General features: G+C 62.7%; 98 protein-coding genes and 1 pseudogene (2 of these 99 running past the window's edge). 83 read left to right on the top strand and 16 right to left on the bottom strand.

What is annotated here, in order from left to right; translation table 11 throughout:
• Both PRtIB026_RS21985 and PRtIB026_RS21980 read left to right on the top strand, forming a co-directional pair.
• Positions 1-1,237, top strand: the 3' portion of a protein-coding gene (locus tag PRtIB026_RS21985) for a glutamine synthetase family protein (RefSeq protein ID WP_203652616.1). Its footprint begins 5 nt before the window's first position; only the last 1,237 of its 1,242 coding nucleotides appear in the window; its start codon lies off the left edge, out of view; its stop codon occupies positions 1,235-1,237.
• Between the two features lie 130 nt (positions 1,238-1,367).
• A complete protein-coding gene (locus PRtIB026_RS21980; RefSeq protein WP_203651588.1) occupies positions 1,368-2,690 on the top strand; it encodes an MFS transporter in 1,323 nt (440 codons plus the stop codon).
• Between the two features lie 195 nt (positions 2,691-2,885).
• Here PRtIB026_RS21980 and PRtIB026_RS21975 read toward each other — a convergent pair whose 3' ends face one another.
• The 4 genes from PRtIB026_RS21975 to flgA form a co-directional block, all read right to left on the bottom strand.
• Positions 2,886-3,629: a flagellar brake protein gene (locus PRtIB026_RS21975; protein ID WP_203651590.1), complete on the bottom strand. Its 744-nt coding sequence runs from the start codon at positions 3,627-3,629 to the stop codon at positions 2,886-2,888.
• Positions 3,630-3,710: 81 nt separating this feature from the next.
• A complete protein-coding gene (locus PRtIB026_RS21970; RefSeq protein WP_203651591.1) occupies positions 3,711-4,178 on the bottom strand; it encodes a flagella synthesis protein FlgN in 468 nt (155 codons plus the stop codon).
• Positions 4,179-4,225: 47 nt separating this feature from the next.
• Positions 4,226-4,540 (bottom strand): flagellar biosynthesis anti-sigma factor FlgM, encoded by a 315-nt coding sequence (gene flgM / locus PRtIB026_RS21965; protein ID WP_203651596.1) that lies wholly within the window; start codon positions 4,538-4,540, stop codon positions 4,226-4,228.
• A gap of 177 nt (positions 4,541-4,717) precedes the next feature.
• Positions 4,718-5,467 carry a flagellar basal body P-ring formation chaperone FlgA gene (gene flgA / locus PRtIB026_RS21960; protein WP_186714868.1) on the bottom strand — a complete coding sequence of 250 codons (750 nt, stop codon included), beginning with the start codon at positions 5,465-5,467 and terminating at the stop codon, positions 4,718-4,720.
• Between the two features lie 63 nt (positions 5,468-5,530).
• On the opposite strand from flgA, the gene PRtIB026_RS21955 reads away from it, so the two are divergent.
• Both PRtIB026_RS21955 and cheR read left to right on the top strand, forming a co-directional pair.
• Positions 5,531-6,460, top strand: a complete 930-nt coding sequence (locus PRtIB026_RS21955; RefSeq protein ID WP_050706714.1) for a chemotaxis protein CheV — start codon at positions 5,531-5,533, stop codon at positions 6,458-6,460.
• A gap of 51 nt (positions 6,461-6,511) precedes the next feature.
• Positions 6,512-7,339 (top strand): protein-glutamate O-methyltransferase CheR, encoded by an 828-nt coding sequence (cheR, locus tag PRtIB026_RS21950; RefSeq protein ID WP_050706713.1) that lies wholly within the window; start codon positions 6,512-6,514, stop codon positions 7,337-7,339.
• Between the two features lie 247 nt (positions 7,340-7,586).
• Here the strand turns inward: cheR and PRtIB026_RS21945 are convergent, their stop codons facing one another.
• Entirely contained in the window at positions 7,587-10,169 is a 2,583-nt protein-coding gene (locus tag PRtIB026_RS21945; protein ID WP_244670971.1) for an autotransporter outer membrane beta-barrel domain-containing protein, read from the bottom strand.
• Between the two features lie 348 nt (positions 10,170-10,517).
• Here PRtIB026_RS21945 and flgB point away from each other — a divergent pair, with 348 nt between their 5' ends.
• From flgB to PRtIB026_RS21825, 23 genes are all read left to right on the top strand, one after another.
• Positions 10,518-10,925 carry a flagellar basal body rod protein FlgB gene (flgB, locus tag PRtIB026_RS21940; protein WP_203651598.1) on the top strand — a complete coding sequence of 136 codons (408 nt, stop codon included), beginning with the start codon at positions 10,518-10,520 and terminating at the stop codon, positions 10,923-10,925.
• A gap of 2 nt (positions 10,926-10,927) precedes the next feature.
• Positions 10,928-11,371, top strand: coding sequence for a flagellar basal body rod protein FlgC (gene flgC, locus PRtIB026_RS21935; protein WP_198743001.1), 444 nt, complete (start codon positions 10,928-10,930; stop codon positions 11,369-11,371).
• Positions 11,372-11,386: 15 nt separating this feature from the next.
• Complete coding sequence (flgD, locus tag PRtIB026_RS21930; protein WP_186735515.1) at positions 11,387-12,085, top strand: flagellar hook assembly protein FlgD; 699 nt, start codon at positions 11,387-11,389, stop codon at positions 12,083-12,085.
• A 30-nt stretch (positions 12,086-12,115) separates the two neighbouring features.
• Entirely contained in the window at positions 12,116-13,489 is a 1,374-nt protein-coding gene (flgE, locus tag PRtIB026_RS21925) for a flagellar hook protein FlgE (RefSeq protein WP_203651599.1), read from the top strand.
• A gap of 72 nt (positions 13,490-13,561) precedes the next feature.
• A complete protein-coding gene (locus PRtIB026_RS21920; RefSeq protein WP_203651600.1) occupies positions 13,562-13,747 on the top strand; it encodes a hypothetical protein in 186 nt (61 codons plus the stop codon).
• A 118-nt stretch (positions 13,748-13,865) separates the two neighbouring features.
• Positions 13,866-15,596 (top strand): type I secretion system permease/ATPase, encoded by a 1,731-nt coding sequence (locus PRtIB026_RS21915; protein WP_267812942.1) that lies wholly within the window; start codon positions 13,866-13,868, stop codon positions 15,594-15,596.
• Positions 15,593-16,906, top strand: a complete 1,314-nt coding sequence (locus tag PRtIB026_RS21910; protein WP_232857536.1) for an HlyD family type I secretion periplasmic adaptor subunit — start codon at positions 15,593-15,595, stop codon at positions 16,904-16,906. The genes PRtIB026_RS21915 and PRtIB026_RS21910 overlap by 4 nt, the downstream gene beginning before the upstream one ends.
• 66 nt (positions 16,907-16,972) lie before the next feature.
• On the top strand, positions 16,973-21,376 hold the full coding sequence (locus PRtIB026_RS26500) for a beta strand repeat-containing protein (RefSeq protein WP_324256553.1): 4,404 nt from the start codon (positions 16,973-16,975) through the stop codon (positions 21,374-21,376).
• Positions 21,377-21,593: 217 nt separating this feature from the next.
• Entirely contained in the window at positions 21,594-22,334 is a 741-nt protein-coding gene (locus PRtIB026_RS21895) for a flagellar basal body rod protein FlgF (RefSeq protein WP_203651601.1), read from the top strand.
• Positions 22,335-22,382: 48 nt separating this feature from the next.
• Positions 22,383-23,168 carry a flagellar basal-body rod protein FlgG gene (gene flgG / locus PRtIB026_RS21890; protein WP_050706704.1) on the top strand — a complete coding sequence of 262 codons (786 nt, stop codon included), beginning with the start codon at positions 22,383-22,385 and terminating at the stop codon, positions 23,166-23,168.
• A gap of 79 nt (positions 23,169-23,247) precedes the next feature.
• Positions 23,248-23,943 carry a flagellar basal body L-ring protein FlgH gene (flgH, locus tag PRtIB026_RS21885; protein ID WP_050706703.1) on the top strand — a complete coding sequence of 232 codons (696 nt, stop codon included), beginning with the start codon at positions 23,248-23,250 and terminating at the stop codon, positions 23,941-23,943.
• 12 nt (positions 23,944-23,955) lie between these two features.
• A complete protein-coding gene (locus PRtIB026_RS21880; protein WP_408005613.1) occupies positions 23,956-25,065 on the top strand; it encodes a flagellar basal body P-ring protein FlgI in 1,110 nt (369 codons plus the stop codon).
• A gap of 11 nt (positions 25,066-25,076) precedes the next feature.
• The gene (flgJ, locus tag PRtIB026_RS21875) at positions 25,077-26,270 is read left to right on the top strand and encodes a flagellar assembly peptidoglycan hydrolase FlgJ (RefSeq protein WP_203651608.1); all 1,194 of its coding nucleotides are present in this window, start codon (positions 25,077-25,079) and stop codon (positions 26,268-26,270) included.
• A 12-nt stretch (positions 26,271-26,282) separates the two neighbouring features.
• Positions 26,283-28,331: a flagellar hook-associated protein FlgK gene (flgK, locus tag PRtIB026_RS21870; RefSeq protein WP_203651610.1), complete on the top strand. Its 2,049-nt coding sequence runs from the start codon at positions 26,283-26,285 to the stop codon at positions 28,329-28,331.
• 13 nt (positions 28,332-28,344) lie between these two features.
• A complete protein-coding gene (locus PRtIB026_RS21865; protein ID WP_203651617.1) occupies positions 28,345-29,913 on the top strand; it encodes a flagellar hook-associated protein 3 in 1,569 nt (522 codons plus the stop codon).
• Positions 29,914-30,039: 126 nt separating this feature from the next.
• Positions 30,040-33,615: a glycosyltransferase gene (locus tag PRtIB026_RS21860; RefSeq protein ID WP_203651618.1), complete on the top strand. Its 3,576-nt coding sequence runs from the start codon at positions 30,040-30,042 to the stop codon at positions 33,613-33,615.
• Positions 33,616-33,665: 50 nt separating this feature from the next.
• On the top strand, positions 33,666-36,404 hold the full coding sequence (locus tag PRtIB026_RS21855) for a glycosyltransferase (protein WP_203651621.1): 2,739 nt from the start codon (positions 33,666-33,668) through the stop codon (positions 36,402-36,404).
• A gap of 432 nt (positions 36,405-36,836) precedes the next feature.
• Positions 36,837-37,538 (top strand): WbqC family protein, encoded by a 702-nt coding sequence (locus PRtIB026_RS21850; RefSeq protein WP_203651622.1) that lies wholly within the window; start codon positions 36,837-36,839, stop codon positions 37,536-37,538.
• On the top strand, positions 37,535-38,170 hold the full coding sequence (locus tag PRtIB026_RS21845; RefSeq protein ID WP_203651623.1) for a class I SAM-dependent methyltransferase: 636 nt from the start codon (positions 37,535-37,537) through the stop codon (positions 38,168-38,170). Before PRtIB026_RS21850 ends, PRtIB026_RS21845 begins: the two co-directional genes overlap by 4 nt.
• 36 nt (positions 38,171-38,206) lie before the next feature.
• Positions 38,207-38,974, top strand: a complete 768-nt coding sequence (locus tag PRtIB026_RS21840) for a dTDP-6-deoxy-L-hexose 3-O-methyltransferase (RefSeq protein ID WP_203651624.1) — start codon at positions 38,207-38,209, stop codon at positions 38,972-38,974.
• Positions 38,975-38,984: 10 nt separating this feature from the next.
• Positions 38,985-40,364, top strand: coding sequence for an NAD(P)/FAD-dependent oxidoreductase (locus PRtIB026_RS21835; RefSeq protein WP_203651625.1), 1,380 nt, complete (start codon positions 38,985-38,987; stop codon positions 40,362-40,364).
• 24 nt (positions 40,365-40,388) lie between these two features.
• Complete coding sequence (rffA, locus tag PRtIB026_RS21830; protein WP_267812936.1) at positions 40,389-41,543, top strand: dTDP-4-amino-4,6-dideoxygalactose transaminase; 1,155 nt, start codon at positions 40,389-40,391, stop codon at positions 41,541-41,543.
• A 48-nt stretch (positions 41,544-41,591) separates the two neighbouring features.
• Positions 41,592-45,101, top strand: a complete 3,510-nt coding sequence (locus tag PRtIB026_RS21825; RefSeq protein WP_203651630.1) for a glycosyltransferase — start codon at positions 41,592-41,594, stop codon at positions 45,099-45,101.
• Between the two features lie 105 nt (positions 45,102-45,206).
• Here PRtIB026_RS21825 and PRtIB026_RS21820 read toward each other — a convergent pair whose 3' ends face one another.
• A complete protein-coding gene (locus tag PRtIB026_RS21820; protein WP_203651631.1) occupies positions 45,207-45,986 on the bottom strand; it encodes a class I SAM-dependent methyltransferase in 780 nt (259 codons plus the stop codon).
• A gap of 299 nt (positions 45,987-46,285) precedes the next feature.
• Between PRtIB026_RS21820 and PRtIB026_RS21815 the strand changes: the two genes are divergently transcribed.
• From PRtIB026_RS21815 to PRtIB026_RS21680, 28 genes are all read left to right on the top strand, one after another.
• A complete protein-coding gene (locus tag PRtIB026_RS21815; RefSeq protein ID WP_186734768.1) occupies positions 46,286-47,221 on the top strand; it encodes a ketoacyl-ACP synthase III in 936 nt (311 codons plus the stop codon).
• Between the two features lie 250 nt (positions 47,222-47,471).
• Positions 47,472-48,332 carry a flagellin domain-containing protein gene (locus PRtIB026_RS21810; RefSeq protein WP_203651632.1) on the top strand — a complete coding sequence of 287 codons (861 nt, stop codon included), beginning with the start codon at positions 47,472-47,474 and terminating at the stop codon, positions 48,330-48,332.
• Between the two features lie 72 nt (positions 48,333-48,404).
• Positions 48,405-48,782, top strand: a complete 378-nt coding sequence (locus PRtIB026_RS21805) for a flagellar protein FlaG (protein ID WP_203651633.1) — start codon at positions 48,405-48,407, stop codon at positions 48,780-48,782.
• A 78-nt stretch (positions 48,783-48,860) separates the two neighbouring features.
• Positions 48,861-50,264 carry a flagellar filament capping protein FliD gene (gene fliD / locus PRtIB026_RS21800; RefSeq protein WP_203651640.1) on the top strand — a complete coding sequence of 468 codons (1,404 nt, stop codon included), beginning with the start codon at positions 48,861-48,863 and terminating at the stop codon, positions 50,262-50,264.
• 131 nt (positions 50,265-50,395) lie between these two features.
• Positions 50,396-50,791, top strand: a complete 396-nt coding sequence (gene fliS / locus PRtIB026_RS21795) for a flagellar export chaperone FliS (protein ID WP_203651643.1) — start codon at positions 50,396-50,398, stop codon at positions 50,789-50,791.
• A 14-nt stretch (positions 50,792-50,805) separates the two neighbouring features.
• Complete coding sequence (locus PRtIB026_RS21790; RefSeq protein WP_186714840.1) at positions 50,806-51,102, top strand: flagellar protein FliT; 297 nt, start codon at positions 50,806-50,808, stop codon at positions 51,100-51,102.
• Between the two features lie 166 nt (positions 51,103-51,268).
• Positions 51,269-52,744: a transcriptional regulator FleQ gene (gene fleQ, locus PRtIB026_RS21785; RefSeq protein WP_186714839.1), complete on the top strand. Its 1,476-nt coding sequence runs from the start codon at positions 51,269-51,271 to the stop codon at positions 52,742-52,744.
• A gap of 160 nt (positions 52,745-52,904) precedes the next feature.
• Positions 52,905-54,122 (top strand): sensor histidine kinase, encoded by a 1,218-nt coding sequence (locus tag PRtIB026_RS21780; protein WP_050706676.1) that lies wholly within the window; start codon positions 52,905-52,907, stop codon positions 54,120-54,122.
• Positions 54,119-55,495: a sigma-54-dependent transcriptional regulator gene (locus PRtIB026_RS21775; RefSeq protein WP_232856529.1), complete on the top strand. Its 1,377-nt coding sequence runs from the start codon at positions 54,119-54,121 to the stop codon at positions 55,493-55,495. The genes PRtIB026_RS21780 and PRtIB026_RS21775 overlap by 4 nt, the downstream gene beginning before the upstream one ends.
• 107 nt (positions 55,496-55,602) lie before the next feature.
• On the top strand, positions 55,603-55,935 hold the full coding sequence (gene fliE, locus PRtIB026_RS21770) for a flagellar hook-basal body complex protein FliE (RefSeq protein ID WP_050706674.1): 333 nt from the start codon (positions 55,603-55,605) through the stop codon (positions 55,933-55,935).
• Between the two features lie 15 nt (positions 55,936-55,950).
• A complete protein-coding gene (gene fliF, locus PRtIB026_RS21765; protein WP_050706673.1) occupies positions 55,951-57,729 on the top strand; it encodes a flagellar basal-body MS-ring/collar protein FliF in 1,779 nt (592 codons plus the stop codon).
• A complete protein-coding gene (gene fliG / locus PRtIB026_RS21760) occupies positions 57,722-58,741 on the top strand; it encodes a flagellar motor switch protein FliG (protein ID WP_023631000.1) in 1,020 nt (339 codons plus the stop codon). Before fliF ends, fliG begins: the two co-directional genes overlap by 8 nt.
• Before the next feature lie 176 nt (positions 58,742-58,917).
• Positions 58,918-59,691, top strand: a complete 774-nt coding sequence (fliH, locus tag PRtIB026_RS21755; protein WP_203651645.1) for a flagellar assembly protein FliH — start codon at positions 58,918-58,920, stop codon at positions 59,689-59,691.
• Complete coding sequence (gene fliI, locus PRtIB026_RS21750; RefSeq protein ID WP_203651647.1) at positions 59,681-61,036, top strand: flagellar protein export ATPase FliI; 1,356 nt, start codon at positions 59,681-59,683, stop codon at positions 61,034-61,036. The genes fliH and fliI overlap by 11 nt, the downstream gene beginning before the upstream one ends.
• Before the next feature lie 6 nt (positions 61,037-61,042).
• Positions 61,043-61,495, top strand: a complete 453-nt coding sequence (gene fliJ / locus PRtIB026_RS21745; RefSeq protein ID WP_203651649.1) for a flagellar export protein FliJ — start codon at positions 61,043-61,045, stop codon at positions 61,493-61,495.
• An 84-nt stretch (positions 61,496-61,579) separates the two neighbouring features.
• On the top strand, positions 61,580-61,885 hold the full coding sequence (locus tag PRtIB026_RS21740) for an STAS domain-containing protein (protein WP_203651651.1): 306 nt from the start codon (positions 61,580-61,582) through the stop codon (positions 61,883-61,885).
• Positions 61,886-61,893: 8 nt separating this feature from the next.
• Entirely contained in the window at positions 61,894-63,585 is a 1,692-nt protein-coding gene (locus PRtIB026_RS21735) for a fused response regulator/phosphatase (RefSeq protein ID WP_203651653.1), read from the top strand.
• Positions 63,586-63,635: 50 nt separating this feature from the next.
• Positions 63,636-63,983, top strand: a complete 348-nt coding sequence (locus PRtIB026_RS21730; protein WP_203651656.1) for an Hpt domain-containing protein — start codon at positions 63,636-63,638, stop codon at positions 63,981-63,983.
• Positions 63,984-64,050: 67 nt separating this feature from the next.
• On the top strand, positions 64,051-65,397 hold the full coding sequence (locus PRtIB026_RS21725) for a flagellar hook-length control protein FliK (protein WP_203651657.1): 1,347 nt from the start codon (positions 64,051-64,053) through the stop codon (positions 65,395-65,397).
• 146 nt (positions 65,398-65,543) lie between these two features.
• The gene (gene fliL / locus PRtIB026_RS21720; RefSeq protein ID WP_050706666.1) at positions 65,544-66,041 is read left to right on the top strand and encodes a flagellar basal body-associated protein FliL; all 498 of its coding nucleotides are present in this window, start codon (positions 65,544-65,546) and stop codon (positions 66,039-66,041) included.
• A gap of 10 nt (positions 66,042-66,051) precedes the next feature.
• Complete coding sequence (gene fliM, locus PRtIB026_RS21715) at positions 66,052-67,020, top strand: flagellar motor switch protein FliM (RefSeq protein ID WP_050706665.1); 969 nt, start codon at positions 66,052-66,054, stop codon at positions 67,018-67,020.
• Positions 67,021-67,066: 46 nt separating this feature from the next.
• Positions 67,067-67,531 (top strand): flagellar motor switch protein FliN, encoded by a 465-nt coding sequence (fliN, locus tag PRtIB026_RS21710; RefSeq protein ID WP_050706705.1) that lies wholly within the window; start codon positions 67,067-67,069, stop codon positions 67,529-67,531.
• A 9-nt stretch (positions 67,532-67,540) separates the two neighbouring features.
• Positions 67,541-67,978 (top strand): flagellar biosynthetic protein FliO, encoded by a 438-nt coding sequence (gene fliO, locus PRtIB026_RS21705; protein WP_267967042.1) that lies wholly within the window; start codon positions 67,541-67,543, stop codon positions 67,976-67,978.
• A complete protein-coding gene (gene fliP, locus PRtIB026_RS21700; RefSeq protein WP_186714830.1) occupies positions 67,978-68,733 on the top strand; it encodes a flagellar type III secretion system pore protein FliP in 756 nt (251 codons plus the stop codon). The genes fliO and fliP overlap by 1 nt, the downstream gene beginning before the upstream one ends.
• A 21-nt stretch (positions 68,734-68,754) precedes the next feature.
• Positions 68,755-69,024: a flagellar biosynthesis protein FliQ gene (fliQ, locus tag PRtIB026_RS21695; protein WP_050706662.1), complete on the top strand. Its 270-nt coding sequence runs from the start codon at positions 68,755-68,757 to the stop codon at positions 69,022-69,024.
• 7 nt (positions 69,025-69,031) lie between these two features.
• Positions 69,032-69,808 carry a flagellar biosynthetic protein FliR gene (gene fliR / locus PRtIB026_RS21690; RefSeq protein ID WP_198742974.1) on the top strand — a complete coding sequence of 259 codons (777 nt, stop codon included), beginning with the start codon at positions 69,032-69,034 and terminating at the stop codon, positions 69,806-69,808.
• Between the two features lie 2 nt (positions 69,809-69,810).
• On the top strand, positions 69,811-70,953 hold the full coding sequence (gene flhB, locus PRtIB026_RS21685) for a flagellar biosynthesis protein FlhB (RefSeq protein WP_203651659.1): 1,143 nt from the start codon (positions 69,811-69,813) through the stop codon (positions 70,951-70,953).
• 226 nt (positions 70,954-71,179) lie between these two features.
• The gene (locus tag PRtIB026_RS21680) at positions 71,180-72,358 is read left to right on the top strand and encodes an integrase core domain-containing protein (protein WP_203647529.1); all 1,179 of its coding nucleotides are present in this window, start codon (positions 71,180-71,182) and stop codon (positions 72,356-72,358) included.
• A gap of 663 nt (positions 72,359-73,021) precedes the next feature.
• Here the strand turns inward: PRtIB026_RS21680 and PRtIB026_RS21675 are convergent.
• On the bottom strand, positions 73,022-74,200 hold the full coding sequence (locus PRtIB026_RS21675) for an integrase core domain-containing protein (RefSeq protein ID WP_203647529.1): 1,179 nt from the start codon (positions 74,198-74,200) through the stop codon (positions 73,022-73,024).
• 313 nt (positions 74,201-74,513) lie between these two features.
• On the opposite strand from PRtIB026_RS21675, the gene flhA reads away from it, so the two are divergent.
• From flhA to PRtIB026_RS21605, 14 genes are all read left to right on the top strand, one after another.
• A complete protein-coding gene (gene flhA / locus PRtIB026_RS21670; RefSeq protein ID WP_203651662.1) occupies positions 74,514-76,643 on the top strand; it encodes a flagellar biosynthesis protein FlhA in 2,130 nt (709 codons plus the stop codon).
• An 11-nt stretch (positions 76,644-76,654) separates the two neighbouring features.
• The gene (gene flhF, locus PRtIB026_RS21665) at positions 76,655-77,968 is read left to right on the top strand and encodes a flagellar biosynthesis protein FlhF (RefSeq protein ID WP_050706657.1); all 1,314 of its coding nucleotides are present in this window, start codon (positions 76,655-76,657) and stop codon (positions 77,966-77,968) included.
• Between the two features lie 114 nt (positions 77,969-78,082).
• A complete protein-coding gene (gene fleN / locus PRtIB026_RS21660) occupies positions 78,083-78,916 on the top strand; it encodes a flagellar synthesis regulator FleN (protein WP_016393812.1) in 834 nt (277 codons plus the stop codon).
• The gene (fliA, locus tag PRtIB026_RS21655; RefSeq protein WP_050706656.1) at positions 78,913-79,653 is read left to right on the top strand and encodes an RNA polymerase sigma factor FliA; all 741 of its coding nucleotides are present in this window, start codon (positions 78,913-78,915) and stop codon (positions 79,651-79,653) included. Before fleN ends, fliA begins: the two co-directional genes overlap by 4 nt.
• A gap of 104 nt (positions 79,654-79,757) precedes the next feature.
• Positions 79,758-80,132 (top strand): chemotaxis response regulator CheY, encoded by a 375-nt coding sequence (locus PRtIB026_RS21650; protein WP_023630863.1) that lies wholly within the window; start codon positions 79,758-79,760, stop codon positions 80,130-80,132.
• 19 nt (positions 80,133-80,151) lie between these two features.
• Positions 80,152-80,940: a protein phosphatase CheZ gene (locus PRtIB026_RS21645; RefSeq protein ID WP_203651664.1), complete on the top strand. Its 789-nt coding sequence runs from the start codon at positions 80,152-80,154 to the stop codon at positions 80,938-80,940.
• 12 nt (positions 80,941-80,952) lie between these two features.
• Complete coding sequence (locus PRtIB026_RS21640) at positions 80,953-83,178, top strand: chemotaxis protein CheA (protein WP_203651666.1); 2,226 nt, start codon at positions 80,953-80,955, stop codon at positions 83,176-83,178.
• Positions 83,179-83,223: 45 nt separating this feature from the next.
• A complete protein-coding gene (locus PRtIB026_RS21635) occupies positions 83,224-84,348 on the top strand; it encodes a protein-glutamate methylesterase/protein-glutamine glutaminase (protein ID WP_203651668.1) in 1,125 nt (374 codons plus the stop codon).
• On the top strand, positions 84,348-85,088 hold the full coding sequence (locus tag PRtIB026_RS21630) for a flagellar motor protein (protein ID WP_186735477.1): 741 nt from the start codon (positions 84,348-84,350) through the stop codon (positions 85,086-85,088). The genes PRtIB026_RS21635 and PRtIB026_RS21630 overlap by 1 nt, the downstream gene beginning before the upstream one ends.
• Positions 85,089-85,091: 3 nt before the next feature.
• The gene (gene motD, locus PRtIB026_RS21625) at positions 85,092-85,949 is read left to right on the top strand and encodes a flagellar motor protein MotD (protein WP_203651670.1); all 858 of its coding nucleotides are present in this window, start codon (positions 85,092-85,094) and stop codon (positions 85,947-85,949) included.
• 78 nt (positions 85,950-86,027) lie between these two features.
• Entirely contained in the window at positions 86,028-86,816 is a 789-nt protein-coding gene (locus tag PRtIB026_RS21620) for a ParA family protein (protein ID WP_203651672.1), read from the top strand.
• Positions 86,816-87,736 carry a CheW domain-containing protein gene (locus PRtIB026_RS21615; protein WP_267812920.1) on the top strand — a complete coding sequence of 307 codons (921 nt, stop codon included), beginning with the start codon at positions 86,816-86,818 and terminating at the stop codon, positions 87,734-87,736. The genes PRtIB026_RS21620 and PRtIB026_RS21615 overlap by 1 nt, the downstream gene beginning before the upstream one ends.
• A 67-nt stretch (positions 87,737-87,803) precedes the next feature.
• Positions 87,804-88,283, top strand: coding sequence for a chemotaxis protein CheW (locus tag PRtIB026_RS21610; protein ID WP_003254393.1), 480 nt, complete (start codon positions 87,804-87,806; stop codon positions 88,281-88,283).
• A 1-nt stretch (position 88,284) separates the two neighbouring features.
• Entirely contained in the window at positions 88,285-88,680 is a 396-nt protein-coding gene (locus PRtIB026_RS21605; protein ID WP_023630608.1) for a DUF2802 domain-containing protein, read from the top strand.
• A 32-nt stretch (positions 88,681-88,712) separates the two neighbouring features.
• On the opposite strand, the gene PRtIB026_RS21600 is transcribed toward PRtIB026_RS21605, so the two are convergent.
• The gene (locus tag PRtIB026_RS21600) at positions 88,713-91,418 is read right to left on the bottom strand and encodes a dermonecrotic toxin domain-containing protein (protein ID WP_203651674.1); all 2,706 of its coding nucleotides are present in this window, start codon (positions 91,416-91,418) and stop codon (positions 88,713-88,715) included.
• Between the two features lie 117 nt (positions 91,419-91,535).
• On the bottom strand, positions 91,536-92,471 hold the full coding sequence (locus tag PRtIB026_RS26735; RefSeq protein WP_420713671.1) for a glycosyltransferase: 936 nt from the start codon (positions 92,469-92,471) through the stop codon (positions 91,536-91,538).
• 516 nt (positions 92,472-92,987) lie between these two features.
• Between PRtIB026_RS26735 and PRtIB026_RS26730 the strand changes: the two genes are divergently transcribed.
• Positions 92,988-93,260 carry a PE domain-containing protein gene (locus PRtIB026_RS26730; protein ID WP_420713670.1) on the top strand — a complete coding sequence of 91 codons (273 nt, stop codon included), beginning with the start codon at positions 92,988-92,990 and terminating at the stop codon, positions 93,258-93,260.
• 183 nt (positions 93,261-93,443) lie between these two features.
• Here PRtIB026_RS26730 and PRtIB026_RS26725 read toward each other — a convergent pair.
• The 3 genes and pseudogenes from PRtIB026_RS26725 to PRtIB026_RS21585 form a co-directional block, all read right to left on the bottom strand.
• A pseudogene (locus PRtIB026_RS26725) lies at positions 93,444-94,244 on the bottom strand (dermonecrotic toxin domain-containing protein); the annotation flags it as partial.
• 123 nt (positions 94,245-94,367) lie between these two features.
• Positions 94,368-94,712 carry an EscU/YscU/HrcU family type III secretion system export apparatus switch protein gene (locus PRtIB026_RS21590; RefSeq protein WP_203651676.1) on the bottom strand — a complete coding sequence of 115 codons (345 nt, stop codon included), beginning with the start codon at positions 94,710-94,712 and terminating at the stop codon, positions 94,368-94,370.
• The gene (locus tag PRtIB026_RS21585) at positions 94,709-96,271 is read right to left on the bottom strand and encodes a flagellar hook-length control protein FliK (RefSeq protein ID WP_203651678.1); all 1,563 of its coding nucleotides are present in this window, start codon (positions 96,269-96,271) and stop codon (positions 94,709-94,711) included. Before PRtIB026_RS21585 ends, PRtIB026_RS21590 begins: the two co-directional genes overlap by 4 nt.
• Positions 96,272-96,538: 267 nt before the next feature.
• On the opposite strand from PRtIB026_RS21585, the gene ccmA reads away from it, so the two are divergent.
• From ccmA to PRtIB026_RS21525, 12 genes are all read left to right on the top strand, one after another.
• Positions 96,539-97,171 carry a cytochrome c biogenesis heme-transporting ATPase CcmA gene (gene ccmA, locus PRtIB026_RS21580; protein WP_203651680.1) on the top strand — a complete coding sequence of 211 codons (633 nt, stop codon included), beginning with the start codon at positions 96,539-96,541 and terminating at the stop codon, positions 97,169-97,171.
• Entirely contained in the window at positions 97,168-97,836 is a 669-nt protein-coding gene (gene ccmB, locus PRtIB026_RS21575; RefSeq protein WP_028691018.1) for a heme exporter protein CcmB, read from the top strand. Before ccmA ends, ccmB begins: the two co-directional genes overlap by 4 nt.
• Positions 97,837-97,882: 46 nt before the next feature.
• Entirely contained in the window at positions 97,883-98,650 is a 768-nt protein-coding gene (locus PRtIB026_RS21570; RefSeq protein ID WP_232856545.1) for a heme ABC transporter permease, read from the top strand.
• Positions 98,647-98,823: a heme exporter protein CcmD gene (gene ccmD / locus PRtIB026_RS21565; RefSeq protein WP_011534872.1), complete on the top strand. Its 177-nt coding sequence runs from the start codon at positions 98,647-98,649 to the stop codon at positions 98,821-98,823. Before PRtIB026_RS21570 ends, ccmD begins: the two co-directional genes overlap by 4 nt.
• Positions 98,820-99,275 (top strand): cytochrome c maturation protein CcmE, encoded by a 456-nt coding sequence (gene ccmE / locus PRtIB026_RS21560; RefSeq protein WP_028691020.1) that lies wholly within the window; start codon positions 98,820-98,822, stop codon positions 99,273-99,275. The genes ccmD and ccmE overlap by 4 nt, the downstream gene beginning before the upstream one ends.
• Entirely contained in the window at positions 99,272-101,260 is a 1,989-nt protein-coding gene (locus tag PRtIB026_RS21555; protein ID WP_203651682.1) for a heme lyase CcmF/NrfE family subunit, read from the top strand. The genes ccmE and PRtIB026_RS21555 overlap by 4 nt, the downstream gene beginning before the upstream one ends.
• On the top strand, positions 101,257-101,793 hold the full coding sequence (locus PRtIB026_RS21550) for a DsbE family thiol:disulfide interchange protein (RefSeq protein ID WP_203651685.1): 537 nt from the start codon (positions 101,257-101,259) through the stop codon (positions 101,791-101,793). Before PRtIB026_RS21555 ends, PRtIB026_RS21550 begins: the two co-directional genes overlap by 4 nt.
• Positions 101,790-102,266, top strand: a complete 477-nt coding sequence (locus PRtIB026_RS21545; RefSeq protein ID WP_203651687.1) for a cytochrome c-type biogenesis protein — start codon at positions 101,790-101,792, stop codon at positions 102,264-102,266. The genes PRtIB026_RS21550 and PRtIB026_RS21545 overlap by 4 nt, the downstream gene beginning before the upstream one ends.
• The gene (ccmI, locus tag PRtIB026_RS21540) at positions 102,259-103,446 is read left to right on the top strand and encodes a c-type cytochrome biogenesis protein CcmI (protein WP_203651689.1); all 1,188 of its coding nucleotides are present in this window, start codon (positions 102,259-102,261) and stop codon (positions 103,444-103,446) included. Before PRtIB026_RS21545 ends, ccmI begins: the two co-directional genes overlap by 8 nt.
• Before the next feature lie 12 nt (positions 103,447-103,458).
• The gene (locus tag PRtIB026_RS21535; protein WP_203651691.1) at positions 103,459-103,881 is read left to right on the top strand and encodes a hypothetical protein; all 423 of its coding nucleotides are present in this window, start codon (positions 103,459-103,461) and stop codon (positions 103,879-103,881) included.
• A 147-nt stretch (positions 103,882-104,028) separates the two neighbouring features.
• Positions 104,029-104,967 (top strand): NAD(P)-dependent oxidoreductase, encoded by a 939-nt coding sequence (locus tag PRtIB026_RS21530; RefSeq protein WP_267812911.1) that lies wholly within the window; start codon positions 104,029-104,031, stop codon positions 104,965-104,967.
• Positions 104,968-104,998: 31 nt separating this feature from the next.
• Positions 104,999-105,787 (top strand): PhzF family phenazine biosynthesis protein, encoded by a 789-nt coding sequence (locus tag PRtIB026_RS21525; protein WP_203651693.1) that lies wholly within the window; start codon positions 104,999-105,001, stop codon positions 105,785-105,787.
• 62 nt (positions 105,788-105,849) lie between these two features.
• On the opposite strand, the gene PRtIB026_RS21520 is transcribed toward PRtIB026_RS21525, so the two are convergent.
• From PRtIB026_RS21520 to PRtIB026_RS21505, 4 genes are all read right to left on the bottom strand, one after another.
• Positions 105,850-107,898, bottom strand: a complete 2,049-nt coding sequence (locus tag PRtIB026_RS21520) for a hypothetical protein (RefSeq protein WP_267812909.1) — start codon at positions 107,896-107,898, stop codon at positions 105,850-105,852.
• Between the two features lie 297 nt (positions 107,899-108,195).
• A complete protein-coding gene (locus PRtIB026_RS21515) occupies positions 108,196-110,226 on the bottom strand; it encodes a hypothetical protein (protein WP_203651699.1) in 2,031 nt (676 codons plus the stop codon).
• A gap of 209 nt (positions 110,227-110,435) precedes the next feature.
• Positions 110,436-112,658 (bottom strand): autotransporter outer membrane beta-barrel domain-containing protein, encoded by a 2,223-nt coding sequence (locus PRtIB026_RS21510; protein WP_203651701.1) that lies wholly within the window; start codon positions 112,656-112,658, stop codon positions 110,436-110,438.
• Between the two features lie 258 nt (positions 112,659-112,916).
• Positions 112,917-114,716: a hypothetical protein gene (locus tag PRtIB026_RS21505; protein ID WP_267812906.1), complete on the bottom strand. Its 1,800-nt coding sequence runs from the start codon at positions 114,714-114,716 to the stop codon at positions 112,917-112,919.
• Positions 114,717-114,971: 255 nt separating this feature from the next.
• Here PRtIB026_RS21505 and PRtIB026_RS21500 point away from each other — a divergent pair, with 255 nt between their 5' ends.
• On the top strand, positions 114,972-115,343 hold the 5' portion of the coding sequence (locus PRtIB026_RS21500; protein ID WP_203651704.1) for a GFA family protein. 42 nt of this gene lie beyond the right edge of the window; the window shows 372 of its 414 coding nt (coding positions 1-372); it begins with the start codon at positions 114,972-114,974; the stop codon falls past the right edge of the window.

Below are 115,343 nucleotides of genomic sequence, written 5' to 3'. Positions count from 1 at the left end.
CGCCGAGGGCTTCCTCGAAGGCCGCCGCCTGCAGATGGCTCGCGGCGTGCTGCTGCAGTGCATCATGGGCGGCTACCCGGCGGCCAAGTACTATGGCAGCGACGACGGCGACCTGGCACTGGTGGCCGAGCCTTCGCAGATCCACCGCCTGCCCTGGAGCGACGAGCCTCGGGCACTGGCCATCTGCGATGCGGTGGAGCTCGATGGCACGCCCTCGGGCCTGTCCAGCCGTGGCCAGCTCAAGGCGGTGATCGCCCGCTATGCCGAGCGCGGGCTGGCGCCGGTGGTGGCGACGGAACTGGAGTTCTTCGTGTTTGCCGCCAACAGCGACCCGACCCAGCCGTTCCAGCCGCCACTGGGCAAGGACGGTCGTCGGGAAATGGGCCACTCGGCCTTCAGTGTCAGCTCCAACAACGGCCTGCGTCCGTTCTTCAACGATGTGTACCGCTGCATGGCGGCGTTGGGGCTGCCGCGTGACACCTTCATGCACGAGATGGGCGTCAGCCAGTTCGAGATCAACCTGCTGCACGGTGATCCCTTGCTGCTGGCTGACCAGACCTTCCTGTTCAAACACCTGCTCAAGGAGGTCGCGCTCAAGCATGGCCTGACCGTGGTGTGCATGGCCAAGCCCCTGGCGCACACCCCCGGCAGTTCGATGCATATCCACCAGAGCCTGGTCGACAGCGCCAGCGGGCGTAACGTGTTCAGCGACGAGCAGGGCAGGGCGACCGACACCTTCCACCATTTCATCGGTGGCCTGCAGGCCTGTCTGGCCGACTTCACCGTGCTGTTCGCGCCGAACGTCAACTCCTACCAGCGCCTGTGCCACCCCTATGCGTCGCCGAACAATGCCTGCTGGTCCGAGGACAACCGCGCCGCTGGCCTGCGCATCCCGGCCAGTTCGCCTGCGGCGCGGCGGGTGGAGAACCGCCTGCCGGGCGCCGACGCCAACCCCTACCTGGCCATCGCCGCCAGCCTCGCCGCCGGCCTGCATGGCATCGAGCGGCAGATCGCGCCGACGCCGGCGATCCAGGGCGAGTTCGAGGTGCCCGAGCACCTGAGCCTGCCCTGCACCCTGCACGCCGCGCTGGAGCGCCTCAAGCGCAGCAACCTGGCGCGGGAACTGTTCGGCAGGGAGTTCATCGAAGGCTACATCGCCACCAAGACCCTGGAGCTGAGCGATTTCTTCGATGAGATCACGCCCTGGGAGCGCCGCGTGCTCGCCGCGCAAGCCTGAGCGCGACACGACCGCTACTGGATGCGCCCCCGGCGGCCGATTTCGCCGTCCGGGGCCTGCGCCGCGATGGATTTGCTTTTATGCTTGGCAGCAACCCCGCGCCACCAGATCAAGGAGCTTGACGGGACGTATGCGAAATATCTGGAAGCCGTTTCAGTCGTTGTACTTCGCCGCCCTGATGATGCTGATCGGTTCGGGCCTGCTCAGTACCTACCTGGCCCTGCGCCTGGCCGCCGACCATGTCGACAGCCTGTGGATCGGTGCGCTGATGGCGGCCAACTACTTCGGCCTGGCGGTGGGCGGCAAGGTCGGCCACCGGCTGATCGGCCGGGTCGGGCATATCCGCGCCTACGCCACCTGTGCCGGCATCGTCGGCGCGGCGGTGCTCGGGCACGGGCTGACCAGCTGGCTGCCGGTGTGGATCGGGCTGCGGATGATCGTCGGCCTGGGGATGATGTGCCAGTACATGGTCATCGAAAGCTGGCTCAACGAGCAGGCCGATGCCAAGCATCGCGGCGCAGTGTTCAGCGGCTACATGATCGCCTCGTATCTTGGGCTGGTGCTTGGCCAGTTGATCCTGGTGGTGCATCCGCAGCTGGGGCCTGAGTTGCTGATGCTGGTGGCGATGTGCTTTGCCCTGTGCCTGGTGCCGGTGGCCATGACCCGGCGTATCCACCCCGCGCCGTTGCGGCCGGCGCCGATGGAGCCGAAGTTCTTCATCAAGCGCGTGCCGCAGTCGTTGTCCACGGTGCTCGGCTCGGGTCTGATCGTCGGTTCGTTCTATGGTCTGGCGCCGCTGTATGCGTCCAGCCAGGGGCTGTCCACCGAGCAGATCGGTCTGTTCATGGGCAGCTGTATTTTTGCCGGCCTGCTGGTGCAGTGGCCGCTGGGCTGGTTGTCCGACCGTTATGATCGCGCCGTGCTGATCCGCAGCGTGGCGATCGGCCTGGCGCTGGCCTCGGCGCCGCTGGCGATTCTGCCGGGCGTGCCGTTGGCGCTGTTGTTCGGTATCGGCTTCGTCATATCGCTGTTGCAGTTCTGCCTGTATCCGCTGGCGGTGGCGTTTTCCAATGACCATGTGGAAAGCGAGCGGCGGGTCTCGTTGACCGCCATGCTGTTGGTCACCTATGGCGTGGGTGCCTGCATCGGGCCGCTGGCGGCGGGGGTGCTGATGAAGCTGCTGGGCGCGCAGATGCTGTACGCCTTCTTCGTATTCTTCGCCCTGGTGCTGGTCTGGCGCATTCGGCCCAAGGCGGTCACCGGGCTGCACCAGGTCCAGGATGCGCCTCTGGGGCACGTGGCCATGCCGGCGGCGGGCTCGCCCTTGTCGGCGGCCCTTGACCCTCGGGTGGATGAGCAGACCGTGCAGGAGGTGATGCAGGCGCCGGTGGCGGCGGAGGATACCGAAGAGGAGGCCGGCGCGGAGCGGGAAAGCGAGATGAGCAAATCCTAGCCAGTCAGTTAAGCCAATTGGGGTCGCTGCGCGGTAAACCCGCTCCCACAGGATCGCGCAGACGCTGAATCGAGCGCTGTACCTGTGGGAGCGGGTTTACCCGCGAAGGGCTGCAAAGCAGCCCCAATAAGTGCGATCAAGCGCTAACTGCCTGGCATTAACCCGTGGGGTGGCGTTTTCGTGCCCTGCTGACGCTCAATAGTCGTCTTTGTCGAACCGCCGCGCCTCGCGCTGCAGCTGATAGACGAAACTCTCGATCTTGCGCTGCGCCTGACCGTTGAGGTTATGGAAGCGCACCCCGGCGAAGGTGGTGTTGATGCGCTCCTCGAAGTGCAGGTGGCGCAGTTCGACCAGGGTGTCGGTCAGCCCCAGTGGGTTGCTGGCCTTGAAGCGCTCGTAGACCTGGCCCAGTTGCAGGCGGTCCTCGACGTTGCCGTCGAAGCGCAGCTTGCAGCCGGTGGCGGAAATGTCCAGCAGCTTGCCGCGCAGGGCGCCGTTGCCCTTGAGGTGGGCGCCGTCGAGTACGATGTCGACCAGTTGCGACAGCTTCAGCGCGGCGCGGAAGGCGTTGCGGCGCTGGTGGTAAGTCACTTCCTCGGGCAGCGGGCCACGGTAGCAGCGGTGGCCGTCGATCTCGCCGATGGTCAGCGCCGTGTTGGATTCCCAGGCGATACGCACACCGTCATGGAAGCCTTCGACACGGAACGGTTCGCCGTTCTCGATGTACTTCTCGCCGTCGCGAGGGATCATTTCATCCAGTGCCAGGACGCCGCTGTCCCGGTCGACATGCACCACGTAGCTTTGAAACCGCTGGCTGCGCTCATGGAAGCTGATGATCAGCGGGTCGTGGCTCTCCAGCAGCTGGCGCAAGTTGGCCGTGATCTCCAAAGGGGTGGTCAGCACCTTTGGTGGCTGGGGAGCATCGGTTTCATTGAACACGGGTAATCAATCTCCAGGCGAATACGGCACACGCAAGTAACGGCATTATGCCAGTATGTTCCGTGCCTTGATCAGGGTCAATCAGACTTGGCCGATGGCCCTGGGCTTGTCCATTGGCGAGGTGGCGCCGCGGCTGTCATAGAGCGACGGCGAGTCGCCGCCCATGAGGATTCTGATCTGGTTGGCCGTGGCGTATTGCTGCATCTGGATGATCCGGCCATTGTTCTCGTTGACCTTCTGGCAGGCATCCATCAGCTGGGTGAGCTCATTGAGCTGCTGCATGATGAGTTCGCCGTTGGGCGACTGGTCGGCCACTGCCTGCACGCCCGCGCGGTCGGCGCTGAGGCCGAGATCGATGAGCAACTGGTTGCGCCGCAGGCCCTGCTGTTCGAGCAGCACGACCAGCGACTGCTTGCGGGCAAGGATATGCTCCAGCGCCATGATTTCCCGGCCATGCAGGGAAACTGCCTCCTTTTGCAGAAGGTCGAGCAGTTCCTGGGTCGGCGCGATGTCGTCTTCGATCAGTTGCAGCAGGGTGATGTCGTGCATGGCTAACTCTTGGCGAATTGCGTCCTTGAAGTCAGCGCCCCTGGGGGTCAGCGCTGGGCTTCGAAATCAAGCAGTTTGCTGGCGACCCGGTCGGCATCGACCTTGTAGCTGCCGTCTGCGATGGCCTGTTTCAACTCGGCCACGCGGGCGCTGTTGACGGTCGGCTGATCGCGCAGCTTGTCGCTGATCTTCTGCAATTGCTGGGCCTCTGGGCTCAGGTGTACCGCTTCTCCGCTGACACTGGCGTGCTTGGGCGCTGCGCTGGCCTCGCCGGCTTTATCGGCGTTGCCTGGCGCGGCATTGCCGCGAACGCCGCCCGTGACGGACGGAGAGTTGTTGAGACGACTGAAGTCGATGACCATGTTCAGAACCCCTGGGAATTAGGACGCATGCCTTGCTTTCGGCCTACCCGAGCAAAACTTTAGGCGTGAATGCATCACCGCCTCTCGGCACACGTGCGCAACCCGATCTGTGACACAGTTTAGGGGGCGCGGTTCCACATCGCCAGCGTTGCGTCACTATCCCGACGCAGTGCAGTCCTACATGGCCACCTCGACCTGCCCCGGGCCCGTGACGCGGGCCTTGACCACGCGTTTGGAGTTCAGGTTGCGCACCCGGATCTGCGTCTGCAGGCCGCCCTTGTCCAAGGCCTCGCCGGGCATGCGCACGCTCAGGCTGCCGCTGCGGGCGATGATCACCACGTGATCGCCCTTGCGCACCACATCGGCCTGCTCCAGGTGCTGTTGCGTCAGCACCTGGTCGAGCACAGTGGGGCGCAACAGCTTCAAGCCCACGGCCTGGTCAAGCTGGGTCAGGTAGCCGACGCCGAGGGTGCCCACATCGCGTTCGCGCAAGGCCACATCGCCTTCACCCACCACGCTTTCACGTTTCAGGGGGCGAGTCATGACCACCACGTCGCGCATCAGGCGCACCTGGGCTGGGACGAATACCGTCCAGGGCGCCGTGCCGTCGCAGCGGACCCGTACCGTAACCCGCCCCAGGGGCGTCGAACCTTCCAGCGAGGCGTCCAGCTGCTGGCTGCACAGCGGCATGCGCAGGCGTGGGTCGAGGTTGTTGACCTGGATCTCGTAGCGGCCCGGGGTCTGGGTGGTCGCCAGGTAGTCCTCCACGGTGAATTCAAGAAACCCCTGAGTGACACCGATAAGCTGTTCAGGCAAGGTAAAAGAGTCCGCCAGCGTACGAATGCCGGGTGCCAGCAGGCACAGGGCGGCCAGTGAGCCGGTCAACAGGCGCGTCAGTCGTCGGAAATTTGTCGTTTTCGTATACATGGCGTTCAAAAAAGCAAAGCCCGTGCCGATTCGGTACATAGGCAATCGTTGAAGGAGTCTGGCATGGCTGGAGTGATGGATTCGGTCAACCAGCGCACGCAACTGGTGGGGCAGAATCGCCTGGAGCTGCTGTTGTTTCGCCTCAATGGCGATCAGCTCTACGGCATCAATGTGTTCAAGGTACGGGAGGTGCTGCAGTGCCCGGACCTGACGCTGCTGCCCAGGTCCCATCCGGTGGTGCGCGGCGTGGCTAACATTCGGGGGGCGACCATCCCGATCCTGGACCTGTCGATGGCCACCGGCCTTCCGCAGCTGAAGGAAGAAACGCGCAACAGTTTCGTGATCATCACCGAATACAACACCAAGACCCAGGGCTTCCTGGTGCATTCGGTCGAGCGCATCGTCAACATGAACTGGGAAGAGATCCATCCGCCACCCAAGGGTACCGGACGCGATCACTACCTGACAGCCGTGACCCGGGTCGACAACCGCATGGTCGAGATCATCGATGTGGAGAAGGTGCTGGCCGAGGTGGCGCCTTCGTCCGAGTCGGTGTCCGATGGCGTGATCGATGCCGAGGTGCAGGACAAGGCGGTGATGCTGCGGGTGCTGACGGTCGATGACTCGTCGGTGGCGCGCAAGCAGGTGAGCCGTTGCCTGCAGACCGTGGGGGTCGAGGTGGTGGCGCTCAACGATGGTCGCCAGGCCCTGGATTACCTGCGCAAGCTGGTGGACGAGGGCAAGCGTCCGGAGGAGGAGTTCCTCATGATGATTTCGGATATTGAAATGCCGGAAATGGACGGCTATACCCTCACGGCGGAGATCCGCAGCGATCCGCGCATGCAAAAACTGCACATCTGCCTGCATACTTCGCTGTCCGGGGTATTCAACCAGGCGATGGTCAAGAAAGTCGGTGCCGATGACTTCCTGGCCAAGTTCAGGCCGGATGACCTCGCCCAGCGCGTGGTCGACCGGATCAAGGCAAGTCATTGAAACGGCCGGGGCCCGTCCCCGGCGCTAGCGATTTAAGAAGAGGCGGCAGCATTGTCTACGGGTAATTTGGATTTCGAACAGTTCCGGGTCTTCCTGGAGAAAGCCTGTGGCATCCTGCTGGGCGAGAATAAGCAGTACCTGGTCTCCAGCCGTCTCAACAAGCTGATGGAGCAACAGGGCATCAAGTCGCTGGGCGAGCTGGTGCAGCGCATCCAGACCCAGCCACGCAGTGGTCTGCGCGAGCAGGTGGTCGATGCCATGACCACCAACGAGACGCTGTGGTTTCGCGACACCTACCCGTTCGAGGTGCTAAAGAGCAAGGTGATCCCGGAGTTCATCAAGAACAACCCGGGCCAGCGCCTGCGCATCTGGTCGGCGGCCTGTTCGTCCGGTCAGGAGCCGTACTCGATCTCGATGTCGATCGACGAGTTCGAGCGCACCAACCTCGGCCAGCTGAAGATGGGTGCGCAGATCGTCGCCACCGACCTGTCGGGCGCCATGCTCAACAACTGCAAGACCGGCGAGTACGATAGCCTGGCCATCGCCCGCGGCTTGTCGCAGGAGCGTCTGCAGCGCTACTTCGACCCCAAGGGTCCGGGGCGCTGGGCGATCAAGTCGCCGATCCGCAGCCGTGTCGAGTTCCGTTCGTACAACCTGCTCGACAGCTATGCGCCGCTGGGCAAGTTCGACATCGTGTTCTGCCGCAACGTGCTGATCTACTTCTCGGCCCAGGTCAAGAAGGACATCCTCATGCGCATTCACGGCACCCTCAAGCCCGGTGGCTACCTGTTCCTGGGGGCGTCCGAGGCGCTCAACGGCCTGCCTGACCATTACCAGATGGTCCAGTGCAGCCCGGGGATCATCTACCAGGCCAAGTAAGGCTGGGCGAAAAAAGGCCGGTATCCTGCGATACCGGCCTTTTTGTTTTCAAGGTCATCCCTTTCAAGGTCTTTGGGTGCGAAGATTATTGACCGAGTGAGGGCCACCAAGTGTTCGCCGCAACCTTTGCAGCGCCTATAAAATCGAGCGCCGCCCGCGCGGCGCTCGGTCTGATAGGCGCTATAGCTCTGGCGTCGAACACCTTGAAAGGGTTGGTTTTCAAGGTGGAATAGTCTGCGATGGCGTGTCAGAACGCGTAGCGCAACCTGGCCGAGAACACGTCGGCATCGAAGCCCGACTTGCCCGCGTAGTCATAGCTGACGCCGACGCTCACCGCTCCCAGCTTGTAGTCAGCACCCAGCCCGGCCTCGTAGCTGTTGCGCGCCACGCTGGCACCATGGCTGACAAACGGCGTGGTGCCCAGCACGAAGGTCGCGGTGTTCTGCACAGGATCCGCGGCAAAGTCGTGGTAGGCCATGACTTTCAGCTGCGGTTCCAGGATGCCGGCGCCAAGCGGCAGTTGGCTGGCCACGCGCACGCCGGCGCCCAGTTCGATGGCCTCGTAGCGCTGCGCCTCGACCTTGAGTGCGGCCGACGAGCCTTTCTCGTTGAAGCTGTCGATGTCGACGCGGCTGTAGCGCGCCGCCAGGCGCGGCTCGACCAGCAGTCGCGGATCCGGCTGCCAGCTATAGCCGCCCACCAGGTTCAGGCCCAGCAGGTTGCTGTCATAGTCCGACTTGGCCCGGGTGCCGGCGATCTCGCGCTTGCCTTGGTTGTCGTTGAAGCCGTAGGTCAGGCTGGCATCGACGAAGTAGTTGTCCAGGGTGTAGCTGCCATACAGCGAGAAGGCGTGGCTCTGTACCTGGGTCTTGTTGCCGCGTTTGCCGTTGATGTCGGTGTCGATGAAGCTGTAGGCCGCGCCGAGGGTGAGCTGGTCGTCCAGCTGGCCATCGGCACCGACCGCCACGCCGCGGCTGTAGGCGTTGTAGCCGGCAATGCCGTCGCGTTGTTGCTGGCTGGCGTCGCTGTACAGCGACTGCATCCACACGCCGGAGGCGCGGCGTGCCTCGTCGGCGCGAGGGGCGCGCAGGCTGCTGGAGCGGTTGTCGATGGCGTTGCCGATCAGGCGCTGGCTGGCCAGGGCGGCCTGGCGCGCGCCGTCGCTGACGTCCGGCGCCAGTTGCTCGGCGAGCCTGGTCAGTTGCGCTTCGTCGGCGCTGGCGGCGGCGAGGAACAGTGGGTCCTGGTTGCCCAGGCGTGCCAGCAGGCCGGCTTCGGCCAGGTTGCCCAGGGCACGCTGTGCATTGCTGTCGCCACCCTGTTGCGCGACGATCTGCTCAAGGTCCTCGGTCGGCTTGGTGCTGACGGTGACGTAGACCTTGTTGTCATCGAGCGTGCTGCTCAGCACGTTGAGCATGGCCGAGGTGCTGGCGACCTGGGGCTTGGCGTTGACCTGCAGGCCTTTGGCGTCGAGGACCTGCACCTGGCCGGCCTCGAGCAGCAGGTAGCGGCTGCCGCTGGCCTCGAAGTCGGTGTCCTCCGGCTCCAGCAGGATTCGCGCGTTCTGGGCGAACTCGGCGATGCCGCTGACCTTGAGCACCGCCGTGTTCGGGTCGGTACTGCTTGCCAGCCACAGGCCCAGCGCCGAGTTGTCGGCAATCCTCAGGTTGCCGTCGAGAGTGGTGTGAAGGCTGTGCAGGGTGAAGGTAGTGGGTGGCTCGCTGCTGTCGCCCACATCGATCCAGCCACCGTTTGCCAGGCGGATGCTGTTGCTGCCGGGGGGACCGTAGGCGACGCCATAGGTGCTGTCGCCTTCGACCTCGATGTTGGCCAGGCCGACAAGGTCGCCGTAGACCTTGCTGCCCTGGCGCAGGATCAACTCGACCGGGCGGTTGCTGGCGGTGGCGTCGATGGCGGTGTTGCCCCAGATCGTCCCGCTGTTGAAGATGTTCAGTGCGCCGTTGGCCTTGTACCAGGCCGACAAGCCTGTGTCGTCGAAGGCGGTGTTGCCGATACGGATGGCGGTTGTGGTGGCTGTGATCCTGCCGCTGTTGACCAGGTGGCGGTCCATGCTGTCGACCAGGGTGGCGCCGTCGAGCGCGATGGCCTGGTCACTGGCGAAGATCCGACCGGTATTCTCGATGCCGGCCAGGATGGTGGGCCGGTTGCTGGTGCCTGCAGTGGCACTGATGGCAACGGCGCCAGGGCCGGATACATCGATGTTGCCGCGGTTGACGACCTTGCCTTCCAGGCTGGCGCCCGCCAGGTTGATGCCGCGTGCATCCCTGCCTTCGACGGTGATGCTCGCGCCATCGGCGTTGATCACATCGCCGTGCAGGACAGTGGCGCCGCTCGGGCTGGACAGGTCGATGCCGTAGGTCGGCCCGCCATTGAAGTAGGAGATGCCGGTGCCGACCCTGAGGCTTCCCTCGTTGGTGAGATCGCCGTCTACCAGGGTGCCTTGCAGGCGCAAGGCCGCGCCATCGAGGCTGGTGGTTTTCACGTTGCCGCGATTGTACAGGTAGCCGCCGATGCTGCTGTTGGCCAGGCGGATGCCGTCGCTGCGGTTGACCATGTCGACCGTGCGCTGGTCGTTGTCGTTGATGGCACTATTGAAGACCAGGTCGCCCATCACGCGGGTATTGGCGAGATTGATCGCGTCACGTCGCAGGCCGGTGTAGCTGCCAGTGAATTCGAGGTCTGCGGGGTGGCTCTGGTTCTGCTCGGCGTGGCCGGCATCGGTCAGTTGAATGGTCTCGGCCAGCGAGGGCAGGGGGCTGGCGCCGATCAAAAGGGCCAGGAGGGTCTTGCGTGCGTTAAGCGGTGGCACGGTTTCGTTCCTTTGAAATCGTAGAGCAAGCAGTGCGCATCCATGCGGGCGTATGACCGTAACGGCTGGGGCTTTTCGCCACGACAATGCGCGGGGGGGGCGAATGCTACCGTGGATGATGGCAGATTGGCATTGTTGTTTGACGTCAATTTTTTGTTTTGCCGCTTTTGCCGCCTGCCAATTGCCGCTTGGTGGTGGTGTGGCGGAAGCACTTTGCCGCTTTTCTGGCATCACCAGCGCCCTGATACCTGGGTAGCCCCCGGTTTACTGGGGTTGCGCTGGTTGGCACAGCCCTTGCTAAAGCCTAAGCCAACGAAACTCTGGTCAACCTTTGAAGGTTTCCCCGATATGAGCATCAGCTTCGACAAGGCGCTTGGCATCCACGAAAAGGCATTGGGCTTCCGCGCCCAGCGTGCCGAGGTGCTGGCCAATAACATCGCCAACGCCGACACGCCCAACTACAAGGCGCGTGACATGGACTTCTCGTCGGTACTCGCCGCCGAGGCCGACAAGCAGCAGAAGGGGCGCATCGCCCTGGACCGTACCAACAACCGCCACATCGAGGCCGAAGGCCTGGCGATGATGGACGACACCCTGCAGTACCGTACGCCGATGCAGCCGTCGATCGACCAGAATACCGTGGATGCGCAGATCGAGCAGTCGAACTACGCGGAAAACGCCGTTGGCTTCCAGGCCAGCTTCACCCTGCTCAACAGTAAATTCAAAGGGCTGGTATCGGCCCTGCGTGGAGAGTGACCATGTCCCTTGCCAGTGTCTTCAACATCGCCGGTAGCGGCATGAGCGCGCAGAACACGCGCCTGAACACCGTTGCCTCGAACATCGCCAACGCCGAGACGGTGTCCTCGAGCATCGACCAGACCTACCGCGCCCGCCATCCGGTGTTCGCCACCACCTTCCAGAACGCGCAGAACGGCATGGGCCAGTCGCTGTTCGAGGAGCAGGGCGAGGCCGGGCAGGGCGTCCAGGTCAAGGGCATCATCGAGGACCAGAGCAACCTCGAGGCCCGTTACGAGCCCAATCATCCGTCGGCGAACAAGGACGGCTACGTCTACTACCCGAATGTCAACGTGGTCGAGGAGATGGCCGACATGATCTCCGCCAGCCGTGCGTTCCAGACCAACGCCGAGCTGATGAACACCGCCAAGACCATGATGCAGAAAGTACTGACCCTGGGTCAGTGATAAGGAATCCCGACCATGGCAGTCGAAAACCCCAGCGTGAACCTCAATGATGTGCTGACAAAATCCGGGGTCAGCACCGGCACCAAGAAAACCACCACCGAGCCTGTCGACAAGAATGCGCTGGGCAAGGATGCGTTTCTCAAGCTGCTGGTCACCCAGATGCAGCACCAGAACCCGCTGGATCCCCAGGACAACGGTCAGTTCATCGCCCAGCTGGCGCAGTTCAGCAGCCTGGAAGGCATCCAGACCCTGAACAGCTCGGTCAACTCGATCATCAGCGGCATGGGCTCGTCCCAGGCGCTGCAGGCCTCCTCCCTGGTAGGGCGTTCGGTGATCGTGCAGAACGACAAGGCCCTCTTCGATCCGAAGGAAAGCCTCAATGGCCAGGTGGTCGTGCCGCAGAACATCACCGACGGCAAGGTGACCATCAAGGACAAGGATGGCAACGTGGTCAAGACCATCCAGTTGGGCGAGCAGAAGAAAGGCACCGCCGATTTCATCTGGGACGGCACCAACGACAAGGGCGAGAAAGTCGAGGCGGGTACCTATACCTTCACCGCCACCACCACTGTCGACGGCAAGTCGCAGGAGATGTACACGATGCTGCCGGCCAAGGTCACCAGTGTCAGCTTCCAGAACGGCGGCGAGATGATGCTCAACCTTGCCGGGATCGGCAAGCTGGGCATCTCCAAAGTACAAACCATCGGAATCTAAGGCCGCTAGCACGGCATAAGGAGTGAATGCATGTCTTTCAATATCGGCCTTAGCGGTCTGTACGCAGCCAACAAGAAGCTGGACGTCACCGGCAACAACATCGCCAACTCCGAGACCGTCGGCTTCAAGTCGTCGCGCGCCGAGTTCGCCGACGTCTACGCTGGCGCCAACCGCCTGGGCGTGGGCAAGAACCAGGTCGGCAACGGCGTGCGCCTGGCCACGGTTTCCCAGCAGTTCGGCCAGGGCGACGTCAACAACACCGGCAACGTGCTGGACATGGGCATCCAGGGCCAGGGCTTCTTCGTCCTGTCCGACAACGGCTCGCTGAGCTATACCCGCGCCGGTGCGTTCCAGACCAACAAGGACGGCTATGTCGTCACCTCCGATGGCCTGGGTCTGCAGGGCTATGGGGTCGATGCCAATGGCAAGATCATGAAGGGCGTGCTGACCGACCTGCGGATCGATACCTCGGCAATGGCGCCGAAGGCGACCACCCTGATCGATCAGGGCATCAACCTGAACTCCTCGGCCCCCGACATTCCGCTGCAGGTCCCGGACAACTCCACGCCGCCCGTGATGGTGCCGAACAAGCCGTTCGATCCGAAGGATCAGAGCACCTACACCAAGTCGTTCCCGACCAAGGTGTACGACAGCCAGGGCAACGAGCACGTCATGGAGCAGTTCTACCGCAAGACCGGCGAGAACCAGTGGACCATGTACACCCTGGTGGAAGGTCGCAACCCTTACGATCCGAGCAAGACCACGCCGCTCATTGGCAACATCGACTTCAACCCCGATGGCAGCGTCAAGGCCATGACCGCCAGCCCTGACAACGTGCCGACCACGCCGGTGGGAGCGTTCGACTGGAGTGTGGTCAACAACACCTTCACCATGAAGGGCTGGATCCCGGCCGCCAAGGACGCCGCGGGCAACTGGGGTTCCAACGGCTCGGTGGGTAACGCCGACGGTATGCGTCTGTCGATGAACAGCACCACCTCCTACAACCTCGAGACCGCGCGCAGCTCGCAGTCCCAGGACGGTTATGCCACGGGTGTCCTGTCGAACCTGTCGATCGACTCCACCGGCGTGATGTTCGCCAGTTTCAGCAACCAGCAGTCCCGCGCCATCGGCCAGGTAGCCATTGCCAGCTTCGCCAACGAGCAGGGCCTGCAGCAGGTCGGCGGTACCCGCTGGAAGGAAACCTTCTCCTCGGGTATTCCAGGTATCGACGCGCCAAAAACTGGCACCCTGGGCTCGGTGGAGTCCAACTCGCTGGAGGCTTCCAACGTCAACCTGACCAAGGAGCTGGTCGAGCTGATCAAGGCGCAGAGCTTCTACCAGGCCAACGCCAAGACCATCTCCACTGAAAGCACCATCATGCAGACCACCATCCAGATGACCTGATGGTCGCTGGCTGAGCGTTTGTCGACGAACCCCTTTGCACGAAGGGGTTCGTCGTTTTCGAGGAGAGGCTCCATGAAAAAGCTGGTCGCTGCCGCTGTTGCGGCGCTCTGCCTGCTCCAGGCGCAGGCCGCGATGGCCCCCTGGTGGCGCTGGGAGAGCCAGGCCGATGGGCGTCTGGTGTGTTCGCAATGGTCACCTGGCGAGGGCTGGAAACGCTTTGCCGGGCCGTTCGACAATGCCGGTTGCAGGTCGTTTTGACCCAAGGCAAAAATTGATGGCTTGAGGCCATCGATTGGCGGATTTGCTTCAGGTATGATCCGCGTCATTCCACTCGTTCGAGTGGCTGGCAAGCGTCATTTTCCAAGGATCGGAACTCTTGAAAAGCAGTAAGGATACTGGCGCGCGCGTGCTGCCGGCGCCGCTTCGCGTGGCCTTGAAAAAGGGCCTGGTCGGCGCAGCCCTGTTCTCTGGCGTGATCAACCTGCTGGCGTTGATCGGCCCCCTGTTCATGCTCGAGGTCTATGACCGGGTCATCCCCAGTCGCAGCCTGCCCACCTTGGTGGCGCTGGGGCTGCTGGTGGCGGGTGCGTACCTGGTGTTCGCCGTGCTCGACATCATTCGCTCGCGGGTCATGTCGCGTATCGCTGGAGCTGTGGACGGAGCGCTTTCGACGCAGGTGTTCAGGATCATCGCCGGCACGCCGCTGAAGATCGCCCTGGACCAGGATCCGCTCAAGCCCGCCCAGGAACTCGAACAGATCCGCGCCTTCATCGCCGGCCCCGGGCTCATGGCGTTCTTCGACCTGCCGTGGATGCCGGTGTACCTCGCGGTCAGCTTCTACATCCATCCATCACTGGGCTGGCTGGCGTTGGGCATGATCGTGCTGATGGTACTGCTGACCTGGCTCACCGACCGTGGCACGCGCCGGGCCATGCGTGACAGCGCGGTACTGGCCAGCCAGCGCAATCGCCTGGGCCAGCAGGCCCATGTCGGCGCTGAAGTGCTCGCCGCGATGGGCATGACCGAGCGTGCCGCTGCACGTTGGCAGGTGCTGCAGGAGCAGTACGCCACGTTGCAGCGGCGCAGCGCCGATGTCGGCAGCTTCTATGGCGGGATCACCAAGGCCCTGCGCCAGTTGGTGCAATCGGCGTCCCTGGGTGTGGGTGCCTGGTTGGTGATCGGGGGCGATCTCAGCGGCGGTGCGATTGTCGCCGCCTCGATCATCGTTGCCCGCACCCTGGCCCCGGCCGAGCAGATCATTGGCACATGGCGCAGCCTGGTGTCCGCGCGATTTGCCTGGCAGCAGTTGCGCGGCGTGCTGGCGATCTTTCCGGCGCCCGCGCACAGGACTGCGCTGCCGACTGCTCGCAGCCAGCTGCTGGTGAGCGGCCTGTGTGTGGCGCCGCCGGGCGTGCAGCGGCTGGTGCTGCAAGGGGTGAATTTCAGCCTGGCTGCCGGCGGCTCGCTGGCGGTGATCGGCCCCAGCGCCTCGGGCAAGTCGTCGCTGGCGCGGGCCTTGGTCGGCGCGTGGCCGGCGCTGCGCGGCCAGGTCTGCCTGGATGGCGCGGCACTGGAGCTCTGGCCGGATGCGGCGCGGGCGGTCATGACCGGTTACCTGCCGCAGAGCGTCGATCTGTTCGAGGCGAGCGTGGGGCAGAACATCGCGCGTCTGGATCCGCAGGCCGATGCTGCGGCGATTGTCGCGGCGGCGCGTCAGGCCGGCGTGCACGAGTTGATCCTGCAACTCCCGCAGGGCTACGACACGCCGGTCGGCGAGGGCGGCGTCAATCTTTCGGCAGGGCAGCGCCAGCGTATCGGCCTTGCCCGCGCGTTGTATGGCGAGCCGTTCCTGGTGGTGCTCGACGAGCCCAATGCCAACCTTGATGCCGAGGGCGAACGGGCGTTGGCCCGGGCGATCGAGGGCGTCAAGGCGCGCGGCGGGGTGGTGGTGGCCATCGCCCACCGTTCCGGGCTGCTGTCGGTGATGGACCAGGTGCTGGTGCTTGAGCAGGGGGCGCAGGCGGCATTTGGCCCGCGCGATACCGTGCTGGCGCGACCGGTGACGCTCGCCGAGCCGCGAGTGGTCAAGGGAGGTGTGCAGGCATGATGCGGATCGATGATGAGCAGGGGCTGCTGCGTTCGCTGCGTGGCCACCTGTGGGCCGGTGCCGGGGTCGTGGTGGTGTTGCTGGGCGGCGCGCTGACGTGGTCGGCCGTCACTGAACTGGCCGGTGCGGTGATTGCGCCGGGGGCGGTGGCGGTGCAGGACAGCGTGAAGAAGGTCCAGCATCCCAGTGGTGGCGTGGTGGCGCAATTGCTGGTTGGCGAGGGGCAATCGGTGCAGGCCGGTGACGTGTTGCTGCGACTGGACGCGACCTTGCAGGAGGCCAGTCATGCCATCGTCGCCAAGGCCCTTGACCAGGCCTTGGCGCGTCAGGCTCGGCTCGAGGCGGAGCGCGATGGCCTGGCGCAGGTGGACACGCCGTCACGGCTTGTCGCGCGCGAGGGTGAGGCACAGGTGCAGGCGGTGCTGGCCAGTGAGCGGCAGTTGTTCGTCGACCGCCGCCAGTCGCGGGATGGGCAGAAGCAGCAATTGCGCGAGCGTATCGAGCAACTGACCCAGACCATCGCCGGTCATGACCTGCAGCAGCGCACCAAGGGCGAGGAAATCCGCCTGATTGACGAGGAATACCAGGCCGTCAAGATCTTGCAGAAGAAGGGCCTGATGACCCTCGACCGGGTCAATGCCCTGGCCCGCGGCATCGCTCGCCTGCAGGGCGAACGTGGCCAGTTGGTCGCGGCCATCGCCGAGGCGCGGGCGCGCATTGCCGAAACCCGTCTGGAGCTGTTGCAGGTGGACCAGCGGTTCCGCGAACAGGTTTCCGGCGAGCTGCGTGACCTGATGGCGCAGCAGGGCGAATGGGTGGAGCGCGAGGTCGCTGCGGCCGACCAGCTCAAGCGCATAGAAGTGCTGGCGCCCAGTGCCGGGCGGGTCCAGCAGTTGGCGGTACACACCGTGGGCGGTGTGATCTCGCCGGCCGAGACCCTGATGCAGATCGTCCCGCTGGACGACGAGCTGTTGGTCGAGGCGCGCATCAGCCCGCAGGACATCGATCAGGTCGTGCTCGGCCAGGAGGCGTTGCTGCGCTTCAGTGCGTTCAATCGCGCGACCACCCCCGAAGTGCTCGGGCGGGTGGTGCGTCTTTCCGCTGACCTGGTAACCGACCCGCAGAGCGGGCTCGGCTTCTACCGCGCCGGCATTCATATCGACAAGGCCGAGCAGCGCAAGCTGGACGGCCTCACGCTGGTGCCGGGCATGCCGGTGGAATCGATGATCCAGACGGGTCATCGCACCGTGCTGTCCTATCTGCTCAAGCCAGTAGGCGACCATGCGCAACGGGCATTCAGGGAAGGATGAGCGCCGACCGGAGGGTGGGCGTAGTCATGCAGGGATTGTTCAACCATTGGCAAGGAATCAGTAGACATGGCTGTTATCCAGGGAACCGAAGGCGCCGACAATCTGGTCGGTACCAGCGCGGACGATCAGATTTTTGGCAAGGGTGGCGATGACATCATCAATGGCGGTGATGGTAATGACACGCTATACGGTGGCGCGGGTGCCGATCGCTTCATCGGTGGTGCGGGCAACGACACCGTGTCGTACACCGATGCCAGTGCCGGCATTACCCTGAACTTCAAGACCGGCGTGCATACCGGTATCGCCGCTGGCGATACCTTTGAAAGCATCGAGGTGTTCCAGGGTTCGAACTACGCCGACACCTTCATCAGCGATGCGCGCGCGCAGACCTTCAATGGCGGTCTGAACGACACGATGGACTATTCGCTGTCCGACCAGGGGGTGACGATCACCATCGATGGGGCTGGTGGCGCCGGCCAGGGTGGTGATGCGCAGGGCGACAAGTTCACCGGCATGTACAGTGTCATCGGCAGCAGCCAGAACGACACCTTCATCATGCAGGCGACGGGGTCGAGCAAGAGCTTCGCCGGTGGTGCCGGCAACGACGTGTACTACCTGCATGGCGCGGCCGGCGTGTTCGAGCAGGCCGGTGGCGGCATCGACGAGGTGCGCACCTCCCTGGCCAGCTACACCCTGACCAGCGAGGTGGAAAACCTCACCTACATCGGTAGCGGCAACTTCACCGGTGTCGGCAACGCCAGCGACAACATCATCACCGGCGGCAGCGGCAACGACGTGATGCGCGGCGGTGCCGGTGGCGACCGCTTCATCGGCGGCGCGGGCAATGACACCGTGTCGTACACCGATGCCAGCGCCGGTATCACCCTGAACTTCAAGACCGGCGTGCATGGCGGCATCGCCGCTGGCGACACCTTCGACAGCATCGAGGTGTACCAGGGCTCGAACTATGCCGACACCTTCATCAGCGACGCGCGCGCGCAGACCTTCGATGGCGGCCTGAACGACACGATGGACTATTCGCTGTCCGACCAGGCGGTGACGATCACCATCGACAACACCGGCGGCAAGGGCCAGGGCGGCGACGCCGAAGGCGACAAGTTCACCGGCATGTACAGTGTCATCGGCAGTAGCCAGAACGACACCTTCATCATGCAGGCGACGGGTTCGAGCAAGAGCTTCGCCGGTGGTGCCGGCAACGACGTGTACTACCTGCATGGCGCTGCCGGCGTGTTCGAGCAGGCCGGCGGCGGCATCGACGAGGTGCGCACCTCCCTGGCCAGCTACACCCTGACCAACGAAGTGGAAAACCTCACCTACATCGGTAGCGGCAACTTCACCGGTGTCGGCAACGCCAGCGACAACATCATCACCGGCGGCAGCGGCAACGACGTGATGCGCGGCGGCGCCGGTGGCGACCGCTTCATCGGCGGCGCGGGCAATGACACCGTGTCGTACACCGATGCCAGCGCCGGTATCACCCTGAACTTCAAGACCGGCGTGCATACTGGCATTGCTGCCGGCGATACCTTCGACAGCATCGAGGTGTACCAGGGCTCGAACTATGCCGACACCTTCATCAGCGATGCGCGCGCGCAGACCTTCGATGGCGGCCTGAACGACACGATGGACTACTCGCTGTCCGACCAGGCGGTGACGATCACCATCGACAACACCGGCGGCAAGGGCCAGGGCGGCGATGCCGAGGGCGACAAGTTCACCGGCATGTACAGTGTCATCGGCAGTAGCCAGAACGACACCTTCATCATGCAGGCGACGGGTTCGAGCAAGAGCTTCGCCGGTGGTGCCGGCAACGACGTGTACTACCTGCATGGCGCTGCCGGCGTGTTCGAGCAGGCCGGCGGCGGCATCGACGAGGTGCGCACCTCCCTGGCCAGCTACACCCTGACCAACGAAGTGGAAAACCTCACCTACATCGGTAGCGGCAACTTCACCGGTGTCGGCAACGCCAGCGACAACATCATCACCGGCGGCAGCGGCAACGACGTGATGCGCGGCGGTGCCGGTGGCGACCGCTTCATCGGCGGCGCGGGCAATGACACCGTGTCGTACACCGATGCCAGCGCCGGTATCACCCTGAACTTCAAGACCGGCGTGCATACTGGCATTGCTGCCGGCGATACCTTCGACAGCATCGAGGTGTACCAGGGCTCGAACTATGCCGACACCTTCATCAGCGATGCGCGCGCGCAGACCTTCAATGGCGGCCTGAACGACACGATGGACTACTCGCTGTCCGACCAGGCGGTGACGATCACCATCGACAACACCGGCGGCAAGGGCCAGGGCGGCGACGCCGAAGGCGACAAGTTCACCGGCATGTACAGTGTCATCGGCAGCAGCCAGAACGACACCTTCATCATGCAGGCGACGGGTTCGAGCAAGAGCTTCGCCGGTGGTGCCGGCAACGACGTGTACTACCTGCATGGCGCTGCCGGCGTGTTCGAGCAGGCCGGCGGCGGCATCGATGAGGTGCGCACCTCCCTGGCCAGCTACACCCTGACCAGCGAGGTGGAAAACCTCACCTACATCGGTAGCGGCAACTTCACTGGTGTTGGCAACGCCAGCGACAACATCATCACCGGCGGCAGCGGCAACGACGTGATGCGCGGCGGCGCCGGTGGCGACCGCTTCATCGGCGGCGCGGGCAATGACACCGTGTCGTACACCGATGCCAGCGCCGGTATCACCCTGAACTTCAAGACCGGCGTGCATGGTGGTATCGCCGCTGGCGACACCTTCGACAGCATCGAGGTGTACCAGGGCTCGAACTACGCCGACACCTTCATCAGCGACGCGCGCGCGCAGACCTTCGATGGCGGCCTGAACGACACGATGGACTACTCGCTGTCCGACCAGGCGGTGACGATCACCATCGACAACACCGGCGGCAAGGGCCAGGGCGGCGACGCCGAAGGCGACAAGTTCACCGGCATGTACAGTGTCATCGGCAGTAGCCAGAACGACACCTTCATCATGCAGGCGACGGGTTCGAGCAAGAGCTTCGCCGGTGGTGCCGGCAACGACGTGTACTACCTGCATGGCGCGGCCGGCGTGTTCGAGCAGGCCGGCGGCGGCATCGACGAGGTGCGCACCTCCCTGGCCAGCTACACCCTGACCAACGAAGTGGAAAACCTCACCTACATCGGCTCTGGCAATTTCACCGGTTATGGCAATGCCGGCAACAACGTGATTGTCGGTGGCGCTGGCAATGACACCTTGTTTGGCGGTGCCGGTGCCGACCGTTTCGTCGGCGGCGCGGGTATCGACACTGTTTCGTATGGCGACAGCACTGCCGGCATTCTCCTGAATCTCAAGACCGGCGTGCATGGCGGTATCGCCGAGGGCGATACCTTCGAGGGCATCGAGAAGTTCGTCGGCTCGTCGTCGGGCGATGTCTTCGTGGCCAACGACCAGCCCAACGACTTCAATGGCTCGCTAGGTGTCGATCTGTTGACGTTCGCCGGCGAGGGCGCTGGGGTTACGCTCGATCTGAACGCTACCGGTAATGACCTGTTCACCAGTATCGAGAGTTTCGAGGGTACGGCGTTCAACGATACGTTCGTGGGGACCACTGCGAACGAGAACTTCATTGGCGGTGCTGGCGCGGATGTGATCAATGGTGGGGCCGGTCGGGATTCGGCCTGGTACATCTCGAGCAATGCCGGCGTGTCGATCGATCTTGCCGCAGGTACTGTGGCTGGCGGGCATGCCGAGGGTGATGTGCTGAGTGGAATCGAAGGGCTGGCGGGCTCCGCGTTCGCCGATGTGCTCAATGGCGATGCCGGTGCGAACACGCTCTATGGCGCCGAAGGCGACGATGTCATCAATGGCGGTGCGGGCAATGACATCCTCTACGGGGATGGCATCTACTCCACCGATTTCGGTGCCCTGGCGCGCCCGGCGAACACCCAGGTCGCGCAGGCGGATGTCGTCAATGGCGGTGACGGCGACGACACCATCACCGGTGCGCTGAACGACACGGGGTCCGTCTACCATGGTGATGCCGGCAACGACACCATCCAGACCACCAACGGCAAGGCGTATGGCGATGATGGCAACGATCGCCTGGTTGGTAACGGTTTTGCCTACGAACTCTATGGTGGCGCCGGCGCCGATCGCCTGGACATGATGTCGGCCGGCTACGCCTTCGGTGGCGAGGGCAGCGATGTCTACACGATCTACTCCAAGGCGGGCGTGGTGATCCAGGATACCGGTAGCGCAGGTGTCGACGTGGTGGTGCTGAAGAACATCCAGACCTTCCAGGATGTCGTGGTGCAGAACGATGGCGTCAATGCCTTCATCTTCTCCAAGGCTGACTGGAATGCCGGCAACCTCGATTCGGGGGTGATGCTCAGCAACTGGTACGCCGGCTCGAACACCATCGAGTCGTTCCAGACCAACAACGGCGACACCTTCACCATCACCTGACAGGCAAGCGGCGTCTGACAGCGTCCGCAGGCGGCCAAGCCTTGCCGCTGTCAGGCACCCGCCGCCGAGATTTTGTCTCTCTGACAGCGTGCTTTTCGGCAAAGGCCCCGTAAACCGGGGTCTTTGTCGTTTCTGTGGTAATTGGCGCGAAACTTGCTCGAAGCTTCGTACAGCCACGGCGACCGGCAATCGATCGCCCGTGCAGCGGAGGATGACTGTGGACAAGATGCTTTACGTGGCCATGACCGGCGCCAGCCAGAACGCGCTGGCGCAGAAGGCCCATGCCAACAACCTGGCGAACGTTTCCACCAACGGCTTCCAGCGTGATCTGGAGCAGGCCCGTTCGATGCCGGTGTTCGGCGACAGCTTTCCGGCGCGCGCGTTTGCCATGAGCGAACGGCCGGCCACCGATTTCAGTGCCGGTCCGCTGGTGGAAACCGGTCGCGAGCTGGACGTGGCGGTCAGCGGCAACGGCTTCATTGCCGTGCAGGCCCCCGATGGCAGCGAGGCCTACGTGCGCACTGGCGGCCTGAACATTGACGCCCTCGGTGTGTTGCGCGCCGGCAACGGCATGGCGGTAATCGGCAATGGCGGTCCGATCGCCATACCACCGGAGCAGAAGGTCGAGATCGGCGATGACGGCACCATCAGCATCCGCGCCATGGGCGAGGACCCGCGGGTGATGGCCGAGGTCGACCGAATCAAGCTGGTCAACCCTGACATCAAGGGCATGATCAAGGGCCAGGACGGGCTGATCCGTACCGCCAGCGGCCAGCCGGCCGACATGGACGTGAACGTGCGCGTGGTGTCGGGATTCCTCGAAGGCAGTAACGTCAATGCCGTGGAGGAAATGACATCGGTGCTGGCGCTGTCCCGACAGTTCGAGTTGCACGTCAAGATGATGAAAGCGGCCGAGGAAGGCGATCAAGCCATGGCTCGGGTTTTGCAGATCGGCTAATCACATTTGAACGGGTGCCGTAAAACAGGCGCACGAGGAGAACACTAAATGCTTCCGGCTCTTTGGGTCGCTAAAACCGGCCTTTCCGCCCAGGATACCAACCTGGCGGTCATCTCGAACAACCTGGCCAACGTCTCGACCACTGGCTTCAAGCGTGATCGCGCCGAGTTTCAGGACCTGCTGTACCAGATCAAGCGCCAGCCCGGTGCGCAGTCCACCCAGGACAGCGAGCTGCCTTCGGGCCTGCAGGTCGGTACCGGTGTACGTATCGTCGGCACCCAGAAGAACTTCCAGACCGGCAGCCTGCAGACGACCGAGAATCCGCTGGACATGGCGGTCAACGGTCGTGGCTTCTTCCAGGTGCTGCAGCCTGACGGCACCGTCTCCTATACCCGTGACGGTACCTTCCACCTGAACTCCGACGGCCAGGTCGTCACCGCCAACGGCTTCGCCCTGGAACCTGCGGTCGTCGTACCGCCGGATGCCCAGACCTTCACTGTCGGCCAGGACGGCACGGTGTCGATCACTACCCCTGGCAACCCGGCCGCGCAGGTCATCGGCAACATCCAGACCGCCGACTTCATCAACCCGGCGGGCTTGCAGGCCATCGGCGGCAACCTGTTCCTCGAGACCGCCGCCAGCGGTGCGCCGCAGATCGGCACGCCTGGCCTGAACGGTTTCGGCCCCACCCTGCAGAAAACCCTGGAGGCGTCCAACGTCAGCACCGTGGAAGAAATGGTCAACATGATCACCACCCAGCGCGCCTACGAGATGAACTCCAAGGTCATCTCCGCCGCCGACAAGATGCTGTCGTTCGTCACCCAGCAGCTGTAAGCCCTGGCGGTCCGATCAAGGCGGGCCGCTGATCATCCGCTCGCTGTTGCAGCGCCTGTTTCACCATGAGGTAAGTGTCATGAGCCGTCTGTTGTCCGTATTCGCCCTGGGGGGGGTGGTGTTGCTGGCTGGTTGCGTTGCGCCGACGCCCAAGCCAAACGACCCGTATTATGCGCCGGTCTTGCCGCGCACCCCGTTGCCGGCGGCGGCCAACAACGGCTCGATCTACCAGGCCGGTTTCGAGCAGGGTCTGTACACCGATCGCAAGGCGTTCCGGGTCGGTGACATCATCACCATCACCCTCAACGAGCGTACCTCGGCGAGCAAGAACGCCGGTTCCCAGATCCAGAAGAACAGCAAGGCCGATATCGGCCTGACCTCGCTGTTCGGCACCGTGCCCAACACCAACAACCCGCTGGGCAGCGGCGACCTCACGCTCGAAGCCGGTTACAGCGGCGACCGCTCCACCAAGGGCGACAGCAAGGCCACCCAGGGCAACACCCTGACCGGCTCCATCACGGTGACCGTGGCCGAGGTGCTGCCCAACGGCATCATCGCCGTGCGCGGCGAGAAGTGGATGACGCTGAACACCGGCGAGGAACTGGTGCGCATTGCCGGCCTGATCCGTGCCGACGACATCGCCACCGACAACACCGTGCCGTCCACCCGCGTGGCCGACGCGCGCATCACCTATTCGGGCACCGGCTCGTTCGCCGATGCCAGCCAGCCCGGTTGGCTGGACCGTTTCTTCATCAGCCCGCTCTGGCCTTTCTGAGTACGGATGACCATGTTCAACGCTAGGCGGTTGATTGCCGCGACCCTGCTTCTGTCCTGTGCGTTCGGTGCTCACGCCGAGCGCCTGAAGGATATCGCCAGCATTTCCGGCGTGCGCGCCAACCAGCTGATCGGCTACGGCCTGGTGGTGGGCCTCAACGGCACGGGTGACCAGACCACCCAGACACCGTTCACCCTGCAGACCTTCAACAACATGTTGTCGCAGTTTGGTATCAAGGTGCCGCCGGGGTCGGGCAACGTGCAGTTGAAGAACGTTGCCGCCGTGTCGGTGCATGCCGACTTGCCGGCATTCGCCAAGCCCGGCCAGGTGGTCGATATCACCGTGTCTTCCATCGGCAACTCCAAGAGCCTGCGTGGCGGCAGTCTGTTGATGACGCCGCTCAAGGGTATCGACGGCAACGTCTACGCCATCGCCCAGGGCAATCTGGTGGTGGGTGGCTTTGATGCCGAAGGTCGCGACGGCTCGAAGATCACCGTCAACGTTCCGTCGGCCGGTCGCATTCCCGGCGGGGCCTCGGTCGAGCGCGCGGTGCCGAGCGGATTCAACCAGGGCAATAGCCTGACGCTCAATCTCAATCGTCCGGACTTCACCACCGCCAAGCGCATCGTCGACAAGGTCAACGAGCTGCTCGGGCCGGGCGTGGCCCAGGCCGTCGATGGCGGTTCGGTGCGGGTCACCGCGCCGATGGACCCGAGCCAGCGCGTGGACTACCTGTCCATCCTCGAGAACCTCGAGATCGACCCGGGCCAGGCGGTGGCCAAGGTCATCATCAACTCGCGCACCGGGACCATCGTCATCGGCCAGAACGTCAAGGTGTCGCCGGCGGCGGTTACTCACGGCAGCCTGACCGTGACCATCACCGAAGATCCGATCGTCAGCCAGCCGGGGCCGTTCTCCAATGGTCAGACCGCGGTGGTGCCGCGTTCGCGGGTCAACGCCGAGCAGGAAGCCAAGCCGATGTTCAAGTTCGGCCCGGGCACCACGCTGGATGAGATCGTCCGTGCGGTGAACCAGGTCGGCGCGGCGCCGAGCGACCTGATGGCCATCCTCGAAGCGCTGAAGCAGGCCGGTGCGTTGCAAGCCGACCTGATCGTGATCTGAGGACGCCAGGGATGAATTCGAAGAGTCTTGTTTCCAGTCAGGCCGACAGCGGCGCCTACACCGACCTCAATCGCCTGGGCTCGCTCAAGCGCGGGGATCGCGACAGCGAGGGCAACATCCGCAAGGTGGCCCAGGAGTTCGAGTCGTTGTTCATCAGCGAGATGCTCAAGGCGTCGCGCAAGGCCAGTGATGTGATGGCTGACGAAGACAGCCCGATGAACAGCGACACGGTCAAGCAGTACCGCGACATGTACGACCAACAGATGGCCGTGAGCATGTCGCGCGAAGGGGGTGGTATCGGCCTGCAGGACGTGCTGGTGCGCCAGCTGTCGAAGAACAAGGCCGCGCGTCCGAACACCAGTCCGTTCCCACGGATCGAAGGGCAGGCGCCGGCGTTGTGGGCCTCGAAAGTGGCCGAGCCCGCGCACATGGTCGAGAGTGCCGCTACGCGTAACGATGTGGCTGCGCTCAATGCACGGCGCCTGGCGCTACCTGGCAAGCTCACCGATCGCTTGCTGTCCGGCATCGTGCCGTCCGCTGGCAATGCCGTCGCCAATGCCACGGCACTGCCTGGGCGTGGCGATATCCCGCCCGGTGGCGTGGCGGTCGGCGACTGGGAGCCGGCCCGTAGCTTCGCGGCGCCAGGTGGCAACCTGCAGATTCTCGGTCGGGCCGTGGCCCAGCCGCCGCTGGCACCGAAAAAGGCCTTCGCCGACAGCGACGCCTTCGTCGCCACCATGCTGCCGATGGCCGAGCAGGCCGCCAAGCGCATCGGTATCGATCCGCGCTATCTGGTGGCCCAGGCCGCGCTGGAAACCGGCTGGGGCAAGTCGGTCATGCGCAACCCCGATGGCAGCAGCAGTCACAACCTGTTCGGCATCAAGGCCACCGGCAGCTGGCAGGGCGGCGAGGCGCGGGCGATCACCAGCGAGTTCCGCAACGGCCAGTTCGTCAAGGAGACCGCGGCGTTCCGTTCCTACGACAGCTACCAGGACAGCTTCCACGACCTGGTGAGCCTGTTGCAGAACAATTCGCGCTATCAAGATGCAGTGCGGGCGGCCGATAAACCAGAACAGTTTGTGCGGGAGTTGCAGAAGGCCGGTTACGCCACCGACCCCAACTACGCCAGCAAGATCTCGCAGATCGCAAAACAGATGAAGTCGCAGCAGAGCTACGCAATGCTCGGTACCACCACGAAACTTTAAGGGCAGGAAACCATGGCGAGTTTGATCAATATCGGTATGTCTGGCCTGGGCGCCGCCCAGTCCGGGATGTACACCCTGGGTAACAACATCGCCAACGCCGATGTGGAAAGTTACTCTCGCCAGCAGATCGTCCAGAAGACCAAGGGTGGCCAGCAGGTCGGCCAGGTGTTCATCGGTACCGGCACCACGCTGTCCGATGTGCGCCGGGTGTACAACGCCTTCCTCGAGAACCAGCTGCGTTCCACCACGTCGCTGTCCAGCGACGCGAACGCCTACCTCAACCAGATCGGCCCGCTGAACAATGCCCTGTCCAGCGCCGATACCGGTATCACCGCGGCGCTCAAGAGCTTCTTCAGCGCAATGCAGGACGCCTCGGCCAAGCCCACCGAGGATGCCTCGCGGCAATTGCTGCTGACCAGCGCCCAATCGCTTGCCAAGCGTTTCAACAGCCTGTCGGCGCAGTTCAACCAGCAGAACAGCAACATCAACACCAACATGGCGGCGACGGCCGACCAGATCAACAAGCTGACCGCGACGATCTCCGAGTACAACCAGCAGATTGTCAAGATGACCGCCATCACCGGCAAGCCCAACGACCTGCTCGACCAGCGCGACGGCGCGGTGCGCGAGTTGAACAAGCTGATCGGCGTGGACGTGGTCGAGCGTGACGGCAACTACGACATCTACCTGAAGAACGGCCAGTCGCTGGTGCTGGGCAACACCACCCAGACCCTGGGCGTGGAGCCTGCGGCGACCGACCCGTCGCGGATGAACCTGGTGCTCAATCGCGGCTCGACCAAGATGGACATCACCGACAGCACCACCGGCGGCGAGCTGGGCGGTCTGCTGCGCTACCGCAAGGACACCCTGGACCCTGCGCTCAACGAGCTGGGCCGTGTGGCCCTGGTGGTGGCCGATGCGATCAACAGCCAGCTGGCCCAGGGCATCGACAAGAACGGCGAGTTCGGCGCGACCCTGTTCGGCGACATCAACAGCGCCGCCGCCATGGCCGGGCGCAGCGTGGCCAAGCTGGGTAACAGCCCCGGTTCCGGCAACCTCGATGTGAACATCAAGGACACCGGCAAGCTGACCACCAATGACTACCAGGTAACGTTCACCAGCGCCAACGAGTTCACCGTACGCCGCCTGCCCGACAACACCGAGATGGGCAAGTTCGACATCACCGCCAATCCACCACCGGTGATCGACGGCTTCAGCCTCAATTTGCGCGGTGGCACGCCGATCGCCGGCGACAGCTTCAAGATCACCCCCACCCGCAATGCCGCGGCCAGCATCGAGACGGTGCTCACCGATCCCAAGCGCCTGGCGATGGCCAGCCCGCTGACCGCTACCAGCGGCTCGGGCAACAAGGGCACCGGGCAGATCGGCCAGCCCACGCTGACCTCCGAGCTGGACATCTACGATGCCGCCCAGCGCGCCGACCTGCAGACGGGGCTCAAGTACTCGACGCCGGTCAAGCTGGTGTTCGGTGACGAGAAGACCTCGCCCCAGACCTACACCATGTTCGATGCCAAGGGCAGCCCCATCGGCAGCGGCACGATCATCCCCGGCCAGGAGAACAAGCTGCAGCTGTCCGTGCCGATGGTCGATGGCAGCGGCAACCCGATCAACGACGCCAGCGGCACGCAGAAGAAGTTCACCTTCGAGATGACCGTCGCTGGCGCCCCGAAGGGCGGTGACAACTACACCGTCTCGCTGACCGGTGCCGGCTCGGCCGACAACCGCAACGCCCAGTCGGTGATCAACCTGCAGACCAAACCCACCGTCGATACCGGTGCCGACGGCAAGGGCATCAGCTTCACCGATGCCTACGCCAAGCTGGTGTCCAACGTCGGTGGCAAGACCAACCAGGCCGAGATGGACAGCAACGCCACCCAGGCGCTGCAATCCTCCGCCCTGACCAGCCGCAACTCGAGCTCCGGCGTGTCCGTGGACGAAGAGGTCGGCAACCTGGTCAAGTTCCAGCAGTACTACACCGCGTCGTCGCAAATCATCAAGGCGGCCCAGGAAACCTTCGCCACTTTGATCAACAGCCTTTAAGGAGCCGTAGACCGTGCGCATCTCCACCCCGCAGTTCTACAACAGCAGCAGCGCCAACTACGAGCGCACCTTCGGCAACGTCAACAAGACGACGCAGGAAGCCAGCGACTTCATTCGCGTGCGCACCGCCGCCGACGATCCGGTCGGCGCCGCGCGCCTGTTGCAGCTCGAGCAGCAGCAGAACATGCTCGACCAGTACAAGGGCAATATCACCAACGTGCGCAACGCGCTGGGCAGCAGTGAAAGCACGCTCAACGCCATCGGTTCGATCCTGCAGCGCGTCAACGAACTGGCTGTCAGCTCCGGCAACGCCAGTTTCACCGACGCCGATCGCAAGGCCAACGCCTCCGAACTGGCCTCGCTGGAAGACCAGCTGTTCTCGTTGATGAACAGCAAGGACGAGAACGGCAAGTACCTGTTCTCCGGCTCCAAGGGCGATACTCAGCCTTACGTGCGCAACTCCGACGGCACCTACAGCTACCAGGGCGACCAGAGCAACCTGATGCTGCAGGTCGGCGACATGCTCAGCCTGGCCGCCAACGAGACCGGCTACAGCGCCTTCGAGCAGGCGCTCAACACCAGCCGCAGCGAGACCCGCCTGACCGCGCCGGCCACCGATGACGGCCGGGTCAGCCTGTCTAACGGCCAGGTGTCCGGCAACACCACCTACAACGACCGTTTCCGCAGTGGCGAGCCCTACAGCGTCCAGTTCACCAGCAGCACCGAGTACAAGATCCTCGATGCCGGCGGCAACGATGTGACCCTGGAAGCCAGCCAGGGCGGCAAGTTCGATCCCAAGGGCACGAACATGGCCATCAGCTTCCGCGGTGTCGACCTGCGCCTGAAGATCAGCTTCCAGCCGGGTGACGAAGCCAACCCGGATGCCGCCATCGCCGGTCACAGCTTCAATCTGAGCTCCAAGGCCGATTCGATCGCTGGCACCCGCAGCCCGGGCAACACCTCGTCGGCGCAGATCACTGATGCGACCATCAGCGACCCGACTGCCTACAAGGCTGCGTTCCCGGGGGGCGGCGCGGTGCTGAAGTTCACCAGCGCCACCGATTTCGAGCTGTATGCCTCGCCGATGACCGCCGACAGCCGTCCGATCTCCAGCGGCACGCTCAGTGGCACCACGGCCACCGCGGCCGGTGTGACCTTCGACCTGGCAGGCGCTCCGAATGCCGGCGACTCGTTCGCGGTCAAGGCGGACACCCATCAGAACCAGAACATCCTCAACACCATCAGCCAACTGCGGACCGCGTTGAGCACTCCGCAGGACAACGACCCGGTGGCGCGGCAGAACTTCCTCGCCGCGCAGGACGCGGCGCTGGGCAATATCGCCAGCGGCATGAACCAGGTGTCGTCGTCGATCTCTGCCATCGGTGGTCGTGGCCAGGCCCTGGATGTACAGGCTGAAACCAACGAGGCGCTTGCTGGCGAGAACACCAAGACACAAAGTTCGATCCGCGAGAGCGATCCGGCCGAAGTGATGCTGCGCCTGGAAATGCAGAAGAACATGCTGCAGGCCTCGATGCAGTCCTTCGCCAAGATCGCCGGCCTGTCGCTGGTCAACTACATCTGATCCACGAAGCCGTCTCGTCCGTCCTTCGGGAGGGTGAGGCGGCTCCTCGAAGGTGCCATGGGCCTGACCAGACGCCCGGCAGGGCATCCAGCCCTGTCAGCGAACCTTTGCCTTGAGTGAGTACCCGTGAGCGCACAACCCCTCGTCAGCATTGCCATTCCCGCGTTCAATCCTGAGTTTTTCCGCAGCACGTTGGCCAGCGCGATTGCCCAGGATTATCCGAATCTGGAAATCGTCGTGTGTGACGACAGCCCCGGGAGCGAGATCGAGGCGATCTGCGATGAACTGCGGGTCACTTCGCCAGCTCCCTTGCGCTATGTACGCAACCCGGTGCGCCTTGGATTCGCCCGCAACCTGCTGGCTTGCCTGACGCACGCCTCGGGCGAGCTGATCAAGTTCCTCTGTGACGATGACACGCTGTTTGCCGGCTGTATCAGCCAGCAGGCCGGTGTGCTCAGCGAGTCGCAGCAGATCAGCATGGTCATCTGCCAGCGCCTGTTGTGCGCCGCCGATGATGTACTGTTGCCTTCACGCGCGCTGAACTTCGTTATTTCCGTGCACAGTGCAGTGCTGCATGGCACCGACCTGCTGGAAAGCGTCGCCGATGATGCACCCAACCTGTTCGGTGGCTTGAGCCACGCCTTGCTGCGCCGTGCCCAGGTCGAAGCGTATCTGCCCACCCTGGTGCAGGATGGGCAGGGTTTTTCCGCTCGCCTGGACCTGGCGCTCTACGCTTGCGTGCTGCGCCGGGGACAGCTGGCCAGCCTGGAGCAGGTACTGAGCATGGAGCGGGTGCATCCGGGGCGTCTTAGCCATCAAGGCACCATGGTCGAGGCGTACAAGAGCGACACCCAGTGGCTGCTGCAGATGCTCGCCGAACGTAATGCCGAGCCGGCGCCCGCCCACGGCTGGGTACGCTACATGCCGTTGGCGGACTACCTGGAAAACCCCCAGCAGAAGTGGGATGAACTCGATCTGCGGCGCTTCTTCGGGGCGCAGATGGCCAACTTCAACCAGCAGATCGGCACCCACAGCCTGAGTTTTGCCGAGCTGTACGCTGAATGGCTCGAACATCGCCGGCTATCCTCCGGGCAGGAGCGGCTCTTGCCCAAGCGTGTGGAGCAATGGCCAAGCCAGCCTGGTATCGCGGTGGTGGTGTTCTGTGAGGCAGGCGATGAAAAGGTGCTGCGTGCGACGTTGGACAGTCTCTGGCAGCAATCCTACCCGGCCCAACAAGTCCTGGTAGTGACGCCTGAAGGGTTCGAGCGGCCGGTGCAAGACCGTGTTCGTTACCTGGTGCGCGGCGATGCCGAGTTTATCTCGCTCAACCATTGGCTGGCTGATGGTCCACCACTTGACTGGTTGTTCCTGCTGCGTGCTGGCGACTGCCTGCATACCCATGCACTGGTGATCATGGCCGAGCGCATGGCGCTGCGTGGTGACAGCCTGTGCCTGTACATCGATGAGGGTGCCAACGACAGCCTCGCCGCGTCGGCACCGATCTTCAAGCCGGACTTCAACCTCGACCTGATGCGCAGCCTGCCCTACGTCGGGCGCCTGTTGGCATTCAACAATGCGGCGGTGCGTGAGCTTGGGGGCTTTGACGTCGGCTTCGAAAGCCTGGCGCCTCACGACCTGCTGTGGCGAATGATCGAGGCTCACGGCCTGCAGGTGGTCGAGCATATCCCAGAGGTGTTGGTGCAGTGCCGACACGGCTATGCCGAATGGCTGGCCGACACTGCAGGCCACGTCCAGGCGCCGCGGGTGCTGGAGGCACACCTGCGGCGCCTGGGTGTGGAGGCGCAGGTGCAGGGTATTGCTGGCAGCCTGATGACCCGGGTCACCTACCTGCACCCCCAGGTCGCGAGCGTGTCGATCATCATTCCTGCCATTGGCGACCTGGCGGTGCTGGTGCGGTGCGTCGAGTCTGTGCTGGCCAGTACCGCGCATCCCGATTTCGAGGTGGTGCTGGTCGCCAGCGTCGGGACGCCGGATGATGTGCGTGCCTGGCTCGACGGCTTGCGGGATCTGGGTAGTGAGCAACTGCGGGTACTCGAGAGTGCCGCCCAGGGTCGAGCGCAGAGTTTCAACGAGGGCAGTGTATACGCTCGGGGCGACTACCTGTTGCTGCTGGATGCCGGCTGCGTGCTGTTCGAACCGCAGTGGTTGTCCGAGCTCCTGCAGCTTGGCCAGCGTCCCGAAGTCGGGATGGTCGGGCCCAAGTTGTTCGACAACAGTGGGGCCGTGGTCTCGGCGGGCCTGGTCCTGGGGATGCAGGCCACGGCGGCCAGTCCATTCCTGGGCTGCCCGGTGAACGAAGACGGCTACATGAACCGGCTGAGCCTGGTACAGAACTGGAGCGCACTGAGCCTGGACTGCCTGTTGGTGCGGCGTGAACTGTTCGCCGAGCTTGGGGGGCTGGACACGGCCGTGCTGCAGGCATCGCTGCACGACGCCGACCTGTGCCTGCGGGCGCGGGCCGCAGGTTATCTGTCAGTGTGGACACCGTTCGCGCGGGTGGCCAAGCTGGGCGCCCAGGCGGTCGAGGAAGACTCGCCGCGAAGCTGGCAGGACGACCGTGATGCCTTGTATGCGCGTTGGCTGGCCTGGGTGGCGAATGACCCGGCCTACAACCGCAACCTCAGCCTCAAGTTGCCGAACTTCAACTTCGACCCCGGGTTGCGGGGCGGGTGGGATCCGTTTATCGCGCGGGCCATGCCATCTGTCCTGGCGCTGCCCAGCAGCACCTCGGCGGTCGGACACTATCGAGTGGTCCAGCCGTTCAATGAGCTGGAGCGGTCGGGCTGGATCCAGGGGCGTATCGACTACAGCGCGCCGGGGCTGATCGACCTCGAGCGGGAAAAGCCCGATGTGGTGATCCTGCAGTGCCGCTACCTGCCCGCGAATGTCCGGGATATCGAACAGTACAAGCGCTTTTCCAGTGCGCGGCGGATCTACGAGCTGGACGACTACATCATCGATCCGCCGAAGAAGAACGACCATGCGCGCAACATGCCGAGCAACATGCGTGAGCTGGTCAGCAAGGCGATTTCCCTGTGCGACCGGGTGGTGGTCTCCACCGAGCCACTGGCCGACGCGCTATCCAGCATGCATCAGGACATCCGGGTCGTCCCCAACATGCTCGCCGCATCGCTATGGAGCGGGCTGAGCAGCCAGCGCCAGACCAGCGTGCGTCCGCGTGTGGGTTGGGCAGGGGGTACCAGTCACCGCGGTGATCTGGAATTGATGCTGGATGTGATCAAGACCTTGGCCAGCGAAGTCGACTGGGTGTTCTTCGGCATGTGTCCAGAGGCGCTGCTGCCCTACGTCAAGGAGTTTCACCCGGGGATCTCGTTCGCGGACTATCCGCGCAAACTGGCCAGTCTCAACCTGGACCTGGCGGTGGCGCCGTTGGAGCAGAACCTGTTCAACGACTGCAAGAGCAACCTGCGCCTGTTGGAATATGGCGCGTGCGGCTTCCCGGTCATCTGCACCGACACCAAGGCATACGCAGGCTACCTTCCCTGCACGAGGGTTCGCGAGAACACCACCGAGCAGTGGCTGGATGCAATCCGCATGCACCTTGCCGACCCGATGGCCAGCTACCGCCAGGGCGATGCATTGCGCGAGGCGGTCCTGCGAGACTACGTACTGAACGAACACCATCTGCAGCACTGGGCCAACGCCTGGCTGGCTGACTGAATCCTGGCGCCTGGCCAAGCCAGGTGCCGAACCCCTTGAACAGGTGCCCAATGAACGAAATTACACTCGGATCGCGTGATGAAGTGACCGTCGTCCTGCTCGGGCATGAGCAGGCGGATCACCGTGCTCGTGCGGCGCACTACTACCGTCGCTCCGGCGTGCCGTGCCTGGGCCTGGCGTCGTCGGCGGTGGTCGATGCCGCAGCTTTGGTCGAGTTGCTGGCACAGGTGACGACGCCGTTCGTGTGCCTGGCGCTGGATGCCGACTTTGTCCTGGGTGCCGCGCTGGACAATGCGGTGCGGTACCTGCGTGCTCAGCCGGGGGTAATGGCCGTGCAAGGTCACGCCCTGGCCTATGCGCCCGGCAATAGCCAACTGACCTACCACAAGGTGGGGGAAGCTTTTGCTGCGCATCCCGGGGAGGGTGTGCTGGATCGCTTGCGACACTACGCGGACGCTGAACAGCAAGCCTGGCGTGCGGTAATTCGTACGCAGGCGCTACGGGCCGCACTGGTGTCGCTGCCAGAAGGGCTCGATGCTGCAGGCTGGCGGGTGGCATTGTCCTGCGCAATCCTGCTGCGCGGGGCAGTTGCCCATCTGGAGCAGACCGATGTGATCTGCGAATCGCAGCCTGAGAAGCTGTCCTCTGCCGTGCGCGAGGAGCGTATGGTCCAGACTGTGCGGGCTTTGCGTCAGTGGGGCGGCGGGCATGACGCGGGCGTCCTGTGCGCTGATGACGGCTTCGAGGCGCTCAATCGCTTCGTACGCAAAACCTGGTGCCAGGGCGAGCAGCCGCTGCTCTTCACCTCGCGCTGGACCAGCGTGATCGATGACCCGGTGCGTTCGTTCGAGCCCGACCAGCATGTGGAACTGCCTTATTACAATCGCCCGCTGTTTGATCGGTTGACCGAGGTGGAGTTCCTCTGTCATGCATGGCCGACTGGCAAGAGTCATCGGCATGCCCTCGAGGGCGCCTGGGTCCGTCAGCGCGACCTGCTGGTGACGCACCCCAATGACACCCGTGAGAGCCTTCAGGAGCGTTACTGGAAGGCGCTGGGCCTGGGCCTGTTCAATGTCCAGGTGTGCCGCTCCCTCAATCAGGTGCTGACCGGTGAGGACAACACGCACCATGCCCGCGAGATGGGTGACTGGATGGCACGGCTGCTCGGGGTACCGCACAGCGAGACACGCCATTCCCTGCTCGACACGCCATCGGGGCAGGTGCTCGCCGCGATCGATGCAGCCACTCCGGATGAAGCTGCGCGTAAGCGGGTGCTGGCCCATCTGGCCGAGCACCCGGCGCCGCAGATCGCTTTCGTCGTGCTTGACCTGAACAACGACGACCTGGCCTTGCAGGCAACCTTCGACAGCCTGTTGGCCAGCGGCGTGCGCAATTTCAAGCTGGTGGTGCTCAAGGCCGGCAAACCGCCGGCGATTACCACCGCGCGGGACACCTTGCACTTCATCCAGGTCGCAGAGGGCAACTGGGTCTCGCATCTGAACCAGTTGATGCGCCAGTTGCCCAGCGAGTGGCTGCTGTTGCTCGAGGCCGGTGATGTGCTTCTTGCTGGCGGGCTGATGCGCCTGGCGACAGAGCTTGCCCAGGCCCCGGCTTGCCAAGCCATCGCTGCCGACGAAGTCCAGCGTGACAGTGATGGGCGCCTGTTTGCCGTACGCCGACCGGGCAGCGATCTGGACCTGTTGCGTAGCCAACCGGGGCTCATGGCGCGGCACTGGCTGGTACGTCGCCAGGCCGTGCTCGACCTGGACGGTTACAACGGTACCGACCCGCAGGCCCTGGAATATGACTTGCTGTTGCGCCTGGTCGAGCATCACGGTATGGCCAGTCTGGCGCACATGGATGACTACCTGGTGGTCAGCCAGCAACCTTCCTCGGCATCCACCGAGGAGGCGCGCAAGATCCTCAATCGCCACCTCACCCAGCTGGGCTATCGACCTCAGATCAGTGAGCAAGGGGCAGGAGGGCTGGCAATCGAGTTCCGCCATAGCGCCACACCGCTGGTCAGCATCGTACTGGCGGGCGAGGTCGAGCCTGCGTGGTTGGCCGGCATTTTCCAGCGAACCCGCTACCCGCGCTACGAAGTGGTACTGGCGCTTCCCGGGCAACCTTCAGCGGCCCAGGTCGATGCGTTCCAGGCATTGGGTGGCCGACTGCGAGTCGTTACCGGTGAAGTCGGTGCGACGCATCGGCAACTGCTCGGCTTGGCGGCCGGCGAGACGCGTGGCGATTACCTGGTGTTGTTGTCGCCGCATTGCCAGGTCATTACCCCGGCCTGGATCGAATCGCTGTTGAACGAGGCGCAGAGGCCTGAAGTAGGGGTTGTCGGTGCCAGCCTGTGGGCGGCTGACGGTACGTTGGCGCACGCAGGCTATCAGCTGCTGGCCGGCCCCAGAGTGCATGCCCCTTGGCGGCAACTGTCGCTCGAGGATGCCGCCAAGGCCCGCTGGCCGCTGTCGGTGCGCAGTTGTTCCGCGGTATCGGATGGCTGCCTGATGGTGGGCCGTGAAGCCTTCGTGCACTGCGGTGGCCTGCCAGTCGTAGGGGATGTCGGTGTCGGCTTGAGCCTGGCGGTCGCCCAGGCTGGGTTGATGGTGGTCTGGACGCCTCGCGCGCAGTTGCTTGCCACGGACCTGCCGGTCCTGGGTGATGAGGCGTCTTCGCAATTGGCGGCGCATTGGCCTGAGGCTTTCCAGGGGGATGGGCAACTGGATTCCCTTGGTGCGGGTGAAGCGTCACCGTCCAGCAACTGGATCGCTCAGTTGGGATAATTCAACGCTATTGCGTCTAGTGGTAGATGCATGGTTGTGGACTGTTCCTGACAACCGACTTGCCAAGCATGGCCGCCTACGGGGAGTGCAGTTCTCCGAGGCGGCCATGTGTCGTTTTGAGGGACGGCGGCGCTTCTGAAATTAGCGACCATTGCGCGTATCTCGACGTTGGCGCGGGGGGCTTCGCTACCCGTCCAAGTCCCTTTGATAATGGTCGAAAAAGGACGGGGAGGGCTGCGGCTCCCATCAAATTCCATTCTGTGACTGAATCCACGAGCGTCATCAAGGGAGCAAGGTGCTCCGTGCTTCCAGTGAGGCACGAGCTGGCTCGGGATTTGCAAAAGCCGGGTTACAAGCCCGGCTTTTTCTTGCCTGGCGGCGATTTATTGACAGGCAGAATGCAGTGCCTGTGCTGTGCCTATGAGGTTCGGGATGCAAAAGAAAGTGGCGGTGGTGCAATCGAACTACATCCCGTGGAAGGGGTACTTCGACCTGATTCGCAGTGTTGATGCGTTCGTTTTATATGACGATGTCCAGTATACGCGTCGCGACTGGCGTAATCGCAATAAGATCAAGACCGCCCAAGGTGAGCACTGGCTTAGTGTTCCGGTAAAGAACCGCGGTCGATACGAGCAACTGATCAACGAAGTCGAGGTCAGCGAGCCGGATTGGGCGGCCAAGCACTGGAAGACAATCGAGATGAACTATCGGCGAGCCGCCTGCTTCGATCAGATGGAGCTCCCAGTTCGCACGCTTTACGAGCAAGCCTCCGAGGTCACTCGTCTGTCCTCCATCAACCAGCTTTTCATCACCGGCCTGTGCGCTCTGCTCGGTATCGATACACCGCTGTATCGCTCCGAGGAGCTGGGGCGCTGCAGTGAAGGTAAGAACGAGCGGTTGATACATCTTTGTCAGGCCCTTGGGGCGACCGAGTACCTATCGGGACCGGCAGCCAGCAGCTATCTGGACGAGGCTGCGTTCGCCGCAGGCGGCCTTGAAGTCTCGTACATGAGCTATGCCGGCTATCCGGAGTATCCGCAGTTGTTCGGTGGGTTTGAGCATGCGGTCAGTGTCCTCGACCTGCTGTTCAATACCGGTAGTGAAGCAGCGACCTTTCTGGAGCGTCATCCATGAGCACAGATATCTTGCAGGGTGTGGCGGATTACTATTCGTCGCGTATTCGTACGCACGGCGCAACTCCAGAGGGAGTCGACTGGAATGGCAGCGCTTCCCAGCAACAGCGTTTTGCCCAGTTGCTTAAACTGGTGCCTGTTGAAGAGCAGCGTGCGGGCTTCAGTCTCATCGATGTCGGGTGCGGCTACGGCGCGTTGCTGACCTGGATGCGTGAGCAGGGCATGGCTGTGGATTATCACGGCTATGACCTGTCCGAGCAGATGATTGCCGCAGCCAGGCAGCAGCATCCGGCTGATGACGCAGTGCGCTTCGAAGTGGCCGAAAGTGCGTCGCGACAGGCGGACTATGCAGTGGCCAGTGGCATATTCAACGTTTGTCAGAACACTGCTCGCGACGCGTGGGAAAGGTACATCGCCGACGTATTGCGTGCGATGGATGCCTGCAGCCGCAAAGGCTTTGCCTTCAATTGCCTTACCTCGTACTCAGACCCGCCCTTCATGCGTGATTACCTGTATTACGGTGATCCCTGTTTCTATTTTGATCTGTGCAAAAGAACCTACTCCAGAGAGGTGGCACTCTTGCATGACTACGGCTTGTACGAGTTCACCTTGCTTGTGCGCAAGTCTTCCTGACGCGCCGTCCTTATCCCTCTTTGCCTGGAGAACACCATGCTCAAAAGCGGTTCCACTTCTGTCACTCAATCCAGCGATAGCCAGCTCGACGCGCGCGAGCAGCTTTGGCAGGCGTTCGCGAATGCACCTCTTGATGATGCTGAGAAAGAGCGAAATCTTGGTTTGTTCATTCGTTCTGCGTCCTTGGCACGAATGCTGGCAATTTCCGATCTGTACCGGGACATCGTTCGCCTGCCCGGCTCGGTGCTCGACTTCGGAACCTGGCGTGGGCAGAACGCCGTGCTCTGCGAAAACCTGCGTGCCATCTTCGAGCCCTTCAACAAGCAGCGACGTATTGCCGCGTTTGACACGTTTGCGGGTTACCAATCCCATGCCGGCGATGGCAAGGTTGCCAACGTCAATTTCCAGGATGGCTGCTATGACACCGGCAACGGATATGCCGACTATTTGCGGCACTTGCTGAGCTTGCATGAAAGCATCAATGCATTGCCACAGGTGTCCGGCGGGCACCAGGTCGTTGAGGGTGACATCAAGGATACCCTTCCGCGGTTCATCGAAGAACAGCGGAACTTGCTGGTGGCGCTGGCCTTCTTCGATATGAACCTTGAAGGGCCGACGCGTTTTGCCCTCGAGCAGATCCTGCCGCGTTGCCTGCCGGGCTCGCTGCTGGTGTTCTTCCAGTTGCAGCGCGATTTCCTGCCGGGTGAAGGCTATGCCTATGTAGCCGAAGTACTGGGGAAAGTGCGCCACGAGATCAAACGATCGGAAACCTATCCGTCGCTGTGCATCGTCAAGCTTCTGTAAGGGGGTCACCATGTTTCTGATTGTTGGTAATGGCATGGTCGCCCTGGCTATCGCCGCAGGTTTGTCGCGTAGTGTTCCGGGCGAGTGCATTCAGGTTGTGGGCCCGGCAGCGCGCCCTTACAGCGCCTCCATGGCGGCTGCGGCAATGCTCAACTCTTTCGCCGAACTCGAGCCTGGCGCACTCGACCAGCCGCGTGATCGTCTGAAGTTCGAGTTAAGTCAGGCATCTGCTCGTCTGTGGGGCGATTTCGTAAAAGAATTCGATATTCCCGCTGAGCACTACCGTCTGGGTACCGTGCTGATAAACAACAACGCATCCAACCGTTTCGAAGATGCCGCATTCGATGCCATCGCCGGTTATCTTGATGAGTTCGACGAGCCTTATGAGCGCGTTGATCCGCAGTTGGAACCCGCCTATGTGCCGGGTGAGAGCTATCGTACGCGCCAGGCTTTGTTCCTGCCGCGCGAGGGCGTGCTCAATCCGGACGGTGTGATCCATGCGCTGCAGGCCACGCTGGAAAAACGTGGTGTGCGCTTTGTCGATGGCGTGGTGAAGTCGCTCGACAAAGTCGCCGGTCGGACGCGTGGCGTAATCCTCGAAGACGGGCGCGTGCTGAGCGCCGAGCGGGTTGTGTTGGCCAACGGCAGCATGGCCACGCGCCTTTGGGATGAGGAAGGCTGCATTCGGGTGATCAATGGCGTCGGCGCCACGGTGGTGTTGAAGAACCCAGGAATACAAGGGCGCTATGTCCTGCGCACGCCAAATCGTGGCGGTGCTTGCGGAATCTACCACGCGCCCTACCAGGGTGATCAGTTCGTCGTCGGGGCCACCAATCTGGTGACCACTGCCGATGAGCACTTCCCTCGCGCAGAGTCGGTGGCCGCGCTGATAAACGGTGCGATCAACCAGGTCAACCATCTACACCGTACCAGTGGTTTCATTCGTTACAACTTTGGCTATCGTCCGCTGAGTCTCGATGGCTACCCGGTCATCGGCCAGCTTAACGACAACACCTTCATTGCCTCCGGCACTCGTCGTGATGGGTACCATTTTGCGCCATGGTTGGCCGACAACCTTGCCGCCTTGCTGCTGGACAAGTCGATTTCGTCGCAAGCCGATAGCTACTTCGAATTCACCCGGCCGCAGCGTAGCGCGTGGCTCGACCAGTCGGTGGAGGCATGCTGCCGCAAGTACGCGGCAGTCAAATGCTCGGCACTGTCGCAGCACGGCTTGGATGCGGGACATACCGACGCCGATCAGGCGCTGGAGCAGTATTACTACCAGCGGGCGCGCGCCTTCTTCGACAAGCATGAGCTCGAGCGAACAGTTCAGGTCGACTTCCTGGATGCGCTGCTGGGTGGCTACCTTTCCCTGTCGGACTTCGCCTGAGGCGTGGATACCGGAGACATGAACGTGAACAAGCAGATCATTCCTTTCAATAAGCCATTTGTGGTTGGCAAAGAGCTGTTCTATATCGCCCAGGCGGTGATGAATGGTGGTATCGCCGGCGATGGTCAGTTCACGCGCTTATGCCAGGAATGGCTCGAGGTCAACCTGGGATGTCCCAGGGCGCTGTTGACGCATTCGTGCACGGCAGCCCTCGAGATGGCGGCGATCCTGGCGGATATCGGGCCGGGAGATGAAGTCATCATGCCGTCGTTCACTTTCGTGTCTACTGCCAACGCTTTCGTTCTTCGCGGCGCGGTGCCGGTTTTCGTGGATGTGCGCGAGGATACCCTCAACCTGGATGAGCGCCTTGTCGAGGCCGCTATCACGGAGAAGACCAAGGCGATTGTCGCGGTGCATTATGCGGGGCAGCCTTGCGATATGGCTGCCTTGCTGCACCTGTGCGACAAGCATGGTCTGATTCTCATTGAAGATGCCGCCCAGGCGATCCTCGCCCGGGAAAAGAATCGCGCACTGGGGACCTTTGGGCATCTGGGATGCCTGAGTTTTCATGAAACGAAGAATGTGATCAGCGGTGAAGGGGGGGCGCTACTCATCAACGATCCCAAGTTGATCGAGCGGGCTGAAATCATCTGGCAGAAAGGTACCAATCGCAAAGCCTTTTCCCGAGGCGAGGTGAGCAAGTACACCTGGGTGGATGTGGGGTCGTCTTTTCTTCCCAGCGAGCTGACGGCTGCTTTCCTGTATGCCCAGTTAGAGCAGGGAGAGAGTATCAATGTGCATCGCCGCGCTTTGTACGAGTCCTATTACCACCAATTAGAGCCTCTTGAGGCTGACGGTTGCTTGACCTTGCCTTGCGCACCGGGTGGCAAGCCGGCCAACGCCCATATCTTCTATGTATTGATGCGTAGCAACGAGGCGCGTGGAGAGTTGATCGCGTTTCTTCGCGAGCGGGGTATCTATGCTGTGTTCCACTACGTGCCCTTGCATGATTCCCCGGCAGGCCTGCGCTACGCGCGCAGTGTCGGTCAGTTGCCTGTCACTCAGGAAGTTTCTGCAAGCCTGCTGCGCCTGCCGCTCTATTCCGACATGACCATCGAGCAGGTCACCGAGGTGTGCGAGGCGATCTTCCAATTCTTCGCAGGTACGCAGAAGGCTTGACGGCCTTGGCTCGGCGACTGTTCAGCAGATTTCTGGAGTTTTTACCCCATGTCGAATTCCGTGCAGGTGGGCGCGGGCCTTGAGCAGGCCATGAAGCGTCTTCGGTTGATGTATGCCCGGCCGGAGCACCCGTACTACATCATGGCGCCGGATTACCGGGAAACCTCATCGGGGATTGCCTCGCTTCATTACCTCTGTCACCTGCTCAACCTCAACGGGCGAGAGGCCTACATCCTGGGCGGCAAAGTGGTGAACCCGGAGCTTAAGACGCCGTTGCTCGATGATGCGGCCAGCGAGCGTCACAGGCTTGCTGGTCGGGTACCAATCGCGGTCTACCCCGAGGTCACGGTGGGCAACCCCTTCCATTGTTCGGTCGTGGCACGCTTTCTGTTGAACTTCGAAGGTTTCATCAGTGGGCGAGGAATGGAGGCGGCTCCCAGTGACCTGTGTTTCTACTCAGGCAAGCTGATCGCGCAAGACCATGGTCGTCCGGATGGTGACCTGTTGTGCCTGCCTACCATCGATGTGGACCTGTTCTGTGCCGGAGAGCCAGTTGATCGGCGTGAAGGCCGGTATCTGTATCAGAATCGCCATCCGCTCGATGCCATTGACTATTCGATACTGCCAGAGGATATCCGCCTGCTGAGCATGGCGAACGCTCTGACGTTGTCGGAGCTGGCGCAGCTGCTTCGCCGGGCGGAGGTGATGTATACCCATGAATGGTCGATGACCTGCGTAATCGCGGTGCTTTGCGGGTGCCCGGTCATTTTCGTACCTGGGCACGGTATCGACCAGGCCTTCCTCGATGCCAGCTTTGTCGGCAGTGCCGGGTTCGCCATGCTGGATCGCGAAGATGCGTTGGCACATGCCCGTGGTGGCCTGGATGGTGCGCTGCAGCGTTATGTCGAGCGAACGGCGCCGTTCTGGACTCAGCTTGAAGTGTTCATCGCCAAGACTCAGGCTGCCGCCCGTCGTGAAGCCGTGGGTGATAGGTTGGGAGGGCGTGGCTGGCTGCGTCAGCGTTATCCCCGGCCGCGGCAGATGCAGGTGATTGATGAGTATCTGGCCAGGGCTGCTGCTGTGCGCTTTGTCGTGCTGGTAAAGGACCATGGTGACGATGTAGCGCTGGCGGTTACCTTGGATAGCCTGGCTCGCGGCCTGTATAGGGAGGTACGGACCTGTGTGCTGGATAGGGAGGGTTCCCGGACGGGGTCGGCCACGGCCATTGATGCCTGCCTGAATGGGAGCTCCGATGAATGGTTCATGCTGGTCGATGCAGGCACCGAGTTTACCGCCAGTGGTTTGCTGATGACGGCGCTCGAGCTGGTTCGGGTCTCGTCGGACTGCCTGGCTGTCTACGCTGACGAGGCCTTGTGTCAGGCGCAGGGCGTAGTCGAGACCGCCTTACGCCCTGATCTGAATCTGGATATGTTGCTGGCTTTCCCGGAGAACCTGTCGCGACATTGGCTATACCGATGCGATGCCTGGCGTCAACTAGGCGGTTTCAACGAGGCTGCTGGTCGTGCGCTCGAGCTGGATTATCAGTTGCGTTTGATCAGTGAGCGCGGGTTGGGATGCGTTGGTCATGTCAGTGAGCCGTTGCTGATTGGCAATGCGCTGCTGCTACAGCCGTGTGAAGACGTTTGCGCGGTCATCGAGGCGCACCTGCAGGGGCGAGGATATGTCGGCGCTAGGGCGTTGCCATTGACCGCTGCTCCTGGTCGCTATCGCATCGAGTATGCGCATCAACAATCGGCCTCGGTCAGCATCATCATCTTCCTTGAAGGGCAGCTGGTGAGCTTCCAGCGTTGTCTGGAGAGCTTGCTGAAGCAGACAGCTCACGTCGAGTACGAGGTTTTGCTGGTTGAGCCAGGTGGCGATGATGAGGTGCTGTTGGACTGGCTGGCGATGGTCGGGCAAATGGGGGAGGGACGCTTCAGGGTCCTTCGCTTCGAGCCCGGCCATGCACGCGCGGCCATGTGCAATGCGGCAGCCGAGCAGGCTCGTGGCGATTATCTGCTATGGCTGGATGCTGATAGCGTGGTGCTTGATGATGATTGGCTGCCCACGTTGCTCAATCATGCCCAGCGTCCGGAGGTGGGGGCGGTTGGTTGCAAGCTGTTGTCCCGCGATGGTGCTATCCATCAGGCAGCCCTGGTGCTGGGGCTGGGGGGCGGGGTTGGGCGTGCCTTCGAGGGGCGGTCGGTACAGGATCCGGGTTACATGGGGCGCCTTGGGCTGGAGCAGGATTGTTCGGCTGTCGGTGGTGAGTGTCTCATGGTGCGCCGCTCGCTGTTTGTCGAGCTTGGTGGCTTCGATACCGATCCGTTGTATTCCCGCTGGACGGCTGTGGACCTGTGTCTGCGGTTGGTTCAGGCAGGTTATCTGAATGTCTGGACGCCTCATGCGAGGGTATTACTGGATGCTCCACCGCCTGCGCCAGCCAGTGCCGAGCAGGAGGAAGCGTTGTATGCGCGCTGGTTGCCGCAGTTGGCGCATGATGCATCGTACAACGTCAACTTTTCGCTGAGTGCCGGTGAGGAGTTCGCCGTCCAGGGCTGTGAAATGAGTTGGCGGCCGTTGCAGGGGGTGGTGCCAAGCGTGCTGGCCTTTGTGGCCGATCAGGAGCAGGCAGCACCCTCGCGGCTGCTGGAACCCCTGGAGTCCTTGCGTGAGGCAGGTCGTCTGGAGGGGGCAGTGATCGCCGGGACGTTGTCTGCCGTGGAAATTGAACGCTTCAATCCCTCAAGTGTTGTCCTGCAGGGGGCGCTGGGTGAGGCTGGGTTATTGACCTTGCGTAGGCTGCGAGCTTTCTCGCAGGCGTTCAAGGTCTACGATCTGGATCGTTATCCGCAGGACCTGGGCGGTGCGCAGTTGCTTCATGCCGAAGATCTGGAGCGGCGTATCCGGCCCGCAGTGATGCAGGCTGACAGGGTGCTGGTTGCAACTGCCGCCGCAGCCGAGAGGCTGCAGGGCTGGCATGACGATGTCCGGGTGCTCGAAAATGTGCTGCCAGCTTCGTGGGGACGCTTGCAAGGGGGGCGGCGCGCAGGAGAGAAGCCCCGCGTGGGATGGATCGGGTGTCGTGATGCGTACCTGCTCGCCGAAGTAGTGCCGGTGCTGGCGGGCGAGGTCGACTGGGTTGTGCTGGGGGATTGTCCTGCCAGCTTGTTGCCCTATCTCAAAGAGCATCATCATGCCGTGGATGCGCAATCCTTTGGCGTCAACCTGGCTGCCTTGGATCTGGACATCGCCCTTGTGCCGATGGGCGAGTCTGAGGTCAACGCATTTTCCAGTGATATGCGCGTGCTCCAGCATGCGGCGTGCGGTCAGTCGGTAATCTGTAGTCGGGTGGCTGGCTTCGCCGGTGGCGATACCTTGCCATTGTCGAGGGTGAGCAATCAGGCCTGCGACTGGATTCGGGCGATACGTCTGCATCTTGATGATCGTGATGCATCTGCGGCCCTTGGCAGCGCCCAGCAGGCGATGGTGCGCAGTGATTGGCTGCTCGAGGGGCAGAGGCTGGAAGCCTGGCGGCGCGCCTTGCTTGCGGGTTGATCGTGAATGCGATGAGTAGGTGAATTGACAACAAGGGCGCCAGGAGTGGCGCCCTTGTTGTTTATGTGGGCCTGCATGGGCTGGAGGGACCCATGCGGGGCAGTATCAGCAAAAGCTGATATTGTGCTGCTGGCTTCCGTAGACCACACGCGCTGCGGTGATCAATTGGTAGGGGATTTCGACGTAGGGGACATCCGAGTTGGTCAGGGCCATATCCATCAACTGAACGAGCATGGAATTCTTCCTGACCAGGATTACATCCGACCAGTCGGTATTGGTCATGGCGACCGGGATGAAATCAGAGCGTTTGATGAAGCTGCCCAGTGCTTCGAGCACGCCCAGGTTCTGTTTGGTGCCATTCGGGCTGTGGCAGCAGTCGTTGAGCATGATGAAGCCGTCTTCGGCGACCAGGTCCTGGTAGTACATCAGGTCGCGCAGGATATATTCGTACTGGTGGTTGGCATCGATGTACACCAGATCGAACTTGCTGATGTCGGTTTCCTGTCGGATTTTTTCGATGGCGCCGATGGTCTCGGAACGGATAATTGTCACTTCCGGCAGGTGGGTAAAGCGTTCCCGGCATTCTTCGTACAATTTGTCCCAGGTCTGCTGGTCGTGAAGGGAGCCCCCGTAGTAATAGGCATAGGTATCGACGGGAGCGACCCAGGGCGGCAGTTGATCGAAAGGGCTGTACGCATCGTTGGCCGCTTTGCTCCAGCTGTCGATGAGCACCATCTTTTCCGGCAACAGCGCCGAGTGGATTTTAAGTGCGTTTTCTCCGCGCAGAACCCCAAGCTCGGCGACGATCGGGCGTTTTTCCATTATTTGGAAAAGTGCGCCCAGCAGCGTGTACAGATTTTCCCGATGGGTGTGGCAGACCTTCATTGAGCTGTCCTTTATCGTTGGGTGGTCTTGCTTGCTGAGGCCGAATCCGCACAGGTTAAATTCGCTTCGGCTCGCCCCGGCATTCTGGATCTGGGCTAGCTAACGCAAGATATGTGCCGCTGGCGTGCCTTCCATGTGGCTGTGTAGGCGGGAGAAATGCATCATTGCGTGACTTGGCAGTCGAAACGTGCATCTTTAATCTATTGAGTCAGCGGGCAGCCTCGTCGATGCGGTAGGCAGGGTGCATGATCTTGGTCGCGAAGCCCGCGAATTTTCGCCATTTCCATCGGGAAGCCACAATGATTGGCATCAAAAGCATCGCCAGTTACGTACCTGTAGAGGGTGTCGACAATTACGCCCAGGGTGCGAAATTCGGCAAGGATCAGGATTTCATCTTCGGCAAGATCGGTTCGACCTTCCTGCCGCGCAAGGGTGTTGATCAGGAAACCTCCGACCTGTGCGTCGAGGCCGCTCGGGCACTGTTTGCTGGCAACCCGGCGCTCGATCCGGCGTCCATCGATGTGGTGATCGTCGTTACCCAGAACGGCGATGCCGAAGGCCTGCCGCATACCGCGGCGATCGTCCAGAACAAGCTGGGGTTGTCCACCGCCATCGCTGCCTTCGATATCTCGCTGGGCTGTTCCGGCTATGTCTATGGCCTGTATGCCATGAAGGGCTTCATGGACGCCGCGGGGCTGAAGAATGGCTTGTTGATCACCGCAGATCCCTATTCGAAGATCGTCGACCCTGAAGACCGCAACACCACCATGCTGTTCGGTGACGCTGCAACGGCTACCTGGATGGGTGAGGGGGCTGCCTGGCAGCTGGGCAAGTCGCTGTTTGGCAGTGATGGGGCGGGTGCCGAGCACTTGCGCACCACCGAAGGCACGTTCTTCATGAATGGTCGTCAGGTCTACAATTTTGCGCTGGTCAAGGTGCCGGCGCACCTGCAGCAGTTGCTCGAGGCCAGTCAGTTGAAGGCTGAGGATATTGACTTGTACTGCCTGCATCAGGGGAGCGCGGCGATCGTCGATGCGGTCTCGCAGCGCTTCGACGAGGGGCGTCAGCGCGAGAAGTTCGTCAAGGACATGGTCGAGACTGGCAATACCGTGTCCTCGAGCATTCCGCTGCTATTGGAAAAGCATGTGATCGGCTCGCAGTGCAGGCGTGTCGCACTCAGTGGTTTCGGCGTCGGTCTGTCATGGGGCTCGGCAATCATCGAGCGCAATGGCTAAGCGTCGCGTGCCTATATAGAAGAAGCGCTGTCCGTTATCGGTCAGCGCTTTTTTGTTTTTCGGCTGTTGGTAATTTGGCGTCAAACCCCTGATTTCATTGGGGTGGCAGGATGCCAGTAAAAAAATTGGGAAATCGCCCTAAAGCAAACTGCCCTGGCGACGATAAACATTACGAAGGTTCTCTAGGCCACCTACCCGGCGAATTGCCAAGGCCGGAAGCCGTAGTACCCAATCCAACGAGGAATTCGTCATGGCTTTGACTGTAAACACTAACACCACCTCTCTGGGCGTTCAGAAGAACCTGAACCGTGCTTCCGACGCACTGAGCACTTCGATGACCCGTCTGTCCTCCGGCCTGAAAATTAACAGCGCCAAAGACGACGCCGCCGGCCTGCAGATCGCTACCCGCATGACCTCGCAGATCCGTGGTCAGACCATGGCCATCAAAAACGCCAACGACGGTATCTCCATCGCCCAGACCGCTGAAGGCGCGATGCAAGAGCAGACCAACATCCTGCAGCGTATGCGCGAACTGGCACTGCAATCGCGTAACGACTCGAACAGCTCGCAAGACCGCGACGCACTGGACAAAGAGTTCCAGTCGATGCTGCAAGAGATCGACCGTATCGCTGACTCCACCCAGCTGAACGGTAAGAACCTGCTGGACGGTACCGGCGGCCAGATGGTCTTCCAGGTTGGTTCGAACGTTGGTGCTGCCAACCAGATCACCATCAGCCTGAGCGCTGCGATGAAAACCACCGGTGCCGGCGCAGCCCTGACTGCCCTGGCCGGCAAGAGCATCACTGGTGCTGATAGCACCGCCGCTCAGGCCACCTTCAGCGCCGCTGTCAGCGCTATCGATGCTGCTCTGCAGGCAATCAACACCTCGCGTGCCGACCTGGGTGCTTCGCAGAACCGTCTGACCAGCACCATCAACAACCTGCAGAACATCAACGAGAACGCCGAAGCCGCTCGTGGCCGTGTACAGGACACCGACTTCGCTTCTGAAACTGCTCAGCTGACCAAGCAGCAGACTCTGCAGCAAGCTTCGACCTCGGTTCTGGCCCAGGCCAACCAGCTGCCATCGGCAGTCCTGAAGCTGCTGGGCTAATCTGCCTGATAGCTGATGGCGGGGGAGTGCTCTCCAGGCGCTTCCCCGCCTTTTCATTGTGAGGTGCTGGACATGGACATGAGCGTCAAGCTAAACCTGTCTTACCCGGCTGCACGCACGGCCGAGCAGGTTGCTGAAAAACCGGTTGCGCGGTCGACAGGCACTTCCGGTGACGGCGAGAAGCAGCAGGATCCGGGCAAGGTGCAGGGCGCCGACAAGGTGCAGGCTGCAAATGATGTCAAAGGCGCTGTCTCGGAAATCGAGAAGTTCCTGAAGGAAACACGGCGCAATCTGGAGTTCGTCACTGACGAAGAGTCCGGTAAGATCGTGGTCAAGGTCATCGCCAGTGAAACCGGTGAGTTGATTCGGCAGTTGCCCTCGGAAGAGGCCCTGCGGATCGCTCATAGCCTGAGTGATGTCAAAAGTATTCTGTTCGACGCCAAGGTCTGATTGGCGGCGAACGCAAATATGTGATTCAAGTCGACCTTGCAGGAGCGGGGCCGGCTCATCGAAGAGAGGAGCGACAGCATGGCAAGCCCGATTACTACCAACACGGGTGCGGGCTACGGGCTCGATATCAAGAACATCGTCAGTGTGTTGGTGAATGCCGACACCTCGGCCAAGGCCAACCAGATTGCTCGGCAGACGAGCAACAACTCCGCGATGATCTCCGGTATCGGTTCCCTGCGCAGCGCCTTGACGGCGTTCCAGGACGCCATGAAGAAGCTCAACGACAAGAACGCCCCTTCGTTCAATGCCTACGCCGGCACTTCCGCTGACGAAAAAGTGGTCAAGATCAAGTCGAGCAATTCGGCGGTCGCTGGGACCTACGATATCAAGGTCGACAAGTTGGCCACCGGCTCCAAGGTCGCCAGCAAGCAGTTCGTGGGTGGTGCCAGCACGGCGATCGGCGCCGGTGAGCTGACCATCAGCCAGAACGGCAAGGACTACAAGATCAACGTCGCCAGCGGTGCCACGCTGCAGAGCGTGCGCGACCAGATCAACAAGGAAATGAGCGCCAACGGCATCACCGCCAACATCATCAATGAGGCCGGTGGCTCGCGCCTGGTGTTCGGTTCCACCACGACCGGCAAGGGTAGCGACATCTCTGTCAGCGGTATTCCGGAGCTGGCCATCAACGGTACTCAGCCAATTGCTGGGAGCGGCGCGGGTTACATCAGTGGGCTGGCCCAGGACGCGGAATTTTCCATCGACGGGCTGGCACTGAAAAGCCCGAAGAATACCGTCGACCAGGCTATCAGTGGCCTGACGCTCGAGCTCACCGGTGTCTCCACAGGCGGTAATCCCACGAAGGCGACTGTTGCGCTGGACAACGAAGGCCTGAAGAAATCGGTGCAGTCGTTCGTCGATGCCTATAACACCCTGCAGAAGGCTGTTACTGCACTGGTCACGCCTGAGAAGGATGCCAACGGCAACGTCAAGAGCCTTGGTCCGCTGACCAACGACCCGACTACCCGCTCGTTGCTGGGCGATGTGCGCAAGGTCCTGACGGAAGTCGGTGCAGGAGACAAGCTGACCACGCTCAGCCAGTTGGGTATCAACACCCAGAAAGATGGCACCCTGGAGTTCAACAGCACCAAGTTCACCTCCGCATTGAACGACAAGAAGCTGGGTTCTGAGATCCAGGAGCTGTTCACGGGGACCAATGGTCTGTTCGAGCGGATGAACAAGGCCATCGATCCATACAACTCGACCGGTGGCATGCTCGATTCCCGCAAGACGAACCTCGACAAGGCGGCCAAGAATCTGGAAAACCAGCAGGCGGCGCTGGATCGTCGTACCGAGCTGCTGACCGCGTCGTTGACCAAGAAGTTCTCCGCCCTCGACACTGCCCTGGCCAAGATGAAGAAGCAGGGCGAGCAGATCACCTCGATCTTCGAGGCAATCAACGCCCAGGCCAAGAAGTCCTGATCGATCGCGCATGACAAAAGCCCGGCGGCGCCTCACAGGCGTGCCGGGCTTTGTCTTTTCCGGCTAAAGTTTTTTGACGCGGCGGCGATACAAGAGGTATATGCACCTTTTCGCTGCAACGAGGTAGATCCATGAACCCGATGTTGGCCCTTCGGCAATACCAGAAAGTCAATGGCGTGGCACAGACTTCCGAGGCCAGTCCGCACCGCCTGGTGCAGATGCTCATGCAGGGTGGTCTCGACCGCCTGGCCCAGGCCAAGGGCGCCATTGCCCGCAAGGATATCGCCCAGAAGGGCATTCTGATCGGCAAGGCCATCGATATCATCGGCGGTCTGCGCGAGGGTCTCGACCTGGAGAACCACGCCGACAGCCTGACCGACCTGGACAACCTGTACACCTACATGAGTCGTCGCCTGGTCGAGGCCAACGTCAAGAGCGACCCTGCGATCATTGACGAAGTCGCGCGTCTGCTGATCACGGTCAAGGAAGGCTGGGACGCGATCGGCGAACAGCAGCCGGCGCCCTGAACCAGGAGGTTGTCATGAGTGAGGTGATCGAGCGTATCGACCAGACCCGCGAGCTGCTGCTCGCCGCCCTGGCCAGTCGCGACTGGGAGGCGGTTGGCGAGCTGGATCTGGAGTGCCGCCTGTGCGTCGACGATGTGCTGGCCGAGGCGTTGTCGAACGAGGATGAGGTGCGTGCCAGCCTGGAGCAGCTGCAGGCTGTCTATCGGCAGCTAATCGAAGTTGCAAGTGGCGAGCGTCAATCAGTGGTCGACGAGATGGCGAAGATACGTCAGGCAGAAAACGCGACAAAGGTATACCATTTGTTCACCTGACCACAGGTTACACAAAAATCAGCGCGCCATAAATTTGACTGTGTGCCGTTTTTTGACTTTACTAGTGGCTGTTTTCGAAATTCAGACGTCCGAACACTGACCATTCAGTCGGAATGATGTCGTGCACGCCTTCGGGCGCCGATATGACTAGGGAAGTTGCTATTGCATGTGGCGTGAAACCAAGATTCTCCTGATCGATGACGACAGCGAACGCCGCCGCGATCTGGCGGTGGTCCTGAATTTTCTCGGCGAAGAAAACCTGTCCTGCTCCAGCGACGACTGGCAGCAGGTGGTCGAGGGTTTGTCTTCCAGCCGTGAAGTGCTGTGTGTCCTGATCGGTACCGTAAATGCCCCGGCCAGCGTGCTGGGGCTCCTTAAGACAGTGGCCGGGTGGGATGAGTTCCTTCCGGTTCTGCTTCTGGGTGAAATTTCTTCCGCGGACTTCCCCGAGGACCTGCGCCGCCGTGTGCTGTCCAACCTCGAGATGCCGCCGAGCTACAGTCAGTTGCTCGACTCCCTGCACCGTGCCCAGGTCTATCGCGAGATGTACGACCAGGCCCGCGAGCGTGGTCGCCAGCGCGAGCCCAACCTGTTCCGCAGCCTGGTGGGCACCAGCCGTGCCATCCAGCATGTGCGGCAGATGATGCAGCAAGTGGCCGACACCGATGCCAGCGTGCTGATCCTTGGCGAGTCGGGCACCGGCAAGGAAGTGGTGGCGCGCAATCTGCACTATCACTCCAAGCGTCGCGAGGCACCGTTCGTGCCGGTCAACTGCGGAGCGATCCCGGCGGAGCTGCTCGAAAGCGAACTGTTCGGTCACGAAAAGGGCGCCTTCACCGGGGCGATCACCAGCCGTGCCGGGCGTTTCGAGCTGGCCAACGGCGGCACGCTGTTCCTCGACGAAATTGGCGACATGCCCCTGCCGATGCAGGTCAAGCTGCTGCGCGTGCTGCAGGAGCGTACCTTCGAGCGGGTCGGCAGCAACAAGACCCAGAGCATCGATGTGCGCATCATCGCCGCGACGCACAAGAACCTCGAGACCATGATCGAGGACGGGACCTTCCGCGAAGATTTGTATTACCGGCTGAATGTGTTCCCGATCGAGATGGCGCCATTGCGTGAGCGGGTCGAAGACATCCCGTTGCTGATGAACGAGCTGATCTCGCGCATGGAGCACGAGAAGCGCGGCTCGATCCGCTTCAACTCGGCGTCGATCATGTCGTTGTGTCGCCACGGCTGGCCGGGCAACGTCCGCGAGTTGGCCAACCTGGTGGAGCGCATGGCGATCATGCACCCGTACGGGGTGATCGGCGTGGCGGAGCTGCCGAAGAAGTTCCGTTATGTGGATGACGAGGATGAGCAGCTGGTCGACAGCCTGCGCTCCGATCTCGAGGAGCGCGTGGCGATCAATGGCCATGCGCCGAACTTCGCCAGCCACGCCATGCTGCCGCCCGAGGGGCTGGACCTCAAGGACTACCTCGGCAGCCTCGAGCAGGGGCTGATCCAGCAGGCGCTGGATGATGCCAACGGCATCGTTGCCCGGGCTGCCGAACGACTGCGCATCCGGCGTACCACGCTGGTGGAGAAGATGCGCAAGTACGGCATGAGCCGCCAGGGTGGCGAGGAACAGGCGGACGACTGATCCCGTCTTGCCTGGACGCAATGGTCGGGGGCTGTGACAGTCCCGGCCATTGCCTTCGATCAACGATCCTGCAGTCGATTATCCCCATCTCCGGCACGGCTATTGCTACAGCGCAGGCAACATACCGTTTTTATGACGGTCAGCCATGCGAGAGAGCACGATGCCCCAGGCCGCCCACCGTTCCCATGCCGCCGATCCGCGCGGGCACACCCCGCTCGAGCAGGAAAGCCGGCAGGGTCTTGAACAGGCGTTCGCCCTGTTCGATCAGGTTTCCAGCCAGCTGAGCCAGTCCTACACCATGCTCGAGACGCGGGTCAGCGAGCTCAAGGGCGAGCTGGCGGTGGTCAGTGCGCAGCGCATGGCCGAGCTCGATGAGAAGGAGCGCCTGGCCAATCGCCTGCAGAACCTGCTCGACCTGCTGCCGGGCGGGGTGATCGTGATCGACGCCGAAGGGTGCGTGCGCGAAGCCAATCCGGCGGCCTGCGAGTTGCTTGGCGAGCCATTGATCGGCATGCGCTGGCGCGAGGTGATCGCCCGCAGTTTCGCGCCGCGTGACGATGACGGCCATGAGGTCTCCCTGCGTGACGGGCGTCGCCTGTCCATCGCGACGCGCTCTCTGGATGCCGAGCCGGGGCAGTTGGTGTTGCTCAACGACCTGACCGAAACCCGCCGTATGCAGGATCAGCTGGCGCGGCACGAGCGCCTGTCCTCGCTGGGGCGCATGATCGCGTCCCTGGCGCATCAGATCCGCACGCCGCTCTCGGCGGCGATGCTCTATGCCAGCCACCTGGCCGAACCGCAGCAGGTATTGACCGACGAAACCCGGCTGCGCTTTGCCGGCAACCTCAAGGAGCGTCTCCACGAGCTCGAACACCAGGTGCGTGACATGCTGGTGTTCGCCCGCGGGGAATTGCCGCTCAATGACCGGATCAGCCCGAAGGCGTTGTTCCAGGCGCTGCAGCAGGCGGCTCATGCCCATGTCGAGGGGCATGCGGTGCGCTGGCAGTGCGACAGTCGTCTCGGGGAGTTGCTGTGCAACCGTGACACCCTGGTCGGCGCCTTGCTCAACCTGATCGAAAATGCCCTGCAGGCCAGCAGCGGGCCGGCGAAACTCAAGGTGCACCTGTCGCGTCGCGACGACAATCTGCGCGTGTGCGTCAGCGATGCCGGCAGCGGTATCGACGAGCAGCTGCTGGCGCGCCTGGGGGAGCCATTCGTGACCACCAAGGCGACCGGCACCGGCTTGGGGTTGGCGGTGGTCCAGGCGGTGGTGCGCGCGCACCGCGGCACCCTGCAGCTACGCTCCAGGCTTGGCCGTGGTACCTGTGTCACCGTGCTGCTGCCGTTGATCGACGGCCGTGGGGAGGTAAATCAATGAGCGTCAAGGTACTGCTGGTCGAGGATGATCGGGTCCTGCGTCAGGCGTTGGCCGATACCCTGGAGATCGGCGGTTTCTGCCACCGTGCCGTCGGCAGTGCCGAGGAGGCCTTGCTGGCGGTGGCTGAAGAGTCGTTCAGCCTGGTGGTCAGCGACGTGAACATGCCGGGCATGGACGGTCATCAACTGCTCGCCCAACTGCGTCGGCAGCACCCACAGCTACCGGTGTTGCTGATGACCGCCCATGCGGCGGTGGAGCGGGCGGTGGAGGCCATGCGCCAGGGGGCTGTCGATTATCTGGTCAAGCCTTTCGAGCCCGGAGCGCTGAACGGCCTGGTGGCGCGTCATGCCGTCGGCAGCGCTGCCGGCAGCGATGACGAGGGGCCGGTGGCGTGCGAGCCGGCCAGCCGGCAATTGCTGGAATTGGCGGCACGGGTTGCGCAAAGCGACTCCACCGTGCTGATCTCCGGCGAGTCGGGAACCGGCAAGGAAGTGCTGGCGCGCTACATCCATCAGCAGTCGCGGCGGGCGGATCAGCCCTTCGTGGCGATCAACTGCGCGGCAATCCCGGACAACATGCTCGAGGCGACCCTGTTCGGCCATGAAAAGGGCGCCTTCACCGGGGCGATCGCCGCCCAGGCCGGCAAGTTCGAGCAGGCCGACGGCGGCACCTTGCTGCTGGACGAGATTTCCGAGATGCCGCTCGGCTTGCAGGCCAAGCTGCTGCGGGTGCTGCAGGAACGCGAAGTCGAGCGCGTCGGTGGGCGCAAGCCCATCGCCCTGGACATCCGCATCCTTGCCACGACCAACCGCGACCTGGTGGGGGAGGTGGCGGCCGGCCGTTTCCGTGAAGACCTGTACTACCGCCTTTCGGTGTTCCCCATGGCCTGGCGCTCCCTGCGCGAGCGTCCTGCCGATATCCTGCCGCTGGCCGAGCGCCTGCTGGCGCGCCATGCCCGCAAGATGCGCCATGCCCAGGTGTGCCTGTCCAGCGAGGCGCGGGCGTGCCTGCAGGCGTATGCCTGGCCGGGTAACGTGCGGGAGCTGGATAACGCCGTGCAGCGGGCGCTGATCCTGCAGCAGGGCGGTGTGATCGAGGCGGCGGATTTCTGTCTGGCTGGCGCCATTCCATTGTCGGCGCCGAAAGTGGCCACTATTGAGCCATTACCTGCTGAGCCGGTTGTCGAGGTTGGGGGGCTGGGCGACGACATGCGTCGTCATGAGTTCCAGATGATCATCGACACCTTGCGTGCCGAGCGCGGCCGTCGCAAGGAGGCTGCCGAGCGCCTGGGGATCAGTCCGCGCACCTTGCGCTACAAGCTGGCGCAGATGCGTGACGCGGGCCTGGATGTCGAGGCCAGCCTGTTCGGTTGATGCGTCGTTTTGAATGATTTTCGGGTTGGCTGGCACTCCTCTTGCTAGTTCCAACCCATTCGCTGCACGAGTGTCAAAAAAAGTGCGGCAGCCGGAGAGAGAAGTCCATGACCCAAGGTGTTGAATTCAATCGTCTGATGTTGGACATGCGTGCCATGCAGGCCGAAGCCATGTCCCAGCCCAAGGCTGTCGCCGCGCCTGAACTGGCGCCAGGCCAGAGCAGCTTTGCCGACATGCTTGGCCAGGCCATTGGCAAGGTGCATGAAACGCAGCAGGCCTCCTCCCAGCTGTCCAACGCTTTCGAGATCGGCAAGAGCGGAGTCGACCTGACCGACGTGATGATCGCCTCGCAGAAGGCCTCGGTGTCGTTCCAGGCCCTGACCCAGGTGCGCAACAAGCTGGTACAGGCGTACCAGGACATCATGCAGATGCCGGTATAAGGGCGAGAGTGAGTCATGGCCGAAGCAGTCGTCGATAACGCCCCCGCCAAGAGTGGTCCGCCAGCGGCCAAGCCGCCGCTGTTCGGCATGGCATTCCTGGAAAACATCTCGCAGATGCCCATGCTGCGTCAGGTCGGCCTGCTGGTCGGCCTGGCCGCCAGCGTGGCCATCGGTTTCGCCGTGGTGCTGTGGTCGCAGCAACCGGACTACCGGCCGCTGTACGGCAGCCTGGCGGGCACCGACACCAAGCAGGTGATCGATGCCCTGACCGCCGCCGATATCCCCTATCGCGTAGAGCCGAACTCCGGCGCCCTGTTGGTCAAGGCCGACGACCTCTCCCGTGCGCGCCTGAAACTGGCCTCCGCCGGTGTAGCGCCAAGCGATGGCAACGTCGGCTTCGAGTTGCTCGACAAGGAGCAGGGCCTGGGCACCAGCCAGTTCATGGAAGCCACCCGCTATCGCCGCAGCCTGGAAGGCGAACTGGCGCGTACCGTGTCGAGCCTGAACAATGTCAAGGCCGCCCGCGTGCACCTGGCGATCCCGAAAAGCTCGGTGTTCGTGCGTGACGAGCGCAAACCCAGCGCCTCGGTGCTGGTCGAGCTGTACCCGGGCCGCGCCCTGGAGGCGGGCCAGGTCATGGCCATCGTCAACCTCGTGGCCACCAGCGTTCCGGAGCTGGACAAGTCCCAGGTGACCGTGGTCGACCAGAAGGGCAACCTGCTTTCCGACCAGTTGCAGGACACCGCCCTGACCATGGCGGGCAAGCAGTTCGACTACAGCCGCCGCATGGAAGGCATGCTCACCCAGCGCGTGCACAATATCCTCCAGCCGGTGCTGGGCAACGACCGCTACAAGGCCGAGGTGTCGACCGACGTCGACTTCAGCGCCGTCGAGTCCACCTCCGAGCAGTTCAATCCAGACCAACCGGCGCTGCGCAGCGAACAGTCGGTCAACGAACAGCGTGCCAGCAGCCAGGGCCCGCAAGGTGTGCCGGGCGCCCTGAGCAACCAGCCTCCGGCCGGCGCCTCCGCGCCCGAAAACGCCAAGGCCGCCGCCACGCCGGCCGGCGCCATCCAGCCTGGCCAGCCGCTGGTGGATGCCAACGGCCAGCAGATCATGGACCCGGCCACCGGCCAGCCGATGCTTGCGCCGTACCCGAGCGACAAGCGTCAGCAGAGCACCAAGAACTTCGAGCTGGATCGCTCCATCAGCCACACCCGTCAGCAGCAAGGTCGCCTGACCCGCCTGTCGGTGGCCGTGGTGGTGGACGACCAGGTCAAGCTCGACGCCGCCACCGGTGAAACCACCCGCACTCCGTGGGGTGCCGAGGACCTGGCGCGCTTCACTCGCCTGGTGCAGGACGCAGTGGGCTTCGATGCCAGCCGTGGCGACAGCGTCACCGTGATCAACGTGCCGTTCGCCGCCGACCGTGGCGACGAGCTGGTCGACATTCCGTTCTACTCGCAGCCGTGGTTCTGGGACATCGTCAAGCAAGTGCTGGGCGTGCTGTTCATCCTGGTGCTGGTGTTCGGCGTGCTGCGTCCGGTGCTCAACAACATCACAGGTGGCGGCAAGCAGGCTGCCACGGACAGCGACATGGAGCTGGGCGGCATGATCGGTCTGGATGGCGAACTGGCCAACGACCGCGTCAGCCTGGGTGGCCCGACAAGCATTCTGTTGCCGAGCCCGAGCGAGGGTTACGAGGCACAGCTCAACGCAATCAAGGGCCTGGTGGCCGAAGACCCGGGCCGCGTGGCCCAGGTCGTGAAAGAGTGGATCAACGCCGATGAGTGACAATCGAGCCATTACCGCCAAGCTGAGCCGCGTCGACAAGGCGGCCATCCTCCTGCTCTCGCTCGGCGAGACCGATGCCGCGCAGGTCCTGCGCCACATGGGGCCCAAGGAAGTGCAGCGGGTCGGTGTGGCCATGGCGCAGATGGGCAACGTCCATCGCGAGCAGGTCGAGCAGGTGATGAGCGAGTTCGTCGAGATCGTCGGCGACCAGACCAGCCTGGGCGTCGGTTCCGACGGTTATATCCGCAAGATGCTCAACCAGGCCCTCGGCGAGGACAAGGCCAACGGCCTGATCGACCGTATCCTGCTCGGTGGCAACACCAGTGGCCTGGACAGCCTCAAGTGGATGGAGCCGCGTGCCGTGGCCGACGTCATCCGCTACGAGCACCCGCAGATCCAGGCCATCGTGGTCGCCTACCTCGACCCCGACCAGGCCGGCGAGGTACTGAGCAACTTCGACCACAAGGTGCGCCTGGACATCGTCTTGCGCGTGTCGTCGCTCAACACGGTGCAGCCGGCGGCGCTCAAGGAACTCAACCAGATCCTCGAGAAGCAGTTCTCCGGCAACTCCAATGCCGCGCGCACCACCCTGGGTGGCATCAAGCGCGCCGCCGATATCATGAACTTCCTCGACAGTTCCGTGGAAGGCGCGCTCATGGACTCGATCCGCGAGATCGACAGCGACCTGTCGGAGCAGATCGAAGACTTGATGTTCGTCTTCAACAACCTGGCCGACGTCGACGACCGTGGCATCCAGGCGCTGCTGCGCGAGGTGTCTTCGGACGTGCTGGTGGTGTCGCTCAAGGGCGCCGACGAGCGGGTCAAGGACAAGATCTTCAAGAACATGTCCAAGCGTGCGTCGGAGCTGTTGCGCGACGACCTGGAGGCCAAGGGGCCGGTTCGGGTCAGCGACGTGGAGACGGCGCAGAAGGAAATCCTCACCATCGCCCGTCGCATGGCCGAGGCCGGCGAGATCGTGCTGGGCGGCAAGGGCGCCGAGGAAATGATCTGATCAGCGGGGCGACGCGGTCCCCTGTAGGAGCGGCCTTGTGCCGCGAAAGGACAAGGCTGCCCCGACAATTTTGCGGTGACATCGATATCGAGGGGCTGCTTTGCAGCCCTTTCGCGGCACAAGGCCGCTCCTACAGGGGCGCGTTGGTTGCAGATGGCTTTTGAGTACCTGAAAACATGTCCACCACCGAACACCCCAGCGACCTGATCCGTGCCCGCGACCTCGAGGGCGTGGATGTGTGGGCGCTGCCCAGCTTCGACCCCGAGCCCGAGCCGCAACCCGAGCCGGAGCCTGAGGTTATCGAGGAAGAAGTCGAAGAGGTGCCGCTGGAGGAAGTCCAGCCGCTGACCCTCGAAGAGCTCGAGGCCATCCGCCAGGAGGCCTACAACGAAGGCTTCGCCACTGGCGAGCGCGAAGGCTTCCACAGCACCCAGCTGAAGGTTCGCCAGGAGGCCGAAGTGGCCCTGGCGGCCAAATTGGCCAGCCTCGAACAGGTCATGAACCATCTGCTCGAGCCCATCGCCGAGCAGGACACCCAGATCGAGAAAGCCCTGGTGCAACTGGTCGCCAGCATGACCCGCCAGGTCATCGGTCGCGAGTTGCGCAGCGATTCGAGCCAGATCACCCACGTCCTGCGTGAGGCGCTGAAACTGCTGCCGATGGGTGCCGACAACATCCGTATCCACCTCAACCCGCAGGATTTCGAGCTGGCCAAGGCCTTGCGCGAGCGTCATGAGGAGAGCTGGAAACTGCTTGAGGATGAGTCGTTGCTGCCGGGCGGCTGCCGGATCGAGACCGCTCACAGCCGTATCGACGCGACCATGGAGACTCGCATCGAAAAGGCCGTGATGCAGTTGTTCGACCAGTCCCACGATCAGGCCCTGCATCCTGCTGCGCCGGATATATCCGTCGAGCTGGACGTGCCGGCGGGTGAAGCCGATGCGCCTTGACCGTACCAGCTTCGGCAAGCGCTTGGAGGGCTACGCCGACGCGGTGAAGCTGCCCGACCAGCCGATCGTCGAAGGGCGCCTGCTGCGCATGGTCGGTCTCACCCTGGAGGCTGAAGGCCTGCGCGCTGCGGTGGGCAGCCGCTGCCTGGTGATCAACGACGACAGCTATCACCCGGTGCAGGTGGAGGCCGAAGTCATGGGCTTTGCCGGCAGCAAGGTGTTCCTGATGCCGGTCGGCAGTATTGTCGGCCTGGCGCCCGGTGCCCGCGTGGTGCCGCTGGACGACAGCGGCCGCCTGCCCATGGGCATGAGCATGCTTGGCCGGGTGCTCGATGGCGCCGGTCGCGCGCTGGACGGCAAGGGTGGGATGAAGGCCGAGGACTGGGTGCCGATGGACGGCCCGATCATCAACCCGCTCAACCGTGATCCGATCAGCCAACCGCTGGATGTCGGTATCCGCAGTATCAATGGTTTGCTCACTGTCGGCCGCGGCCAACGCCTGGGCCTGTTCGCCGGTACCGGTGTCGGTAAGTCGGTGCTGCTGGGCATGATGACCCGCTTTACCGAGGCCGAGATCATCGTGGTCGGCCTGATCGGCGAGCGGGGTCGGGAAGTGAAGGAATTCATCGAGCATATCCTCGGAGAGGAGGGGCTCAAGCGCTCGGTGGTGGTCGCCTCGCCAGCGGATGACGCGCCCTTGATGCGTCTGCGCGCAGCGATGTATTGCACGCGCATTGCCGAGTATTTCCGCGACAAGGGCAAGAATGTCCTGTTGCTGATGGACTCGCTGACCCGTTTTGCCCAGGCCCAGCGCGAAATTGCCCTGGCCATCGGCGAGCCGCCCGCCACCCGCGGTTATCCGCCGTCGGTGTTCGCCAAGCTGCCCAAGCTGGTGGAGCGGGCTGGTAATGGTGAACCGGGCGGTGGCTCGATTACCGCGTTCTACACGGTGCTGTCCGAAGGCGACGACCAGCAGGACCCGATCGCCGATTCGGCGCGGGGCGTGCTCGACGGCCACTTTGTGCTGTCCCGGCGCCTGGCCGAGGAAGGGCATTACCCAGCCATCGACATCGAGGCCTCGATCAGCCGGGTCATGCCCCAGGTGGTCGACCCCGATCACCTGCGTCAGGCGCAGAAGTTCAAGCAGCTGTGGTCGCGCCTGTCGCAGAGTCGCGATCTGATCAGCGTCGGCGCCTATGTGGCTGGTGGCGATCCGGAGACGGACCTGGCCATCGCCTTGCAACCCAGGCTGGTGGACTTCCTGCGCCAGGGTCTGGATGAAAACGTCGGCATGGCGCAGAGCCGTGAAGAACTGGCCGCGGTGTTCGCGCCGCCGGCGGGCTGATAGGCCATGGCCCAGCCCAGCCGAGCGGCACGCCTGGTGCCGGTGGTGGACATGGCCGAGGAGGCCGAGCGCAAGGCTGCCCAGCGCCTGGGGCATTTCCAGAGGCTGCTCAGCGATGCCCAGGCCAAGCAGGCCGAGCTTGAGAGTTTTCGCGAGGCCTATCAGCAGCAATGGATCAATCGCGGCAGCCAGGGTGTCGACGGCAACTGGCTGGTCAACTACCAGCGCTTCCTCGGGCAGTTGGAAGCGGCAATGACCCAGCAGCGCCAGAGCATGGCCTGGCACCAGAACAACCTGAACAACGCCCGCAACACCTGGCAGCAGGCCTATGCCCGGGTCGAAGGGCTGCGCAAGTTGGTCCAGCGTTATATGGACGAAGCGCGCAGGGCCGAGGACAAGCGCGAGCAGAAGCTGCTCGACGAGCTGTCCCAGCGCCTCCCGCGCCAGAGCCACCCCTGATCGGCGGACCTCGCCTTGCACCCGCCGCCAGCGGCTGCTAAACCTTCAGAAGTCGTATTCGCCATCATCGAAGGAATCGCTCGCATGGCAGTCGAATCTTTTTTTTCTCCGGACGAGAAAAAGCTGACTATCAAGATCAAGGGTCGCTTCGATTTTGGTCGGCATCAGGAATTTCGCAACGCCTATGAAAAGCAGCCCAAATCCGCAGATACGGTAGTGATCGATCTCAAGGAGGCGACCTATCTGGATAGCTCTGCGTTGGGGATGTTGTTGCTACTACGGGATTACGAAGGTGGGGAGGATGCCTGCATCAGCGTGATCAATACCAGTTCAGACGTGCGCAAGATCCTGGCTATTTCCAACTTCGACAAACTGTTCGACATCAGTTGACTGTCGTCATGTCCGCCGATCAGCCGTTGACCGTGCTGGTAGCCGAAGACGGCGCCGCGGACAGGCTATTGCTGGCGCAGATCGTCCGGCGCCAGGGGCATGAGGTGGTCACTGCCGAGAACGGCGAGCAGGCGGTGGCGCTGTTTGCCGAGCGGCGGCCGCAGCTGGTGCTGCTCGATGCGCTGATGCCGGTGATGGATGGCTTCGAGGCGGCGCGGCGGATCAAGGCGCTGGCCGGCGAGGCGCTGGTGCCGATCATCTTCCTGACCTCCCTTAATGAAGAGGAGGGGCTGGTGCGTTGCCTGGAGGCCGGGGGCGACGATTTCATGGCCAAACCCTACAGCGCCGTCATCCTGGCGGCGAAGATCCGTGCCATGGACCGCTTGCGTCGCCTGCAGGCGACGGTGCTGGAGCAGCGCGACCAGATCGCCCGCCATCACCATCACCTGCTCAACGAGCAGCGGGTGGCCAAGGCGGTGTTCGACAAGGTCGCCCACTCCGGTTGCCTGGGTGCCTCGAACATCCGCTACCTGCAATCGCCCTACGCGCTGTTCAATGGCGATCTGTTGCTGGCGGCGTTTACCCCTTCGGGCGACATGCATGTGCTGCTGGGGGATTTTACCGGCCATGGCCTGCCGGCCGCGGTCGGCGCCATGCCGCTGGCGGAGGTGTTCTATGGCATGACCGCCAAGGGCTACGGCCTGGTCGAAACGCTGCGGGAGATGAACGCCAAGCTCAAGCGCATCCTGCCTGTGGACATGTTCTGTTGTGCGCTGTTGCTCAACCTGAGTTTCCAGCGAGAAACCGTGGAGCTCTGGAACGGTGGCATGCCGGATGGCTATCGGTTGTCGGCGCAAGGCGAGGTGCTCGAGGTGTTGCCTTCGCGTCACCTGCCGCTGGGCATCCTGCCGCCCGAGCAGTTCGACGATACCACCGAGGTGAGGCCGCTTGCGGCGGGGGAGCGACTGTTCCTGTTGTCTGATGGCGTGGTCGACACCGGGGATGCCCGGGAATGCCTGTTCGGTGTGGAGCGCCTGTTGGCGGTGCTGGCGGCCAACCGCGATCCGGTGGTGTTGTTCGACGAGGTCATGCAGGCACTGGCGGGCTTCGGCGGCCAGTCTCGTGACGATATCAGCCTGTGCGATATCCGCATGTTGGCGCCTGAACATGTAGTACCGCAGGCGGTGGTGTACTCCGACAGTGGTCGTTCCAGTCCGTTGGACTGGTCGATGCAGTTCGAGTTGCGGGGCGAGAGCCTGGGGCGCTTCAACCCGGTCCCTTATCTGGTACAGCTGTTGCAGGAAATCCACGGCCTCAGGCCCAGCAGCGGCAAGTTGCACAGTGTGCTGAGCGAGCTGTACTCCAATGCGCTGGAGCATGGTGTGCTGGGGCTGGACTCGGCGCTCAAGCGCGACGCCGAAGGCTTCGCCGAGTACTATCGCCAGCGCGCCGAGCGCCTGGGGCGAGAGGTGCACGGCAGCGTCGGTATTGCCCTGCGGGTGGAACCTCAAGGTGCGGGTGGGCGTCTGATCATCGAGGTCCGCGACAGCGGCGCGGGCTTCGACGTGGAGCGCCTGTCGGCCGCCACGCCAGTGGAACAGGGCTTCAGTGGGCGAGGGGTGGGCCTGGTGCGGCGGTTGGCCGGCAATGCCCAGTGGTTGGAGGGTGGACGCTTGGCGCGGGTGGCGTTTCAATGGTGAGCCGGTTTGCGCGGCTCGGGCCTAATCAGGCTTGATCAAGGAGTGAACAAGTGGCGGACATGCATATTGATCAGAAGGTGCTGAGTGATTTGCGGGAGGTCATGGAAGATGGCTACCTGCAGTTGCTGGAAACCTTCCTGGAAGACTCCGAGCGGCGCCTGAACCAGCTGCACGAGGCCAAGGATGCCGACGAGCTGGGCCTTGCCGCACACAGTTTCAAGGGCAGCAGCAGCAATATGGGGGCCGTGGGCCTGGCCGCGCTGTGTCAGCAGCTCGAGGAACGAGTGCGTCAACAACCCTTGTATGGCATCGAGGACCTGATCAACCGCATCGACCAGGAGTACCTGGAGGTACAGCGCTTTTACCGTGGCGAGCGTCAGCGAATCGCCGCCGAGTAAAGCTGGCGCGAGTTTTGCTTTTCTTCGCACAGATGCACTTTACCAGTTCTGCTGCGGAGACCTTTCAATGCCTGTCGCATCCAATCCATTGTTGCAAGCCGGCCTCGTCAATACGGCGTCGCGGCCGGCTGCCGGAGTGGCGGACAAGCCGCTGCAAGCCCCGGCCAGCCAGGGCGGTGGCTTCGACCAGGTCATGGCTCGGCAGGGTCGCGACAATACCCCTTCCCGTGATGTCAAGGTTGCCAAGGACACCGCCCCGGCCAAGCCCAAGGAGCAGGCAGCCCCCGCCAATGGCGGCAAGCCGGCGGATGCCAGCAAGCCAGCGGTTGCCGATGACGGCAAGAACTTGCCTGCGACGGCTGACACCAAGCCGGCCGGCGAAACGGACGAGTCGGCTGATAGCAGTAATACTCCCTCCCTCGATGCCAATCTGGTGGCAGGGCAGATCACCGATGCCCAGGCCGGCGCGCAGTTGATCCAGGCCCAGGCCGAAGCGGTCGCGCCGGTTTTGCAGGCGGCGGTACAGACGCCGCAACCCGCCGTGCCGGCTCCGCCGGTCGGTGAGGAGGTCCTCAAGGACGCAAACTTCGATCCGGAGGCCGACCCATTGGCCGATATGCCGACCTTGCGTCTGGCGTTGGAGCACGAGGCCCAGGCCAAGGGTACGACTTCGGCGCATGCCGCCAGCGCGCGCCCGGAAAATGGCCAGGTACCGGCCGACCCGGCCGCGACTGCCGTCAATACCTTGGCGAATGTGACAGAGAAGGCCGAGTCCGAGGCCGGGCACTCCGAGCGTGGCGACAAGGCGTTCGCCGGGCTGATCGACGATGGCCTCAAGGACATCAAGGAAGCCAGCAGCGACACGCGTGTGGATGACTTCGCCAATCGCCTGGCAAACCTGACGCAAGCGGCGACGCCCAAGACCGCCAACGCCGTGCCGGTAGCGCCGAACCCGCTGCAGCAGCCGCTGGCGATGAACCAGGGGGCCTGGACCGAAGGCCTGGTGAATCGGGTCATGTACCTGTCCAGCCAGAACCTGAAGTCGGCGGATATCCAGCTTGAACCTGCCGAGCTGGGTCGCCTGGACATTCGTGTCAATGTCGCGACGGATCAATCCACCCAGATTCACTTCGTCAGCGGTCACGCCGGGGTGCGCGATGCCCTCGACAGCCAGGCCTACCGTTTGCGCGAGCTGTTCGCCCAGCAAGGCCTGGCGCAGCCGGACGTCAGCGTGGCCGATCAGTCCCGCGAGCAGCAGCAACAGCAGCAGGCGCAGCAGGGCGGGTCGAACCTGTCCGGCGTCGCGGCCCGGCGCGCCGAGGCGGACGGGGAGGGCGGCGAACTGGCCGATGCTGCGCGTCCCGTCGAGCAGCAGGCGGTGATCGGCAGCAGCATGGTCGACTACTACGCCTGATCTTCCCCCGGCCCTGGCCATGCCCCGTCGGGCGGGTACTTTCCCGCGACGGGGCTGGTACTTTCCGACGCGGGCAGATTTGGCATAACACTTGCTCAAGCCACGTCATCCTTCCTTGAAACCCCGATGGACGACGGATTATTGGCATGGCGAAGAGTGACGCAGTGAAAGACCCCGCCACTAAAGGCAAACTCAAGTTGATCCTGCTGCTGGTGCTGGCCCTGCTCCTGGCGGTCGGCCTGTCGGTAGGCGCTACCTGGTTCTTCATGCATAAGAGCGAGTCGGCGCCAGCGCCTGACGCCGCGCAGAGCAATGTCAAGCTGCCGGCGATCTACGAGCCGCTGGCACCGGCCTTCGTGGTCAACTTCAACCAGAATGGCCGCCAGCGCTACATGCAGGTGAGCATCACCATGCAGGGGCGCAGCCAGGCCGATCTTGAAGCGCTCAAGGTGCACATGCCGGTGATCCGCAACAACCTGGTGATGATGTTCTCCGGCCAGGGCTTCGACACCCTTGCCGCCAGCCCCGTCGGGCAGGAGATGCTGCGCCAGAAGGCCACCGCGGTGGTGCAGGAAGTGGCGCAGAAGGAAGTCGGCAGGCCGGTCGTCGACCAGCTGCTGTTCACCAATTTCGTATTGCAGTAGGAGCACATAGATGGCCGTGCAGGACCTGCTGTCCCAGGATGAGATCGACGCCCTGCTGCATGGGGTGGACGATGGGCTGGTACAAACCGAGAGCGCTGGCGAGCCCGGCAGCATCAAGAGCTACGACCTGACCAGTCAGGACCGTATCGTGCGGGGTCGCATGCCGACCCTGGAAATGATCAACGAGCGTTTCGCCCGTTATACCCGTATCAGCATGTTCAACCTGCTGCGTCGCTCCGCCGACGTGGCGGTGGGCGGCGTGCAGGTGATGAAGTTCGGCGAGTACGTGCACTCGCTTTACGTACCCACCAGCCTCAACCTGGTCAAGATCAAGCCGTTGCGCGGTACCGCGCTGTTCATCCTTGACGCCAAGCTGGTGTTCAAGCTGGTGGACAACTTCTTCGGTGGCGATGGCCGTCACGCCAAGATCGAGGGTCGCGAGTTCACCCCGACCGAGCTGCGCGTGGTGCGCATGGTCCTGGACCAGTGCTTCGTCGACCTCAAGGAAGCCTGGCAAGCGATCATGCCGGTCAACTTCGAGTACATCAACTCCGAGGTCAACCCGGCCATGGCCAACATCGTCGGCCCCAGCGAGGCGGTGGTGGTCTCGACCTTCCACATCGAACTCGATGGCGGTGGCGGCGACCTGCACGTGACCATGCCCTATTCGATGATCGAGCCGGTGCGCGAAATGCTCGACGCCGGCTTCCAGTCCGACCTGGACGACCAGGATGAGCGCTGGGTCAAGGCCCTGCGCGAAGACGTGCTGGACGTCAACGTGCCGGTGTCGGCCACGGTCGCCCGTCGCCAGCTGAAGCTGCGCGACATCCTGCACATGCAGCCGGGTGACGTGATTCCGGTGGAACTGCCGGAGCACCTGGTGCTGCGCGCCAACGGCGTGCCGTCGTTCAAGGCGCGGCTGGGTTCGCACAAGGGCACCTTGTCGCTGCAGATCATCGACCCGATCGAACGCCGCTGACGGCGTGCCGGTCGCTCCAACGTATTGAATGCCTGTCGAGGAAATCATGGCTAACGAAAACGAGATCAACTCTCCCGAGGAACAGGCCCTGGCCGATGAGTGGGCTGCCGCCCTGGAAGAGACCGGTGATGCCGGTCAGTCCGACATCGACGCGCTGCTGGCAGCCGACGCCGCTTCGGCCGGCGCCGGCCGCCTGCCAATGGAAGAGTTCGCCAGCTCGCCCAAGCCCAACGAGCATGTCAGCCTCGAAGGCCCCAACCTGGACGTGATCCTGGATATCCCGGTGAGCATCTCCATGGAAGTGGGCAGCACCGAAATCAGCATCCGCAACCTGCTGCAGCTCAACCAGGGCTCGGTGATCGAGCTCGACCGCCTGGCCGGCGAGCCGCTGGACGTACTGGTCAACGGCACGCTGATCGCCCATGGCGAGGTGGTGGTGGTCAACGAGAAGTTCGGCATCCGCCTGACTGACGTGATCAGCCCCAGCGAACGTATCAAGAAGCTGCGCTGAGTGAAGGGCATGCTGCGGAGCGTCACAGCCTTCGGTGCGTTGCTGGTCAGCGAGGTGGTGATCGCCGCCGCCGAGCCTGCTGCTGCCTCGACGGCGACGCCCGGTGGAATGGGCGCGCAACTGGCGCAAACGGTGATCGGCCTGCTGCTGGTGGTGGGGCTGATCTTCTTCCTGGCCTGGCTGCTGCGACGCATGCAAGGCAGCGCACAGCAGGGAGCCCAGGTGATCGAGGTCATCGGCACCCGGGCCATCGGTCCGCGTGATCGGCTGCTGCTGGTGCAGGTTGGCAAGGAGCAGATCCTGATCGGCCATACCCCCGGCAGCATCGAGGCCCTGCACGTGCTGGCCGAACCCGTGGATGTGCCCGCCTCGGCGCGCCAGGCCACGCCGGAATTCGCCCAGCGGCTGCTCGAGCTGATGGGCAAGGACCAGAAGGACAAGAAGTGATGAGCGGCGCAGTGCGCTTTCTGTTGACCCTGGCGCTGCTGCTGGCCGCGCCGCTGGCCCTGGCCGCCGATCCGTTGTCGATTCCGGCCATCACCCTGTCCAGTGGGGCGGACGGGCAGCAGGAGTATTCGGTCAGCCTGCAGATCCTGCTGATCATGACGGCGCTGAGCTTTATCCCGGCGTTCGTCATCCTGATGACCAGCTTCACCCGCATTATCATCGTTTTCTCGATCCTGCGTCAGGCCCTGGGTCTGCAGCAGACTCCTTCGAACCAGTTGCTTACCGGCATGGCGCTGTTCCTGACCATGTTCATCATGGCGCCAGTGTTCGATCGGGTGAACAAGGACGCCTTGCAGCCCTACCTGGCCGAGCAGATGACCGCCCAGCAAGCGATCGACAAGGCCCAGGTACCGTTGAAGGACTTCATGCTGGCACAGACCCGGCAGAGCGATCTCGACCTGTTCATGCGCCTGTCCAAGCGCACCGATATCGCCGGGCCCGACCAGGTGCCGCTGACGATCCTGGTGCCGGCGTTCGTCACCTCCGAGCTCAAGACTGCATTCCAGATCGGCTTCATGATCTTCATCCCGTTCCTGATCATCGACATGGTGGTCGCCAGCGTGCTGATGGCCATGGGTATGATGATGCTGTCGCCGTTGATCATCTCGCTGCCGTTCAAGATCATGCTGTTCGTCCTGGTCGATGGCTGGGCGCTGATCATGGGCACCCTGGCCGGAAGTTTCGGCGGTGTCTGACGCCGTCAAGGAGAGCCTCGCATGACACCTGAAGTCGCCATCGACCTGTTTCGCGAAGCGTTGTGGATGACCACCATGATGGTCGCCATCCTGGTGGTGCCGAGCCTGCTGGTGGGCCTTGTGGTGGCCATGTTCCAGGCGGCGACGCAGATCAACGAACAGACCCTGAGCTTTCTTCCGCGCCTGCTGGTGATGCTGGTCACGCTGATCGTCGTCGGTCCGTGGCTGACGCAGAAGTTCATGGAGTACTTCATCGGCCTCTACACCAGCATTCCGCAGCTGGTCGGTTGACGCCACGATGCTGGAATTGACCGACACGCAGATCGGCACCTGGGTCGCCACCTTCATCCTGCCGTTGTTCCGGGTGACCGCCTTGCTGATGACGATGCCGATCATCGGCACCAAGATGCTGTCGGCCCGGATACGCCTGTACGTTGCCGTTGCCATCACCGTGGTGATCGTGCCGGCCCTGCCACCGCTGCCTGAAATCGACCCGTTGAGCCTGCGTGGCGTGCTGTTGTGCGCCGAGCAGGTGATTGTCGGGGCATTGTTCGGTTTTTCCCTGCAGTTGCTGTTCCAGGCCTTCGTGGTCGCAGGGCAGATCGTCGCGGTGCAGATGGGCATGGCCTTCGCCTCCATGGTCGATCCGGCCAACGGCGTCAACGTCGCGGTTATCGGTCAGTTCATGACCATGCTGGTGAGCATGCTGTTCCTGCTGATGAATGGCCACCTGGTCGCGTTCGAGATACTCACCGAGAGCTTCACCACGTTGCCGGTGGGGCACGCGCTGGTGGTCGATCATTTCTGGGAAATGGCCGGGCGCATGAGCTGGGTGCTGGGGGCCGGGTTGTTGCTGATCCTGCCGGCTATCGCCTCGCTGCTGGTGGTCAACATCGCCTTTGGCGTGATGACCCGCGCCGCCCCGCAGTTGAACATCTTCTCCATCGGTTTCCCGCTCACGCTGGTGCTGGGCATGGTGATCTTCTGGATCGGCCTGGCCGATATTCTTTCACACTATCAGGCACTGGCCAGCGAAGCGCTGCAGTGGCTGCGTGAGCTGGCACGGGCGCGCTGAACATGGCGGAAAGCGAAAGCGGTCAGGACAAGACAGAGGAACCCACCGACAAGCGCAAGCGCGACGCGCGGGAAAAAGGTGAGGTCGCCCGCTCCAAGGAATTGAACACGGTGGCGGTGACCCTGGCTGGCGCCGGGGGACTGCTGGCCTTTGGTGGGCACCTGGCTGAAGAATTGATGGCGCTGATGCGCATGAACTTCAGCCTTACCCGCGAGGTGGTGGTGGACGAGGGGAGCATGGCGGCGTTCCTGCTGGCCTCGGGCAAGATGGCCATCTGGGCGGTGCAGCCGGTGCTGATCCTGCTGTTCGTGATCGCGTTCGTCGGCCCGATCGCGTTGGGCGGCTTCCTGTTTTCCGGAAGCCTGCTGCAGCCCAAGTTCAGTCGCATGAACCCTTTGTCGGGGATCAAGCGCATGTTTTCGATGAATGCGCTGACCGAGCTGCTCAAGGCGCTGGCCAAGTTCTTCGTGATCCTGATCGTGGCACTGGTGGTGTTGGCCGGGGATCGTCAGGCACTGCAGGCGATTGCCAACGAACCGCTCGAGCAGGCGATCATCCATTCGGTTCAGGTGGTGGGTTGGAGCGCGTTGTGGATGGCGGCTGGGTTGTTGCTCATCGCTGCGGCCGATGTGCCGTTCCAGCTGTGGCAGACCCACAAGAAAATGAAGATGACCAAGCAGGAAGTGAAGGACGAGTACAAGGACAGCGAGGGCAAGCCTGAGGTCAAGCAGCGTATTCGCCAGCTGCAGCGCGAGGCGTCGCAGCGCCGGATGATGGCGGCGGTGCCGGATGCTGATGTGATAATTACCAACCCGACCCACTATGCCGTGGCCTTGCAGTACGACCCCGAGAAGGGCGGCTCGGCGCCGCTGCTGGTGGCCAAGGGTACCGATTTTGTCGCCTTGAAGATGCGGGAGATCGGGGTCGAGCATAACGTGCAGATACTTGAGTCGCCGGCCCTGGCGCGGGCTATCTATTACTCTACCGAGATGGAGCAGGAGATTCCGGCGGGGTTGTACCTGGCGGTGGCGCAGGTGTTGGCCTATGTGTTCCAGATTCGGCAGTATCGGGCGGGCAAGGGGAAGGCGCCGGAGCCTTTGAAAGAGGATTTGCCGATTCCTGATGATTTGCGGCGGGATAGTTGAGTTTGGTTGTTTGCTGTGGTTGTGGTTGTGTTGAAAGTTGTATGTGCATTCATTTGTGATGTCGACGCTTATTCACCTTTCCGCCCTTACGGCGGGTAACTTTTTGAAGGATCAAAAAGTCACCAAAAAATCCTCGCGGTATGACTCACCCACATGGGTTACAAATCAGTTCACGCACATAGGTAACAGTCTTTAACTGGCAGGGTCGGTTTTCGAGGATCTGACCATGCCTTGGCGAGAGCTGAAACCTATGGACCTGAAAATGCTTTTCATCGCGGATTACCTACAGGGGGCGCCCAGCTTCAGCGCCCTGTGCCAGGCCTACGAGATCAGCCGAAAGACCGGCTACAAATGGGTCGAGCGATATGAGAAAGAGGGGCCTTCGGGGCTGGAAGAACGCAGCCGCCGCCGGTTGACCCAGGACTGGATCGTGCCTGTTGCAGTTCGCGAAGCCATTATCGAACTGCGCAGTCGAGGCGAAACGGAACCGGGTCCGAAAAAGATCCAGGCTGCGCTGCAGGAGCGTTTCCCTGATCAGGCGCCGCCGTCGAAGACAGCGATCTACAACATCCTCAAGAAGGCCGAGTTGGTCAAACCACGCCGCTTACGTCAGCGGGTAGCGGTCTATCCCAAGCCCCTGGAGAAGGCAGAGTCGCCTAACCAACTGTTCAGTGCGGACTACAAAGGCCAATTTCTGACAGGTGCAGGCGTCTGGTGCTATCCGCTGACGATCATGGATCACGCCAGTCGCTTCCTGCTCGCCTGCCACAGCATGCCCAACACCAATCTTCTGGAAACGCAGGCCGTTTTCACCCAAGTGTTCCGGGAGAATGGCCTGCCTGAGCGGATTCGTACCGATAACGGTGTGCCGTTTGCCAGTAAGGGGCGTGCGGGACTTTCCCAGCTGTCGATCTGGTGGCTGCGTCTAGGCATCATTCCCGAGCGCATTGCGCCTGGTCGGCCTGAACAAAATGGCCGCCACGAACGCATGCATCGGACGCTCAAAAGCACGCTACCATCGCCGCCGGCAGTGGCCTGGGAGGCTCAACAACGGCACTTTGATCGCTTCCGGCAGCACTACAATCACGAGCGCTTGCATGAAGCGTTGAAGCAGAAAACACCGGCGTCTTGCTACCAACCCTCGCCGCGCCCATTCCCTGAAAAACTCCCCGAGATGACCTATCCCAGCCATATTGAGAGCTTGCCAGCGGATAGCTGCGGCATCATCAACCGCCGCGGCTTGAGGATCTACGTAGGTTATGTGCTCAAGCACCAGACCATTGGCCTGGAGCAGGTTGGGGATGGCGTCTGGGATGTTATTTTCGGTCCCATCATCCTTGGCAGGGTCGATGTGCGAGATGCCACTGATGGTTATGTAACACTCAAGGTGTTGTCACCTATGTGAGTGAACTTTTGTGTAACCCATGTGGGTGACCCGTACATCGCTCCATTCATCCGGCCCCTGCGCTTCGCTCCGGGGTCCCCTCGCTCCGGCCTTGCTCCCGGGAGGACCGCGCTGCAGGGCCCATCCTGGGCCCCAGCGCTTGACGGGCATCCATGCCCGTCACCTCCCTCCGCAAGACCTCCGTTCGGCCTCCTGAAGTCGCGAAGTTACGAGCGGCGCCTGGACTGGCGCAGCTGTCGCTAGTTGAAGCTTAATTAAGCTCTCGATTACATCGCGGGGCAAGCCCGCTCCCACGCAATAGTCGCCGTTATATAGATCCCTGTAGGAGCGGGCTTGCCCCGCGAAAGGGCCGGAACAGCCAATACATAATTAACTGTCATATAACCAACTTCGAATTTCTTGCTCTTGCTCTTGCTCTTGCTCTTGCTTCTAAACGCGCGATAGTTCAGGCGCCACCAATTGCGACTTCAGGAGGCCGAGCGGAGTTCTTGCGTAGTGGGGCGACGGCCATGGATGGCCGTCGAGCGCTGCGGCCCAGGATGGGCCGTACAGCGCGGTACCCACGGGAGCAAGAACGGAGCGAGGGGACCCCGGAGCGAAGCGTAGGGGCCGGATGAATGGAGCGATGTACGGGTCACCCACATGGGTTACACAAAAGTTCACTCACATAGGTGACAACACCTTGAGTGTTACATAACCATCAGTGGCATCTCGCACATCGACCCTGCCAAGGATGATGGGACCGAAAATAACATCCCAGACGCCATCCCCAACCTGCTCCAGGCCAATGGTCTGGTGCTTGAGCACATAACCTACGTAGATCCTCAAGCCGCGGCGGTTGATGATGCCGCAGCTATCCGCTGGCAAGCTCTCAATATGGCTGGGATAGGTCATCTCGGGGAGTTTTTCAGGGAATGGGCGCGGCGAGGGTTGGTAGCAAGACGCCGGTGTTTTCTGCTTCAACGCTTCATGCAAGCGCTCGTGATTGTAGTGCTGCCGGAAGCGATCAAAGTGCCGTTGTTGAGCCTCCCAGGCCACTGCCGGCGGCGATGGTAGCGTGCTTTTGAGCGTCCGATGCATGCGTTCGTGGCGGCCATTTTGTTCAGGCCGACCAGGCGCAATGCGCTCGGGAATGATGCCTAGACGCAGCCACCAGATCGACAGCTGGGAAAGTCCCGCACGCCCCTTACTGGCAAACGGCACACCGTTATCGGTACGAATCCGCTCAGGCAGGCCATTCTCCCGGAACACTTGGGTGAAAACGGCCTGCGTTTCCAGAAGATTGGTGTTGGGCATGCTGTGGCAGGCGAGCAGGAAGCGACTGGCGTGATCCATGATCGTCAGCGGATAGCACCAGACGCCTGCACCTGTCAGAAATTGGCCTTTGTAGTCCGCACTGAACAGTTGGTTAGGCGACTCTGCCTTCTCCAGGGGCTTGGGATAGACCGCTACCCGCTGACGTAAGCGGCGTGGTTTGACCAACTCGGCCTTCTTGAGGATGTTGTAGATCGCTGTCTTCGACGGCGGCGCCTGATCAGGGAAACGCTCCTGCAGCGCAGCCTGGATCTTTTTCGGACCCGGTTCCGTTTCGCCTCGACTGCGCAGTTCGATAATGGCTTCGCGAACTGCAACAGGCACGATCCAGTCCTGGGTCAACCGGCGGCGGCTGCGTTCTTCCAGCCCCGAAGGCCCCTCTTTCTCATATCGCTCGACCCATTTGTAGCCGGTCTTTCGGCTGATCTCGTAGGCCTGGCACAGGGCGCTGAAGCTGGGCGCCCCCTGTAGGTAATCCGCGATGAAAAGCATTTTCAGGTCCATAGGTTTCAGCTCTCGCCAAGGCATGGTCAGATCCTCGAAAACCGACCCTGCCAGTTAAAGACTGTTACCTATGTGCGTGAACTGATTTGTAACCCATGTGGGTGAGTCATACCGCGAGGATTTTTTGGTTCCTTTTTGATCCTTCAAAAAGGGACCCGCCGTAAGGGCGGAAAGGTGCCTATGCGTCACCATCGCCAATGAATGCGCATAAAAAAATCAAAACAGTAATCCCCGAAGCCCCCGAAAACCCCCACCCCCAGAAAAGTTGGAAAGCTTCTTGCAAAGGCAGCGCCAGCCGCCACACAGGCGTCAAAGTTTTGCTTGAAGAGGAATCGCGGTGGATCGCACTCAGTTAATCAGCAACGCCCGCAACAACCTGGCCGGTCTCGGCCGGGGCAACCTCGGCGTGCCGCTGCTCCTGCTGGTGATGCTGGCAATGATGATGTTGCCGATCCCGCCGTTCCTGCTCGACGTGTTCTTCACCTTCAACATCGCCCTGTCGATCGTGGTCCTGCTGGTCTGCGTCTACGCCCTGCGTCCCCTGGACTTCGCCGCGTTTCCCACCATCCTGCTGGTGGCAACGCTGCTGCGCCTGGCGCTGAACGTGGCCTCCACCCGCGTGGTCATGCTCCATGGCCAGGAGGGCCATGGCGCCGCGGGCAAGGTGATCCAGGCCTTCGGTGAAGTGGTGATCGGCGGCAACTACGTCGTCGGTGCGGTGGTGTTCGCCATCCTCATGATCATCAACTTCGTCGTGGTGACCAAGGGCGCCGGGCGCATCTCCGAGGTGAGCGCGCGCTTCACCCTCGACGCCATGCCCGGCAAGCAGATGGCCATCGACGCCGACCTCAACGCTGGCCTGATCGACCAGGCCCAGGCCAAGTCGCGCCGCGCCGAGGTCGCCCAGGAAGCCGAGTTCTACGGTTCCATGGACGGTGCCAGCAAGTTCGTCCGCGGTGACGCCATCGCCGGCCTGCTGATCCTGTTCATCAACCTCATCGGTGGCATGCTGATCGGCATGCTGCAGCACGGCATGACCTTCGGCGACGCCGGCAAGGTCTACGCCCTGCTGACCATCGGTGACGGATTGGTGGCGCAATTGCCATCACTGCTGCTGTCCACCGCCGCTGCGATCATGGTTACCCGGGCCTCGGGGTCCGAGGACATGGGCAAGCTGATCAATCGGCAGATGTTCGATTCGCCCAAAGCCCTGGCGGTCTCCGGTGCGTTGATGATTGTCATGGGCCTGGTGCCCGGCATGCCGCACATCGCCTTCCTCGGCCTGGGCGGGTTGGCCTGTGGTGGCGCCTACCTGGTGTGGAAGAAGCAGCAGAAGGCCAAGGTCGTGGCTGAGCAGGAGGCCCAGCGCCAGCAGGACCTGCTGCCGTCGCCGCAGCGCGCCATGGACACCAAGGAGCTGGGCTGGGACGACGTCACGCCCATCGACATGATCGGCCTTGAGGTCGGCTATCGCCTGATTCCGCTGGTGGACCGCAACCAGGGTGGCCAGTTGCTGGCGCGGATCAAGGGCGTGCGCAAGAAGCTCTCCCAGGACCTGGGCTTCCTCATGCCGACCGTGCACATTCGCGACAACCTCGACCTGCAACCCAGCGCCTACCGCTTGACGCTGATGGGGGTGATCCTGGCCGAGGCCGAGATCTACCCGGATCGGGAGCTGGCGATCAACCCGGGCCAGGTGTTCGGCTCGGTCAATGGTATCGCCTCGCGGGATCCGGCCTTCGGCCTGGAAGCCGTGTGGATCGATGTCGGCCAGCGCGCCCAGGCGCAATCGTTGGGCTATACGGTGGTGGACGCCAGCACCGTGGTCGCCACCCACCTCAACCAGATCCTGCAGAAGCACTGCCACGAGCTGATCGGGCACGAGGAGGTGGTGCAATTGCTGCAGGTGCTGGCCAAGGTCTCGCCGAAGCTGGCCGAGGAGGTGGTGCCGGGTGTCATTTCCTTGTCGGGCCTGCTCAAGGTCCTGCAGGCGCTGCTCGCCGAGCAGGTACCAGTGCGTGACATCCGCAGCATTGCCGAAGCCATCGCCAACAACGCGGCGAAGAGTCAAGATACCGCCGCGCTGGTGGCGCTGGTGCGCGTCGGTTTGTCCCGCGCCATCGTGCAAAGCATTGTCGGCGTTGAGTCCGAGCTGCCTGTGATTACCTTGGAGCCAAGGTTGGAACAGATCTTGCTCAATAGTTTGCAAAGGGCCGGGCAGGGTCAGGAAGATGGTGTTCTTCTTGAGCCGAGCATGGCCGAGAAGCTTCAGCGTTCGCTGATCGAGGCGGCCCAGCGTCAGGAAATGCAGGGCCAGCCGGCCATCCTCCTGGTCGCCGGCCCGATCCGCGCCATGCTGTCGCGCTTCGGTCGCCTGGCTGTACCGAATTTGCATGTTTTGGCGTATCAGGAAATACCTGACAACAAGCAAGTCACCATTGTTGCCACCGTGGGCCCCAACGGCTGAGGTAGTGGGTTATGCAAGTTAAGCGTTTTTTCGCCGCCGATATGCGTCAGGCCATGAAGCTGGTCCGGGATGAGCTCGGCTCCGACGCCGCCATCATCGGCAACCGCCGCATCGCTGGCGGTGTCGAACTGACGGCCGCGCTGGACTACAAGCTGTCCGCCCTGGCCCCACGCGTGCCCAATGCGGAGCTCGAGGACGAGTTGCGCAAGACGCAGTCGCGCATCGTCACCGCCCAGGCCGAATTGACCGGGCGCGGTGATGCCGTCGAAGGCGGCAACCGGCAATTGTTTGCCGGCCAGTCGCTGACTGCGTCCGAGCCGTTGATCGAACCGCATGTCGATGAGCCGGTGGTCGCGGCTGTGCCGGCAGCGGCCCCCGTCGATCCGCGTCTGTTCGATGCCATGCGCTCCGAACTGACCGGCCTGCGCGAGCTGCTGGAAGTCCAGCTCGGTTCGCTCGCCTGGAGCCAGCTGCAGGGCAGCAAGCCACAGCAGGCCAACCTCTGGCGCCGTCTGCAGCGCCTCGGCCTGTCCGGTGGCCTGGCCCGCGAGTTGCTCGACCTCACTGCCGAAATCGAAGACCCACGTCATGCCTGGCGCATGGTCCTGGCACACCTGGCGCGGATGATCGAAGTGCCCGAGATCGAACCGATCGAGGAGGGCGGGGTCATCGCCATGGTCGGCCCGGCCGGCATGGGCAAGACCACCACCCTGGCCAAGCTGGCCGCCCGCTACGTGCTCAAGTACGGCGCGAACAACCTGGCGCTGGTCAGCATGGACAGCTTCCGCATCGGCGCCCAGGAGCAGCTCAAGACCCTGGGGCGCATCCTCAACGTGCCGGTCACCTATGTCGACCCGGGCGAGTCGCTGGCCCAGGCGCTGGAACCACTGCTGCGCAAGCGCGTGGTGCTGATCGACACCGCCGGCCTGCAGGCCAGCGACCCGGCGCTGCGCATGCAGCTCGAGACCCTGGCCGGGCGCGGCATCGCCGCCAAGAATTACCTGGTGCTGGCAACCACCAGCCAGAAGCAGGTGCTCACCGCCGCCTACCACAGCTACAAGCGCTGCGGCCTGGCCGGTTGCATCCTGACCAAGCTCGATGAAACGGCATGCCTCGGCGAAGTGCTGAGCCTTGCCATCAGTCATGAACTGCCGGTGGCCTATCTGACCGATGGGCCGCGCATTCCTGACGACCTGCAACTGCCGCGCAAGCACCAACTGGTGAGTCGCGCGGTCAGCGTGCAGTTGCAGGACGAGCCCAGCGACGAGGCCATGGCCGACATGTTCGCTGATCTCTACCACAACCCTGGCAAGCGTGCGGGTTGAGGGTGAATACTGTGCAAAGTACCTACATCATGGGGTTGCCCGGCCGGACCGTGGCCTTGAACGTTCAGCCCCTCATGTGGCCTGGGTCCAAGCGAGACAAGGTAAAGAACAGACATGGGTAGCATGCATCCCGTACAGGTGATCGCCGTGACCGGTGGCAAAGGTGGCGTCGGCAAGACTAACGTTTCAGTGAACCTGTCCCTGGCGCTGGCCGAACTCGGTCGCCGGGTCATGTTGCTGGACGCCGACCTGGGCCTGGCCAATGTCGACGTTCTGCTGGGGCTCACGCCCAAGCGCACCCTGGCCGACGTCATCGAAGGCCGCTGCGAGCTGCGCGATGTGCTGCTGCAGGGCCCCGGCGGCGTGCGTATCGTCCCGGCGGCTTCCGGCACCCAGAGCATGGTGCACCTGGCGCCCGCCCAGCACGCCGGCCTGATCCAGGCCTTCAGCGAGATCGGCGACAACCTCGACGTACTGGTGATCGACACCGCTGCGGGTATTGGTGACTCGGTGGTCAGCTTTGTCCGCGCGGCCCAGGAAGTGTTGCTGGTGGTGTGTGACGAGCCCACCTCGATCACCGACGCCTACGCCCTGATCAAGCTGCTCAACCGCGACTACGGGATGAATCGGTTCCGCGTGCTGGCCAACATGGCCCAGAGCCCGCAGGAAGGGCGCAACCTGTTCGCCAAGTTGACCAAGGTCACCGACCGCTTCCTCGACGTCGCCCTACAATACGTCGGCGCCGTGCCGTACGACGAGTGTGTGCGCAAGGCCGTGCAGAAGCAGCGGGCGGTCTACGAGGCTTTCCCGCGCTCCAAGTGCGCGCTGGCGTTCAAGGCCATCGCGCAGAAGGTCGACAGCTGGCCGTTGCCTGCCAACCCGCGCGGGCACCTGGAATTCTTCGTCGAGCGCCTGGTGCAGCCCACCAGTGCAGGGCCAGTGTTATGAACGCGAGTGGTTTCAAGATGTACAGCAAGGCCGCCAAGGACGCTCAGTACGAGCTGATCGAACGCTACGCGCCACTGGTCAAGCGTATCGCCTACCACCTGCTGGCGCGCCTGCCAGCCAACGTCCAGGTCGAGGACCTGATCCAGGCCGGGATGATCGGCCTGCTGGAAGTGGCCAACAAATACGATGCCAGCAAGGGCGCCAGTTTCGAGACCTATGCCGGTATCCGCATCCGCGGCGCCATGCTCGACGAGGTGCGCAAGGGTGACTGGGCGCCACGCTCGGTGCACCGCAACACGCGCATGGTCAGCGACGCGATTCGCTGCGTTGAAGCAAAGACGGGGCGCGACGCTAAAGATCACGAGGTTGCTGCCGAACTCCAATTGAGTCTCGATGATTACTACGGGATTTTGAACGACACCCTGGGCAGTCGCCTGTTCAGTTTCGACGACCTGCTGCAGGACGGCGAACACGAGGGGCTGCACGAGGATGGCGCCAGCAACCAGCTGGAGCCGGCGCGGGACCTGGAGGACGAGCGCTTCCAGGCCGCATTGGCCGAGGCGATCGCCAACCTGCCGGAACGCGAGCGCCTGGTGCTGGCGCTGTACTACGACGAAGAGCTGAACCTCAAGGAAATTGGTGAGGTGCTGGGGGTCAGCGAATCGCGTGTCAGCCAGTTGCACAGCCAGTGCGCGGCACGTCTGCGCAGTCGCCTGGGTGAATGGCGGGCGCGTTGAGCCAAGGTTCGATGCAGTCGTTTTTTTGTGGTGCCGAATTGATTGAGTGCGCGCTCGGCGCCGAGCGCGTTTAAGACTGCTTGGAGGTCTAATTGAACAAAGACATGAAAATCCTCATCGTTGACGACTTCTCGACGATGCGGCGGATCATCAAGAACCTGTTGCGTGATCTGGGTTTCACCAACGTCAAGGAAGCCGATGACGGCAACACGGCACTGCCGATGCTCACCAGTGAGCACTTTGACTTCCTGGTAACCGACTGGAACATGCCGGGCATGACCGGTATCGACCTGCTGCGCGCGGTCCGTGCCGACGAGCGCCTCAAGCACCTGCCGGTGTTGATGGTCACCGCCGAAGCCAAGCGCGAGCAGATCATCGAAGCTGCCCAGGCCGGCGTAAACGGCTATGTGGTCAAGCCTTTCACCGCCCTGGCGCTGAAAGAAAAGATCGAGAAGATCTTCGAACGCGTCAACGGCTGAGTCACGTCTGGGGGGCGCAATGGAGTCAACCAACAACTCTTTGGGTGAGTTTGAATCAACCCTGAAGAAGCATGCCCAGGAGCTGGTCGAGAGCCTCGAGCGCGGCCGGTTCGGTGATGCGGTGCAGCTGATCCACCAACTGAACCAGACCCGCGACCGCGGGCTGTACCAGGAGGTCGGCAAGCTCACCCGTGAACTGCACAGTGCAATCGTCAACTTCCAGATCGACCCGTCCATGCCGCAGGCCGAGGAAGTGTCGCAGATTACCGACGCCGCCGAACGCCTCTCCTACGTGGTTCGCCTCACCGAAGGTGCGGCCAACCGCACCATGGACCTGGCGGAGGCGTGCACCCCGGTGCTCAACGACCTCGCCGCCGAGGCCCAGAGCCTGTCCGCCGACTGGCAGCGCTTCATGCGCCGCGAGGTGGCAGCGCCGGAATTCCGTGAGCTGGTCAAGCGTGTGGACAGTTTCCTGGCGCACAGCGCCGAAGGTAACCAGAAGGTCGCCGGCCATCTCAACGATATCGTCCTGGCCCAGGATTATCAGGATCTCACCGGCCAGGTGATCAAACGGGTGACCGCGCTGGTCACCGAAGTCGAAAGCAATCTGCTCAAGCTCGTGCTGATGGCAAGCCAGGTCGACCGCTTTGCCGGGATCGAACATGACCACCAGCAGCTGCGCGCTGAAAAAGATCAAGAAAAACATCCGACTCGGGGTGAAGGTCCGCAGATTCATGCCGATAAGCGTGAAGACGTCGTGTCCAGCCAGGACGATGTCGACGATCTGTTGTCCAGCCTGGGTTTTTAAGGAGCACGTTTAATGAGCTTCGGCGCCGATGAAGAAATCCTTCAGGATTTCCTGGTAGAAGCCGGCGAAATCCTCGAGCAACTGTCCGAGCAATTGGTCGAGCTGGAAAGCCGGCCCGATGATGCGGACCTGCTCAACGCGATTTTCCGCGGTTTCCACACTGTAAAAGGGGGCGCCGGCTTCCTTCAGCTCAATGAGTTGGTGGAGTGCTGCCACATTGCCGAGAACGTGTTCGACATCCTGCGCAAAGGTGAGCGCCGGGTTGACGCGGAACTGATGGACGTGGTGCTCGAGGCCCTCGACACGGTCAACAGCATGTTCGGCCAGGTGCGCGAACGTACCGACGTCACGCCGGCCACGCCGGAGCTGCTGGCGGCGCTGTCGCGCCTGGCCGAGCCCGGTGGCGCCGAAGCGCCGGCCCCGGTGGTCGAAGCCGCGCCCGTGGTTGAAGCTGCGGCTGCCGAGCCCGACATCACCGATACCGAGTTCGAGCAGCTGCTCGACTCGCTCGATGCGGTCAAGGCCGAAGCCCAGGCTCATGAGCAACTGCAGGGTGAAGAAATCAGCGGCGGTGGTGACGAGATCACCGATGCCGAGTTCGAGTCACTGCTTGACCAGCTGCACGGCAAGGGCCAGTTCTCGGCCGATGCCGCCGTCAGCGCGCCTGCGGCAGCCGCCCCGGCCAGCGATGAGATCACCGACGACGAGTTCGAATCGCTGCTCGACCAGCTGCACGGCAAAGGCACCTTCGCCGTCGACGCACTGCCAGGCGCCGCCGCGCCAGCGGCCAGCGCGGCATCCGCTGCGGGCGACGAGAGCATCAGCGAACACGAATTCGAGGCCCTGCTCGACCAGTTGCACGGCAAGGGCAAGTTCTCCGGTGACGCAGTCACCGCCGAAGCGCCTGCCGCTGCCGTTGCCGCACCTGTCGCGGCCAAGGCCGAGGTCAAACCAGTTGCCAAGCCGGCACCGGCCGCCGCGCCCGCCGCAGCTCCGGCTGCCGCCGCCAAGCCTGCCGCACCGGCCCGCGCTCCGGCGCCTGCCGCCGAGAAGCACGGCGCCAGCGAGGCGGAAACCACCGTGCGGGTCGATACCGCGCGCCTGGACGAGATCATGAACATGGTCGGCGAACTGGTGCTGGTGCGTAACCGCCTGGTGCGCCTGGGGCTCAACAGCGGCGACGAGGCCATGTCCAAGGCCGTGTCCAACCTCGACGTGGTCACCGCCGACCTGCAGACCGCGGTCATGAAGACCCGCATGCAGCCGATCAAGAAAGTCTTCGGCCGCTTCCCGCGCCTGGTCCGCGACCTGGCCCGCCAGCTCAAGAAAGAGATCAACCTCGAGCTGGTCGGTGAAGAGACCGACCTCGACAAGAACCTGGTCGAGGCCCTGGCCGACCCGTTGGTGCACTTGGTGCGCAACGCCGTCGACCATGGCGTCGAGATGCCCGATGAGCGCGAGGCCTCCGGCAAGTCGCGCATGGGCCGGGTGGTGCTGTCCGCCGAGCAGGAGGGCGACCACATCCTGCTGTCGATCTCCGACGACGGCAAGGGCATGGACCCGAGCATCCTGCGCGCCAAGGCCGTGGAGAAGGGCCTGATGGACAAGGACGCGGCCGATCGCCTGAGCGAGTCGGACTGCTACAACCTGATCTTCGCCCCGGGCTTCTCGACCAAGACCGAGATCTCCGATGTATCCGGCCGTGGCGTCGGCATGGACGTGGTGAAGACCAAGATTTCCCAGCTCAACGGCTCGATCAACATCTTTTCGGCCAAGGGCCAGGGCTCGAAGATCGTCATCAAGGTGCCGCTGACCCTGGCGATCATGCCGACCCTGATGGTGATGCTGGGCAACCAGGCGTTCGCCTTCCCGCTGGTCAACGTCAACGAGATCTTCCACCTCGACCTGTCGCGCACCAACGTGGTCGACGGCCAGGAAGTGGTGATCGTGCGCGACAAGGCGCTGCCGCTGTTCTACCTCAAGCGCTGGCTGGTCCAGGACCACGAGCACGAGGAGCAGCACGAAGGCCATGTGGTGATCCTGTCGGTCGGCACCCAGCGCATCGGCTTCGTCGTCGACCAGCTGGTCGGCCAGGAAGAGGTGGTGATCAAGCCTCTGGGCAAGATGCTGCAGGGCACCCCGGGCATGTCCGGCGCGACCATCACCGGTGACGGCCGGATCGCGCTGATCCTCGACGTCCCGAGCATGCTCAAGCGTTACGCCGCCCGGCGTATTTGATTTCGGTGGCGCGCCCTGGCGGGTGCGCCGCCTAATGGAGTGTTTATGGCAGTCAAGGTCCTGGTGGTGGATGATTCCGGTTTCTTCCGCCGCCGTGTCTCGGAAATTCTCTCGGCGGACCCGACGATCCAGGTCGTGGGTACCGCGACCAACGGCAAGGAAGCGATCGACCAGGCGCTGGCGCTCAAGCCCGATGTCATTACCATGGACTATGAAATGCCCATGATGGACGGCATCACCGCGGTGCGGCACATCATGCAGCGCTGCCCGACGCCGGTGTTGATGTTCTCCTCGCTGACCCACGAAGGCGCCCGCGTCACCCTCGACGCCCTGGACGCCGGCGCGGTCGACTACCTGCCGAAGAACTTCGAGGACATCTCGCGCAACCCGGAAAAGGTCAAGCAGATGCTCTGCGAGAAGGTCCACACCATCTCGCGCAGCAATCGCCGTTTCAGCGCCTATTCCAGCCCGGCGCCGACTGCCGCGCCAGCTCCAGCCAGCAGTCATGCGCCGGCCAGCAGCTTCGCCAGCACCGCACCTGCGCGCACGACCGCCCCGGTGCGTACCGCGGCACCGGCCACCGCGCATTCGCCGGCGCCCAAGCGCAAGCCGTACAAGCTGGTCGCCATCGGCACCTCCACCGGTGGTCCGGTGGCGCTGCAGCGGGTGCTGACCCAGTTGCCTGCCGGATTCCCGGCGCCGATCGTGCTGATCCAGCACATGCCGGCGGCGTTCACCAAGGCCTTCGCCGAGCGCCTGGACAAACTGTGCAAGATCAGCGTCAAGGAAGCCGAGGACGGTGACGTGCTGCGTCCCGGCCTGGCGCTGCTGGCCCCGGGTGGCAAGCAGATGATGGTCGACGGTCGTGGCACGGTGAAGATCCTGCCGGGTGACGAGCGCCTGAACTACAAACCTTGCGTCGACATCACCTTCGGCTCCGCCGCCAAATCCTATGGCGACAAGGTGCTCTCGGTGGTGCTCACCGGCATGGGCGCCGACGGTCGCGAAGGCGCGCGCCTGCTCAAGCAGGGCGGCAGCACCGTGTGGGCACAGGATGAAGCCAGCTGCGTGATCTATGGCATGCCCATGGCCATCGTCAAGGCCAACCTAGCCGATGCCGTGTACAGCCTGGACGAGATCGGCAAGCACCTGGTCGAGGCCTGCGTCTGATGGATGTGTTGAGCCTTATCGGCCTGATCCTCGCCTTTGTCGCCATTGTCGGCGGCAACTTCCTCGAGGGTGGCCACGTCGGTGCGCTGATCAACGGCCCGGCGGCATTGATCGTGCTGGGCGGTACCCTGGCAGCGGCGTTGCTGCAGTCGCCGCTGTCGTCGTTCAAGCGCGCGCTGCAGATCGTGCGCTGGATCTTCTTCCCGCCGCGGGTGGACCTGCCCGGTGGTATCGACCGGGTGGTGAACTGGAGCCTGACCGCACGCAAGGAAGGCCTGCTGGGGCTGGAGGGCGTGGCCGACGCCGAGCCCGATCCCTATGCACGCAAAGGCCTGCAGCTGTTGGTCGACGGCGCCGAGCCCGAGGCTATCCGCAGCATCCTTGAAGTCGACTTCCTGACCCAGGAAGCCCGCGACATACAGGCCGCCAAGGTGTTCGAGAGCATGGGCGGCTACGCGCCGACCATCGGCATCATCGGTGCGGTGATGGGCCTGATCCACGTGATGGGCAACCTGGCCGACCCGTCGCAGCTGGGCAACGGCATTGCCGTGGCCTTCGTCGCCACCATCTACGGTGTGGCCAGCGCCAACCTGATCCTGCTGCCGGTCGCCAACAAGCTCAAGGCCATCACCCTGCGGCAGTCGCGTTACCGCGAGATGCTGCTCGAAGGCCTGCTGTCGATCGCCGAAGGCGAGAACCCACGCTCGATCGAGCTGAAGCTGCAAGGCTTCATGGAGTAAGCCATGGCCCGTCGTCGCAAGATCGAAGAGCACGAGAACCACGAACGCTGGCTGGTCTCGTATGCCGACTTCATCACCCTGCTGTTCGCCTTCTTCGTGGTCATGTACTCGATCTCGTCGATCAACGAGGGCAAGTACAAGCAGATTTCCCAGGCACTGATCGGGGTATTCAACGACCCCGAGCGCAGCATGAAGCCGATCCCCATCGGTGACGAGCGGCCGTTGAGCGTCAAGCCCGCCGAGCCGCTGATCAAGGACAGCGAGCAGACCGATGCGGGCCTGGCCCAGACCAGCGCCGACCCGCTCAAGACCATCACCGACGATGTCCGCGACGCCTTTGGCGACCTGATCAAGTCCAACCAGATGACCGTGCGCGGCAACGAACTGTGGGTGGAGATCGAGCTCAACTCCTCGCTGCTGTTCGCCAGCGCCGACGCCATGCCCAGCGATGTCGCCTTCGAGATCATCGAGAAGGTGGCGAAGATCCTCAGGCCGTTCGCCAACCCGGTGCACGTCGAGGGCTTCACCGACAACCTGCCGATCCGCACCGCCCAGTACCCGACCAACTGGGAGCTGTCGTCGGCGCGGGCGGCGAGCATTGTCCGGCTGCTGGCCATGGAAGGGGTCAGCCCGGGGCGCATGGCCTCGGTGGGGTATGGCGAGTACCAGCCGGTGGCTGGCAACGACACCGCCGAAGGCCGTGCGCGCAACCGCCGGGTGGTGCTGGTGATCTCGCGCAACCTGGAGGTGCGCCGCAGCCTGACTGGCAGCGGCAGCGCCAATGCCACCCCGGATGCGGCGATGCGTCGGGCTGGCACACAAAGTGCACCAGCCTCGCCAGCGCCGTCGACCGGGGGCTGATTTCGTCAAATCCCCGTCACTGAATTTCACACCGTTCCCGGCAGGGCAGGCGGCCATACCGGGAGGAAGCAACGCACGATGAGAGTCTGGGCAGTAGCCAATCAAAAAGGTGGTGTCGGCAAGACCACCACCACCATCGCCCTGGCCGGCCTGCTGGCCGAGGCGGGCAAGCGCGTGGTCGTGGTCGACCTCGACCCGCACGGCTCGATGACCAGCTACTTCGGGCACAACCCCGATGCGCTCGAGCACAGTTGCTACGACCTGTTCCTGCACAAGGGCACGGTGCCCGAGGGCCTGCCGGGCCAATTGCTGCTGCCGACCAGCGACGAACGTATTTCGCTTCTGCCGTCAAGCACCGCACTGGCGGTGCTGGAGCGCCAGTCGCCGGGGCAGAGTGGCCTGGGCCTGGTGATCGCCAAGAGTCTGGCGCAGCTGTGGCAGGATTTCGACTTCGCCTTGATCGACAGCCCGCCGTTGCTGGGCGTGCTGATGGTCAACGCCCTGGCCGCCAGCCAGCAGTTGGTGATCCCGGTGCAGACCGAGTTCCTTGCGGTCAAGGGCCTGGAACGCATGGTCAGCACCCTGGGCATGATCAACCGTTCGCGCAAGCAGGCGCTGCCCTACCAGATCGTGCCGACCCTGTTCGACCGCCGCACCCAGGCGTCGCTGGGCACCTTGAAGGTGCTGCGTGACACCTATGGCGACCAGGTCTGGCAGGGCTACATTCCGGTGGACACGCGCCTGCGTGACGCCAGCCGCAATGGCGTCACGCCTTCGCAGTTCGACGGCAAGAGCCGTGGCGTGGTGGCCTACCGGGCGCTGCTCAAGCATATGCTCACCTACCGTTCCGCATTGCAGGTGGCGTGATGAACCAGGCACGGCACATCACCACCAAGCCACAGATGGCCTTGCAGTCCTATCTCGATGGGCTGTTGCAGGAGGCCACCGAGTCGTTCGAGCTGCCGGCGGAGCTGGAGGCACCTGTCGAGGAGCCTGTCGAGCAGGCCCCCGGCGATGACTTCGAAGCCGCGGTCCGCGAGGAACAGGCTCGTGACGCCCAGCGTCAGGTGGCCCCGGTCCTGCCTGCGGCGCGGCCCTTTGCCGAGCCGCAGGCGAAGGTCCTGCCGACCGTGCTGCCGCCTGCCGCGCCGGTGGTGGAACCGGTGGTCGCCGTGGTCGAGACCGAGGTGGTGGCTGAAGCCAGCATCCCGGTCCTGAGTGAAACCCAGGCCATCGAGCCCGTGGCGCCGCTGGTGGAGCTCAATGTGACGGTGGCACCCGCCGCGCCTACACCGCCGGCCAGCGTCGATGGCCGTCCGGATTGGGCCGCCGAACCGTTCGAATGCCTGTTGTTCGATGTCGCCGGGCTGACCCTGGCGGTACCGCTGGTGTGCCTGGGCTCGATCTATACACTGGCCGGGCAGGAGCTGACACCATTGTTCGGCCAGCCGGACTGGTTCCTCGGCATCCTCAGCTGCCAGGCGGGCAACCTCAAGGTGCTCGACACGGCCCGTTGGGTGATGCCGGATCGCTACCGCGACGACTTCCGCCAGGGCCTGCAGTACGTGATTTCGGTCCAGGGCTACGAGTGGGGGTTGGCCGTGCACCAGGTCAGCCGCTCGCTGCGCCTGGACCCGAACGAGATCAAGTGGCGCAGCCAGCGCGGCCAACGCCCGTGGCTGGCCGGCACGGTGATCGAACACATGTGCGCGCTGCTCGATGTCGCCGAACTGGCCGAGCTGATCGCCAGTGGCGCGGTCAAGCAGATGAACACCAAACACAACTGAATCAACGCCGCTACTGCCGCGGCAACACAGAGCACACCGCCGATGGCGGATTTTGAGGGCTAGGGGAATGAAAAAGTCGTCTGCACAAGGTTCCGAAGATCCGATCCTGCAGTGGGTAACCTTCCGTCTGGACAACGAGTCCTACGGCATCAACGTCATGCAGGTGCAGGAAGTCCTGCGCTACACCGAGATCGCTCCGGTTCCGGGCGCACCCAGCTACGTGCTGGGCATCATCAACCTGCGCGGCAACGTGGTGACGGTGATCGACACCCGCCAGCGCTTCGGCCTGATGCCGACCGAAGTCACCGACAACACCCGCATCGTCATCATCGAGGCGGACAAGCAGGTGGTCGGTATCCTGGTCGATAGCGTCGCCGAAGTGGTCTACCTGCGTCAGTCGGAGATCGAAACCGCGCCGAACGTCGGCAACGAAGAGTCGGCCAAGTTCATCCAGGGCGTCTGCAACAAGAACGGCGAACTGCTGATCCTGGTCGAGCTGGACAAGATGATGACCGAGGAAGAGTGGTCCGAGCTGGAGAACATCTGAGTTGATCTTCGAGGTTGCTGTCATCTTCCTGGCGCTGCTCTGGGCGCTGAGCCTGTGGTTCTTCCTCAACTACAGCAAACGCCAGCGCGAGCTGGCCGCCCAGCAGGCCCAGGGCGATGCGCTGCGTGACCAGCGCATCAAGGACCTGGCCAAGCGCCTGGACGACTACCAGAACGGCACCGTGCGCATGGGCGAGGCGATCCATGAACTGCGCGCGGTGGTCGCGCCGTTGCCCGAGAAGCTCCAGCAACTGGAGCAGCGCGACCCCAACAGCGTCACCTTCGCCCAGGCCGCCAAGCTGGTGGGGATGGGCGCGAGCGTCGAGGAGCTGACCCAGACCTGCGGGTTGACCCAGGCCGAGGCGCAGTTGATGAGCAAGCTGCACCGCGGCGAGTGATGATCCGGGCGACGCAAGTCGCCCGGCTTGTATCAGGGTTTCGCCCACGAATTGTTGTTGCCTACCGTCACAAGGTCTCTCAGCGCCTGGTCGCCACGCTGCGCCTCGGAAATGCCGGCGTGGGCTGGACTTGTGAGGAAGGTGAAGTCTTTCTGAGGGACTGACTCCAGCTTGGTGATTTGTCGCAAGATACGCAGCCTGGACAGATCCTCGTAGTCCTCATCGTCAATCACATCGTTGAGGACGCCAGGACCGGTCATCTCGTTCAGTTTCTTGGCGTAGGTCTCATGATCGGGGGCGCCATACAACGGTCTGCTGTCATAAAAGTTCGGGTTGTCCTCGAAGCGTTTGAGTATCTCATCGGAGATAGCGTCCAGCGTATCGTTCCCCGCATGACTGCCAATCAAGCTGTTCGAGTAGGCGCAATGCATGCCCAGGCGTGCATTGTCCATCGGCGCGCCCAGCACAAGACCATTTTGCGTCGCTTTCAAGGGCGTCGAGGCGATCATTGCATCGGCGTCCGGATGATCGCCAAGGGTGCGCAGGGTGTCGTCGATGTCTATATAAACGCCGCCTTCGCTGTTGAGTAGTTGGTAGCGAAGCACGTCGCAGGCCGAAGCATAATTTCCACCTTTGATGGCCTTCTCGTATTGCCCAAAGTAAGGACTGTCCTGGAAGTCATCGTAGAAGGCTTGCTCTTCCAGCGGCAGTATCTGCAGATTCTCAGCATGCTTGAGCAGCGCGGCATGGTTGATGCTGTATACATTCGAATCGGCAGTGGACAGGTATATCCGGTAGGAGGTTCTGGAATGCAGCAACCCCCTGGCGTTGGCTTCCACGGTCTTCAGCAGATTGTCGGGGATGATTTTGTCACCGACCCAGATATTCAGGATCTGCTTGGGAAGTTCGAACATTTCGCTGGAGGGCGTTGGGATTTTGATGGGCAGTTGCAGGTCGACGCCCAGTGCGCGCAATGTCCTCATGCGCATGGCGTCAGTGACTGGGCGGTTTGTGACATCGATGACTTCCAGGCCGTTGCTCTGCTCGGAAACCTGATAATAGGTTGGCGATTCATTCTTGCTATTCGGCCTGCGGACGAATGCATCGTGTTCACTGTCGTAGCGTACTTCGAACCTCGCTTCTTCCAGGGTTGCCTCCATATGCTTTACGCCATTGCCATCAATGAATCGAGTGATCCAGTTGCCTAGATGGCTATCTTGTGGAAGTGCTATTGGCTCTGGAGGTGGGGCGAAGAATTGCGCGGCCCCCTCTTCGGGTAGCCTGGGCGGATCCATGGGGCTAAGAGGGTAACCCACCTGATCGTTCACTCGCGTTGGCATGACGAATCGTGGGCTTTTGCCAGGGAACAGGATTTTCACGCGAGTCGCTTCTCGCAAGACCAGCGGGACGGCATTGAGCAGGCCGAACTCGATGTTGCTTACGCCGTCGGCCTTGTCCTCCAGTGTCTTGCCGTTGATTGCCTGGTCGATCCCCAGGCCAAATTGCGCGATGCCACCGACGGCCAGCAGTGGTATGAGTTCGGGCACCACCAGCGCCAGGGGCGCCAGCAGATTGATCGAGGTCACCAGGTAGTCACGCCAGTGGGCCTTGGTCACTTGCGTCCTGCTGGTGATGAGAAAGTCGGCGTCGGCATAGCTGCGTTTGCGCTGGCGCAGCGTGAGGGCTTCGAACAAGTCGCCTTCTATCAATGGGCTGTACTTGTGGGGCTTGTAGTTGACGTAGTCCCTGGGAGGCCATGGACCATCGACGGTGAAGCCTGGCCGGTTGGGCGATCGCGTGTGGAAGCGCGGGAAGGTGCCAAGGCCATCCAGCGCGGTATCCAGCCCGCTGAAGTCCAGGCCGTCGGGGGTGTCTGCCGCTTTGAAATACTGACGCAGGCGCTGGCGTTTTTCGCTGGTGCGGCACTGTTCAGCGAACCAGTCCTTCAGGGCATTCATGCCGTCGAACTCATGGAAGGGTGATGAATTTCCCGGCAGGTACAGCAGTACTGGCTGATGTGCTGGGTCAGCAATCTGGATGATGTCGGTGGCGGCGTAGCCATAGACATTCAGAGGCCTGATTTCCAGGCCGGAAGCTCTCGGCATGAGTCCCGCCGCTTGCCAGGCCAACTGACGGCCAGCGTCACTCAGGGAACCTTCCTGGACCTGTTTGTTGCAGGCTGCGATAAAGCTTATTTGCAGAGACTGTGGATGGGTTTTGCTGGTCTTTTGCCAATACTCGTCCAGCATCGAGACGAAGCGGGTGTGAACGTCCAGATCCCAGATGAACCGCTGCATGGCCTCGACATCCACTGGCAGGTGCGTGGTGCTGTCGTAGCGGGCCGGGGTGGACCTGCGGAAGACACCGTTGAAGACCGAGAACCGTGCGCTGTTGTCGAGCGGTCCGAGCGCTGGCAGATGTTCGACAATGGTCAGCGGGCCGTCTGGCAAGGTACCTGCCCAGTTACCCGGGAATAGCTGGCCAACCAGGTCCTTGTTGTTTTCACCTTGCCAGTTCGAGAGCACCGCCTGGGTGAGTGAAAGGCGCTGGGCAATCATGACCTGATTGCCACGGTAGTGCAGGGTGACGACGTCGGTCTGGTCGGGGTCGAGTTGATGTTGCTCTTGTCCAGCCCATTCACGGATTGCCTTGGCGGCAAACAGGCTAGGCCTGGGAATATGCTGCAGGTGGCGGCGGATGAACTGTTCGCCCGCGTTATTTACGAAAGTGGAAGCCATTGGAATCGATCCGTGTGGATAAATGAGGCCCCACGGTAGCGACGGCGATGCTCCAAGCTTGCGTATATGTTTACCACCTGATGTAACAAGGGCGGCCGTCAGGCCGCCCTTGTTACATCAGGGCTTGGCCCACGAGTGGTAGTTTCCGACTTCGGCTACCTGGTTGAGCGGAATGTCGCCGGTCGCGGCTTCCCGCAAGGCCTGTTCGATCGGGGTCACCAGGTACATCGGATTGTGTTGCGGCAAGGCGTGCAGGTTGATGATCCGCCGTAGTGCCCGCAGCCGTGGCAGGTGCTGGTCGATGACATCGTTCAGCAGGCCGGGCCCGGTCATGTGGCTCAGGCGCAAGGCATAGGCATCGAATTCGGGGCCCTTCACTACTGGCCTGTTGCCGTAGAAGTCACGGTTGGCCAGGTAGCGCTCGTGCATGGTGTCCGAGATCGCCTGCAGCGTCGGGTTGCCGGCATGGCTGGCGATCATGTTGGTGTTGTACTGGCAGTACATCCCCAGGGCGTCGTTGTTCATCGGGCCACCTAAAATGAGGCTGTCCGGTGTGGTGGCCAGGGTCACCGAGTCGATCGCGGCGCGGTTGGGATTGTCCGGATGAACCGGGTCGGCAAGCAAGGTATCGTCGACGTCCAGGTACAATCCGCCTTCCTCGGCGAGCAGGGGATAGCGCAGGATGTCGGATGCCGAAGAGAAATTTGCACCTGCGCCGCCAACGGCATCTTGATACTGCTCGAAGTATTTGGTTTCGCGCAACCTTGCGAAGAACGGCTGCTCCTCAAGGGTCAGCACATCGAGATGCGGTGCGTGTGCGGCCAGTAGCCTCAGGTTCGCGCCGAAGGCCTGGGCATTGGCGTTGGACAGGAACAGTCGGTAGGCATACTGGCTGTTCGTCAGGCGTTGCTGATTGCGGACCAGCGTGGTCAACAGTTTGGGTGCGATCACCTTGTCGCCTACCCAGATGCTCGAGATCTTCCGTGGGATCGGCTGGCGCAGGTGTGCCTCGAAGGGCGGGATTTCCAAAGGCAGTTGCACATCCACGCCCATGGCTCGCAGGCTGCTTATGCGCATCGGGTCGGTGACTGTGCGTGCGTTCAGGGGCATCTCGACAAGCCCATGGCCTTCTGGCGATACCTGGTAGTAGCTTGGCCTTATCTCGTTGGCCTCGGACTCAAGGATGAAAGCATCATGTTCACTGTCGTAGAGGACCAGTGTGTTGTAGCCATTCAACAGGGATTGAAGCTGCGCTTGCGAGTCCGCAGAGACCGGCACGTGCGCCAGCCATTGGGCAATGGCGGTGTCGCCGCCGGGCAAGGGGGGGACTGTCGAGCCGAACAGACCGGCCAGCTGGCGTTCGGGCAGTGCCGGGGGCGTCATCGGGCTCAATGGGTAGCCCAGTTGGTCGTTCACCCGACTGGGGAAGATAAAACACCTGTCTTTGGCGGGGTACAGCACTCGCGCTCGCGCCAATGGGCGCAAGGCAAGTGGTGCAGCGTTCATTAGCCCGAACTCGATGTTCGTCACGCCATCGGCCTTGTCTTCAAGTGACTTGCCGTTGATTGCCTGATCGATCCCAGCCGCGAACTGGGCAATGCCACCCAGAGCAAGCAGCGGCGCCAGTTCTGGCAGTACCACGGCCAAGGGGGCCAGCAGATTGATGGTATTGACCACATAGCCGCGCCAGCGCGCCTTGTTCACCTCCTGATTGCTGGTAACGATGAAGTCAGCGTTGGCATAGCTGCGCTTGCGCTGACGCAGGCTCAGGGCTTCGAACAGATCGCCGTCGAGCTTCGGGCTGTATTTGTCCGGACGGTAGTTGACGTAGTCCCTGGGTGACCAGCGGCCGTCGGTGGTGAATCCCGGTCGGTTTGGCGAGCGATAGTGGATGCCCGGGTAGGCGCCCAGGCCTTCGAGGGCGGTGTCCAGGCCGCTGAAGTCCAGTCCATCTGGCGTGTCGGCCAAGTTGAAATGCTGGCGCAGGCGCTGACGTTTATCGGGGTTCTGGCACTGTCTGGCGAACCAGTCCTGAAGCGCCGCCATGTTGGCGAACTCGTGAAGGGGGGAGGCGTTGCCTGGCAGGTAGAGCAGGGTGAGCGGTTGGGATTTGTCGGTGATGCACAGCAGATCGGTGGCACTGTAGCCGTAGACGTTCAGTGGCCTGATTCGCAGGCCAACCGCCCGAGGGGCCAAGCCGGCAGCCTGCCAGGCCAGCTGGCGTGCTCCATCGCTCAATGAGCCTTCGCTTACCTGCTTGTTGCAGGCGGTGATGAAGCTGATCCGCATGGACAGCTGGTGGCCATGCAGGGCGCGCTGCCAGTAGTTGTCCAGCATGGCGGTGAAGCGGGTGTGGAAATCCAGGTTCCAGATGAAGCGCTGCAGGGCTTCGACATCCACGGCAAGATGCGTTGTGCTGTCGTATTGGCCGTTACCGGTCCGGCGGAACAGACCATTGAATACCGAATGATCGGCACCGTTCGCCCATGGCTCGCGAGCAGGCAATCGATCGACGATCTGCAGCGGGCCGGATGGCAGGGTACCGGACCAATGACCCGGGAGCAGTTGGCCGATCAGGTTCTTGTCGGTCTCGCCTTGCCAGTTCGAGAGCACCGCTTCGGTCAGTGACAGGCGCTGGACGATGACGGCCTGGTGGCCTCGGTAGTGCAGGGTGACGACGTCGGTCTGATCCGGATCCAGGTCCGATCCCTGGCGTTTGGCCCAGTCACGGATGGCTTGTGCGGCGTGCTTGTCGGGGCGGGGGATGGTCTGCAGGTGATCGCGAACGAGCTGTACGCCCAGGTTGGTGATGAAGGTTGGAGGCATGATTGAGTCGACCTGTGTGGAGAAACCAGGCACAACGGTGACTCAACCCTTATGTCGGGGAGCGGTAATGAATTATCGCGCAAGCATGGCATTGCCCCTTTGGGAGTGGTGCCACACGCAGGGTCAGCGTGTATCCACGCCTGCCGGCAGGAACAGCTGCTCGGGCGTGATATCCCGTGGCGGCGCAGGCTGGTCGTCGAAGCCCACCGGCACTTTGCCGCGCAATTGCCAGGCGAAGGCGATGATCTCGGCGATGGTCAGGTACAGCGCCTCGGGGATCTGCTCGCCCAGTTCCAGCCTGGCCAGCAGGCGTACCAGCTCGGCGTTCTCGTAGATCGGCACTTCATGTTCACGGGCCAGGGCGAGGATGGCCTCGGCCAGTTCGTCGTCGCCCTTGGCGCTCAGGGTCGGGGCCTGCTGGCCGTCGTAGCTCAGGGCAATGGCCTGGCGTGGCTGCTTGTGCTTCATGCGGTCTCATCCACCCAGCGTTGTTCGAGGCGTGTGCGGGGGCCTTGCGGTGGCGTGCCGGGGTGGCACTCCAGGTCGCCGACATCCAGGCCGCGTGCCAGCAGGCGCTCGCGCAGCGTGCCGAGCTGACTGTCGATCAGGCGGGCGGTCTGTTCCTGCTCTGCCCACAGCTGTCCCGACAGACGTCCTTGCAGCAGTTGCGCCTGGACCTGCAGCGGACCGAGTGGTGACAGGTCGAAGGCCAGTTCGATCCGCCATATGGCCTCCAGCGGATCACGCCCTTCACGTTCGCGATCGGCTTGCTGCTCCGGCGTTTCCTCGCGCTGCAGCTTGACCTGCAGGGGAATGAACTCCTGGCCATGGCGGATGGGGATCTCGGTCTGCCAGGTGGTCTGTTGGTTGCCGTTCTCCAGTGGTCCGGATTGCTGCAGGCTGGACAGCGCATGGCTCTGCAGGCGCGAGATGGCGGCGGCGGCCAGGCGCAGCAATTGCTGCAGGTCGCCTTCGTTTTCCAGGCTCTGCAACAGCCGCGAGGGCAGGGGGAAGGCTCCAGGTTGCGGGCGCGGGCTGACCTGGCCGAGCATGCCCAGGGCGCTGCGGGCGAAACCGGGCAGGGCATGGGCCAACGTACTGGTCTGTGCGGGCGTGAGCATCTGTCCCGTGGGAGGATTGGGCAACTGTGCGATCAGCCTGACCAGTTGCGTCTTCAGGTCGGGCGCCACGCCGCTTGCCAGGCCACCCAGCAGCTTGGCTTCAAGGAAGGCGCCACTGTTGTTCAGGGCCTGGGCCAGATTTTTCGCATCACCCAGTTGGCGGGCATCGGGCAGGCTGGCCAGCAGGCGTTCGGCGCTGGCGCGCAGTTGCGTGCCAGCGTCGCCGGAGGTGGCGACCTGCTGCAGGGCATTGAGCAAGCCAGGCAGCGAGGCCTGGCGGCCTTGCTGGGCCACCAGCTGCTGGGCAATGGCCAGTTGATCCTGGCGGCCGCTCAGGGGAACGAAGCGCAGCGACTGGTCACCTTGTACCAGCGCGCTGAGCAGGCTGCCGATCGGCAGTGGCCGCGGGCTGTCGATGGCCAGGGTGGCGCCGGCCTGGCTGCTGTTGAGCAGGCTTACCAGCGAGCGGAAACTGGCGATCTCGCCGGCGTTCTGAACCAGGGGCTGGCTGGTCAGGACCTTGCCTTGCAGCAGTGTGCCGACTGGAACCTGGCTGGTGTCCAGGCGGGTGAGGGTAGTGATGTTGTTGGCGTTGACCTGCTGCACCATGACCGCCAGGCGGTTGCTTTCTGTCTGCGTGACCGTGATCTGGCTGCCCTGGGGCAGGGGTTGGCTGGCATTGGCCTGCAACTGGGTCTGGTTGCCGTTGCCCTGGGTCAGGCGTAGCAGCAGCTGGAAATCCACGCCGACCTGGCGCATCGACATGACCTCGGCACGTGCCGTCTCGCCCGGGGCCAGCAGGCCGGGTTGCGCTTGCAGCAGGCGCAGCAGCTCGCCGGTCATGGCCGCCTTGGCCGCCTGGGGGCCTGGCACGGTTTGTGCGCCGAGACTATTGATTTCAGTCATGATTGTATACAACCTGTCGAACTCGGCCTCTTGGCAGCGCGGTGACGCGTGTAATAATGCCGACCGCCCATTGTTGCCAGTATAACGGCAGCGCGGCGGGCGACTTGAGACATAGGGGCTTTGGAGCGGCGTTGCCTGCTTCGCGGGTGAACCCGCTCCCACAGGGTCTTGTGCAGCATCTGAAAGCTGCGCCGTACCTTGTGGGAGCGGGTTTACCCGCGAAGCAGGCAACACCGCCCCGAAGCCCTACAAAGATAAGGCGAAACCGTGACCCTTCACCTCCAAGCCGCAGGCCTGGCCTGCGAGCGCGACTGGCGCTTGCTGTTCGAGCAGCTCGATTTCGAGCTGGGCGCTGGCGACATGCTGCAGATCAGCGGCCCCAACGGCAGCGGCAAGACCAGCCTGCTGCGCCTGCTGGCCGGGCTGATGCAACCCACCGCCGGGCAGATCCTGCTCGGCGGCCAGCCATTGGCCGAACAACGCCATGCCCTGGCCAGCATCCTGCTGTGGATCGGCCATGCCGCCGGGATCAAGGACCTGCTTACCGCCGAAGAGAACCTCGCCTGGCTCTGCGCCCTGCACCGACCGGCTGGTAGCGAGGCGATCTGGCAGGCACTGGAGGCTGTCGGCTTGCGCGGTTTCGAGGACGTGCCCTGTCACACCCTGTCCGCCGGCCAGCAGCGCCGGGTCGCCCTGGCACGGCTGTACCTGGACAGCCCGCCGCTGTGGATCCTCGACGAACCCTTCACCGCCCTCGACAAGCAGGGCGTGGCCCAGCTGGAAGCTCACCTCGCGGCCCACTGCGAGCAGGGCGGCACCGTGGTGCTGACCACCCACCATACGCTCGAGCGCAAGCCATCCGGCTACCGTGAGCTGAACCTGGGGCAATGGGCGGCATGAGCGTATTCCTTCTGCTGTTGCGCCGCGAGGCGCGCCTGTTGTTCCGCCGCCCGGCGGAGCTGGCCAATCCGCTGGTGTTCTTCGCCATTGTCGTCGCCCTGTTTCCGCTGGCGGTCGGTCCTGAGACACAATTGTTGCAAACCTTGTCGCCGGGACTGGTCTGGGTCGCGGCCCTGCTGGCGGTGTTGCTGTCGCTGGACGGGCTGTTCCGCAGCGATTTCGAGGACGGTTCGCTCGAACAGTGGGTGCTTTCGCCGCACCCGCTGGCCCTGCTGGTGCTGGCCAAGGTGCTGGCGCACTGGATCTTTTCCGGGCTGGCGCTGGTATTGTTGGCGCCACTGCTGGCGCTGATGCTGGGCCTGCCGAGCGCCTGCCTGCCGGTGCTGCTCGCCTCCCTGCTGCTGGGCACGCCGGTGCTGAGCCTGCTGGGCGCGGTGGGCGCGGCGCTGACGGTTGGTCTGAAGCGCGGTGGCCTGCTGCTGGCGTTGCTGATTCTGCCGTTGTATATCCCTGTATTGATCCTGGGCAGTGGTGCGTTGCAGGCGGCGTTGCAGAATATGCCGGCCACCGGCCATCTGCTCTGGCTCGCCAGCCTGACGGCCCTGGCGGTGACACTGGCACCCTTTGCGATCGCGGCCGGCCTGAAGATCAGCGTCGGCGAATAACGAGTCTCGGGCACCGCAGCCCGGCCAATACCCTGGATGTACCCTGATGAAAATGAGTTGGACGTGGTTCCACAAGCTGGGTTCCCCCAAATGGTTCTATGCCATCAGCGGCCGCATGCTGCCGTGGCTGACCGTTTCCTCTGTTGTGCTGCTGCTGGTCGGCATCACCTGGGGCCTGGCCTTCGCCCCCCAGGACTACCAGCAGGGCAACAGTTTCCGCATCATCTATATCCACGTGCCGACGGCCATGCTCGCCCAGTCGTGCTACGTGATGCTCGCGGTGGCGGGGGTGGTGGGGCTGGTGTGGAAGATGAAACTGGCCGACGTCGCGCTGCAGTGCGCGGCGCCCATCGGCGCCTGGATGACCGCGGTGGCCTTGGTTACCGGGGCGATCTGGGGCAAGCCCACCTGGGGTAGCTGGTGGGTCTGGGATGCGCGCCTGACGTCCATGCTCATCCTGCTGTTCCTGTACTTCGGCATCATCGCCCTGGGCCAGGCCATCAGCAACCGCGACAGCGCGGCCAAGGCCTGTGCGGTGCTGGCGATCGTCGGCGTGGTCAACATCCCGATCATCAAGTACTCGGTGGAGTGGTGGAACACCCTGCACCAGGGCGCCACCTTCACGCTGACCGAAAAGCCGGCCATGCCGGTGGAAATGTGGCTGCCGCTGCTGCTCACCGCGCTGGGTTTCTACTGCTTCTTCGGCGCCGTGCTGCTGCTGCGCATGCGCCTCGAAGTGCTCAAACGCGAAGCCCGCGCCAGTTGGGTCAAGGATGAGGTGCTGGGGCAACTCGGACGGGAGGCGGTACGATGAGCTTTGCGTCCTTCAGTGATTTTCTCGCCATGGGCCACCATGGCCTGTACGTCTGGTCGGCCTATGGCATCTGCCTGGCGGTGCTGGCGCTGAATGTCGCCGCGCCCCTGCTGGCCCGTCGCCGCTACCTGCAAGAAGAGGCGCGTCGTCTGCGCCGGGAGAGCAAACCGTGAATCCGCAGCGCAAGAAACGCCTGTTCATCATCCTCGGCCTGCTGGCCGGCGTCGGCGTCGCCGTGGGCTTTGCCCTGAGCGCGCTGCAGCAGAACATCAACCTGTTCTACACTCCGACGCAGATCGCCAACGGCGAGGCGCCGCTGGACACCCGCATCCGCGCCGGCGGCATGGTCGAGAAAGGCTCGGTGCAGCGCTCGGCCGATTCGCTCGACGTGCGCTTCGTGGTCACCGACTACACCAAGTCGGTGCCGATCACCTACCGCGGCATCCTCCCCGACCTGTTCCGCGAAGGGCAGGGCATCGTCGCCCTCGGCAAGCTCAACGCCGACGGCGTGGTGGTGGCCGACGAGGTGCTGGCCAAGCACGACGAGAAATACATGCCGCCGGAAGTCACCAAGGCCCTGAAGGAAAGCGGCCAGGCCGCCAGCGACGCGGGAGCCAAGCCATGAATGCGGCCCTGGTAATCCCCGAACTCGGCCAGCTGGCGATGATCCTGGCGATCTGCTTCGCCGCCGTGCAGGCCACTGTACCGCTGCTCGGCGCCTGGCGCGGCGACAGCCTGTGGATGGGCCTGGCGCGGCCGGCGGCCTGGGGGCAGTTTGCCTTCCTGGCCTTCGCCTTCGCCTGCCTGACCCACGCCTTCATGACCGACAACTTCTCGGTCGCCTACGTCGCCAGCAACTCCAACAGCGCCTTGCCTTGGTATTACAAGTTCAGCGCCGTGTGGGGCGCCCACGAAGGCTCGCTGCTGCTGTGGGCGTTGATCCTCGGTGGCTGGACCTTCGCCGTGTCGATCTTCTCGCGTCAGTTGCCGCAGGTGATGCTGGCGCGCGTGCTGGCGGTGATGGGCATGATCAGCGTGGGCTTCCTGAGCTTCCTGATCATCACCTCCAACCCGTTCTCGCGCCTGCTGCCGCAGGTGCCGGGCGATGGTCGCGACCTCAACCCGCTGTTGCAGGACTTCGGCCTGATCGTCCACCCGCCGATGCTGTACATGGGCTATGTGGGCTTCTCGGTGGCCTTCGCCTTCGCCATCGCCGCCTTGCTCGGCGGGCGCCTCGATGCCGCCTGGGCGCGCTGGTCGCGGCCCTGGACCATCGTCGCCTGGGCCTTCCTCGGCGTGGGCATCACCCTTGGCTCGTGGTGGGCTTATTACGAGCTGGGCTGGGGTGGCTGGTGGTTCTGGGACCCGGTCGAGAACGCCTCGTTCATGCCTTGGCTGGTGGGCACGGCACTGATCCACTCGCTGGCGGTCACCGAAAAGCGCGGGGTGTTCAAGAGCTGGACCGTGCTGCTGGCCATCGCCGCGTTCTCCCTGAGCCTGCTGGGTACCTTCCTGGTGCGCTCCGGCGTGTTGACCTCGGTGCACGCGTTCGCCGCCGACCCGTCGCGCGGTATCTTCATCCTGATCTTCCTGCTGTTCGTGGTCGGTGGCTCGCTGACCCTGTTCGCCCTGCGCGCGCCGGTGGTCAAGAGCCAGGTGGGCTTTGCCCTGTGGTCCCGTGAAACCCTGCTGCTGGCCAACAACCTGGTGCTGGTGGTGGCGGCCTCGATGATCCTGCTGGGCACCCTCTACCCGCTGGTGCTCGACGCCCTGACCGGGGCCAAGCTGTCGGTCGGCCCGCCTTACTTCGACGCCCTGTTCCTGCCGTTGATGGCGCTGCTGATGGTGGTGCTCGGGGTGGGCGTGGTGGTGCGCTGGAAGGACACTCCCGGCAAATGGCTGGCCGGCATGCTGACCCCGGTGCTGGTCGGCAGTGCAGTGCTGGCGCCGGTCGCCGGGCTGATCGTCGACGACTTCGACTGGCCGGCCCTGAGCGTGTTCGCCCTGGCCGCCTGGGTGGTGCTCAGCGGCGTGCGCGACATCCTCGACAAGACCCGTCACAAAGGCCTGGTCAAGGGGTTGGCGGGTCTGAGCCGCAGCTACTGGGGCATGCACCTGGCGCACCTGGGCCTGGTGGTGTGCGCCCTGGGCGTGGTGCTGTCGAGCAACAACAGCGCCGAGCGCGACCTGCGCATGGCGCCGGGCGAGACTGTCGAGCTGGGGGGCTATCACTTCCTGTTCGAGGGCGCCAAGCACTTCGAAGGCCCGAACTTCATTTCCGACAAGGGCACCGTGCGGGTTTCGCGCGATGGCCGCGAAGTGTCCGTGCTGCACCCGGAAAAACGCCTGTACACCGTGCAGCAGTCGATGATGACCGAGGCCGGCATCGACGCCGGTTTCACCCGCGACCTGTATGTCGCCCTGGGCGAGCCGCTGGAAAACGGCGCCTGGGCGGTGCGGGTGCATATCAAACCCTATGTCCGCTGGATCTGGCTGGGCGGTCTGCTGACCGGTCTGGGCGGCTTGCTGGCGGCCTTCGACCGACGCTACCGCGTCAAGGTCAAGACCCGGGTGCGTGAGGCCCTGGGCGTGTCTGGAGCAACTGCATGAAGCGTTGGATCATGGTGGTACCGCTGGCGGTGTTCCTGCTGGTGGCGGTCTTTCTCTACAAGGGGTTGTTCTTGAAACCCGACGAACTGCCTTCGGCGATGATCGGCAAGCCGTTCCCGACGTTCGCGCTGGCGAGCGTGCAGGGCGATCGCAGCCTCACCCAGGCCGACCTGATCGGCCGCCCGGCGCTGGTCAACGTGTGGGGCACCTGGTGCCCGTCGTGCAAGGTCGAGCACCCGTACCTGAACCAGCTGGCCGAGCAGGGCGTGGTGATCCACGGGGTCAACTACAAGGATGACAACGCCGCCGCGCTGAAGTGGCTGGCTGAGTTCCACAACCCATACCAGCTGAACATCGCCGACCAGCAAGGCTCGCTGGGCCTGGACCTGGGCGTATACGGCGCGCCGGAAACCTTCCTGATCGACGCCAAGGGCATCATCCGCTACAAGCACGTGGGCGTGGTCGATGCCACGGTGTGGCGCGAGCAGCTGGCGCCGCTGTACCAGGGCCTGGTCGACGAGGTCCGGCCATGAGGCGCTGGCTGGCGGCCGCCGTGCTCGGCCTGAGCCTGGCCGGCGTGGCCAAGGCGGCCATCGACACCTACCAGTTCCGCGACGACGCCGAGCGCGAGCGCTATCAGCAACTGACCAAGGAACTGCGCTGCCCCAAGTGCCAGAACCAGGACATCGCCGATTCCAACGCGCCCATCGCCGCCGACCTGCGCCGCGAGATCTTCCGCATGCTGGGCGAGGGCAAGGACAACCAGCAGATCGTCGATTTCATGGTCGATCGCTATGGCGACTTCGTGCGCTACAAGCCAGCGCTCAGCGGGCGCACCTGGCTGCTCTGGTTCGGCCCGGGGATCCTCCTGGGCGCAGGCTTCGTGGTGCTGGCGCTGATCGTGCGCCGCCGCCGTGGCCAGGCCGTGGCCGGCAATACCGAACTGTCCGCCGACGAACGCGAGCGTCTGACCAAACTGCTGGATAAAGAACGTACCCATGACTGAATTCTGGCTTAGCGCGGGCCTGCTGCTGCTCGCCGCCCTGGCTTTCCTGCTGTTGCCGATCCTGCGCGGTCACCGCCGCAAGCAGGCCGAACAGGATCGTACCGCCCTCAACGTGGCGCTCTATGAAGAGCGCGTTGCCGAACTGGTTGCCCAGCAGGCGGCCGGCGTTCTTGATGAACAACAACTGGCCAATGGTCGTGACGAGGCCGCCCGTGAGCTGCTGGCCGACACCGAGCGCGGCGAGGTGACGCGTCAGGGCCACCTGGGCAAGGCCGTGCCGCTGCTGGCGGCGGTGCTGGTGCCGGCCATGGCCCTGGGGCTATACCTGCACTTCGGCGCCGCGGACAAGGTCGAGCTGACCCAGGAGTTCGCCAGCGCGCCGCAGTCGATGGCGGAAATGACCACGCGCCTGGAGCGTGCGGTGCAGGCCCAGCCCGACTCGGCCGAAGGCCTTTACTTCCTCGGTCGTGCCTATATGGCCGAGCAACGGCCGGCCGATGCGGCCAAGGCCTTCGAGCGCGCCGTGGCCCTGGCCGGGCGTCAGCCCGAGCTGCTCGGGCAGTGGGCGCAGTCGCTGTACTTCGCCGCCGACAAACAGTGGTCGGCGCAATTGCAGGCACTCACCGATGAGGCGCTCAAGGCCGACCCGCAAGAGGTCACCAGCCTCGGCCTGCGTGGTATCGCCGCCTTCGAGGGCGAGCGCTACCAGGAGGCCATCGACTACTGGCAGCGTCTGCTGGCGCAGTTGCCGCAGGGCGACGCGTCCCGCGACGCGCTGCAGGGCGGCATCGACCGCGCCGCCGACAAACTCAAGGCCGGTGGCGGCAAGGTGGCCGAAACAGCGCGCCTGAAGGTGCGGGTGGAGCTGGCCGCGGCGCTCAAGGACAAGGTGCGTCCCGACGACACCGTGTTCATCTTCGCCCGCGCCAGCAATGGCCCGCCCATGCCGCTGGCGGCCAAGCGGGTGACGGTGGCGCAGCTGCCGATCGAGGTGGAGTTGTCCGATGCCGACGCGATGATGCCGCAGATGAAACTGTCGGACTTTGCCGAAGTCCAACTGGTTGCCCGAGTCTCGCGCGCCGGGCAGCCCACCCACGGTGAATGGAAGGGCCAGAGCGCCCCGCTGGCCACCGGCACCCGGGGCATCCAGCATGTGACCATCGACAGCCCCGACTCATAAGAGAGCACCCCCATGAACAGCACCGTCCGCCTGACCCTAATCACCCTGGCCCTGGGTCTTTCCGCGTGTACGGTGCATCAGCCCGGGGAGCGTGAGCCGCTGCCGCCGATCGAGACCACGCCGCCGCACAAAGGACCGGTGGTCAAGCCCTTGCCGGGTGGCCAGCCCGGCACCCAGCCGAGCAAGCCGGCGGCGATTCCCAAGCCGATGCCACGCACCTCCGCCAGCTTCGCGCCGCCGCCGGGAGGCGCCAGCCACTGGGACCCGAAGCTTGGGGTCTATGTGCTGGAGAAACAGCCCAACACCTTCTACCGCCAGCGCACCTATTACCGTTGGAACAACGGCTGGAGCTGGTCGCTGAGCCCCAACGGGCCGTGGCAGGACACCGACAGCAGTGGTGTGCCGGGCGGGTTGGGCAGGGCGTTTGGGCAATAATTGCCGTTGAGGCCTTATCGCGGGGCAAGCCCGCTCCCACGCCAGTAATGCTCATCGTCAATTGCGTGGGAGCGGGCTTGCCCCGCGATAGGGCCGGCCGCGCCAACAGCTGGCATAATCCCCCTTCGCATTCAACCGGAGGGTGGCATGAGCAAGACAGTCCTGGTGCTGGTGGAAACCGTCGATGACTACCTGCCGTTATTGGAACGGGCCGGCTACCGCCTGATCCGCGCACCGTCGCCGCAACTGCGCGCCGACGCCATCGCCCGTCATGCCGGGGAGATCGATGCCGTGCTCACTCGTGGTCCGCTTGGCCTGACAGCCGGCGAAATCGCCACATTGGTCAACCTGCGGATCATTTGCGTGATCGGTGCCGGCTACGAACAGGTCGACCTGGCCGCCGCTGCTGCCCGTGGCATCACCGTCACCAATGGCGCCGGTGCCAATGCCGCCGCCGTGGCCGACCACGCCCTGGCCCTGCTGCTGGCCCTGTTGCGCGACATTCCTCGTGCTGATGCCAGCACCCGCCGTGGCGAATGGCAGCGGGTGATCAGCCCGTCGGTGAGCGGTAAACGCTTGGGCATCCTGGGGCTGGGCGCGGTGGGGTTGGCAATCGCCAAGCGTGCCAGCCTCGGCTTCGACATGCCCGTCAGCTATCACAGCCGTACCCCGCGCAACGATGCGCCCTACACCTGGTACGACAGCCCGCTGCACCTGGCCGATGCCGTCGATATCCTGGTCGTCGCCACCCCGGGCGGGGCCGGCACCCAGCACCTGGTCGACGCGCAGGTGCTTGACGCGCTGGGCGCCGAGGGCTACCTGGTGAATATCGCCCGCGCCAGCGTGGTCGATACCCAGGCGCTGGCCGCCGCCCTGGCTCAGGGACGGATTGCCGGCGCCGCGCTCGATGTGTTCGATGACGAACCGGGCGTGTCCGATGCCCTCAAGGCCCTCGGCAATACCGTGCTCACCCCTCATGTCGCCGGCCAGTCCCCCGAGGCCGCCCGCGACACGGTCAGCCTGGTGCTGCGCAACCTGCAGGCGTTCTTTGCCGGAGAGCCGGTGCTCACGCCAGTACACGAATAGCCTTTGCTTTCACTTATCCAAGGAGTGCTGCATGCAACTCGAGATCTTCCAGGTCGATGCTTTTTCCGCCAAGCCGTTCGGCGGCAATCCAGCGGCGGTGATCCCTTTGGACAGCTGGCTACCCGATGCGCTGCTGCAGCGTATCGCCGAAGAAAACAATCTGTCCGAAACTGCCTATTTCGTTCGCAACGGTGAAAGCTACGACCTGCGCTGGTTCACACCGACGGTCGAAGTTGATTTGTGCGGCCACGCCACCTTGGCGTCGGCCTGGGTGCTGTTCGAGCAGTTGGGCGAGCAGCGCGAAGAGCTGCGCTTCAACACCCGCAGCGGTGAACTGCGGGTCAGCCGCGGCGCCGAGGGCCTGCTGGCGATGGACTTCCCGGCCAAGCAGCCGCTGGCAGTGGAGATGCCAGCGGGGTTGCTGGAGGCCTTGGGCTTGGCCAGTGCGCGAGGCTTGTATCGTACCGACGACTACATCGTGGTGATCGATGATCCAGCGGAGCTTGCGGCCTTGCAGCCCGACTTCGTGGCCTTGTCTCGCTTCGACGTGCGTGGCATCGCGGTGACGGCGCCAGGGGGAGGGTTCGATTTCGTCACACGTTGGTTCGGGCCTCGGGTCGGGGTCAATGAAGATCCGGTCACCGGCTCTGCGCATACCTCGTTGGTCCCTTACTGGGCCGAGCGGCTCGGGCAGGCACGGCTTCATTGCCAGCAGGGGGGTGCGCGCAAGGGGCAGTTGGTCTGTGAGTCACCGGGCAATGGCCGGGTAATCATCTGCGGTCATGCTGCATTGTATTTGCGCGGTATAGTGAATCTGTAACGAAGAGGGCGTACCCCCGAAGGGGTACGCTGATGGTGCAAGCTTGCCATTGTCTACTGTAGTCAGGACTTGTTTTCAGGCTCAGCGTTATCGCCGCGGGTGTCGACAATCACCAGAGGAGTCGTGGTATTTGACACAAGGCCAGATTCATTTCTCGCGGTCCATGTGGCATGGATATGGCAAAAGTCATTTGGGAACAACAGGTGATGTGCCGGGATTTCAAACTCTGTTGCCGTGTCTTTATCGTCTTCACCAACGGTTTTCAAGAAGGAGTATCTGCTCCCTTCGATAGGCGTTTCGCCATCGTCGTGTTTACCCTCAACGGCCTGGTACAGCTCGATCGAAATAATGTCACCCGGCTCCTTTTTTTTATAGTACGGTGTAATGAACTTGACCCCTCGATTGATCTCGTCCTTTGTGATTCTGCCGGAGGCATTGAGAGGGTCATATTTGCCATCGTCGAGGCTTCCTTCACCCGGAAGCTCATCGTTTCCGTGCACTGTGATCGGTTGTTCATAGGACCGCGAAGTATTCTCCTTCCCCCCTGTGATCGCTCGGGTTACCAAGAAGTGGAGCGGTTTTGTACCAGAGCCTTCTAGCGCGATCTGGGCGGCAGTCAGCGGAAACCGCAGATCGTCCGTGCCGTTCGCTTCCAGTTCAGTGACGGTACGTGCAGGGAACTTTATTGCACCATAAACGACGGAGACCTTGTCGTCCTTCTCCAAGACCTTCTTGGGTGGGAATTTTCGATCGTACAACGGTATGTAGATCGTGGCGTCCTGGTCGAATTCCTCACTGGGGATTTCATTGTATTTTTTGCTTGCGGTCTCCAGGTAAGGGGGGCGCAGGTTCGGATGCACTGGATCTTCCGGATCTGGATTTGGATCGCCCCCAACCTGGAACAAGTTAACCGCCACTGTGGTGATCTGTGAGGTGCCGGCAACAATACCGTTTCGAATAATGCGGTAGAACACCTCGATACTGGCGACTTGGTTGGCACCTGCCGTTGCCTTCTTCCACGTATCGTAGAGGGCTGCATAGGAGGGATACAAAGTCTGCGGGTTGCCTTCTTCGCCACCAGGGATAGACACCAGTTCATGCACGGCGTCACCCCACACCAGTTCGATCTTGTCACCTGGCGGGATACCCGGCGTGCCAGTATGGGCGGGTACGACCAGTTTCAGAGGCTCGCGTGCCTCCGCATCGATGATGAGACCGTCATCGTGTGCAGCAATCAGCGGCGCGAGTAGGCCTTTCAGTTCCCCCTTGAGGAGTACCTTCAGCGTCAGTGGGAGGGACGTCTCTGAAACATTGCCTGCCCGATCCGTGACTTCGTAGGTGAAAACGAGGGTGCCATCCCCCAGGGCCTCGATATCTGCCCGTAGGAAGCGCAGCGTCAATCCGTCCTTGGGACGACGACGCATGCTCCCCCGGGCTATGCGTCGAGAACGTAACGTGCTGCTGATCGTCCCCTCGATGATGTCGCCGGGCGCTAGGCCGCCATAGCCGGCAAGGGTGCATTCCAGGTATTGCTCGCCGTCCTCTTCCTTGAGCTTGTCCGAGGTCAGCCCGTTCGTTTTGATTAGCTCATCAACAATCAACTCAGCCAGCAAGGGTTCGCCAGGTTTGGTCAGGTCGACAATGAAGGATTGTGCTGGGCCGCTCTCTGTCCCTCCGCCGGAGTATTTGACTCGGTAGAAGATCGTGTGGGTGCCTTCCGTGCGAACAGCTGCAGGCAGGTCGATTTCAAAGGGGTCCCCAGGTTCTTTACCTGTGAACGTGACGGCCGGATCCAATGGAGCACCATCTACTATCAGTTGCACGCTATCGCCGTCCGGGTCCTTGATCGAGTCCGGCACTGGAAATGTGAGCTTGAGCGGGTCGGAGCTGACGCTTGCCAACAGTAAATTGTCTGCAATGCCGGACGGCGGCAATTCCGCCAGGGCGTTTGCCGGGAACACCAAGGGATCAGTAAAACCCAGTATGCCTGGCGACCGTTTGCGTGTTGGCTTGTAGAACATAGGGCACTTGCAACGCCCGGAGTGGGTAATGGATTGGCTTGGCACCTTGCCGGGTGTGTGCACGTCGATGCGAGAAGATTGGTCAGACATGGTTGCATTCCAGTGGCTAGGGGATTCACAGGGTTGCTGCTGGGCGACGTGCCCCGTCAGGCATTGCCACAGCAGTCCTACTGGCTGTCCCGGTACCTGGCGCAGCCGATGCGATCGCAGAGTCATGGTCGGAAAAAAGCGCGCGCTTGTAACCTGACAGAATTGCCAGGTCGCCACTGGCGGGTGTCTATCAACGAAGGGGGAGGCGCAAGGAGAGTGCGCTCATCGTGCGTGTTGTGGGGCCCTCGGCGTCAACCGAAGGGCCCATTGGAGGAGAGCTCGTGCACTTTGCAGTGCTCACTGAGTACCGCGGGAGTCTACGATCAGCTTGGCGGTGGTGTCGTTCTTCACCGTTTTCCCATTTCTGGTAACTTGCCATATGGAATGAATATGGCAACGTTTCTTGGGTGCGAGCAATTTGGCCGTTTCAAGGGGGAATTTGTACGCCTCGGTCTCCTCACTGGCATCGAGGACCGTATATGCCATGGTGATTCTTGACTCCTCCAAGGGCGACTCGTTATCTGTGTGTTCGATACCCTCTACCTGGACCAGATCGATTTCAATCAGGTCGCCACTTCGCTTGTGCTTGTACGGCGGCGTCACGAAATACACGATCTTGCCATCCTCGAGATCAGCCGGGATGATGCAGCAGGCGGACTTGAGGGGCGCGTACTCACCTTCTCCCAGGTCGCCATCGCCAGGCAGTTGCTCATCAGCGTCCACGAGCACTGGTTGGACCGGCCCCTGTGACGTGTTGTGGGTCGGGCCTTGGACAGGGCGCTCCACCTCATAGACCAGGGCTTGTGTGCCACCCGCTTGTTCTGCGATCAGGTCGGCCGTTAGGGCAAATTCGAGGTCAGCCTTCTTGCCGACGTCAGCGTCGCTGACGGTCCGTGGGGGAAACGCATAGGTACCGTAGCTGAGCCGGACCACATCGTCCTCGATCAGCACCGGTGCCGTCGGTGAGTGCCGGTCGAACCATGGCACGAAGAGCCTGGCGTCCTTGGCATAGTCATCTTTGGGGATGTAGTTGAGCTGCCCTGACCAGGACATCAGCACGGCTGGACGCAGGTTCGGGTGGGTCGGTACCTCTGGCTCTGGATCGCCACCCACCTGGTGCAGGTTGATGACCACGTCCAACCCTGCGGAGGTGCCGGCCACCATGCCTTCGCGAATGATCCGGTAGCTTACGGTGATGCGGGCGGTTTCATCGCGCCCCTGCGATTGCGCCTTCCAGGTGTCGTAAAGGGCTGCATAGTCCGGGTAGATCGGCAGGCGAGCACCTTCCTGGCCATCGGGGATGGGTAGTGGTTCGTGGTGGGCATCGCCCCAGATCAGCTCGATCGCGTCGCCTGGCAGAATGGGTTTGTCCGAATAGGCGGGGATGATCACTTCCAGCGGTTTGCGCGCCTCTTCATCGTTGATGATGCCATCGGCGCTGTCTGCCACTTCTGGTGCCGGAAGATTGGTCAGCTCGCCGTCGAGCAGTACCTTGAGAGTCACGGGGCGCGAAGGGAGCGAAATATTGCCGGCGCGGTCGGTGACGGTATAGGCGAATGTTTTAAGGCCATCCCCTGCACGTTCGATGTCCTCCCTCAGGAACCGCAAGATGATCTCGTCTCCAGGCCCGTATTCTTGCTCGACATCCGTTGTGCTGCCGAACCCGTCGAGGTCGGCGATCACGCCACGGATCCTGTCGCCTATTCCAAGGCCGTTGTAGCCATTGAGGGTCGTTTTGAGATAGTGCTTGCCATTGTGGATTTCGAGGGTGGCCGAGGTGACCCCGCCTTTGATGATGTCGCTATCGACGTTCAATTCGGCCAGTGACGGCAGGCCAGGTGCAGTCAGATCGACCTTGAAGGATTGGAGGGGACCGTCCTCCGATCGATTGTTCGAGTAATGTATGCGGTACTGGATCGTATGGATGCCTTCTTGGCGAGCGCTGGCGGGCAGTTCGATGGAAAAGATGTCCCCCGCCTTGTAGCCCTCGAAGGTGATGGGGATGCTGAACGCGCTCCCGTCCACGAGAAGCAGTACGGCATCCCGGGTTGGGTCGACAACCTTAGCCGGGATTCTGAACCGTAGCGTGATAGGGTAGTTCCTGAAGTCTGCCAGCAACAGGTTGTCTGCCTCGACACCCGGGAGGGTCGGAGCGAGCGCATCCTTGGGAAACACCAGTTCCTCATCAAAGCCCCACGTGGCGTTAATGCGAGCAGGTTTTCGAACCGCCTTGTAGGCGTGCCGGCTATGGCAACCACATTGCGAGGCAATGGATTTGGCCGGCAGGGTGGCAGGCCGATACTCGGCGATGAAATAACGTTCAGACATGGTTGTTTTCCTGTGCTGTCAGGGCTTCAGGTTTGGGGCTGGCGGTGACGGGCCTCGGCAGTGCTCCAAGTCGTTCCGATACCGAGTACGGTGCAAACGAACGCAGGTTCATAGTCGGGAAAAAGCGCGAACTTGTAAGCTGACAGAATTACTAGGTCGGGCTGGCGGGAGGGGGCATGCGTCGGTTTGGCCGACGCATGCCCAGGCGATCAGAAGGACAGGCGCACGGCCAGTGAAGCCGCGGTGTCGGAGAAGTCGTTGCTGCCCACTTGCTGGGCCAGCGACGCGGTGATCGTGAGGTCGCGGTTGATGCGACCTTCCGCGCCGACCTTGAATTCGGCGATGTTGCGGGTGCCGGCCTGGGTCACGCTAACGCCGTCGAGGTTGACGCCGGCCTGGCGATTGTTGTGAATCCAGTTGGTTTCGACGAAGGGCTTGAAGCTGTCGGCCAGGGTGTCATCGCCGGTGTAGTTCAGCTTGAGCGAGGCGCGGGCGCCGACACTGACGCTCAGGGTATCGCTGCCTTGGGTGGAGACGACGGTGCCGTTGTCTTCGCGGTGATCGTCGGGGGTCACACCCGACCAGACCACCTTGGCCTTGGGTTGCAGGTACCAGGCATCGCCGTCTTCGAAGCGGTCGCTGAACACATAGCCGGCTTCCAGTGACGTGGAGACGCCCTTGGCACTGTAGCGCTCGGTGGCCACGTCGTCGCCGGAGACCTGGGCGTCGAACCAGCTGTATTGCAGCACAGCGTCGGTGTACAGGCCCTGTTCGCTGTTACCGTTGGCAAACCAGGTGCCATAGACACCGGTGGTATAGCCCTTGACCTGACTGCTGGCGGAGTGATTGGTCAGCTGCGAGGTGCTGTTGCCATGGCTGTTGCCGTAGCCGGCAAAGACCCCGGTGCGCCAGGCGCCGCCGGCACGGGTCGAGCCGCCGGCCAGGTCGGCGCCGAAAAGCGTGGCGTTGCGGCTGACGTGGGTGTTGAGTTGCCCGCTGCTGTCGGTGCTGCGCTGGTGCCCGCCGCTGTGCTTCATCCACAGGTTGGTCGAACGCCCGTCGGCCGCCAGGGTGTCGGCACGTTCGGTGTCGCCGCCGCGCTGGCCGACACTGGCGTCGAACAAGGTGCTCATCGCGTACAGGTTGGCCGCGTAGGCGCCGCCTTCGGGACGGACGATCAGGATCGGCGCGTCAGGGTTGCCCGGATCGATCAATTCATTTCGCAGGTACCAGTTGCCGCTGTTGTCGCCTTCACCCCGTACCAGTTGATAGTCGTAGGCTCCGGCAACGATACGACCTGCCTGGGTGAATTCCCCGTTGGAGGCGCCGCCGACGGTGATCAGTTCGATACCATTCAAGGTCTTGGCACCGGACCCGCCGAGGTTGTTGACGCTGACTGACGTGGTGCCGCTGGTATCGCCTTCGATGATCAACCTGTCGGTTACCGAGGCATCGCCCTCCAGCTTGGTGTTGAATTCTATGCTGCCGCCATCGCCGACATAGTCGCCATGCACGGTCAGAATCCGGCCGGCTTCGTCGCCTTCCCTATCGCTTTGAAAGGTGATCCTGCCACTGTTGGTGAGAAGCTCGTCGATGGAGGAGTCAGCGGTGACGATCCATTGCGCGGAGGCACCAACATCGAGCTGGTCCACACCCTGCATTGCGCCACGCAAGATGGCTTTTTCACCGAGTGCCACATGGGTCATGGCGGTGTCGGCAGAGATGATATCGCCTTCGATTTCGCTGGTCTTGATGGTCAGGAACACGCTGGCGTCGTCCTCCACCTCGAGCAGGGTGCCATTGTTCGCATGCACCACGGTGCCATCGCGCAGGGTGATATGGGCTGTTGGGGCAATCGGCTCCGCGTCGAAGGCCTTGCCGACATGGATGGCGCTGCCGGTGGTCGAAATCAGCTGGCTGCCGGCGATATCCAGGGTGGCCACTTGATCACCGGCGTTGTCGCCCCGGCTGTCCGAGCTGATGGCAATCGCGTGGCGGGCACCATCGAGCACCGAGCCCACGACGGTGCTGGTGCCGCCGTACATCTCCAAGGCGACGCCGGACAAGGCACTGGTGCCATCATCGGTGGCGGTCACACGGCTGCCGACCAGGGTCACGTTGCTGTCGTTGTTGAGAATCGCACGCCCGGCGGCACTGATGGTGGCGCCCGTGGCGTTGAGGTGGCCGCCTTGGGTCAGTGTGATCGCGACTCCCGAGAACGAGTCCGAGGCATCGGCCTGGCTGCCTGTGTTCATGTTCAAGGTGGCGCCATTGTGCACTTGCCAGGACTCTGCAGGGCTGCCGGCCTCGACAGTAGCCTGTTCACTGCGGCCATCGAGGACGCCCGCTGTGGCCAGGGGCGTGCAGCCGAGCAGCAGGACACAGGTAAATCGATACGGTCTGCGGAAACGCAGGCGCAGGTCTTTTTTCATCGTGGACTCCGACGCGAATAAGTAAGTGGGACAGGCATTCGGGGAGCGCTGAAGAGTGCGGGAAGAAGTAAACTGAGGCTGTAGGAAAAGTCTGAGCATGGGGCGGGAAAAGGTGAACATTGGTGTCACTTCCTGGCTCATGCGTGCGGGTAGCTTGAGCCAAGGGTGATGGGAAGTAACCTGACAAAAATGCTAGTTTTCAGGTGCCAGGAAATCGGCATGGGGTACCAGGGCCCGGCTTGGGCCCTGGTTGGTAGTTCAGAGCTGAATGAGCCCGGGAGGTGAGAAGAGGAAGGTCGTATCCTTGTCGCGCCGGATACCGTAGTTGAACAAAACGGCGCCGCCTCGGTTTTCAGCTATCCAGGAGTCTAGTGCCAGAATTGTGGCTCTTTCAGGTTCATCAAATCGCTGATAACCAATGGAACGCTTTGCCACTCGTCCATTAATTATGAGGTTAACCCTGTCGCTATCTTCCCAGTCTGGGAACTCGATGTCGGCAGTGTACTTATCACCATCAGAGGTGATCTTGATGGCCGGAGTCTCCACCGCTTGAGGCTCAACGGCCACCCTGCGTGGTGTGGAGGCTATGCCATTTACAAAGCTGGTCACGGAGACCTCACTCGAGTAGCCCCCCATTGCCAGCGAATCCGGCAGCAAGAAATTCAGTGTCTCCGGTGAACGGACTGTTTTCTCCTCGCTGCGCCATTCAACAACGCCCGTTGCCTTCCACACTACAGTGACCTTTTGTCCAGCTCGCATGCCGGGGTAAGGCTCCACGTCGACCTTGAGATGCTGATCGGGTTGCACATCACGTAGGTAATCCAGCTTGTCGTTCTTGGCTTGGGGAAGTTTTGGGGCTGCAATGACGGTGTGGGTGACCGGCCGGAAAGTACTTTTCGAGAGATGTTGACCGTCCACGTGGTAGGCGACACGGATCGAACCCTTTACCAATGCTTTTACGAAGCCATTGGGAATCTTGAACAACATGTCCTCAACCGGAGAGCCGACGTTCTGGGGTTCACTTGTAAAAGGCATGTCTTCGCCGTCGGTGTTCCGACCGTATGCCTCGACGATGACAGCTTGTCCCGGCTGCAGATTCTCATTCGCAGGCACCACCACCGCCAGGTCGGCGGTCAACAGGTACCTCATGTCGATCTCTTCGTCTTCATGTCCATCGACAAGAAGGCGCGGCGCGGCGGGCTGTTCGGGATAGTCGAAGTCTACATCCACCGTCGTGGACGGAGCCAGGAGGGAGTAATTGCCTGCATCGTCGGTAATACTGTAGCGCAGCGAAGTTCTACCGCCAGGGATCTTGGATTGCAAGTCGTCGAGGACGATCACCGTGTCGTTATCGGTATCATCAATTCGGATGCTGCATTCATATCCGGACCAATGTATCGTCAAGGTGTCGTAGCCGGATTGATAAGTCCATTTGGGGACCGTTATGGTGACCTTCTCGGTGTCTCCTGCCAGCCATTCAGGGACGATTGAGGCTTTTTCCAGCTTGTAGTTTTCTTCTGGGAACGGCAGGTCTTTATCAGGGTCCCCGGGGATCGTGGTCTTGATGAGTAGTGCGGTTTCATCCGAGGGGAATTCTATTCCGCCTGGGAAACTTATGAACTTGTACCAGAGTCCATGCAAGCCTTCTTTTGTATTTATAAAATGTTCTGCAGTAGGTTCTAACACTATGACGCCGGTCTCGTCTTTTTTGACGAATCGACTGTATATCATGGTGTTGTCCAGAAATAACTGGATGTCATCGCCATCCTCTACGTCGAGGTACGGGCCAACACGCGTTTCAAGAATCTTCTTCGGATTGTGCAACAAATCATAATAACCGAGTCCACCATTCCCCTGGCCATCGTCGTCGGCATCCACCATTTTCGGAGGCATCAAGTTGGCGTAGGGAGTGGGGTTGGTGCTGGTGTAATTTGTGGTGCTTGTAGTTGTAGTTGTAGTTGTAGTTGTGGTTGGTGTTGACGTCGTTGTCGTTGTCGTTGTGATATGAGTGGCGGATGTTGTAGTGTTTTTCGCGGGTGTATTGGACGTGCTGCTCATAGGTGCTTCTCCTGGCCGGCGCGGGGGACAGGCATTGCCGGAGCTTCCAAGTTAGGAATTGTGCTGCTATGTAACAACTGGCAAAAATGCTAGGTCGAATGGGCACGAGCGGGCCTGAATTATCCGGGGTACGGCCACGCACACTTGCCTACGAGCGCCTGGCCAGGATGCTGGGCTGAGGCAGGGTGATGCCGGACATGCCTGGAGCCTGCGCCTATACTGCAACTCCCCGGAACAACCGCAAGGAGCCCTAAGATGCCCGTGGAAAAACAAGGCAGTTGCCTGTGTGGTGCAATTCACCTGAGTGCAACAATCGACAACACCCATGTCAGCGCCTGTCATTGCAGCATGTGCCGAAAATGGACCGGTGGCCCGCTGCTGGCGGTCCATTGCACCGAGCCCCCGAAATTCGAGGGCCCAACCCCGAGCGTCTATGATTCCTCCCCCTGGGCCCAGCGCGGCTTCTGCGGCCGGTGCGGTACGCACCTGTTCTACCGCTTGAAAGAGGGCAACCTCTATGTCGTGCCGGTCGGCCTGCTGGACGGCACGGAAAACTGGACCTTCACCGAGCAGATCTTCATCGACGAAAAACCCGCCTGGTATTGCTTCGAGAACGAGACCAAGAAC

This window comes from Pseudomonas sp. RtIB026, from assembly GCF_016861355.2.
Lineage (GTDB): Bacteria > Pseudomonadota > Gammaproteobacteria > Pseudomonadales > Pseudomonadaceae > Aquipseudomonas > Aquipseudomonas peradeniyensis.
The sequence above is the reverse complement of the archived record's forward strand: the minus strand, read 5'-3'. Positions and strand labels throughout refer to the sequence as shown.

Bases quoted from the DNA above. Each gene is read 5' to 3' on its own strand.
- PRtIB026_RS21980 (WP_203651588.1), top strand. From the start codon at position 1,368: ATGCGAAATATCTGGAAGCCGTTTCAGTCGTTGTACTTCGCCGCCCTG.
- PRtIB026_RS21970 (WP_203651591.1), bottom strand. From the start codon at position 4,178: ATGCACGACATCACCCTGCTGCAACTGATCGAAGACGACATCGCGCCG.
- flgM (WP_203651596.1), bottom strand. From the start codon at position 4,540: ATGGTCATCGACTTCAGTCGTCTCAACAACTCTCCGTCCGTCACGGGC.
- flgA (WP_186714868.1), bottom strand. From the start codon at position 5,467: ATGTATACGAAAACGACAAATTTCCGACGACTGACGCGCCTGTTGACC.
- PRtIB026_RS21955 (WP_050706714.1), top strand. From the start codon at position 5,531: ATGGCTGGAGTGATGGATTCGGTCAACCAGCGCACGCAACTGGTGGGG.
- flgB (WP_203651598.1), top strand. From the start codon at position 10,518: ATGAGCATCAGCTTCGACAAGGCGCTTGGCATCCACGAAAAGGCATTG.
- flgC (WP_198743001.1), top strand. From the start codon at position 10,928: ATGTCCCTTGCCAGTGTCTTCAACATCGCCGGTAGCGGCATGAGCGCG.
- flgD (WP_186735515.1), top strand. From the start codon at position 11,387: ATGGCAGTCGAAAACCCCAGCGTGAACCTCAATGATGTGCTGACAAAA.
- flgE (WP_203651599.1), top strand. From the start codon at position 12,116: ATGTCTTTCAATATCGGCCTTAGCGGTCTGTACGCAGCCAACAAGAAG.
- PRtIB026_RS21920 (WP_203651600.1), top strand. From the start codon at position 13,562: ATGAAAAAGCTGGTCGCTGCCGCTGTTGCGGCGCTCTGCCTGCTCCAG.
- PRtIB026_RS21910 (WP_232857536.1), top strand. From the start codon at position 15,593: ATGATGCGGATCGATGATGAGCAGGGGCTGCTGCGTTCGCTGCGTGGC.
- PRtIB026_RS26500 (WP_324256553.1), top strand. From the start codon at position 16,973: ATGGCTGTTATCCAGGGAACCGAAGGCGCCGACAATCTGGTCGGTACC.
- flgG (WP_050706704.1), top strand. From the start codon at position 22,383: ATGCTTCCGGCTCTTTGGGTCGCTAAAACCGGCCTTTCCGCCCAGGAT.
- flgH (WP_050706703.1), top strand. From the start codon at position 23,248: ATGAGCCGTCTGTTGTCCGTATTCGCCCTGGGGGGGGTGGTGTTGCTG.
- PRtIB026_RS21880 (WP_408005613.1), top strand. From the start codon at position 23,956: ATGTTCAACGCTAGGCGGTTGATTGCCGCGACCCTGCTTCTGTCCTGT.
- flgJ (WP_203651608.1), top strand. From the start codon at position 25,077: ATGAATTCGAAGAGTCTTGTTTCCAGTCAGGCCGACAGCGGCGCCTAC.
- flgK (WP_203651610.1), top strand. From the start codon at position 26,283: ATGGCGAGTTTGATCAATATCGGTATGTCTGGCCTGGGCGCCGCCCAG.
- PRtIB026_RS21855 (WP_203651621.1), top strand. From the start codon at position 33,666: ATGAACGAAATTACACTCGGATCGCGTGATGAAGTGACCGTCGTCCTG.
- PRtIB026_RS21850 (WP_203651622.1), top strand. From the start codon at position 36,837: ATGCAAAAGAAAGTGGCGGTGGTGCAATCGAACTACATCCCGTGGAAG.
- PRtIB026_RS21845 (WP_203651623.1), top strand. From the start codon at position 37,535: ATGAGCACAGATATCTTGCAGGGTGTGGCGGATTACTATTCGTCGCGT.
- PRtIB026_RS21840 (WP_203651624.1), top strand. From the start codon at position 38,207: ATGCTCAAAAGCGGTTCCACTTCTGTCACTCAATCCAGCGATAGCCAG.
- PRtIB026_RS21835 (WP_203651625.1), top strand. From the start codon at position 38,985: ATGTTTCTGATTGTTGGTAATGGCATGGTCGCCCTGGCTATCGCCGCA.
- PRtIB026_RS21825 (WP_203651630.1), top strand. From the start codon at position 41,592: ATGTCGAATTCCGTGCAGGTGGGCGCGGGCCTTGAGCAGGCCATGAAG.
- PRtIB026_RS21820 (WP_203651631.1), bottom strand. From the start codon at position 45,986: ATGAAGGTCTGCCACACCCATCGGGAAAATCTGTACACGCTGCTGGGC.
- PRtIB026_RS21815 (WP_186734768.1), top strand. From the start codon at position 46,286: ATGATTGGCATCAAAAGCATCGCCAGTTACGTACCTGTAGAGGGTGTC.
- PRtIB026_RS21810 (WP_203651632.1), top strand. From the start codon at position 47,472: ATGGCTTTGACTGTAAACACTAACACCACCTCTCTGGGCGTTCAGAAG.
- PRtIB026_RS21805 (WP_203651633.1), top strand. From the start codon at position 48,405: ATGGACATGAGCGTCAAGCTAAACCTGTCTTACCCGGCTGCACGCACG.
- fliD (WP_203651640.1), top strand. From the start codon at position 48,861: ATGGCAAGCCCGATTACTACCAACACGGGTGCGGGCTACGGGCTCGAT.
- fliS (WP_203651643.1), top strand. From the start codon at position 50,396: ATGAACCCGATGTTGGCCCTTCGGCAATACCAGAAAGTCAATGGCGTG.
- PRtIB026_RS21790 (WP_186714840.1), top strand. From the start codon at position 50,806: ATGAGTGAGGTGATCGAGCGTATCGACCAGACCCGCGAGCTGCTGCTC.
- fleQ (WP_186714839.1), top strand. From the start codon at position 51,269: ATGTGGCGTGAAACCAAGATTCTCCTGATCGATGACGACAGCGAACGC.
- PRtIB026_RS21780 (WP_050706676.1), top strand. From the start codon at position 52,905: ATGCCCCAGGCCGCCCACCGTTCCCATGCCGCCGATCCGCGCGGGCAC.
- PRtIB026_RS21775 (WP_232856529.1), top strand. From the start codon at position 54,119: ATGAGCGTCAAGGTACTGCTGGTCGAGGATGATCGGGTCCTGCGTCAG.
- fliE (WP_050706674.1), top strand. From the start codon at position 55,603: ATGACCCAAGGTGTTGAATTCAATCGTCTGATGTTGGACATGCGTGCC.
- fliF (WP_050706673.1), top strand. From the start codon at position 55,951: ATGGCCGAAGCAGTCGTCGATAACGCCCCCGCCAAGAGTGGTCCGCCA.
- fliG (WP_023631000.1), top strand. From the start codon at position 57,722: ATGAGTGACAATCGAGCCATTACCGCCAAGCTGAGCCGCGTCGACAAG.
- fliH (WP_203651645.1), top strand. From the start codon at position 58,918: ATGTCCACCACCGAACACCCCAGCGACCTGATCCGTGCCCGCGACCTC.
- fliI (WP_203651647.1), top strand. From the start codon at position 59,681: ATGCGCCTTGACCGTACCAGCTTCGGCAAGCGCTTGGAGGGCTACGCC.
- fliJ (WP_203651649.1), top strand. From the start codon at position 61,043: ATGGCCCAGCCCAGCCGAGCGGCACGCCTGGTGCCGGTGGTGGACATG.
- PRtIB026_RS21740 (WP_203651651.1), top strand. From the start codon at position 61,580: ATGGCAGTCGAATCTTTTTTTTCTCCGGACGAGAAAAAGCTGACTATC.
- PRtIB026_RS21735 (WP_203651653.1), top strand. From the start codon at position 61,894: ATGTCCGCCGATCAGCCGTTGACCGTGCTGGTAGCCGAAGACGGCGCC.
- PRtIB026_RS21725 (WP_203651657.1), top strand. From the start codon at position 64,051: ATGCCTGTCGCATCCAATCCATTGTTGCAAGCCGGCCTCGTCAATACG.
- fliL (WP_050706666.1), top strand. From the start codon at position 65,544: ATGGCGAAGAGTGACGCAGTGAAAGACCCCGCCACTAAAGGCAAACTC.
- fliM (WP_050706665.1), top strand. From the start codon at position 66,052: ATGGCCGTGCAGGACCTGCTGTCCCAGGATGAGATCGACGCCCTGCTG.
- fliN (WP_050706705.1), top strand. From the start codon at position 67,067: ATGGCTAACGAAAACGAGATCAACTCTCCCGAGGAACAGGCCCTGGCC.
- fliO (WP_267967042.1), top strand. From the start codon at position 67,541: ATGCTGCGGAGCGTCACAGCCTTCGGTGCGTTGCTGGTCAGCGAGGTG.
- fliP (WP_186714830.1), top strand. From the start codon at position 67,978: ATGAGCGGCGCAGTGCGCTTTCTGTTGACCCTGGCGCTGCTGCTGGCC.
- fliQ (WP_050706662.1), top strand. From the start codon at position 68,755: ATGACACCTGAAGTCGCCATCGACCTGTTTCGCGAAGCGTTGTGGATG.
- fliR (WP_198742974.1), top strand. From the start codon at position 69,032: ATGCTGGAATTGACCGACACGCAGATCGGCACCTGGGTCGCCACCTTC.
- flhB (WP_203651659.1), top strand. From the start codon at position 69,811: ATGGCGGAAAGCGAAAGCGGTCAGGACAAGACAGAGGAACCCACCGAC.
- PRtIB026_RS21680 (WP_203647529.1), top strand. From the start codon at position 71,180: ATGCCTTGGCGAGAGCTGAAACCTATGGACCTGAAAATGCTTTTCATC.
- PRtIB026_RS21675 (WP_203647529.1), bottom strand. From the start codon at position 74,200: ATGCCTTGGCGAGAGCTGAAACCTATGGACCTGAAAATGCTTTTCATC.
- flhF (WP_050706657.1), top strand. From the start codon at position 76,655: ATGCAAGTTAAGCGTTTTTTCGCCGCCGATATGCGTCAGGCCATGAAG.
- fleN (WP_016393812.1), top strand. From the start codon at position 78,083: ATGGGTAGCATGCATCCCGTACAGGTGATCGCCGTGACCGGTGGCAAA.
- fliA (WP_050706656.1), top strand. From the start codon at position 78,913: ATGAACGCGAGTGGTTTCAAGATGTACAGCAAGGCCGCCAAGGACGCT.
- PRtIB026_RS21650 (WP_023630863.1), top strand. From the start codon at position 79,758: ATGAAAATCCTCATCGTTGACGACTTCTCGACGATGCGGCGGATCATC.
- PRtIB026_RS21645 (WP_203651664.1), top strand. From the start codon at position 80,152: ATGGAGTCAACCAACAACTCTTTGGGTGAGTTTGAATCAACCCTGAAG.
- PRtIB026_RS21640 (WP_203651666.1), top strand. From the start codon at position 80,953: ATGAGCTTCGGCGCCGATGAAGAAATCCTTCAGGATTTCCTGGTAGAA.
- PRtIB026_RS21635 (WP_203651668.1), top strand. From the start codon at position 83,224: ATGGCAGTCAAGGTCCTGGTGGTGGATGATTCCGGTTTCTTCCGCCGC.
- PRtIB026_RS21630 (WP_186735477.1), top strand. From the start codon at position 84,348: ATGGATGTGTTGAGCCTTATCGGCCTGATCCTCGCCTTTGTCGCCATT.
- motD (WP_203651670.1), top strand. From the start codon at position 85,092: ATGGCCCGTCGTCGCAAGATCGAAGAGCACGAGAACCACGAACGCTGG.
- PRtIB026_RS21620 (WP_203651672.1), top strand. From the start codon at position 86,028: ATGAGAGTCTGGGCAGTAGCCAATCAAAAAGGTGGTGTCGGCAAGACC.
- PRtIB026_RS21615 (WP_267812920.1), top strand. From the start codon at position 86,816: ATGAACCAGGCACGGCACATCACCACCAAGCCACAGATGGCCTTGCAG.
- PRtIB026_RS21610 (WP_003254393.1), top strand. From the start codon at position 87,804: ATGAAAAAGTCGTCTGCACAAGGTTCCGAAGATCCGATCCTGCAGTGG.
- PRtIB026_RS21600 (WP_203651674.1), bottom strand. From the start codon at position 91,418: ATGGCTTCCACTTTCGTAAATAACGCGGGCGAACAGTTCATCCGCCGC.
- PRtIB026_RS26735 (WP_420713671.1), bottom strand. From the start codon at position 92,471: ATGGGCGTGGATGTGCAACTGCCTTTGGAAATCCCGCCCTTCGAGGCA.
- PRtIB026_RS21590 (WP_203651676.1), bottom strand. From the start codon at position 94,712: ATGAAGCACAAGCAGCCACGCCAGGCCATTGCCCTGAGCTACGACGGC.
- PRtIB026_RS21585 (WP_203651678.1), bottom strand. From the start codon at position 96,271: ATGACTGAAATCAATAGTCTCGGCGCACAAACCGTGCCAGGCCCCCAG.
- ccmB (WP_028691018.1), top strand. From the start codon at position 97,168: ATGAGCGTATTCCTTCTGCTGTTGCGCCGCGAGGCGCGCCTGTTGTTC.
- PRtIB026_RS21570 (WP_232856545.1), top strand. From the start codon at position 97,883: ATGAAAATGAGTTGGACGTGGTTCCACAAGCTGGGTTCCCCCAAATGG.
- ccmD (WP_011534872.1), top strand. From the start codon at position 98,647: ATGAGCTTTGCGTCCTTCAGTGATTTTCTCGCCATGGGCCACCATGGC.
- PRtIB026_RS21555 (WP_203651682.1), top strand. From the start codon at position 99,272: ATGAATGCGGCCCTGGTAATCCCCGAACTCGGCCAGCTGGCGATGATC.
- PRtIB026_RS21550 (WP_203651685.1), top strand. From the start codon at position 101,257: ATGAAGCGTTGGATCATGGTGGTACCGCTGGCGGTGTTCCTGCTGGTG.
- PRtIB026_RS21545 (WP_203651687.1), top strand. From the start codon at position 101,790: ATGAGGCGCTGGCTGGCGGCCGCCGTGCTCGGCCTGAGCCTGGCCGGC.
- ccmI (WP_203651689.1), top strand. From the start codon at position 102,259: ATGACTGAATTCTGGCTTAGCGCGGGCCTGCTGCTGCTCGCCGCCCTG.
- PRtIB026_RS21535 (WP_203651691.1), top strand. From the start codon at position 103,459: ATGAACAGCACCGTCCGCCTGACCCTAATCACCCTGGCCCTGGGTCTT.
- PRtIB026_RS21530 (WP_267812911.1), top strand. From the start codon at position 104,029: ATGAGCAAGACAGTCCTGGTGCTGGTGGAAACCGTCGATGACTACCTG.
- PRtIB026_RS21525 (WP_203651693.1), top strand. From the start codon at position 104,999: ATGCAACTCGAGATCTTCCAGGTCGATGCTTTTTCCGCCAAGCCGTTC.
- PRtIB026_RS21520 (WP_267812909.1), bottom strand. From the start codon at position 107,898: ATGTCTGACCAATCTTCTCGCATCGACGTGCACACACCCGGCAAGGTG.
- PRtIB026_RS21515 (WP_203651699.1), bottom strand. From the start codon at position 110,226: ATGTCTGAACGTTATTTCATCGCCGAGTATCGGCCTGCCACCCTGCCG.
- PRtIB026_RS21510 (WP_203651701.1), bottom strand. From the start codon at position 112,658: ATGAAAAAAGACCTGCGCCTGCGTTTCCGCAGACCGTATCGATTTACC.
- PRtIB026_RS21505 (WP_267812906.1), bottom strand. From the start codon at position 114,716: ATGAGCAGCACGTCCAATACACCCGCGAAAAACACTACAACATCCGCC.